At 72.7% G+C, this 86187-nt stretch carries 84 protein-coding genes, 1 pseudogene and 1 riboswitch (1 of these 86 cut by a window edge); of the genes and pseudogenes, 42 read left to right on the top strand and 43 right to left on the bottom strand.

All coding sequences use genetic code 11. The features are described 5' to 3' along the window. Positions 1-231: hypothetical protein (locus AB0E05_RS08205; RefSeq protein ID WP_361960550.1), on the top strand; the 231-nt coding region annotated here is incomplete at its 5' end. A gap of 144 nt (positions 232-375) precedes the next feature. Here AB0E05_RS08205 and AB0E05_RS08200 read toward each other — a convergent pair. After that, entirely contained in the window at positions 376-1017 is a 642-nt protein-coding gene (locus tag AB0E05_RS08200) for a DNA-3-methyladenine glycosylase (RefSeq protein WP_361960548.1), read from the bottom strand. A gap of 83 nt (positions 1018-1100) precedes the next feature. Here AB0E05_RS08200 and AB0E05_RS08195 point away from each other — a divergent pair, with 83 nt between their 5' ends. The 3 genes from AB0E05_RS08195 to AB0E05_RS08185 all read left to right on the top strand — a co-directional run bounded on the left by AB0E05_RS08195 (position 1101) and on the right by AB0E05_RS08185 (position 3526). Next, positions 1101-1883: a sporulation protein gene (locus AB0E05_RS08195; RefSeq protein WP_361960546.1), complete on the top strand. Its 783-nt coding sequence runs from the start codon at positions 1101-1103 to the stop codon at positions 1881-1883. 381 nt (positions 1884-2264) lie between these two features. Further along, the gene (locus AB0E05_RS08190) at positions 2265-2804 is read left to right on the top strand and encodes a YbhB/YbcL family Raf kinase inhibitor-like protein (RefSeq protein WP_361960544.1); all 540 of its coding nucleotides are present in this window, start codon (positions 2265-2267) and stop codon (positions 2802-2804) included. Between the two features lie 212 nt (positions 2805-3016). Further along, complete coding sequence (locus AB0E05_RS08185) at positions 3017-3526, top strand: HNH endonuclease (protein WP_361960542.1); 510 nt, start codon at positions 3017-3019, stop codon at positions 3524-3526. A 64-nt stretch (positions 3527-3590) separates the two neighbouring features. Here the strand turns inward: AB0E05_RS08185 and AB0E05_RS08180 are convergent, their stop codons facing one another. The 4 genes from AB0E05_RS08180 to AB0E05_RS08165 all read right to left on the bottom strand — a co-directional run bounded on the left by AB0E05_RS08180 (position 3591) and on the right by AB0E05_RS08165 (position 6779). After that, positions 3591-4367, bottom strand: coding sequence for a sulfite exporter TauE/SafE family protein (locus tag AB0E05_RS08180; protein ID WP_361960540.1), 777 nt, complete (start codon positions 4365-4367; stop codon positions 3591-3593). Between the two features lie 56 nt (positions 4368-4423). Continuing rightward, a complete protein-coding gene (locus AB0E05_RS08175) occupies positions 4424-5374 on the bottom strand; it encodes an SPFH domain-containing protein (protein WP_361960538.1) in 951 nt (316 codons plus the stop codon). 106 nt (positions 5375-5480) lie between these two features. Then, a complete protein-coding gene (locus tag AB0E05_RS08170; protein WP_361960536.1) occupies positions 5481-5909 on the bottom strand; it encodes an NfeD family protein in 429 nt (142 codons plus the stop codon). 78 nt (positions 5910-5987) lie between these two features. Next, on the bottom strand, positions 5988-6779 hold the full coding sequence (locus tag AB0E05_RS08165) for an ABC transporter ATP-binding protein (protein ID WP_361960534.1): 792 nt from the start codon (positions 6777-6779) through the stop codon (positions 5988-5990). A 218-nt stretch (positions 6780-6997) separates the two neighbouring features. Between AB0E05_RS08165 and AB0E05_RS08160 the strand changes: the two genes are divergently transcribed. Continuing rightward, positions 6998-7792: a hypothetical protein gene (locus AB0E05_RS08160; RefSeq protein ID WP_361960532.1), complete on the top strand. Its 795-nt coding sequence runs from the start codon at positions 6998-7000 to the stop codon at positions 7790-7792. A 271-nt stretch (positions 7793-8063) separates the two neighbouring features. Here the strand turns inward: AB0E05_RS08160 and AB0E05_RS08155 are convergent, their stop codons facing one another. From AB0E05_RS08155 to AB0E05_RS08145, 3 genes are all read right to left on the bottom strand, one after another. Beyond that, positions 8064-8309, bottom strand: a complete 246-nt coding sequence (locus tag AB0E05_RS08155) for a chaplin (protein WP_361537658.1) — start codon at positions 8307-8309, stop codon at positions 8064-8066. A gap of 150 nt (positions 8310-8459) precedes the next feature. Continuing rightward, positions 8460-9104: a response regulator transcription factor gene (locus AB0E05_RS08150; RefSeq protein WP_361960530.1), complete on the bottom strand. Its 645-nt coding sequence runs from the start codon at positions 9102-9104 to the stop codon at positions 8460-8462. Next, a complete protein-coding gene (locus AB0E05_RS08145; protein WP_361960528.1) occupies positions 9097-10242 on the bottom strand; it encodes a GAF domain-containing sensor histidine kinase in 1146 nt (381 codons plus the stop codon). The genes AB0E05_RS08150 and AB0E05_RS08145 overlap by 8 nt, the downstream gene beginning before the upstream one ends. Before the next feature lie 228 nt (positions 10243-10470). On the opposite strand from AB0E05_RS08145, the gene AB0E05_RS08140 reads away from it, so the two are divergent. From AB0E05_RS08140 to AB0E05_RS08130, 3 genes are all read left to right on the top strand, one after another. Further along, complete coding sequence (locus tag AB0E05_RS08140) at positions 10471-11166, top strand: SDR family NAD(P)-dependent oxidoreductase (protein WP_361960526.1); 696 nt, start codon at positions 10471-10473, stop codon at positions 11164-11166. A 50-nt stretch (positions 11167-11216) separates the two neighbouring features. Further along, positions 11217-12290 (top strand): S-adenosylmethionine:tRNA ribosyltransferase-isomerase, encoded by a 1074-nt coding sequence (locus tag AB0E05_RS08135; RefSeq protein WP_361960590.1) that lies wholly within the window; start codon positions 11217-11219, stop codon positions 12288-12290. A 311-nt stretch (positions 12291-12601) separates the two neighbouring features. After that, positions 12602-13348: a transglycosylase SLT domain-containing protein gene (locus tag AB0E05_RS08130; RefSeq protein WP_361960524.1), complete on the top strand. Its 747-nt coding sequence runs from the start codon at positions 12602-12604 to the stop codon at positions 13346-13348. A gap of 279 nt (positions 13349-13627) precedes the next feature. Here AB0E05_RS08130 and AB0E05_RS08125 read toward each other — a convergent pair whose 3' ends face one another. Then, positions 13628-16195, bottom strand: a complete 2568-nt coding sequence (locus tag AB0E05_RS08125; protein ID WP_361960522.1) for an FHA domain-containing protein — start codon at positions 16193-16195, stop codon at positions 13628-13630. A gap of 302 nt (positions 16196-16497) precedes the next feature. Here AB0E05_RS08125 and AB0E05_RS08120 point away from each other — a divergent pair, with 302 nt between their 5' ends. Together AB0E05_RS08120 and serB are read left to right on the top strand one after the other, a co-directional pair. After that, positions 16498-18060, top strand: a complete 1563-nt coding sequence (locus AB0E05_RS08120; protein WP_361960520.1) for a streptophobe family protein — start codon at positions 16498-16500, stop codon at positions 18058-18060. An 82-nt stretch (positions 18061-18142) separates the two neighbouring features. After that, positions 18143-19366: a phosphoserine phosphatase SerB gene (serB, locus tag AB0E05_RS08115; protein ID WP_361960518.1), complete on the top strand. Its 1224-nt coding sequence runs from the start codon at positions 18143-18145 to the stop codon at positions 19364-19366. A gap of 94 nt (positions 19367-19460) precedes the next feature. Here the strand turns inward: serB and AB0E05_RS08110 are convergent, their stop codons facing one another. The 4 genes from AB0E05_RS08110 to AB0E05_RS08095 all read right to left on the bottom strand — a co-directional run bounded on the left by AB0E05_RS08110 (position 19461) and on the right by AB0E05_RS08095 (position 22023). Then, positions 19461-20021, bottom strand: coding sequence for a histidine phosphatase family protein (locus AB0E05_RS08110; RefSeq protein WP_361960516.1), 561 nt, complete (start codon positions 20019-20021; stop codon positions 19461-19463). 114 nt (positions 20022-20135) lie between these two features. Further along, positions 20136-20348, bottom strand: a complete 213-nt coding sequence (locus AB0E05_RS08105; RefSeq protein ID WP_361960514.1) for a hypothetical protein — start codon at positions 20346-20348, stop codon at positions 20136-20138. A 219-nt stretch (positions 20349-20567) separates the two neighbouring features. Next, on the bottom strand, positions 20568-20687 hold the full coding sequence (locus AB0E05_RS08100; protein WP_361537669.1) for an SGM_5486 family transporter-associated protein: 120 nt from the start codon (positions 20685-20687) through the stop codon (positions 20568-20570). Between the two features lie 4 nt (positions 20688-20691). Then, entirely contained in the window at positions 20692-22023 is a 1332-nt protein-coding gene (locus AB0E05_RS08095; RefSeq protein ID WP_361960512.1) for an MFS transporter, read from the bottom strand. A gap of 195 nt (positions 22024-22218) precedes the next feature. Between AB0E05_RS08095 and AB0E05_RS08090 the strand changes: the two genes are divergently transcribed. Then, positions 22219-22905, top strand: coding sequence for a FadR/GntR family transcriptional regulator (locus AB0E05_RS08090; protein ID WP_361960510.1), 687 nt, complete (start codon positions 22219-22221; stop codon positions 22903-22905). Here the strand turns inward: AB0E05_RS08090 and AB0E05_RS08085 are convergent. From AB0E05_RS08085 to fabG, 3 genes are all read right to left on the bottom strand, one after another. Continuing rightward, on the bottom strand, positions 22877-23320 hold the full coding sequence (locus tag AB0E05_RS08085) for a hypothetical protein (protein ID WP_361960508.1): 444 nt from the start codon (positions 23318-23320) through the stop codon (positions 22877-22879). The two genes, AB0E05_RS08090 and AB0E05_RS08085, sit on opposite strands and share 29 nt — an antisense overlap. A 180-nt stretch (positions 23321-23500) precedes the next feature. After that, a complete protein-coding gene (fabI, locus tag AB0E05_RS08080; protein WP_361960506.1) occupies positions 23501-24274 on the bottom strand; it encodes an enoyl-ACP reductase FabI in 774 nt (257 codons plus the stop codon). A gap of 4 nt (positions 24275-24278) precedes the next feature. Beyond that, positions 24279-24983, bottom strand: coding sequence for a 3-oxoacyl-[acyl-carrier-protein] reductase (gene fabG / locus AB0E05_RS08075; protein WP_361960504.1), 705 nt, complete (start codon positions 24981-24983; stop codon positions 24279-24281). A gap of 254 nt (positions 24984-25237) precedes the next feature. On the opposite strand from fabG, the gene AB0E05_RS08070 reads away from it, so the two are divergent. From AB0E05_RS08070 to tyrS, 3 genes are all read left to right on the top strand, one after another. Then, positions 25238-26761, top strand: coding sequence for a TldD/PmbA family protein (locus AB0E05_RS08070; protein WP_361960502.1), 1524 nt, complete (start codon positions 25238-25240; stop codon positions 26759-26761). Continuing rightward, positions 26758-28149 (top strand): metallopeptidase TldD-related protein, encoded by a 1392-nt coding sequence (locus tag AB0E05_RS08065; RefSeq protein WP_361960500.1) that lies wholly within the window; start codon positions 26758-26760, stop codon positions 28147-28149. Before AB0E05_RS08070 ends, AB0E05_RS08065 begins: the two co-directional genes overlap by 4 nt. A gap of 110 nt (positions 28150-28259) precedes the next feature. Beyond that, the gene (gene tyrS / locus AB0E05_RS08060) at positions 28260-29522 is read left to right on the top strand and encodes a tyrosine--tRNA ligase (protein WP_361960498.1); all 1263 of its coding nucleotides are present in this window, start codon (positions 28260-28262) and stop codon (positions 29520-29522) included. Positions 29523-29610: 88 nt separating this feature from the next. On the opposite strand, the gene AB0E05_RS08055 is transcribed toward tyrS, so the two are convergent. After that, on the bottom strand, positions 29611-29886 hold the full coding sequence (locus AB0E05_RS08055) for a GlsB/YeaQ/YmgE family stress response membrane protein (protein ID WP_361960496.1): 276 nt from the start codon (positions 29884-29886) through the stop codon (positions 29611-29613). Positions 29887-30102: 216 nt separating this feature from the next. On the opposite strand from AB0E05_RS08055, the gene AB0E05_RS08050 reads away from it, so the two are divergent. Together AB0E05_RS08050 and AB0E05_RS08045 are read left to right on the top strand one after the other, a co-directional pair. Beyond that, on the top strand, positions 30103-30456 hold the full coding sequence (locus AB0E05_RS08050) for a DUF3099 domain-containing protein (RefSeq protein ID WP_361960588.1): 354 nt from the start codon (positions 30103-30105) through the stop codon (positions 30454-30456). 170 nt (positions 30457-30626) lie between these two features. Then, positions 30627-30866, top strand: coding sequence for a hypothetical protein (locus tag AB0E05_RS08045; protein WP_361960494.1), 240 nt, complete (start codon positions 30627-30629; stop codon positions 30864-30866). On the opposite strand, the gene AB0E05_RS08040 is transcribed toward AB0E05_RS08045, so the two are convergent. Then, the gene (locus AB0E05_RS08040) at positions 30863-31798 is read right to left on the bottom strand and encodes an RNA polymerase sigma-70 factor (RefSeq protein ID WP_361960492.1); all 936 of its coding nucleotides are present in this window, start codon (positions 31796-31798) and stop codon (positions 30863-30865) included. The genes AB0E05_RS08045 and AB0E05_RS08040 overlap by 4 nt on opposite strands. 196 nt (positions 31799-31994) lie before the next feature. Here AB0E05_RS08040 and AB0E05_RS08035 point away from each other — a divergent pair, with 196 nt between their 5' ends. Then, on the top strand, positions 31995-32474 hold the full coding sequence (locus AB0E05_RS08035; protein WP_361960490.1) for a carboxymuconolactone decarboxylase family protein: 480 nt from the start codon (positions 31995-31997) through the stop codon (positions 32472-32474). 62 nt (positions 32475-32536) lie between these two features. Here AB0E05_RS08035 and moaA read toward each other — a convergent pair whose 3' ends face one another. The 3 genes from moaA to AB0E05_RS08020 all read right to left on the bottom strand — a co-directional run bounded on the left by moaA (position 32537) and on the right by AB0E05_RS08020 (position 35768). Next, complete coding sequence (gene moaA / locus AB0E05_RS08030; protein ID WP_361960488.1) at positions 32537-33526, bottom strand: GTP 3',8-cyclase MoaA; 990 nt, start codon at positions 33524-33526, stop codon at positions 32537-32539. Between the two features lie 227 nt (positions 33527-33753). Next, entirely contained in the window at positions 33754-35406 is a 1653-nt protein-coding gene (locus AB0E05_RS08025) for a cation acetate symporter (RefSeq protein ID WP_361960486.1), read from the bottom strand. Next, positions 35403-35768 (bottom strand): DUF485 domain-containing protein, encoded by a 366-nt coding sequence (locus AB0E05_RS08020; RefSeq protein WP_361960484.1) that lies wholly within the window; start codon positions 35766-35768, stop codon positions 35403-35405. The genes AB0E05_RS08025 and AB0E05_RS08020 overlap by 4 nt, the downstream gene beginning before the upstream one ends. Before the next feature lie 288 nt (positions 35769-36056). On the opposite strand from AB0E05_RS08020, the gene AB0E05_RS08015 reads away from it, so the two are divergent. Next, positions 36057-37613, top strand: coding sequence for a S8 family serine peptidase (locus AB0E05_RS08015; protein WP_361960482.1), 1557 nt, complete (start codon positions 36057-36059; stop codon positions 37611-37613). 364 nt (positions 37614-37977) lie between these two features. Here the strand turns inward: AB0E05_RS08015 and AB0E05_RS08010 are convergent, their stop codons facing one another. From AB0E05_RS08010 to AB0E05_RS08000, 3 genes are all read right to left on the bottom strand, one after another. After that, positions 37978-38676 (bottom strand): lysoplasmalogenase, encoded by a 699-nt coding sequence (locus tag AB0E05_RS08010; RefSeq protein ID WP_361960480.1) that lies wholly within the window; start codon positions 38674-38676, stop codon positions 37978-37980. Continuing rightward, complete coding sequence (locus AB0E05_RS08005; RefSeq protein ID WP_361960478.1) at positions 38673-39578, bottom strand: sterol desaturase family protein; 906 nt, start codon at positions 39576-39578, stop codon at positions 38673-38675. The genes AB0E05_RS08010 and AB0E05_RS08005 overlap by 4 nt, the downstream gene beginning before the upstream one ends. A gap of 125 nt (positions 39579-39703) precedes the next feature. Continuing rightward, entirely contained in the window at positions 39704-40381 is a 678-nt protein-coding gene (locus tag AB0E05_RS08000) for a VIT family protein (protein WP_361960586.1), read from the bottom strand. Between the two features lie 246 nt (positions 40382-40627). Between AB0E05_RS08000 and AB0E05_RS07995 the strand changes: the two genes are divergently transcribed. The 5 genes from AB0E05_RS07995 to AB0E05_RS07975 all read left to right on the top strand — a co-directional run bounded on the left by AB0E05_RS07995 (position 40628) and on the right by AB0E05_RS07975 (position 45514). Continuing rightward, positions 40628-41677 (top strand): DEDDh family exonuclease, encoded by a 1050-nt coding sequence (locus tag AB0E05_RS07995; RefSeq protein ID WP_361960476.1) that lies wholly within the window; start codon positions 40628-40630, stop codon positions 41675-41677. Between the two features lie 53 nt (positions 41678-41730). Continuing rightward, positions 41731-41964, top strand: coding sequence for a hypothetical protein (locus AB0E05_RS07990; protein ID WP_361960474.1), 234 nt, complete (start codon positions 41731-41733; stop codon positions 41962-41964). A gap of 93 nt (positions 41965-42057) precedes the next feature. Continuing rightward, the gene (locus AB0E05_RS07985; protein WP_361960472.1) at positions 42058-42849 is read left to right on the top strand and encodes an SURF1 family protein; all 792 of its coding nucleotides are present in this window, start codon (positions 42058-42060) and stop codon (positions 42847-42849) included. A gap of 117 nt (positions 42850-42966) precedes the next feature. Beyond that, on the top strand, positions 42967-44754 hold the full coding sequence (locus AB0E05_RS07980; protein WP_361960470.1) for a glycoside hydrolase family 15 protein: 1788 nt from the start codon (positions 42967-42969) through the stop codon (positions 44752-44754). A gap of 4 nt (positions 44755-44758) precedes the next feature. After that, positions 44759-45514: an SDR family oxidoreductase gene (locus AB0E05_RS07975; RefSeq protein WP_361960468.1), complete on the top strand. Its 756-nt coding sequence runs from the start codon at positions 44759-44761 to the stop codon at positions 45512-45514. 221 nt (positions 45515-45735) lie between these two features. Here AB0E05_RS07975 and amaP read toward each other — a convergent pair whose 3' ends face one another. From amaP to AB0E05_RS07950, 5 genes are read right to left on the bottom strand one after another with little or no spacing between them, the layout of a single operon-like run. Continuing rightward, positions 45736-46314 carry an alkaline shock response membrane anchor protein AmaP gene (gene amaP, locus AB0E05_RS07970; protein ID WP_361960466.1) on the bottom strand — a complete coding sequence of 193 codons (579 nt, stop codon included), beginning with the start codon at positions 46312-46314 and terminating at the stop codon, positions 45736-45738. Positions 46315-46321: 7 nt separating this feature from the next. Continuing rightward, positions 46322-46957 (bottom strand): DUF6286 domain-containing protein, encoded by a 636-nt coding sequence (locus tag AB0E05_RS07965; RefSeq protein ID WP_361960464.1) that lies wholly within the window; start codon positions 46955-46957, stop codon positions 46322-46324. Beyond that, positions 46954-47337, bottom strand: coding sequence for a hypothetical protein (locus tag AB0E05_RS07960; protein ID WP_361960462.1), 384 nt, complete (start codon positions 47335-47337; stop codon positions 46954-46956). The genes AB0E05_RS07965 and AB0E05_RS07960 overlap by 4 nt, the downstream gene beginning before the upstream one ends. Positions 47338-47342: 5 nt before the next feature. Next, a complete protein-coding gene (locus AB0E05_RS07955; protein WP_361960460.1) occupies positions 47343-47534 on the bottom strand; it encodes a hypothetical protein in 192 nt (63 codons plus the stop codon). A gap of 54 nt (positions 47535-47588) precedes the next feature. Further along, entirely contained in the window at positions 47589-48056 is a 468-nt protein-coding gene (locus tag AB0E05_RS07950; RefSeq protein WP_361960458.1) for an Asp23/Gls24 family envelope stress response protein, read from the bottom strand. A gap of 166 nt (positions 48057-48222) precedes the next feature. On the opposite strand from AB0E05_RS07950, the gene AB0E05_RS07945 reads away from it, so the two are divergent. Then, positions 48223-48930: a hypothetical protein gene (locus AB0E05_RS07945; RefSeq protein WP_361960456.1), complete on the top strand. Its 708-nt coding sequence runs from the start codon at positions 48223-48225 to the stop codon at positions 48928-48930. Here the strand turns inward: AB0E05_RS07945 and AB0E05_RS07940 are convergent. The 6 genes from AB0E05_RS07940 to AB0E05_RS07915 all read right to left on the bottom strand — a co-directional run bounded on the left by AB0E05_RS07940 (position 48927) and on the right by AB0E05_RS07915 (position 55723). Further along, complete coding sequence (locus AB0E05_RS07940) at positions 48927-49730, bottom strand: enoyl-CoA hydratase/isomerase family protein (RefSeq protein ID WP_361960454.1); 804 nt, start codon at positions 49728-49730, stop codon at positions 48927-48929. The two genes, AB0E05_RS07945 and AB0E05_RS07940, sit on opposite strands and share 4 nt — an antisense overlap. A gap of 156 nt (positions 49731-49886) precedes the next feature. Beyond that, entirely contained in the window at positions 49887-50108 is a 222-nt protein-coding gene (locus tag AB0E05_RS07935; protein ID WP_006123601.1) for a helix-turn-helix domain-containing protein, read from the bottom strand. 393 nt (positions 50109-50501) lie between these two features. After that, complete coding sequence (locus tag AB0E05_RS07930) at positions 50502-52100, bottom strand: ABC-F family ATP-binding cassette domain-containing protein (RefSeq protein ID WP_361960452.1); 1599 nt, start codon at positions 52098-52100, stop codon at positions 50502-50504. 203 nt (positions 52101-52303) lie between these two features. Further along, the gene (locus AB0E05_RS07925) at positions 52304-53602 is read right to left on the bottom strand and encodes a hypothetical protein (protein ID WP_361960450.1); all 1299 of its coding nucleotides are present in this window, start codon (positions 53600-53602) and stop codon (positions 52304-52306) included. 249 nt (positions 53603-53851) lie between these two features. Beyond that, positions 53852-54979 (bottom strand): hypothetical protein, encoded by a 1128-nt coding sequence (locus AB0E05_RS07920; RefSeq protein ID WP_361960448.1) that lies wholly within the window; start codon positions 54977-54979, stop codon positions 53852-53854. A gap of 81 nt (positions 54980-55060) precedes the next feature. Beyond that, positions 55061-55723, bottom strand: a complete 663-nt coding sequence (locus AB0E05_RS07915) for a class II aldolase/adducin family protein (RefSeq protein ID WP_361960446.1) — start codon at positions 55721-55723, stop codon at positions 55061-55063. A 293-nt stretch (positions 55724-56016) separates the two neighbouring features. Between AB0E05_RS07915 and AB0E05_RS07910 the strand changes: the two genes are divergently transcribed. From AB0E05_RS07910 to AB0E05_RS07880, 7 genes are all read left to right on the top strand, one after another. Continuing rightward, positions 56017-57330, top strand: coding sequence for an inorganic phosphate transporter (locus tag AB0E05_RS07910; protein ID WP_361960444.1), 1314 nt, complete (start codon positions 56017-56019; stop codon positions 57328-57330). A 12-nt stretch (positions 57331-57342) separates the two neighbouring features. Further along, positions 57343-57570: a hypothetical protein gene (locus tag AB0E05_RS07905; protein ID WP_361960442.1), complete on the top strand. Its 228-nt coding sequence runs from the start codon at positions 57343-57345 to the stop codon at positions 57568-57570. Positions 57571-57739: 169 nt separating this feature from the next. Further along, positions 57740-57871, top strand: a riboswitch (cobalamin riboswitch). 146 nt (positions 57872-58017) lie between these two features. Beyond that, complete coding sequence (locus AB0E05_RS07900; protein WP_361960440.1) at positions 58018-58995, top strand: cobalamin biosynthesis protein; 978 nt, start codon at positions 58018-58020, stop codon at positions 58993-58995. Further along, entirely contained in the window at positions 58992-60572 is a 1581-nt protein-coding gene (locus AB0E05_RS07895) for a cobyric acid synthase (protein WP_361960438.1), read from the top strand. Before AB0E05_RS07900 ends, AB0E05_RS07895 begins: the two co-directional genes overlap by 4 nt. A 271-nt stretch (positions 60573-60843) precedes the next feature. Next, the gene (locus AB0E05_RS07890) at positions 60844-62895 is read left to right on the top strand and encodes a putative cobaltochelatase (protein WP_361960436.1); all 2052 of its coding nucleotides are present in this window, start codon (positions 60844-60846) and stop codon (positions 62893-62895) included. Positions 62896-62899: 4 nt separating this feature from the next. Then, positions 62900-63499 (top strand): cob(I)yrinic acid a,c-diamide adenosyltransferase, encoded by a 600-nt coding sequence (gene cobO, locus AB0E05_RS07885; RefSeq protein WP_361960584.1) that lies wholly within the window; start codon positions 62900-62902, stop codon positions 63497-63499. Next, complete coding sequence (locus AB0E05_RS07880; RefSeq protein ID WP_361960434.1) at positions 63493-65175, top strand: cobyrinate a,c-diamide synthase; 1683 nt, start codon at positions 63493-63495, stop codon at positions 65173-65175. Before cobO ends, AB0E05_RS07880 begins: the two co-directional genes overlap by 7 nt. A gap of 95 nt (positions 65176-65270) precedes the next feature. Here AB0E05_RS07880 and AB0E05_RS07875 read toward each other — a convergent pair whose 3' ends face one another. Then, on the bottom strand, positions 65271-66008 hold the full coding sequence (locus AB0E05_RS07875) for a ZIP family metal transporter (protein WP_361960432.1): 738 nt from the start codon (positions 66006-66008) through the stop codon (positions 65271-65273). Positions 66009-66175: 167 nt separating this feature from the next. Here AB0E05_RS07875 and AB0E05_RS07870 point away from each other — a divergent pair. The 5 genes and pseudogenes from AB0E05_RS07870 to AB0E05_RS07850 form a co-directional block, all read left to right on the top strand. Continuing rightward, positions 66176-66910: pseudogene (locus AB0E05_RS07870) on the top strand (cobalamin biosynthesis protein); the annotation flags it as partial. Positions 66911-67350: 440 nt separating this feature from the next. After that, positions 67351-67497 carry a hypothetical protein gene (locus AB0E05_RS07865; RefSeq protein WP_361960430.1) on the top strand — a complete coding sequence of 49 codons (147 nt, stop codon included), beginning with the start codon at positions 67351-67353 and terminating at the stop codon, positions 67495-67497. A 360-nt stretch (positions 67498-67857) separates the two neighbouring features. Continuing rightward, entirely contained in the window at positions 67858-68964 is a 1107-nt protein-coding gene (gene cobC / locus AB0E05_RS07860; RefSeq protein ID WP_361960428.1) for an Rv2231c family pyridoxal phosphate-dependent protein CobC, read from the top strand. Positions 68965-69161: 197 nt separating this feature from the next. Continuing rightward, positions 69162-69653 carry a hypothetical protein gene (locus AB0E05_RS07855; protein WP_361960426.1) on the top strand — a complete coding sequence of 164 codons (492 nt, stop codon included), beginning with the start codon at positions 69162-69164 and terminating at the stop codon, positions 69651-69653. Positions 69654-69862: 209 nt separating this feature from the next. Continuing rightward, positions 69863-70981, top strand: coding sequence for a hypothetical protein (locus tag AB0E05_RS07850; protein WP_361960424.1), 1119 nt, complete (start codon positions 69863-69865; stop codon positions 70979-70981). A 461-nt stretch (positions 70982-71442) separates the two neighbouring features. On the opposite strand, the gene AB0E05_RS07845 is transcribed toward AB0E05_RS07850, so the two are convergent. Further along, complete coding sequence (locus tag AB0E05_RS07845; protein ID WP_361960422.1) at positions 71443-72213, bottom strand: GNAT family N-acetyltransferase; 771 nt, start codon at positions 72211-72213, stop codon at positions 71443-71445. Continuing rightward, positions 72213-73091 (bottom strand): class I SAM-dependent methyltransferase, encoded by an 879-nt coding sequence (locus AB0E05_RS07840; RefSeq protein ID WP_361960420.1) that lies wholly within the window; start codon positions 73089-73091, stop codon positions 72213-72215. Before AB0E05_RS07840 ends, AB0E05_RS07845 begins: the two co-directional genes overlap by 1 nt. 207 nt (positions 73092-73298) lie before the next feature. Between AB0E05_RS07840 and AB0E05_RS07835 the strand changes: the two genes are divergently transcribed. After that, positions 73299-74792 (top strand): N,N-dimethylformamidase beta subunit family domain-containing protein, encoded by a 1494-nt coding sequence (locus AB0E05_RS07835; protein ID WP_361960418.1) that lies wholly within the window; start codon positions 73299-73301, stop codon positions 74790-74792. Here AB0E05_RS07835 and AB0E05_RS07830 read toward each other — a convergent pair. Both AB0E05_RS07830 and AB0E05_RS07825 read right to left on the bottom strand, forming a co-directional pair. Next, positions 74776-75525 (bottom strand): HAD family hydrolase, encoded by a 750-nt coding sequence (locus AB0E05_RS07830; protein ID WP_361960416.1) that lies wholly within the window; start codon positions 75523-75525, stop codon positions 74776-74778. The genes AB0E05_RS07835 and AB0E05_RS07830 overlap by 17 nt on opposite strands. 4 nt (positions 75526-75529) lie before the next feature. Beyond that, positions 75530-76693, bottom strand: a complete 1164-nt coding sequence (locus AB0E05_RS07825) for a serine/threonine protein kinase (protein WP_361960414.1) — start codon at positions 76691-76693, stop codon at positions 75530-75532. Positions 76694-77025: 332 nt separating this feature from the next. Here AB0E05_RS07825 and AB0E05_RS07820 point away from each other — a divergent pair, with 332 nt between their 5' ends. From AB0E05_RS07820 to AB0E05_RS07805, 4 genes are all read left to right on the top strand, one after another. After that, a complete protein-coding gene (locus tag AB0E05_RS07820) occupies positions 77026-78330 on the top strand; it encodes an extracellular solute-binding protein (protein WP_361960412.1) in 1305 nt (434 codons plus the stop codon). A gap of 336 nt (positions 78331-78666) precedes the next feature. Then, positions 78667-79665, top strand: a complete 999-nt coding sequence (locus AB0E05_RS07815) for a sugar ABC transporter permease (protein WP_361960410.1) — start codon at positions 78667-78669, stop codon at positions 79663-79665. 74 nt (positions 79666-79739) lie between these two features. Continuing rightward, a complete protein-coding gene (locus AB0E05_RS07810; protein WP_361960582.1) occupies positions 79740-80507 on the top strand; it encodes a carbohydrate ABC transporter permease in 768 nt (255 codons plus the stop codon). A 308-nt stretch (positions 80508-80815) separates the two neighbouring features. Next, positions 80816-81913, top strand: a complete 1098-nt coding sequence (locus tag AB0E05_RS07805) for a radical SAM protein (protein ID WP_361960408.1) — start codon at positions 80816-80818, stop codon at positions 81911-81913. On the opposite strand, the gene AB0E05_RS07800 is transcribed toward AB0E05_RS07805, so the two are convergent. From AB0E05_RS07800 to AB0E05_RS07790, 3 genes are all read right to left on the bottom strand, one after another. Then, on the bottom strand, positions 81906-82898 hold the full coding sequence (locus AB0E05_RS07800; RefSeq protein ID WP_361960406.1) for a galactokinase: 993 nt from the start codon (positions 82896-82898) through the stop codon (positions 81906-81908). The genes AB0E05_RS07805 and AB0E05_RS07800 overlap by 8 nt on opposite strands. Next, a complete protein-coding gene (locus AB0E05_RS07795) occupies positions 82895-83389 on the bottom strand; it encodes an NUDIX domain-containing protein (RefSeq protein WP_361960404.1) in 495 nt (164 codons plus the stop codon). The genes AB0E05_RS07800 and AB0E05_RS07795 overlap by 4 nt, the downstream gene beginning before the upstream one ends. Before the next feature lie 86 nt (positions 83390-83475). Beyond that, a complete protein-coding gene (locus AB0E05_RS07790) occupies positions 83476-84495 on the bottom strand; it encodes an NAD-dependent epimerase/dehydratase family protein (protein WP_361960402.1) in 1020 nt (339 codons plus the stop codon). A 421-nt stretch (positions 84496-84916) separates the two neighbouring features. On the opposite strand from AB0E05_RS07790, the gene AB0E05_RS07785 reads away from it, so the two are divergent. Then, on the top strand, positions 84917-86187 hold the 5' portion of the coding sequence (locus AB0E05_RS07785; RefSeq protein ID WP_361960400.1) for a hypothetical protein. The gene runs 412 nt beyond the window's last position; only the first 1271 of its 1683 coding nucleotides appear in the window; the start codon lies at positions 84917-84919; the stop codon falls past the right edge of the window.

Genomic DNA, 86187 nt, shown 5'->3' with positions numbered 1-86187 from the left:
ACATATTTGGCGTTGACTTTTGGCACGCTGTTGAGTTCTCAAGGAACGGACGCTTCCTTCAAGTCCCTCTCAGGACCCTCCGGGCTTTTCCCTTCGGTCTTGCGTTTCCAACCTTACCAGATGTTTTCTCGTCCGCTTCCGGACTTCGATTTCCATCAGGTGGCCGATTGGATTGGCCTTTTGCCTTTCGGCGTGTTCACTACGTTAACCGATTTCCCCGGCGACTCATAATCGAGTGGTTGGGATTGAATTTCGGCATGCCGAAATCGCACCCGTTTGGGTTCCTCGTAAGTAGTGGATGGCCGCTCCGGGGTGCTGAACAGCAGGCCCCGTTTCAAGCGGCTCGGGCTACGTTAGGCGGCTCGGATCGGCGAGTCAAGTTGCCCTCTTGCGCGGTGCGTGGGCCCGGTAGGGGCTGACCGTGGGGTCGCCGTCGATCCAAAAGCGCCAGGGGTGCAGGGCCCCTTCTCCGCCCACTCCGGTACGCGGGCCGTTGCGCACCAGGTCAGGGGTAGGCGACTGGCCGGGGTAGAGGGTCAGGGGGGCGTCGCCGCCCAGACAGAGGTCAGTGCCCTTCAGGACGTGGTCGACGTCGAGGGCCGTCGCGAGGCGTGCCGGACCTTTGGCCAGTTCCTTGTCGTATCGGGCCGAGAGTCGACGTTTGCGCGCGAGCTCCGCGCCCTTGATGATCTCCCCGGCGCGCAGCAGGACACCGCTCGCGTGGCCCTCCGGGCCACACACGACGTTCAGGCAGTGCCACATGCCGTAGGTGAAGTAGACGTATGCGTGTCCGGGCGGGCCGAACATGACGTCGTTGCGCGGGGTCCGGCCGCGGTAGGCGTGGGAGCCCGGGTCGACTTCGCCCGCGTACGCCTCGACCTCGGTGATGCGCAGCTCCAGGGGGCCGTCGTCGGTGCGGCGCACCAGGGTGCAGCCGAGGAGTTCCGGGGCGACCTCAAGGACGGGGCGGTCGAAGAACGACCGCGGGATGGGCGTACGGTCGGGGCGCTCGATCATGGCGTCCGAGGGTACCGGTGGAACCGGTACGGGGTGCCGTGCGTTTGAGTGGACGAGGCAATACCTAAGGGAGTGGAACGGGAATGGGCTTCAAGAAGCTGCTCGCCAGTCTGGGCGCAGGTGGTGCCTCGGTGGAGACGGTGCTCACCGAGGAGAACGTCGTGCCGGGCGGTGTCGTCCAGGGCGAGGTGCGGATCGAGGGCGGGTCGGTCGACCAGCAGATCGAGTCGCTCTCCGTCGGTCTGCAGGCGCGCGTCGAGGTCGAGAGCGGTGACCAGGAGGTCAAGCAGAACATCGAGTTCGTCAAGCAGCAGCTCGGCGGCGCGTTCGAGGTGAAGGCCGGGGCGGCGCACGTGGTGCCGTTCGGGCTGGAGATCCCGTGGGAGACGCCGGTCACCGCCATCGCCGGGCAGCAGCTGCGCGGGATGGACATCGGGGTGACGACGGAGCTGGCGATCGCGCGTGCGGTGGACTCCGGCGACCTCGACCCGATCCAGGTGCACCCGCTGCCGTCGCAGCAGGCGATCCTCGACGCCTTCATCCAGCTGGGCTTCCGCTTCAAGAGCGCGGACATGGAGCGCGGTCAGATCCGGGGCAGCCGTCAGCGGCTGCCGTTCTACCAGGAGATCGAGTTCTATCCGCCGCAGCAGTACCGGGGGCTGCACCAGGTCGAGGTGTCGTTCGTCGCCGACGACCGCGAGATGGACGTCGTCCTGGAGATGGACAAGAAGCCGGGGCTGTTCAGCGAGGGCAGCGACTCGTACAAGGCGTTCAAGGTCGGGCACCAGGACTTCGCTTCGACCGACTGGGCCGCGTATCTGAACCAGTGGCTCGCCGACGTCGGCGGCCGGCGCAACTGGCTCTGACCGAGCCCTAGGGCGCGTCTTATGGATCAGGCTGGATCAGGGTGGGGGTCCCCCCACGCCCTCCGGGCGTAGGGGGAGGGGTCTGGCGCCGTGGATCGCAAGGCGGAGGATGGGGGTACTCCCCCACGGCTACGCGTGGGGGCGCCCCCACCCGGGCCGCCAGGCCCAGGGGGAGAGCCAATGCGGTGGGGGTACCACCGTGCCCGCAGGGCACAGGGGGCCGTCGGTGACCGACGAGAACGCGGCGTGGGGGCACCTCCCGGGCCGAAGGCCCAGGGGGAGCGGCACCAGGGCACGCGAGCCCAGCAAGATCCATAAGACACGCCCTAGCTAGGGTCGTGGCACTACCGCACTACTTGACTGCGAACGGAAGGTTCGGACGTGACCGAGCAGAAGAGGGCTCCGCTGCCGCATGACTTCCACCCCGAGGTGCCGTCGTTCACGGTGGTGAGCGACGACCTGGCGCCGGGGGCGGTGCTCAAGGCCGACCAGGTCCACGCGGAGGGGAACGTCTCGCCGCACCTGCGGTGGGAGGGGTTCCCAGCCGGTGCCAAGAGCTTCGCGGTGACCTGCTTCGATCCGGACGCGCCGACCGGCAGCGGCTTCTGGCACTGGGTGCTCTTCGACATTCCGGCGTCGGTGACGGAGCTGCCGGCCGGTGCGGGCAGCGGCTCCTTGGAAGGGCTGCCGGCGGGTGCCGTGCACGTACGGAACGACTACGGGTCGAAGGACTTCGGCGGCGCCGCTCCCCCGGCGGGTGACGGGCCGCACCGCTACGTGTTCACGGTGTACGCGGTGGACAGCGAGAAGCTGGGGCCGGACGCCGACGTGTCGCCCGCCGTGGTCGGGTTCAACCTGCGGTTCCACACGCTGGGCCGGGCCCAGCTCGTCGGGGAGTACGAGGTCCCGGCCGCCGGCTGACGCTCCCCCGCGGTCGTACTGTTCGTTCGACTGTTGTTTGCCCTGTCCTGGTCTTGGAGAGATCAGGACAGGGCAGTTTTTTTGTCCACCGGCGTGCTCCAGGGCTCCCGGGGGACATCGATATTGCGTTGTCCATCTCGGCCTGCCCGGCCAGAGTTGATCCATCCGGGGCCCGCGGGGGGTGCCGGGCCGGTGAACGGAGGTGGGGGAACATGCGGGACACGCTGGTGCTCAACGCGAGCTTCGAGCCGCTGTCGACGGTGACGCTGAACCGTGCGGTGGTGCTGGTGCTCCAGGACAAGGCCGTCGTCGAACAGGCCCACCCCGACCTCCGTGTGCGCGCCGCCGCCGTGGAGCTACCGGTGCCCCGGGTGATCAGGCTCTGCCGGTACGTACGGGTCCCCTTCCGAAGACAGGCGCCGTGGTCGCGCAGGGGGGTGCTGGTGCGGGACCAGCACCGGTGCGCCTACTGCGGTAGGCGCGCGACGACCGTGGACCACGTGGTGCCGCGGTCGCACGGCGGTGCGGACAGTTGGCTGAACACGGTGGCCTCCTGCGCCGAGGACAACCACCGCAAGGCGGACCGCACGCCGGAGCAGGCGGGGATGCCGCTGCTGTTCGAGCCGTTCGTACCGTCTCCGGCGGACGCGATGCTGCTGGGGATGCGGTCCGGTGAGCGGTCCGCGCTGCCGGACTGGCTGCGGGCCCAGCCCGCTGCGTGAGGCTTCGTGGTCGAGGGCTCGTTCCCGTACGGGAGCGGGCCCTTCGTCGTACGGTCGCGGCGGCTCAGCCGTAGCGGTACAGCACGAGCTGGACCAGGGCGACGGTGCCGACGACGACGATGAGGGCGCGCAGGACCTTCGGGGAGAGCTTGCGGCCGACCTTCGCGCCCAGTTGGCCGCCGATGGTGGAGCCGACGGCGATCAGGGCGACGGCGGTCCAGTCGAAGTCGGCGACGAAGAGGAAGAAGACCGCGGCGACGCTGTTGACGACGGCGGCGAGGATGTTCTTCGTGGCGTTGAGGCGCTGGAGGGTGTCGTTGATCAACATGCCCATCAGGGCCATGTAGATGATGCCCTGGGCGGCGGTGAAGTAGCCGCCGTAGACGCTGGCCAGCAGGATGCCGACGAGCAGCAGGGGGCCGCCGTCGGGGTGGGTGGTGGTGCCGTTGGCCTCGCGGCGGCGCTGGACGGCGGCGGAGATCCGGGGCTGGAGGATGACCAGCGCGAGGGCGAGGGTGACCAGGATCGGGACGATTGTCTCGAAGGCCGTGCTGGGGAGGGTGAGCAGCAGGGCCGCGCCGGTGACGCCGCCGACCGTGGCGACGGCGGCGAGGCGCAGGACGCGGCGGCGCTGGCCGGTGAGTTCGGCGCGGTAGCCGATGGCGCCGCTGATGGAGCCGGCGACCAGGCCGAGGCCGTTGGAGACGGTGGCGGTGACCGGCGACAGTCCGACGGCGAGCAGCACCGGGAAGGTGATCAAGGTGCCGGAGCCGACGATGGTGTTGATCGTCCCGGCGCTGATGCCCGCCGCGAAGACGGCGAGCATCTCCCAGATGGTCACGGTGGGCCCCCCATGATCGGTGCGGTGAGCACCGATCATGCCAAGCAGCGGCGGTCCTAGTCGACCGGGGGTACTTCGCGGCGCTCGACGCCGGTGTCGGGGGCCTTGGCTCCGGTGTTGAAGCCCGGGACGCCTCCGCCGAGGTTACCGAAGGCGCCGGAGAGGCCCTTGAGGGCGTCGCCGATCTCGCTGGGGACGATCCAGAGCTTGTTGGCGTCGCCCTCGGCGATCTTCGGGAGCATCTGGAGGTACTGGTACGAGAGCAGCTTCTGGTCCGGGTCGCCGGCGTGGATGGACTCGAAGACGGTCCGGATGGCCTGGGCCTCGCCCTCGGCGCGCAGGGCGGCGGCCTTCGCCTCGCCCTCGGCGCGCAGGATGGCCGACTGCTTCTCGCCCTCGGCGGTGAGGATCTGCGACTGCCTGATGCCCTCGGCGGTGAGGATCGCGGCGCGCTTGTCCCGGTCTGCGCGCATCTGCTTCTCCATCGAGTCCTGGATGGAGGTGGGCGGCTCGATGGCCTTCAGCTCGACGCGGTTGACGCGGATGCCCCACTTGCCGGTGGCCTCGTCGAGGACGCCGCGCAGGGCCGCGTTGATCTCCTCGCGGGAGGTGAGGGTCCGCTCCAGGTCCATGCCGCCGATGATGTTCCGCAGGGTGGTGACGGTCAGCTGCTCGATGGCCTGGATGTAGCTGGCGACCTCGTAGGTCGCGGCGCGGGCGTCGGTGACCTGGTAGTAGATGACGGTGTCGATGTTGACGACCAGGTTGTCCTGGGTGATCACCGGCTGCGGCGGGAAGGGGACGACCTGTTCACGCAGGTCGATGCGGTTGCGGATGGAGTCGATGAACGGCACCACGATGTTCAGGCCCGCGTTCAGGGTGCGGGTGTAGCGGCCGAACCGCTCGACGATGGCTGCGCTGGCCTGCGGGATGACCTGGATCGTCTTGATCAGGGCGATGAAGACCAGCACCACCAAAATGATCAGGACGATGATGATCGGTTGCATCGCGTTCCCCGTGCCCTTCGCTGCCGGATGATGGTGTGATGATGATCGAGTTTCCCAGATCGACGGCCGTTGTGGAGCCGGTTCCGGCCACCTGACGCCGGCTGTGTCACATCACGACGGCCGTGGCGCCGTCGATCTCGACCACGTCGACCTGTTGGCCCGCCTCGAAGCTCATCGCGGCGTCGAGCGGGCGGGCCGACCACACCTCGCCGGCCAGCTTGATCCGACCGCCGTTGGCGTCGACCCGTTCCAGTACGACCGCTTGACGGCCCTTCAGCGCGTCCACCCCGCTGCTGAACTCCGGGCGTCCCGTGCGGTGCCGGGCCGCGAGGGGGCGCACGACGGCGATGAGCGCGACGGAGACGACCACGAAGACAAGCACCTGGGCGACGATCCCGCCGCCGAGCGCCGCGACGACGGCCGCGGCGACCGCGCCCGCCGACAGCATGCCGAATTCGGGCATCGCCGTCAGGACGAGCGGAATGCCCAGTCCGACCGCGCCGATCAGCCACCACACCCATGCGTCGATTTCCACATGGTCATGGTAGGTGCGCGGGTCGGCTCGGGACAGGGGGCATCGGCCCCGGAAGGGGGATCGGGCCGGATCGGAGCCTCAGCCCAGGGGGAGGCCGTGGGCCGTCCAGCGGTCGGCCGCGTGCTCGACGACCAGGGGGAGGCCGAAGCAGCGGGAGAGGTTGCGGGAGGTCAGCTCCATCTCGATGGGGCCCGCGGCGAGGACCTTGCCCTGGCGGATCATCAGGACGTGGGTGAAGCCGGGGGCGATCTCCTCGACGTGGTGCGTGACCATGATCATCGAGGGGGCCAGCGGGTCCCGGGCGAGCCGGCCGAGGCGGCGGACCAGGTCTTCGCGGCCTCCGAGGTCGAGCCCGGCGGCGGGCTCGTCGAGGAGGAGCAGCTCGGGGTCGGTCATCATGGCGCGGGCGATCAGGGTGCGCTTGCGCTCACCCTCGGAGAGGGTGCCGAACCGTCGGTCCAGGTACTCCGTCATGCCGAGGCGGTCGAGGAAGGCGCGGGCGCGCTCCTCGTCGACCGGGTCGTAGTCCTCGTGCCAGGTGGCGGTCATGCCGTACGCGGCGGTCAGCACGGTCTGCAGGACCGTCTGGCGCTGGGGCAGCTTCTCCGACATGGCGATGCCGGCCACGCCGATGCGCGGGCGGAGTTCGAAGACGTCGACGTCGCCGAGGCGCTCGTCGAGGATGCGGACGGTGCCGGTGGTCGGGAAGAGGTAGCTGGACGCGAGGTTGAGCAGGGTGGTCTTGCCCGCGCCGTTGGGGCCGAGGATGACCCAGCGCTCCCCTTCCTTGACGGACCAGGAGACGTCGTCCACCAGAGCGCGTCCGTCGCGGACCACGGATACGTCCACCAGCTCCAGTACATCGCTCATGAGCGCGTTGTCTCCCCATGCAGTCGTGTTCAGGTCGCGAGGGCTTGACGCCGGTGGGCAGCCCCCTCAGGGAAATCTACGCCACTGGTGGGACGAGTCGGCGCCCCGGTCCGTTCCTTGGGCGGCGTGCGGGGCGGAACGGGGAGGTACGGGGAGGTGCGCGCGGGCGGTTCGGCGCGCGCTTGGGGGCGTCGTCGCCGGGTCCTTACGCTGGGGGCATGCTCTCTGATCCCTCGGAACCACGTTCAGGTCGGCTCGCGGCGTGGGGCAACGCCCTGTTGGCCGGGGCCGTGTCGCCCGACGACGCAGCGGAGGCGGTCGTCGGCGACGACGCGGTGCACCGGGTGACGGGGTTGCCCGGCGAGTCCGGGCCGGTCGGGCTGACGCTGGCACTGGGTCGGCTGCGGGCCCTCGGGGTCTGCGGGTGGCGGGTCGCGCTGCCGGTGCCGGGGCATCCGCTGGGGCTCAGCGGGCCGCCGGAGTTCAACCGGCGGGCGCTGGAGGCGGAGGAGGCGGTCGTCGGGTACGGCGCGCCGTACGGGCTGGTGCCGCAGGTGCACGAGGCGGGTTCACCGGGTGATCTGCACGTGGAGGTCGTCTGGGAGTGTCTGCCGGTGCGGGAGGCGATGCCGGCGGACGTGCCGTCCCTGGGCGAGGCGGAGCGGGAGTTGGCGGAGGGGCTGCGGGAGGCGACGGCGGCGCTGTCGCAGCTCGACGTGGCGGCGTCGGGGCCGGTGGCTGAGGCGGCGATCGACGCGTACCGGGCGCGTGCGGAGGCGGGGCGGGCGGGGCTGGCCCCGGGGTATCCGCCGCGGGCGGTACGGGTGTGGGAGCTGGCGCAGCGGGTCGGGCTGCTGATCTCGCTGGCGTACGAGCAGGGGCACGGCGGCGCGGTGAGCGCTTCGGAGATGGCGGCGCGGGGGGAGGCGCTGCGGCCGGTGGAGCGGGTGGCGAGGCGGGCGCGGGTTGCGGCGTACAACTCGTACGTGGAGGAGTTGGAGCGGGGCGTGTAGGGCCTGCCCCGCTCCAGCGTGCGGCTGAGCACGGGCTGGCGGCTCGCGGCTGCACGCTCGTCGTGAGTTCTCCGCGCCCCCAGGCGCCTGCCCACTCGGGACAGACCGATATCGCGCGGCCAACCGTTCGTTATGGTTTGTCGCGCAGTTCCTCCCCCTACGCCCAGAGGGCATGGGAGGTACCCCCAGCGCCCCTGTTTGCCTTCCCCCGTCACATGTCTGCGGGCTGGAGGACAGGCTTTCAGGGGCGCGGGGAATCGACGGGCGCTGGTCAGCCGTTGACCGCGGCGTTGGCGAAGGCGGGGTTCAGGAGGCCGATCACGTTGATCGAGTTGCCGGAGACGTTCACCGGGACGTGGACCGGGACCTGGACCGCGTTGCCGGAGGCGACGCCCGGGGAGTTGGTCGCGGCGCCGTGGGCGTGCGCACCGGGGGTCGCGGAGGCGATGCCGGCGCCGGCGGCGACGAGACCGCCGGTGATCATGGTGATGGCGGCGGCCTTCTTCAGGTTCTTCACGTGGGTCATCCTCCTGGGCGTTCGCCGCGGCGGGTCCGCCGCGGCACGCACTGGAGAACGGCGAACGGACGATCAGGATGCGCCGTCCGGGTGATGTCCACCCGACAGTATGAATCTCCGATCAACGGGAACCGCGGCGGGACGCGCGGGTCAGTCGGTGAGGCCGTGGCGTACGGCCCACAGCGCGGCCTGCGTTCGGTCCGCCAGGTCGAGTTTCATCAGGATGTTCGAGACGTGCGTCTTGACGGTCTTCTCGGAGAGGACGAGGGCGCGGGCGATCTCCCGGTTGGAGCGGCCGTCCGCGATCAGGCCGAGGACCTCGCGCTCCCGTTCGGTGAGGCTGCTGCCCCGGCCGGGGCCGGTGGTCGGGTCGTCCTGGGTGAGCAGGGCCCCGGCGACCTCGGGCTGGAGGAGCACGTGTCCGGCGTGCACGGAGCGGATGGCGCCGGCGAGCGCTTCGGGATCGACGTCCTTGTACACGTATCCGGAGGCGCCGGCGCGCAGGGCGGGGACGACGGTGCGCTGCTCGGTGAAGCTGGTGACGATGAGGATCTTTGCGGGGTTGGCCAGCTCGCGCAGCCGCCGCAGGGCCTCGATGCCGTCGGTGCCGGGCATCTTGACGTCCATCAGGACGACGTCCGGCTTCAGCTCCTCGGCGCGGGCGACCCCCTCGGCACCGTCGCCGGCCTCGCCGACGACCTCGATGTCGTCCTGGACCTCCAGGAACGTCCGCAGTCCGCGGCGGACGACCTGGTGGTCGTCGACGAGCAGGACGCGGATCATGCGGTCACCCACCGGGGACCTCCATTTCGATGGTGGTGCCCTTGCCGGGCGCGGAGTGGACGCGGAGCCGGCCGCCGACGCCGCTCGCGCGGTCGCGCATGGAGACCAGGCCCAGGTGGCGGCCGGCCCGCCGGACCGTGCGGGGCTCGAAGCCCTTGCCGTTGTCGGTGACGCTGAGGACGGCGCCCTGGCCGCGGCGGGCGAGGACCACGTCGACGCGGTCGCCCTCGGAGTGGCGCAGGGCGTTGTGGAGGGCTTCCTGGGCGACGCGCAGCAGGGCCTCCTCCTGGGCGGCGGGCAGGGCCTTGGTGCCACAGGTGTCGAAGGTGACCCGGGCGGAGTGGGCCCGGTCGAGGACCTGTATCTGGGTGCGCAGGGTGTTGATCAGGCCGTCCTCGTCCAGGGCTGCGGGGCGCAACTCCACGACGGCGGCCCGCAGCTCGTCCGCGGCCTCCGCGGCGAGGGCGGCGACCTGCTGGAGTTCGCCCTTGGCGCGGGCCGGGTCGCGGTCGACGAGGGCGGCGGCGGCCTGGGCGGTCAGCCGCAGGGAGAAGAGCTTCTGGCTGACGGCGTCGTGGAGTTCGTGGGCGAGCCGGGAGCGTTCCTCGGCGATGGTCAGTTCGCGGCTGCGTTCGTACAGCCGGGCGTTGGTGAGGGCGATGGCCGCGTGCTGCGCGAGGATCGACAGGAGTTCCTCGTCCGATGCGGTGAAGCCGCAGCCGCCGTCGGTCCTGGGGCAGCGCTTGTTGGCGAGGAAGAGGGCGCCGATGATCTCGTCGCCGTCCTTGATGGGCAGGCCGAGGAAGTCGGACAGCTCGGGGTGGGCGCTGGGCCAGCCGCCGAAGCGGGGGTCCTCGCGGACGTCCGCGAGGCGTTCGGTGCGGGCGTCGTGGAGCATCGCGGCGAGGACGCCGTGCTGCCGGGGCAGCGGGCCGATCGCCTTCCACTGGGCGTCGCTGACGCCGTCGACCACGAACTGGGCGAAGCCGCCGTGGTCGTCGGGGACGCCGAGGGCCGCGTACTCCGCGTCCAGGAGTTCGCGCGCCGAGGCCACGATCGTCTTGAGGACGTCGCGGACCTCCAGGTGCCGGCTCATGGCGAGGAGTGCGGTGCTCACGGCCGAGAGGCCGGAACGCGGTCGATGGCTCATGGACCTCACGGTACCGGCGCGGGTGACCGTGCGTATCGGGCCGTCGACGGCGTCCGCTTAGGGCTCGGGTCCTAGGTCGAAGTGCCTTGTCGGATGGGGTCTCGGGGACGAGGTGGCGGGCCGCGGCCCCTTTCTACGGTGGGGGCGTCGGGCGTCGGCGTGTCCCGCGCCCGGGCCCGCGGGCACCGCGGGCGACCAGAGCACGTGAACACAGAGGGGATGGCCGACATGCCGGTAGCGCTGATCACGGGTGGTTCGAAGGGTCTGGGACGGGCGCTGGCGCTGGCGCTGGCCGAGCGGGGTTGGGACCTGGTGCTGAGTGCCAGGACGGCGTCGGTGCTGGCCGAGAGCGCCGAGCAGGTCGGGGCGCACGGGACGCACGTGGTGGCGGTCCCCGGGGACGTGGCGGACGCCGCGCACCGCGCTGAGCTGGTGGCGACGGCGCGCCGGCTCGGCGGTCTGGACCTGCTGGTGAGCAATGCGAGCGTGCTGGGTGCGGAGCCTTTGGTGCGGCTGGACGAGCTGTCGCTGGAGGGGCTGCGGGTGGCGCTGGAGACGAACGTGGTGGCCGCGCTGGGTCTGGTCCAGGAGGCGCTGCCGCTGCTGCGGGAGTCGTCGGCGGGCACGGTGATCGCGATCAGCTCGGACGCGGCGGCGGAGGCGTACGAGACGTGGGGCGGTTACGGGGCCTCGAAGGCGGCGCTGGACCACCTGGCGGCGGTCCTCGGGGTCGAGGAGCCGCGGCTGCGGGTGTGGGCGGTGGACCCGGGCGACATGGACACCGATCTGTACGCCGCCGCGGTCCCGGACGACGACGAGCCGCGGCCGACGCCCGAGTCGGTGGTCCCCGGCTTCCTGCGGCTGCTGGACGAGCGTCCGGTGAGCGGACGGTACGGGGCCCCTGCGCTCCTGGGGTCGGTGTGACCGGCCCGGGCGGCCCCTGTCGCCACCAGGGCGCGGCGGAGGCCGCCGCGCTGGCCGGGGCGGCCCTGGAGTCGCTGACGGTGCCCGACGCGCTGTCGGCGCGGGTGCCGGCGGAGGTGCGGGGCGCCGGCCGGGACGACGTACGGCTGCTGGTGTCCCGCGGGGAGCGGGTGTCCCACCACTCGTTCCGTGCGCTGCCGGCGCTGCTGCGGGCCGGGGACGTCCTGGTGGTGAACACCTCCGCCACGCTGCCCGCGGCCGTGAACGGCCGCCTGGGCGGCGTGCCGGTCGTCGTCCACTTCTCCACGCGCGGGGACGACGGGCGGTGGGCGGTGGAGCTGAGGTCGCCGGACGGGGCGGGCAGCAGCCGACGGCGCCCGGGCGGGCCGGCCGGGGCCGCGGTGCGGCTGCCGGGCGGGGCGCGGCTGGTGCTGGTGCGGCCGTTGGCGCCGGGGGCGGACCGGCTGTGGTGGGCGGAGGCGTCGGTGGGGGTGCCGGAGCTGCTGCGCCGCTACGGGCGGCCGATCCGTTACGCGTACACCTTGCGGGACCAGCCGCTGTCGGCGTACCAGACGGTCTTCGCGCTCCCCTCCCCCGACGGGGCGGGTTCGGCGGAGATGCCGAGCGCGGCGCGGCCCTTCACGGCGGGGCTGGTGGCGGAGCTGGTGAGTCGGGGGGTGCAGTTCGCGCCGGTGGTGCTGCACACGGGGGTGGCGTCCGCGGAGGCGCACGAGCCGCCGTATCCGGAGCGGTACGCGGTGCCGGCGACGACGGCGTGGCTGGTGAACGCGGCCCGGGCGGGCGGGGGCCGGGTGGTGGCGGTGGGGACAACGGCCGTACGGGCCCTGGAGTCCTCGGCACGGGGGACCGGAGCGGGCGGGCGCGGGGTGGTGCGCCCGGCGGCGGGGTGGACGGACCTGGTGGTCACGCCCGAGCGCGGGGTGCGCGTGGTGGACGGGCTCCTCACCGGGCTGCACGAGCCCGCGGCCTCGCATCTGCTGATGTTGGAGGCGATCGCGGGGCGACCGGCCCTCGCCCGTGCGTATGAGGCGGCACTGCGGGGCCGCTATCTGTGGCATGAGTTCGGGGACGTGCATCTCCTCCTCCCGGATGACCGCCGATAAGAGTCCTCACACATTGAGTTGCTGCTGCAACTCAATGTGAAATCGAAGGGGGCTCGATGTGAGCCCGGGCATAGGACGCAGGTCACTTACGAATCTCCCTAGTGGAGACATAAGGGCCCTGTGAGCGGGGACTGAGGGGGATCAAGGGCGTTATCGGGGCGCCCTTGTCCACTATCCAGGGTCGTACGTCACATGATTGCCACGGGTTTTTGCTGGCGCTAAGAATTACCTCTCGTCGCCGCCCGCCGTGGAGCGCAGCGCCATTCCGGCGAGCTGATTGCGACTTCCCCGATCCGAAGAGGTACGTCTGTATGTCCGCGACCAGTATCCGTATGACCAAGACCCGCAAGGTCTCGATCGCCGGTATCGCCGCCGCCGGTGTTGCAGCCATCACCCTCTCCCTGGTGCCCGTGGGCGCCACCGAGGCGCAGGCCGCCCCGGTGACCTCCGCCGCCCCGGCCGCCGCCGCCACCCTGAACACCGAGGCCGTCCAGGCGGGCGTCCTCAAGACGGGCCTGGAGGCCCAGAAGAGCAGCATCGACGCGCAGGTCCAGGAGGCCGTGCAGCAGGCCGTCCAGGCCGAGAAGGACGCCAAGGCCGCCGCTGAGGCCGCGGTGCAGAAGGCCGCGGCCGACGCCGCCGCCAAGAAGGCCGAGGTCGCGAAGAAGGCCGCGGAGGCCGTCAAGGCCGCCAAGCCGGTCGCGCAGAAGGTCGCCGCCGCCGCGCCGCAGTCCTTCCCGAACAACCTCGACGGCTGGATCCGCGAGGCCATGTCCATCATGGACAAGCACGACATCCCGGGTTCCTACGAGGGGCTGCACCGCAACATCATGCGGGAGTCCAGCGGTAACCCGAACGCGATCAACAACTGGGACATCAACGCCCAGAACGGCATCCCGTCCAAGGGCCTGCTCCAGGTCATCCAGCCGACCTTCAACACGTACCACGTGTCCGGCACCGAGTTCGACCTGTACGACCCGGTCGCCAACATCGTCGCCGCGGCCAACTACGCCGCCGACCGCTACGGCTCGATCGACAACGTCTTCGGCGCCTACTGAGCCGAAGGACACACAGACGCCTGGGGAGTGTCTTCAAAGTAGCGTCGTCCGCCCTTGGGGCGGGCCTGGCGGGGTCTGGTGCGTGCGATCGCAAGGCGGAGGAGGAAGTCAATGCGGTGGGGGTACCTCCCGTGCCCGCAGGGCACAGGGGGCCATTGGCGACCGACGACAACACCGCGAGCGTGCGTGCCAGACCCCGCCAGGCAGACGGGACTTTGAAGACACGACCAAGGGCGGCACCCCCCAGGGGGTGCCGCCCTCCGCGTGCGTTCGGGGCCGCTACTTGCGCATGACCTCCGGCTCGTGGCGGCGCAGCAGCCGGGCGACCACGATGCCGCAGACCACGCCGATGGCCAGCAGCACGCCGACGTTCATGCCCCACTGCCCGGCGGTGGCCTCCCACAGCGGGTCGAGGTCGTCGGGCTTCTGCTGGTCCCACGGCGGCATCAGCCGGCCGAGGTCGAGCGTGGCGGCGGAGCCGGCGATGGCCCAGCGGGACGGCATCAGATAGGCGAACTGCTCCAGGCCCGGCGAGCCGTACACCTTGAAGAGGATGCCGGTGAAGACGACCTGGACGATCGCGAACATCACCAGCAGCGGCATGGTCTTCTCGGCGGTCTTGACCAGCGAGGAGATCACCAGGCCGAACATCATCGAGGTGAAGCCCAGGGCGATGACCACCAGGCACAGCTCGACCGCCGGCGGCATCAGCAGGCCCTCGTCGGGCAGCTCGCGGGTGGCGAAGCCGATGCCGCAGATGATCACGCCCTGGAGGGCCGTGATCATCCCGAGGACGACCACCTTGGACATCAGGTACGCGGAGCGGGACAGGCCGGTGGCGCGCTCCCGCTCGTAGATCACCCGTTCCTTGATCAGCTCGCGCACCGAGTTCGCCGCGCCGGAGAAGCACATGCCGACCGCGAGGATCAGCATGATCGTGCCGGCGTCGCCGTTGAACTGCGCCTTGCCGTCGTCGGGGGCGGCCAGGCCGTAGTCGGCCGGGATCACCACGCTGACCAGGCCGAGGACGGCCGGCAGGATCACCATCAGGGCCATGAAGCCCTTGTCGGAGCCGATGACGGAGAGGTAGCGGCGCATCAGCGTGAAGAGCTGGGCGCCCCAGCTCTGCGGCTTCGGCGGGCGCATCTGCTGCGGTGACGGCATGCTCACGGGCTGGGCCGCGGCGGCCGGGTCGCCGCCCGCCTCCGCCGCGTACATCTGGTAGTGCTGCGAGCCGCGCCAGCGGCCCGCCCAGTCGTAGTCGCGGTAGTTCTCGAAGGCGGAGAAGACGTCGGCCCAGGTGCCGTAGCCGAAGAAGTTCAGGGCCTCGCCGGGCGGCCCGAAGTAGGCGACCGCGCCGCCGGGCGCCATGACCAGGAGCTTGTCGCACTGGTTCAGCTCGGCGACGGAGTGCGTGACCACCAGGACGGTGCGGCCGTCGTCGGCCAGTCCGCGCAGCAGCATCATGACGTCGCGGTCCATACCCGGGTCGAGACCGGAGGTCGGCTCGTCCAGGAAGATCAGCGACGGCTTGGTCAGCAGTTCCAGGGCGACGGAGACCCGCTTGCGCTGGCCGCCGGAGAGCGAGGTGACCTTCTTGTCCCGGTGGATGTCGAGCTTCAGCTCGCGCAGCACCTCCTCGATGCGGGCCTCGCGCTCCGCGGTGGCGGTGTCGCCCGGGAAGCGGAGCTTGGCCGCGTAGCGCAGCGCCTTGAGGACGGTCAGCTCCTTGTGGAGGATGTCGTCCTGCGGGACCAGGCCGATGCGCTGGCGGAGCTCGGCGAACTGCTTGTACAGGCTCCGGCCGTCGTACAGGACGTCGCCCTGGTTGGCGGGGCGGTAGCCGGTGAGCGCCTTGAGGAGGGTCGACTTGCCGGACCCGGAGGGGCCGATCACGCCGATCAGGGACTTCTCCGGGACGCCGAAGGAGACGTCCCGCAGGATCTGCTTGCCACCCTCGACGGTGACCGTGAGGTTGCGGGCGGAGAAGGTGACCTCGCCGGTGTCGACGAACTCCTCCAGCCGGTCGCCGACGATCCGGAAGGTGGAGTGGCCGACGCCGACGATGTCGCCCGGGCCGATGACGACGGTCTGGGACTTGGCCATCGGCTGGCCGTTGACGTACGTGCCGTTGTGCGAGCCGAGGTCCCGGAGCTGGAAGCGGCCGTCCGGGGTGGCGGTGAACTCGGCGTGGTGGCGCGAGACCTGGAGGTCGGCGACGACGAGTTCGTTCTCCAGGGCTCGGCCGATGCGCATGACGCGGCCGAGTGCCAGCTGGTGGAAGGTGGTGGGGCTGCGGTCGCCGTACACGGGCGGGGCCCCCGCGGCCCCGCCGTGTGCCTGCTGTGCAGCGCCGGCTTGAGGAGGTATGTGCGGCAGGTGCTGCGGCGCCTGCTGCGGGGCCGGTATGTGCTGTTGGTTCGGTACGGGCTGCTGGTGCTGGTGTTGCTGCTGGGGCCAGCCCTGCTGCGGCGGCTGACCCTGGGCGGCGGCGGCCGGATACGGCGCGGGCGCGGCCTGGGCCGGCTGCGCCGGTACGGACTGTGCCGCCGCCGGGGAGCCGACGGCGCTCACGGGCGGGGCCGAGAGGCCCAGCCGCGGACCGTCGGTGGCGTTGCCGAGCCGCACCGCGGAACCGGCGGTGATCTCGGTCTGTTGGATCCGGTGGCCCTCCACGTACGTGCCGTTGGTGCTGCCGTGGTCCTCGATCACCCAGCCGCGACCGCTCCAGCTGATGCTGGCGTGCCGCCAGGAGACCCGGGCGTCCTCGAAGACCACGTCCCCTTGGGGGTCCCGCCCCAGGGTGTACGACCTGGACGGATCGAGCGTCCAGGTCCTTCCGTTCATTTCCAGTACGAGTTCTCGCACTCCCTGCCCCACTTGCTTGTCCCCCGAATTACCCCCGCCACGGGGAGTCTAGGGATGGCGAACAATGGGGGGAACTATTTCAGGCGCGGCCCCTTCGCTGGTAGTCGGGCTGGTGAGGGCGCTCAAGTGCCGTACTGGACAGGCCCGTTGACGACGGAGGGGCGGGCGCGGACAGTGGTAGCCGTCCCGTGCTGCGGCGGGCCGCGGGCCATTGCGGCGGCCGGCGCGCGGGAGGGGCGGTCCGAGTCTGCGGGCTCTGAGGGCTTCGGGGGGCGGATCTCGTGCGCGACGCCGAACGCATCGACGGCACGGCCGGCGCGGGTCGTGGGTCACGGGTGCCGTGGGGCGAGGTGCTGCTGTCCGCCGTCGCCACCGTGAGCTGGGCTTTCGTCGGGATGGCGGGCGTGGCGGCGCTGGGGCTGCATCTGCTGGAGGCGGATGCGTCCGGGTCGCTCGGCCCGATGGCCGCCGCGGTGGTCGTCCTGGCGGTGGGCGGCTCGGTCGCGCCGTCGGGCGACGTGTCCGCGTTCGGCCTCGAAGGAGCCGGCGCGCGGACGGCGATCGACTTCACCCCCCTCGGAGTGAGCCTGGTCGGGGCACTGCTGTTGGCGTACGTCTTCCTGCGCACGGTGCGCGGGGCGAGGGTGTACGTCCCGGGGAGCGAACTCGCCGCCCGGGCGGGGGCCGTGGTCGCGCTGTTCGTCGCGGTGACCGCGGGCCTGGCGTGGGCCGGGCACGAGGCGATCACCTTCGACGGGGGAGAGCTGGGCCCGGGCGGCGCTTCCGACGGCGGCGTCGAGCTGCCCGGCCTCGGCGACGTCGACCTGCCGGACCTGGACGTCCCGGGCGTGGGCGACGTCGGCGGGCTGCTGCCGGACCGGTTGGGCGACCTCGTGGACGCGCAGGCGTCGGTCGGCTACCGCGTCGAGACCGGTCCGTCGTTGCTCGGCGCGCTGCTGTGGGTCGTCGGCGTCCTGGTCGTCGCGCTGCTGGCGGGGCGGCGGGCCCCGCTGCCCCGCTGCCTGGACCGGCTGGTCCGCCCGCTGCGGCCGGCCGCGTCGGCGCTGGTCACGGTGGCCGTCGTCGCCGTGCTCGCGGGGTACGCGGCGGCGGCGTACGCGGCGATCGGCGACGAGCATCCGAAGCTGATCGCGGGCTCCGCGCTGCTCGGGGCGCCGAACGGGGTGTGGCTGGGGATCCCGCTGGGACTGTTCGTGCCGTGGGACGGCCGGGCGGACGGGGATCTGGCGCGGCTGCTCCCCGACCCGTTGGACGAGTACCTCCGCGTCTCGGCGCAGGAGCCCGTCACCGTCGCCCGACTGGCGGAACTGGACGGACGCGTGTGGCTGCTGGCGGTGGCGACCGCCGTGATGATGTTGCACGCGGGGGTGCTGGCGGCGGCGCGCACCCCGCTGGGGCGTGGTGGCGCGGCCCGGTTCGCGGCGTGGTGTGCGCTACGGCTCGGGGCGTTGAGCGCGCTGGCGCTGCCGCTCGCGGTGTGGCTGACGGACGTCTCGGTGGGCGCCTCGCTCTCGGTCCTCGGCGTCGACGCGTTCGGCGCGGCCGTCGAACTCCACGGCCATCCGGGCACGGCGGCGCTGCTCGGCGCGGCGTGGGGCGCGGGGGCCGGTGGGGCGGGCGCGCTGCTGGTGCACGCCGCGGTCCGACGGAGCGCGGCACTGCGGGCGAGGGCCGAGCGGGGCCCCGAGCCGTACGCCCCGGGACCGTACGATCCAGGGCCGTACGATCCGGGCGCTCCGCACCGGCCACCGAACCCGGACACCAACCCCTACCTACGTCGGCCGCCGCAGCCGCGGGAGGGCGGCCCGGAGCGCGCTCCGTGACCTGCTCGCGGCCCCGTGACGGTGTCCAGCAGCCGGGACGCGTCGTCTCGCCGTGACCTTTCGCGGTTACGGTGGAGGCACCATGAGCGCTTCGCAGAAATCCGACGTACGTACCCTTCTGGTGAAGATCTTCGGGAAGGACCGACCCGGGATCACCGCAGGGCTGTTCGACACTCTCGCGGCCTATGCGGTGGACGTCATCGACATCGAGCAGGTCGTCTCACGGGGCCGGCTGGTGCTGTGCGCCCTGGTCAGTGCGCCGACGCGGCCGGGCGACGAGGGCGAGCTGAGGGCCACCGTGCACAGCTGGGCCGAGTCCCTGAGGCTCCAGGCGGAGATCATCTCGGGCACGGGGGACAACAGGCCGCGCGGCAGCGGGCGTTCCCATGTGACGGTGCTGGGCCATCCGCTGACCGCGGAGTCGACCGCCGCCATAGCGGCACGGATCACCGAGACCGGCGGGAACATCGACCGCATCTTCCGACTCGCCAAGTATCCGGTGACGGCCGTGGAGTTCGCGGTGTCGGGTGCGGAGACGGAGGCGCTGCGGACCGCGCTGGCGACCCAGGCGGCGCAGATCGGCGTCGACGTGGCCGTGGTCTCGGCGGGACTGCACCGACGGGCCCAGCGGCTGGTCGTCATGGACGTGGACTCCACACTGATCCAGGACGAGGTCATCGAGCTGTTCGCGGCCCACGCGGGCTGCGAGGACCAGGTCGCCGAGGTCACGGCGGCGGCGATGCGCGGGGAGTTGGACTTCGAGCAGTCGCTGCACGCCCGGGTGGCGCTGTTGGCGGGGCTGGACGCCTCGGTGGTGGACAAGGTGCGCTCCGAGGTGCGGCTGACCCGGGGCGCCCGGACGCTGATCCGTACGCTGAAGCGGCTCGGGTTCCAGGTGGGGGTCGTCTCCGGCGGCTTCACCCAGGTGACGGACGACCTCAAGGACCGGCTGGGGCTGGACTTCGCCTCGGCGAACACCCTGGAGATCGTGGACGGCAAGCTCACCGGCCGCGTCACCGGCGAGATAGTGGACCGGGCGGGCAAGGCGCGGCTGCTGCGGAGGTTCGCCGCGGAGGCCGGGGTGCCGCTGGCGCAGACGGTGGCGATCGGCGACGGCGCCAACGACCTGGACATGCTGAACGCGGCCGGGCTGGGGGTGGCGTTCAATGCCAAGCCCGTGGTGCGGGAGGCCGCGCACACCGCGGTGAACGTGCCCTTCCTGGACACGGTGCTGTATCTGCTGGGCGTCACCCGCGAGGAGGTCGAGGCGGCGGACGCCGAGAGCGAGACGGCCGTCGAGCACTGAGCCCCGCTCCCGCTCCCCTTCACTTTTCACCGACACGGCGGGCCCCGACGCACTGTGCGTGGGGGCCCGCCGTGTCGGTGAAGAGGGGCGCCGCTCAGCCGTGCGGCGTCCAGAAGTCCGTCAGGGTGCCGATGCCGTGCTCCACGGACTTCCAGGAGCCGGTGAAGTGGACGACCGCGAAGGCGGCGGTGGGGAATCCGCTGCGGTTCATCCGGGGCAGCAGATCGCCCTCGGCCTCGCCGGAGAGCGCGTCGGCCAGGGCGTGCATCCCGGGGTTGTGGCCGATGAGGAGGAGGTCCTTCACCTCGTCGGAGACCTCGTTCAGCACGGCGATGAGTTCGCCGAGCGACGCCTCGTACAACCGCTCCTCGTAGACGGTCTTGGGGCGGGACGACAGCTCGCCGACGGCGAGCTTCCACGTCTCGCGCGTTCTGGCCGCCGTCGAGCAGAGGGCGAGGTCGAAGGCGATGCCGGCGTCGGCGAGCCGGCGGCCCGCGACGGGGGCGTCCTTGCGCCCGCGCTCGGCGAGGGGCCGTTCGTGGTCGGAGACATCCGGCCAGTCGGCCTTCGCGTGCCGGAGCAGGACGAGCCTACGGGCTTCGGGAGATACGGAGGGTCCAGAGGACGAGCCTCCGGAAGACGTGGCGACGCTCATGCTCTCCAGCTTCGCACGAAATGAGCGGACGGGCGCGGGGTGTTGGGGGTCGGAACGCAGGGCCGGGAGGGTCGGACGTGCAGGCCGGACGGCCCGGTGGCGGGGGCGGTGGGATCAGCGGGACAGCAGGAACCGCAGGGAGTCCAGCAGGGGCCCGATCACGGACTGGCCGCCCGGCTGCTGCGCCTGCGCCGGCTCGGCCATCAGGGCGAGCAGGAAGACGAACGCGAGGACCGGCAGCACCAGGGCCCACCAGGGCAGCCGACTGCTGACGGGCTGACCGACGCCGCCCCGGGCGGGGGTGGACGGGTGGCTGGGGGCCGACATGGACGCCTCCTCGGGGCTCTCCGCGGTCCGGCGGAACGACTTCCACCGTACGGAGCACGCCCCGCGGAACCCATCCGGCAAGCCACCCACTTGCCCCTGACCCTGGCCCCCTAGGGGATGGTGGTGCCAGCCCCACCGTCCGGGTGTCGCCACACCCCCCGGGCGCACCGCCGGAAAGCCGACGGGCCCGCGGTCACGGGCCCGGCGCCAACTGTCGGATCAGGGTGAGGCGATGGTCGCGATGACGCCGACCACCACGAAGAAGCCGATCATCGTCGCGAAGACGAGCAGCAGCTTCTTCTGTCCGTTCTGGGGGTTCGGTTCGAGAACTGGTTGCATGGCCTCAGTCTCGCATCCCCGTCTCGTCCTCGATCGTGCGGTCCCTGCCCGCGAGCAGCCCGAGCGCGATCTGCGGCACCAGCAACCCGGCCATCAGGGCGATCGGCAGGTCCCAGCCGCCGCTGTGCTCGTACAGGACGCCCACCAGCAGCGGCCCGGGGATGGAGATCAGATAGCCGGTGGACTGGGCGAAGGCGGAGAGCCGGACGACGCCGGCGGAGGTCCGCGAACGCAGCCCGATCATGGTCAGCGCGAGCGGGAAGGCGCAGTTCGAGACGCCGAGCAGCAGGACCCAGAGCCAGGCGCCTTCGGCGGGGGCGAAGAAGAGGCCGGCGTAACCGGTCAGTCCGCTGAGGCCGAGGACGGCGGCGATGGGGCCCTGGGACCTGAACCGGGTGGCGAGCCGCGGGATCACGAAGGCGAGCGGCACTCCCATCACCATCGTCACCGCGAGCAGCAGCCCGGCCGTCTGGGCGGGCACGCCGGCGTCGCGGAAGATCTGCGGCATCCAGCCCATCGTGATGTACGCACCGGTGGCCTGGAGGCCGAAGAAGCCGCCGAGCGCCCACGCCGTGGGGCTGCGCACGATCTTCCCCGCCGGCCGGTCGGGCTCGGCCGCCGGTGCGGGGACGGCCCCGCTGCCGTCGCGACGCGTTCCGCCCGGGCGGGCCCGCCCGCGGTCGCGCACCAGCAGCACCGTCCAGGGCACCACGGCGATCACGGCGAGCACGCCCCACACCGCGAGCCCGGTCTGCCAACTGCCGCCCAGCGCGCCCGTCAGGGGGACGGTGGCCGCGGCGGCCACCGAGGTGCCGATCGCCAGCCCCATCGAGTAGAGCCCGGTCATGGTGCCGACGCGGTCCGGGAAGTACCGCTTCACGATCACGGGCATCAGGACGTTGCCGACGGCGATGCCGATGAGGGCGAGCGCGCTGGCGGCGAGGAAGCCGACCGTGCCTCCGGCGTACGGGCGCAGCAGCAGTCCGGTCGCGATCGCGACCAGGCCCGCGCAGACCACGGCGCCCGGTCCGAAGCGCCGGGCCAGGCGGGGTGCGGCGACGCCGAAGACGGCGAAGGTGATCGCGGGCACGGAGGTGAGGACGCCGGCGACGGCCCCGCTCATGTGGAGTCCGGTGCGGGCCTCCTCCAGCAGTGCGCCGAGGCTGGTGATCGCGGGGCGCAGGTTCAGCGCCGCGAGCACGACCGCGAGCATGACGAGCCGTACGTACCAGACGGAGGGGCGCTCCGGGGCGCCGAGCTCGGCGCGCGCGGGGGCGGCAGGCGGCTGCGTGCGCGACGGATCCGCGGGCGGCGCGGCGGGCTCGGAGGGTGACATAGCTCCATCATAGAATCATGGGATGATTGGTTGTCCAATGTGGTACGCGCCATAATGATCCCGACCGTCGAGGCACCGGCCGTCACCGGCCGCACCGGTCCCTCAGCTCCGCCCGCTCGGCCCGCCTCATCCGTGTCGCCCGCCCCACCCGTCCCGTTCGTTTCCGTCGTTCCGTTCGGTGCACTAGGAGCACTCATGTCGCTGACCTCCCCCAGGCGCTCGGGCCTCACCGACCAGGTGATCGCCCAGCTGCGGAACCAGATCACGTCGGGCGAATGGCCGGTGGGCTCGCGCATCCCGACCGAGCCGGAGCTCGTCGAGGAGCTGGGGGTCGCCCGCAACACGGTCCGCGAGGCGGTCCGCGCCCTCGCGCACAACGGTCTGCTGGACATCCGCCAGGGTTCGGGCACCTACGTCATCGCGACCAGCGAACTCGCCGGGGTGATGCACCGGCGCTTCGCCGACGCCGCGCCCCGGCACGTCGCCGAGGTGCGTTCCACGCTGGAGTCGACCGCCGCCCGGCTGGCCGCCGAGCGGCGCACCGAGCGGGACCTCAGACAGCTCGACGCGCTGCTGGTCCGCCGGGAGCAGGCGTGGGCCAGCGGGGACGCGGGCCAGTTCGTCGCCGCGGACATCACCTTCCACCTCGCGGTCGTCGCCGCGGCCCACAACGACGTGCTGGGCGAGTTGTACGCGGACCTGGGCGACGTGCTGCGGCAGTGGCTCGCCGACGACGTGGGCAGCGAGCTGCGGCCGGAGCACCACATGGACCACGCCCGGCTCGTCGAGGCCATCCGTGCCGGCGACGGCGACACCGCGGCGGCGGAGGCGGCGAGCTACCCCTTCATGTGCCTCAGCCGTCTACAAGGGGCTGGTGGCTGACCCAGACCGCGCGGACCTCCTTCCAGCAGCGGTCGGTCAGCTCGTGGTACTGGGCGGGGCCGACGTCGACGGGCTCGCTGTCCGCGTCCACGTCCCACCAGCGGTCGCACTCCACGTGCAGCCGGACCCGGTCGACGACGGGGTAGGGGTTGTGGCAGTACGCGAAGGCCCGGGAGCCCCGGACCTCGGTGCGGCAGTCGGCCCGGTAGGTCCGCTGCCGCTCGCGCGCCTCCCGCACTTCGCGCGCCTCGCGCGCCTCGCGCTCGTTGACGGAGCCCTGCGCCCGCCCCGGGCCGTGCTCGTGCGACGCCGCCCGGGGCGTCGCCCACAGCAGGCCCCCCGACAGCGCCCCCGTCAGCACGGTCGCCAGGACCGGCGCGGGGGCGGCGCGCAGGATCGTCCGCACAGTACGCACAGCAGGACCTCCTCGGCCGTACCGACGACCCGCGGGGCCGCGTCGGCTGCACCACAAGGGGGATTGCTCCTCCACCCTCCCCCGCCCGGGCGCCGACCGCGCGCGCTGGACGCCGAACGGGCGACGCCCCGCCCCCGCGCGCTGCGGGAACGGGGCGTCATGCGCCGTGGGCCGGGGCGGTCACACGCCCATCGTGTGCACGCCGCCGTCGACGTGGACGACCGAGCCGGTCGTACGGGGGAAGAAGTCCGAGAGGAGACCGACGATGCCGCGGCCCGCCGGGTCCGGGTCGGTCAGGTCCCAGCCGAGCGGGGCCCGCTCGTCCCACCCGTCCGCCAGGTTCTCGAAACCGGGGATCGACTTGGCCGCCATCGACTTGAGGGGGCCGGCCGAGACCAGGTTGCAGCGGATGCCCTTGGGGCCCAGGTCGCGCGCCAGGTAGCGGTTGGTGGACTCCAGCGCCGCCTTCGCGACGCCCATCCAGTCGTACACCGGCCAGGCGACCGTGGCGTCGAAGGTGAGGCCGACGATCGAGCCGCCGCGCTCCTCCATCAGCGGCAGACAGGCCGTGGCCAGCGCCTTGTAGGAGTAGGCGGAGACGTGGACGGCGGTGGAGACGTCCTCCCACTCGGCCTGGAGGAAGTTGAAGGCGTTCTGCGGGCCGAAGGCGATCGAGTGCACGATGCCGTCGAGCCCGGAGTCGTCGCTGGAGTGCTCGCGGATGCGGTCCGCGAGCCCGTCCAGGTGCTCCTGGTTGGTGACGTCCAGCTCGATGACGGGCACGGGCTTCGGCAGCCGCTTGGCGATGCGCTCGACGAGGGAGAGCCGGCCGAAGCCGGTGAGGATGACCTCGGCGCCCTCCTCCTGCGCCACCTTCGCGGCGTGGAAGGCGATCGAGGCGTCGGTGAGGACGCCCGTGACGAGGATGCGCTTGCCGGCGAGGATTCCGCTCATGTGATCAGTGACCCATGCCCAATCCGCCGTCAACGGGAATGACGGCTCCAGTGATGTACGAGGCGTCGTCGGAGGCGAGGAAGCGCACCGCGGCGGCGACCTCCTCCGGGCGCGCGTACCGGCCGACCGGCACCTGGGCGAGGATGCCCGCGCGCTGCTCCTCGGTGAGCGCCTGCGTCATGTCGGTGTCGACGAAGCCGGGCGCGACGACGTTGAAGGTGATGTTCCGCGAGCCGAGTTCGCGGGCGAGGGAGCGGGCGAAGCCGACGAGGCCCGCCTTGGACGCCGCGTAGTTCGCCTGACCGGCGGAGCCGAGCAGCCCCACGACGGAGGAGATCAGCACCACGCGGCCCTTCTTGGCGCGCAGCATGCCCCGGTTCGCCCGCTTGACCACCCGGTAGGTGCCGGTGAGGTTGGTGTCGAGGACGGAGACGAAGTCCTCCTCGGACATCCGCATCAGCAACTGGTCCCGGGTGATGCCTGCGTTGGCCACCAGCACCTCGACCGGGCCGTGCTTCTCCTCGATCTCCTTGTACGCCTGCTCCACCTGCTCGGCGTCGGTGATGTCGCACCGGACGGCGAGGAACCCCGCCGGCGGCTCGCCGGACCGGTAGGTGATGGCGACCTTGTCGCCGGCGTCGGCGAACGCCCGGGCGATGGCGAGGCCGATGCCCCGGTTTCCTCCGGTGACAAGAACCGAGCGGCTCAACGGATCACCCTTTCGATAGCGGACTGGTCTCCCCCGTACTGCCTTACGAAACTATCGGTCTCGGGACGCTCCCGGAGAATCGGGGCCTGACAGCGCGTCCCGCACGGCGCTGTTGGATCCCTACAGAAGTCCCTCCGCGCCGCCCGGGGCGGACCGGCCGGTGAAAGCGGCTGGGCAAGCGCCGGGCGCTCGGGCGATGATCGGCACGACCGGTGCGGCGACCGAGGCCGGTCACGACGAACAAGGAGACATTCGTGCCTCATTCCATCGACGCGTCGTTCACGGCGCTGCCGCTGAGGGCGCTGGCCGACGCGGCGCTCGCGCGGGCGCGGGCCCTCGGCGCCGACCACGCCGACTTCCGGCTGGAGCGCGTGCGCAGCGCGGCGTGGCGGCTGCGGGACGCCCGCCCGGCCGGTTCGTCGGACACCACGGACCTGGGGTACGCGGTGCGGGTCGTGCACGGCGGTGCCTGGGGCTTCGCCTCCGGCGTCGACATGACCATGGACGCGGCGGCGCGGGTCGCCGGGCAGGCCGTTCAGATGGCGAAGCTGTCGGCGCGGATCATCGCGGCGGCGGGCTCCGACGAGCGCGTGGAGCTGGCGGACGAACCGGTGCACGCGGACCGGACCTGGGTCTCCTCCTACGAGGTCAACCCCTTCGAGGTCGCCGACGAGGAGAAGACCGCGCTGCTGGCGGGGTGGAGCAGCCGGCTGCTGGCCGCGGACGGGGTGGCGCACGTGGACGCCTCGCTGCTCACCGTGCAGGAGAACAAGTTCTACGCGGACACCGCGGGCACGGTCACCACCCAGCAGCGGGTCCGGCTGCACCCGGAGGTCACCGCCGTCGCGGTGGACGGCACCACCGGCGAGTTCGACTCGATGCGCACGCTGGCGCCGCCGGCGGGCCGCGGCTGGGAGTACCTGACCGGCACCGGCTGGGACTGGGACGGGGAGCTGGAGCGGATCCCGGAGCTGCTGGCGGAGAAGATGCGGGCGCCCGGCGTCGAGCCGGGGCGGTACGACCTGGTGGTCGACCCGTCGAACCTGTGGCTGACCATCCACGAGTCCATCGGCCACGCCACCGAGCTGGACCGGGCCCTCGGCTACGAGGCGGCGTACGCCGGCACGTCGTTCGCCACCTTCGACCAGCTCGGGAAGCTGGCGTACGGCTCCTCCGTGATGAACGTGACCGGCGACCGCACCGCGGAGCACGGCCTGGCCACCATCGGGTACGACGACGAGGGCGTGGCGGCGCAGTCCTGGGACCTGGTCAAGGACGGCACCCTCGTCGGCTACCAGCTCGACCGCAGGATCGCGAAGCTGACCGGCCTCGGCCGGTCGAACGGCTGCGCGTACGCCGACTCCCCCGGGCACGTGCCGGTGCAGCGGATGGCGAACGTCTCCCTCCAGCCGGCGCCGGGCGGGCTGTCCACCGAGGACCTGATCGGCGGGGTGGAGCGCGGGATCTACGTCGTCGGGGACCGCTCCTGGTCCATCGACATGCAGCGCTACAACTTCCAGTTCACCGGGCAGCGGTTCTTCCGGATCGAGGACGGCCGGCTCGCCGGGCAGCTGCGGGACGTCGCGTACCAGGCCACGACCACGGACTTCTGGGGCTCGATGGAGCAGGTCGGCGGCCCGCAGACGTATGTCCTGGGCGGCGCGTTCAACTGCGGCAAGGCCCAGCCGGGCCAGGTGGCCGCGGTCTCCCACGGCTGCCCGTCGGCCCTGTTCCGGGGCGTGAACATCTTGAACACCACGCAGGAGGCCGGCCGATGAGCCGTACCAGCAAGCCCCACGAGATCGTCGAGCGCGCCCTGGAGCTGTCCACCGCCGACGGCTGCGTCGTCATCGCGGACGAGGAGTCCACCGCGAACCTGCGGTGGGCGGGGAACGCGCTCACCACCAACGGCGTGACCCGGGGCCGTACGCTCACGGTGATCGCGACCGTCGACGGCGCGCAGGGCACGGCGTCGGGCGTGGTGTCCCGCTCCGCGGTGACGGCCGCGGACCTGGAGCCGCTGGTGCGGGCCGCGGAGGCGGCGGCGCGGGCGTCCGAGCCGGCGGAGGACGCCCAGCCGCTGGTGACCGGGGGCGGGGCGGCGCCCGGCTTCGCCGAGGCGCCGGCCGAGACGTCGGCGGCGGTCTTCGCGGACTTCGCACCGGCGCTCGGCGAGGCGTTCGCGCGGGCCCGGGCGGGCGGGCGCGAGCTGTATGGATTCGCCAACCACGAGATGACCTCCACCTACCTGGGGACCTCCACGGGGCTGCGGCTGCGGCACGACCAGCCGAACGGGACGCTGGAGCTGAACGCGAAGTCGCCGGACCGCGCGCGCTCCGCGTGGGCGGGGCGCGCCACCCGGGACTTCGCGGACGTGGACCCCACGGCGCTGGACGAGGAGCTGGCGCGCCGGCTGGGCTGGGCGGAGCGCCGGATCGAGCTGCCGGCGGGCCGGTACGAGACGCTGCTGCCGCCGACGGCGGTGGCGGACCTGCTGATCTACCAGCTGTGGTCGTCCGCGGCGCGGGACGCGACCGAGGGCCGTACGGTCTTCTCCCGGCCGGGCGGCGGCACCCGGGTCGGGGACACCCTGAGCCCGCTGCCGCTCACGCTGCGCAGCGATCCGCACGAGCCGGGGCTCGAATCGTCGCCGTTCGTGATCGCGCACGCGTCGGGGGACGACGCGTCCGTGTTCGACAACGGGCTGCCGATCGCCGCCACCGACTGGATGCGGGCCGGGAAGCTGGAGCACCTGGTGACCACCCGGCACACCGCGGGGCTGACCGGTCTGCCGCTGGCGCCCGGCGCCGGGAACCTGATCCTGGACGGCGGGGGCGGGCGGTCGCTGGACGACATGGTCGCGGCCACCGAGCGGGGGCTGCTGCTGACCTGCCTGTGGTACATCCGCGAGGTGGACCCGGCGACGCTGCTGCTCACGGGGCTCACCCGGGACGGGGTGTACCTGGTGGAGGGCGGCGAGGTGGTGGGCGAGGTCAACAACTTCCGCTTCAACGAGTCCCCCGTCGACCTGCTGTCGCGGGCCTCGGAGGCGGGCCGTACGGAGAAGACGCTGCCGCGCGAGTGGGGCGACTGGTTCACCCGGGCCGCGATGCCCGCGCTGCGGATCCCGGATTTCCACATGAGCTCGGTCAGCCAGGGCGTATAGCCTCAGGCGTATAACCTCAAAGGGGCGGATCACGCGGCAGCGCACGGTCCGCCCCTTCGAAGTGCGTACCGAACGGGTACCGAAGCGAGTGCCGAGGAGACACGAGAGACGTGACGGACATCGTCGACGAGCTGAAGTGGCGCGGGCTGATCGCCCAGTCCACTGACGAGGACGCTTTGCGCAAGGCGCTCGCGGACGGTCCCGTCACCTTCTATTGCGGATTCGACCCGACCGCGGCGAGCCTCCACGTCGGACACCTGGTGCAGGTGCTGACCGTGCGCCGGCTCCAGCTGGCCGGGCACCGGCCGCTGGCGCTGGTGGGCGGGGCCACGGGCCAGATCGGTGACCCGCGGCCGACCGCCGAGCGCACGCTGAACGATCCGGAGACGATCGCCCAGTGGGTGAACCGGCTGCGGGCCCAGATCGAGCCGTACCTCTCCTTCGAGGGGGACAACGCCGCGGTCATGGTGAACAACCTGGACTGGACCGCGGGGATGTCCGCGATCGAGTTCCTGCGGGACATCGGCAAGCACTTCCGCGTCAACAAGATGCTCACCAAGGACTCCGTCGCCCGGCGCCTGGAGTCCGAGCAGGGCATCAGCTACACGGAGTTCAGCTACCAGCTGCTCCAGGGCATGGACTTCCTGGAGCTGTACCGGCGCTACGGCTGCACCCTCCAGCAGGGCGGCAGCGACCAGTGGGGCAACCTCACGGCGGGCCTGGACCTGATCCACCGCCTGGAGCCCGACGCCGAGGTGCACGCGCTGGCCACCCCGCTGATGACGAAGGCGGACGGCACCAAGTTCGGCAAGTCGGAGACGGGCACGCTGTGGCTCGACCCCGAGATGACCACGCCGTACGCCTTCTACCAGTTCTGGCTGAACACGGACGACCGGGACGTCGACCGCTACCTGCGCGTCCTCAGCTTCAAGAGCCGCGAGGAGCTGGAGGAGCTGGCGCAGCAGACCGCGGAGCGTCCGCAGGCCCGCGCCGCGCAGCGCGCGCTGGCCGAGGAGCTGACGACCCTGGTGCACGGCGCCGACCAGTGCGCCGCGGTGATCAACGCGTCCAAGGCGCTGTTCGGGCAGGGCGAGCTGGCGGAGCTGGACGAGGCGACGCTGCGGGCGGCGCTGTCGGAGCTGCCGCAGGCACGGGTCGCCGAGCCCGCGCCGGTCGTCGACCTGTTCGCCGAGGTGGGGCTGGTCGCCAGCAAGTCCGCGGCGCGGCGCACGGTCAAGGAGGGCGGTGCGTACGTGAACAACGTGAAGGTCACCGCCGAGGACGCGGTCGTCGGCCGTGAGGAGCTGCTGCACGGGCGCTGGCTGGTGCTGCGCCGGGGCAAGAAGAACCTGGCTGCGGTCGAGGTCGGCTGAGCGCCCGAGCGCGCGGGCGGTCGCCCCGCACGGGCCGGACGGGAAGCATCCCGTCCGGCCCGTGGTGCGCTTCGGGGCCGCCGTGCCGTCAGGTCCGCACTTTGTTGCCGCGGGTGGCCGCCCACACCCGGTCCCCCAGGGCGACCAGGATGATCGCCGCGATCAGTTGGAACGCATGGCGGCTCCAGTCGAAGCCGGGGGTCTCCTCGACGCCGAACCCGGCCGCGATCCAGTTGCCGATCACGGCGCCCCCGATGCCGCAGATGGTGGCGAGCCACAGGGGGAGGTGCTGCTTCCCGGGCAGGATCGCCTTCGCGATCAGCCCCAGAATGAAGCCCAAGATGATCGCCCACAGCCAGCCCATGGCGGCCTCCTCGTCCGGCCCCCGCGCCCTGGGACGCGACAGGCCCCTGCATCAGCAGTTACGCCGCCATTCTGGGCCCGTCCGTCATGGGCCGCATGTCGGGCGACCCATGACGTCCCCCGACGTCCCCCGACCTCGTGGCCGCACGGAGCCGGGCGTACCGTGGAGCGCGGCAGGACCGTTGGGGTCGCCGGGGACGACGGGCGGTGGGACGCGATGCGCAGACGGGTGGGGTCCGAGGTCTTCCGGATCACCGGGGCGCGACAGGGCCTCACCGAGGACGTGCGCGGACGCCAGCGCCGCTATGTGATCTCCATGTCGGTGCGGACGCTGTCCTTCGTGGCCGGGGCCGTGCTGTGGAACGTGGAGCGGCACGTGGCCCTGGTGGCGGTCGTGTTGGGCATGCTGCTCCCCTACGTCTCGGTCGTGATCGCCAACGCGGGCCGCGAACGGCCGCCCTCCCTGCCGTCGACCTTCGTGTCCGCGGCCCCCGCACCGATGCTCGAAGCGACGCCCTCGAAGGTCACGTCGCGGGCCCCCGGCGGGTCCGGGAAAAGCGCGACTGAATAGTGAAGTTCCGGTGCACTGCGGGCCGTTACCCGTGGCATACTTCCTACGCGCTCCGCATCCCCCGTCGGAGCGATGGACCGACGCCGGGCAGCTCCCCCCGTGGCTGCTCGGCGTCGCCGTTCCCGGGCCCCGCGGCGACGGTGCGTCCGCGACACGGGGACAATGGATCGGTGATCTTCGACCCGGTCTACGACGAGAACCCGATCTGCTCCGCCAAGGGCTGCCGTGCGACGGCGGTGTGGGTGCTGGCCTGGAACAACCCCAAGCTGCACACCCCGGAGCGCCGCAAGACGTGGATCGCCTGCGACGAGCACCGACAGCACCTCGCCGACTTCCTCGACCTCCGCGGCTTCCTGAAGGAGGTCGTCGCCCTCGACGAATGGAACTCCCGGCCGGGCGGCACCGTCTAGCGGCTCAGCGGGGTCACCTGCTCGACGCGTGACAGCTTCTGGGGGTTGCGCACCGCGTACAGGCCGGTGACCAGGCCGTCGTCGACGCGTACGGTCATGACGGTGTCGACCTCGCCGTCGACCCGGAGGATCAGCGCCGGGTGGCCGTTGACCTGCGCCGGCGTCAGTTCGGCCGTGGCGCCGAACTTGCCGAGGCCGGTCATCAGCGCGGCCACCGGCGCGGCTCCCACGACGGGGGCCAGCACCGCCTGGACGACCCCGCCGCCGTCGCCGAGGAGGACGACGTCCGGCGCGAGGACGTCGAGCAGCCCCTGGAGGTCGCCCGTCGCGACCGCCCCGTGGAACGCCGCGATGGCCTCGCGCGTCCGGGTCGGGGAGACGGTGCCGCGCGGTCGACGGGCCGCGACGTGCCCCCGTGCCCGGTGCGCGATCTGGCGGACCGCGGCCGGGCTCTTGTCGACGGCTTCCGCGATCTCGTCGTAGCCGAGGTCGAAGACGTCGCGCAGCACGAACACCGCCCGCTCGGTCGGGGCGAGGGTCTCCAGCACCAGCAGCATCGCCGTCGAGACGCTGTCGGCGAGCGCGACGTCCTCGGCGACGTCGGGCGTGGTGAGGAGGGGTTCGGGCAGCCAGGGTCCGACGTAGGACTCCTTGCGCCGGCGCAGGGTGCGCAGCCGGCTCAGCGCCTGGCGGGTGGTGATGCGGACCAGGTAGGCACGGTGGTCCCGGACGGCGTCGAGGTCGACGCCCGCCCAGCGCATCCAGGTCTCCTGGAGGACGTCCTCGGCGTCGGCGGCCGAGCCGAGCATCTCGTAGGCGACGGTGAAGAGCAGGTTGCGGTGGGCGACGAACGCCTCGGTGGCGGGGTCCGTACGAGGTCCTCGGGCGGACGTCCCTGCCTGGTGTTCCGCTCGCTCGTGGTGCGCTTCCACTGGGTTCTCCCGTCAGTTCACCGACATCCTTGTCGCGCACAGGACGTCCGCCGGCGCCGCCGTGTGACAGCCGCGGCCGGTGGCGCTCGTCACACGCCGCAGCTGTCACAGGGGGCGGAGCGTCGGCATCTCCATGTCGTCACGACGCCGCGCGAACGATCCGCGCGGCGCACAACCCCACGAGTGAGGATCCGTCATGGAACCCCGTTTCAACCTGTTCGACAGCCCGGTCGCCGCGAAGGTCGCGAAGCGGTTCTACAACGTCGCGGCGGTGCTGGAGCAGTCGACGCTGCCGAAGGCCCTGCGTGAGCTGGTGGAACTGCGGGTGGGCCAGCTCAACGGCTGCGGCTTCTGCGTCGACGTCCACACCAAGGAGGCGGCGGCTGCCGGCGAGAGCGCGCTGCGGCTGAACCTGGTCGCCGCGTGGCGGCACACCACGGTCTTCACCGAGGCCGAGCGGGCTGCGCTGGCGCTGGCCGAGGAGGGCACCCGCCTGGGTGACCAGGGCGTGTCCGACGCGACGTGGGCGCAGGTGCGCAGGCACTACGACGACGACCAGGTCGGTGCGCTGGTGTGCCTGGTCTCCCTGATCAACGCGGCCACGCGGATGAACGTGATCGTGCACAACCCGGGAGGTTCGTACGAGCCGGGGATGTTCTCCGGGCTGTCGAACTGAGCGGGGCGCGCTGAGGGAGGCGTACGGGGAGGGCGTGCCGAGGGGCCCGTACGGCGCCCTGCTCAGCCGCCGATGGCGGACATGGGGCGGTCCGGCTGGAGGAAGGAGGGGTCGTCGAGCCCCGAGCCGGCCTTCTTGCCCCACATCGCGAGCCGCCAGATGCGGGCGATCTCCCCGTCCGGCTCCCCGGAGCGCAGGGCCTCGCGCAGATCGGTCTCCTCGCGGGCGAACAGGCACGTGCGCACCTGTCCGTCGGCGGTGAGCCGGGTGCGGTCGCAGGCGGCGCAGAAGGGGCGGGTGACGGAGGCGATCACCCCGACCCGGTGGGGGCCGCCGTCCACGATCCAGCGCTCGGCGGGTGCGGAGCCGCGCTCCTCGCCGGGCTCGGGGGCGAGGGCGAAGCGGGTGCGCAGCGAGGCGAGGATGTCACCGGCGGTGATCATGCCGTCCCGCTGCCAGCCGTGCTGGGCGTCCAGCGGCATCTGCTCGATGAACCGCAGCTCGTAGTCGTGGGCGAGGGCCCAGGCGAGCAGGTCGGGGGCCTCGTCGTCGTTGTGGCCGGGCATCAGCACGGCGTTCACCTTGACGGGGGTGAGGCCGGCGGTGTGCGCGGCGTGCAGTCCGGTGAGCACGTCCTGGAGGCGGTCGCGACGGGTGAGGGTCTTGAAGACCTCGGGCCGCAGGGTGTCCAGGGAGACGTTCACCCGGTCGAGGCCGGCGTCCTTGAGGGCGGCGGCGACGCGGCCGAGCCCGATGCCGTTGGTCGTCAGCGACAGCTGGGGGCGGGGGTCGAGGGCGGCGCAGCGCTCCACGATCCCGACGAGCCCGGGCCGCAGCAGGGGCTCGCCGCCGGTGAAGCGGACCTCGGTGACGCCGAGGTCGGTGACGGCGATGCGGACCAGCCGGACGATCTCGTCGTCGGTGAGGAGGTCGGGCTTGGCCAGCCACTGGAGCCCTTCTTCGGGCATGCAGTAGGTGCACCGGAGATTGCACCGGTCCGTCAGCGAGACCCTGAGGTCCGTGGCGGTCCGGCCGTAAGTGTCGACGAGCACGTTCGGCCCCTCCCCCGACGAGACGAAGACGGCTGGTACGCGAGGTACCGATCCTTTGTCCGAGCCTACGCCAGACGTACGACAGCACGCGTAGTCACGGTGCTGCCGGAAGTGGCGCGGCCGTGTCGTAGGACCCTACGAAGTCCGACGGCACGGCCGCGTTCCGGTGTCCGGTGCGCTGAGCGATCAACGGTGGGGCCGGGCGGCCACCGGGGCGCGCCGCCCGGTCAGTGGGCGCCGACGCCGGTGAGGGACTTGACCTCCAGCTCCGCGTACTTGCCCTTGTCGGGCTTCTCCTTGGTCAGGACGGAGCCGAGCCAGCCGAGCAGGAAGCCCAGCGGGATGGAGACGATGCCGGGGTTCTCCAGCGGGAACCAGTAGAAGTCGGCGTTCTTGAACATCGACGTCGGCTTGCCGGAGACCACGGGCGAGAAGAGGACCAGCAGGACGGAGGAGACCAGACCGCCGTAGATGGACCACAGGGCGCCCTGGGTGGTGAACCGCTTCCAGAAGAGGCTGTAGAGGATCGTCGGCAGGTTCGCGGACGCGGCGACCGCGAAGGCGAGGGCGACGAGCCCGGCGACGTTCAGATCGCGGGCGAGGGCGCCGAGCCCGATGGAGACGACGCCGATGGCGACGGTGGCCCAGCGGGCGGCGCGGACCTCCTCCTTCTCGGTCGCCTTCCCCCTGCGGATGACGTTGGCGTAGATGTCGTGGGCGAAGGACGACGACGAGGCGAGGGTCAGACCGGCGACGACGGCGAGGATGGTGGCGAAGGCCACGGCAGAGATCACCGCGAGGAGGATCGCCCCACCAGCGGAGTCGGTGCCTCCGATGTGCAGGGCGAGCAGCGGGGCGGCGGTGTTGCCCGCCTTGTTGGACTCGCTGATCTCCGCCGGTCCCACGATCGCCGCGGCGCCGAAGCCGAGGGCGATGGTCATCAGGTAGAAGGCGCCGATGATGCCGATGGCCCAGTTGACGGACTTCCGGGCGGCCTTGGCGGTGGGGACGGTGTAGAACCGGATCAGGATGTGCGGCAGTCCCGCGGTGCCGAGGACGAGGGCGATGCCCAGCGAGATGAAGTCCAGCTTGGACGTGCCCGTGGCGCCGTACTTCAGGCCCGGCTCCAGGAAGGACGCGCCGTGGCCGCTCTTCTCGGCGGCGGTGCCGAGGAGGTCGGAGATGTTGAAGTTGAACTTCAGCAGCACCAGGAACGTGATGAGGAGCGTACCGGCGATGAGCAGCACCGCCTTGACCATCTGGACCCAGGTGGTGCCCTTCATCCCGCCGATGGTGACGTAGAGGATCATCAGGATGCCGACCAGGGCGACGATCAGCACCTTGCCCGCGTCGTTGGTGATCCCCAGGAGGAGGGAGACCAGCACGCCCGCGCCGGCCATCTGGGCCAGCAGGTAGAAGATCGACACGACGATGGTGGACGTGCCGGCCGCGGTGCGGACCGGGCGCTGGCGCATCCGGTAGGCGAGCACGTCGCCCATGGTGAAGCGGCCGGAGTTGCGCAGCGGCTCGGCGACCAGCAGCAGGGCGACGAGCCAGGCCACCAGGAAGCCGATGGAGTACAGGAAGCCGTCGTAGCCGAAGAGGGCGATGGCGCCGGCGATGCCGAGGAAGGACGCGGCGGACATGTAGTCGCCGGAGATCGCCAGACCGTTCTGGAAGCCGGTGAACTGACGGCCGCCGGCGTAGAAGTCGGCGGCGCTCTTGGTCTGCCGGCCGGCCCAGACGGTGATGATCAGGGTGGCCACGACGAAGAGGCCGAAGAGGGTGATGATCAGCGGCCGGTGCTCGGTGGTCGCGTCCTTGGCGGCCAGTGAGACGAAGGCGAGTTCGCCCACGGCGGGGTGCAGCGTGGCGCTCATGCGTCCGCCTCCATGCGGGACTTGATGGACTCGGCCAGGGGGTCGAGCTTGGCGGCGGCGTGGCGGGAGTAGAGCCAGGCGATCAGGAAGGTGGTGGCGAACTGGGCGAGGCCGAAGACGAGGGCGACGTTGATGTGGCCGATCACCTGGGTGCCCATGAAGCCGCCCGCGTAGTTCGACAGCAGGACGTACAGGAGGTACCAGGTGACGAAGGCGACGGTCAGCGGGAAGGCGAAGGAGCGGTGGGCGTGCCGGAGCCGGCCGAACTCCTCGCTCTCCTGGACCTGGACGAACTGCTCGGTGCTGGGCTGAGCGGGTGCGGGGACCGTGTTGCCCGGGGGCGGGGGTGCGTCGGTAGTCACGGAATCTCCTCGTGACGCGGGTGTCGTCGGACTGGACAAGGCGGACCTTCGTTCCACGGGGTCAGGGGCGGTTTGATGTTGCTCCACCCCCTGACAACGGCACGGGGAGCACGCCGGGCCGGTTCAACTTCGGTCTTTTTTCTTGGAGCTTTCTTTCGTTTTTCCGCTCGAACACATTGATGACGACCAAGATCAACGATAGTTTCGCTCGTCATGTACCCGCCCAAAAAGCACACCGTGCCGGGCGGGTGGACACCAGTGTTTCGACACCGATGATGTGGAGAACCCATGGCTCATCCGGGATCCAGACGACGGCGTGTCATCGCCCTGCCGGCCGGTCTGGCGCTCACGGCCTCGCTCGGCTTCCTCCCCGCGGGGGCCGCGACGGCCGCCCCGGCGACGGCCGCCCCGGCGGCGGACGGCCAGGCGGCGGTCAAGGCGGTCTCGACCGACGGTCCCAAGCTGTCGTACGTGGTGAACGTGAAGGGCGGCCACGGGGTCGCCAAGTCGGTCAAGAAGGCGATAGCCGCGGCCGGCGGCACGATCGTGACGTCCTACGACCGAATAGGCGTCATCGTCGTCCACTCCCAGAACCCGGCCTTCGGGCCGACGATCCGCGCGGTCAAGGGCGTGGAGTCGGCGGGCGCCACCCGCACCGCGCCGATCTCCGCGGTCCAGGACACCGCGATCGACTCCGAGCGCCCGCTGACCTCCCAGGAAGCCGCCGCCGCGGCCCGGGTCGCCGACGGCGGCCAGGACCCGCTGGAGCCGCTCCAGTGGAGCCTGCCCGCCATCAAGGCGGACAAGGCGCACGAGCGCACCCTGGGCAGCAAGAAGGTCACGGTCGCCGTCATCGACACCGGCGTCGACGACACGCACCCCGACCTGGCGCCCAACTTCGACACCCGCGCCTCGGCGAACTGCGTCACCGGCAAGGCGGACACCACGCCCGGCTCCTGGCGCCCCGGCCCGACCGAGTCCGACCACGGCACGCACGTCGCGGGCACCATCGCCGCGGCCAAGAACGGCGTCGGCGTCACGGGCGTCGCGCCCGGCGTGAAGGTCTCCGGCATCAAGGTGTCCAACCCCGACGGGTTCTTCTACACCGAGGCCGTGGTCTGCGGCTTCATGTGGGCCGCGGAGAACGGCGTCGAGGTCACCAACAACAGCTACTACGTCGACCCGTGGCTGTTCAACTGCCGCAACGACGCCGACCAGGCCGCCCTGGTGGAGTCGCTGGCGCGGGCCACCCGGTACGCCGAGCGCAAGGGCGCGGTCAACGTGGCCGCCGCCGGCAACTCGCGGATGGACCTCGCGGCCGACGAGCTGACCGACACCACGAGCCCCAACGACACCACCGCGGTGACGCGGAAGGTCGACCCGAGCCAGTGCCTGGACATCCCGACGCAGCTGCCGGGCGTCGTGACGACGTCCTCGCTGGGCGCGAAGGGGCTGAAGTCGTCGTTCTCGAACTACGGCGACGACGTGATCGACATCTCCGCGCCCGGCGGTGACGCCACCCGCTACCAGACGCCGGAGGGCCCGGCGGTGGACGGCCGCATCCTGTCCACGCTGCCGAACGGCGGTTACGGCTACAAGGCCGGTACGTCGATGGCCTCGCCGCACGTCGCGGGCGTGGCCGCGCTCATCAAGTCGAAGCACCCGAACGCGTCGCCGGCGCTGGTGAAGAACCTCCTGGCCGCGCAGGCGGACGACCGGGAGTGCACCAACCCGTACGACTACAACGGGGACGGTGTGGTCGACGCGGTGTGCGAGGGCGACGTCCGCAAGAACGGCTTCTACGGCGAGGGCGTGACCGACGCCCTCGACGCGGTCCGCCGCTAACCGGGCCACGGGGGCGCGGGCCTGTTCACGGGCCCGCGCTTCCGCTGCGCGGGGCGGCGGGTGCTCCGTGCGGGTGCTCCGTGCGGGTGACCTGCCCGCCGTTTCCCTGCGGGAGCGTCGGTCTCCGCGGCCCGGTGACGGGCTTGTCGCGCAGTTCCCCGCGCCCCTAAAAGCCCCACCCTCGTCCGCAGGCGAGTGACGGGGGCAGCGAAACAGGGGCGCGGGGAACTGCGCGAACAGGCCATCACCGGGCCGCGGAGACCAACCGCTCCCGCGGGGAAACGGCGAGACCGTCAGGGGCGCTGGGGGTATGACCACCACGCCCTCACCACCGCAGAGGCGCCGAGGCAACGCGCCCGCAGGGCTACGGCGCGACTGTCAGGCTGGGCGCTGCCGCGTCGCGCGGGAGCGCGTGGGACAGGACGCCCAGGGTCAGGAGCAGCTGGCCCGCGCCGTAGATGAGCATGATCCAGACGTCCGGCACCGGCGGCTGCGGCCACTCCGCGACGCCGCTCGCGATGATCAGGTCCGAGACCAGGAAGAACAGGCCGCCCAGGCCCGCCACGGCGCCCAGCGTGCTGGAGCGCCAGGCCATCGCGGTGAGCAGCAGTGCGTATCCGGCGACGGGGACCCTGAGGTCCGCCGGCAGGCCCGGCCACAGCAGGGCCACCGCGACGACGAGCGCCAGCCCGTACGCGGGGGCGAGCACCGCAGAAGGGCGTCCCTCGCACGTACGGCGGAAGAGCACCAGGTAGCAGACGTGGCCGACGGCGAAGGAGCCCATTCCGGCGAGGAAGGCCCACTCCGCCCCGGAGAGCAGGAACACGTCGCCGCCCCACCCGAACAGCAGCGCCGCGACCAGCAGCCGCGGCCCGCCGCGCAGCAGCACCAGGGCGACGAGCAGCGGCATGAGGAGCGGTTTGGCGATCCAGTGGCCCTTGTCGGCGTCGACGACGAGCGAGCCGAGGTCGACGAGGAGGACGAGGGCGAAGACCGCGAGCAGCACGCGGCGCACGGTCTCCTGCGGGGACGCCGTCGCCGGTGCCGTGGGTGGGGTGGTCACGCGGTACGTCCCTGGGTGAGCTGTGGGGTGGTCGGGGCGTCGTCACGAGGCGCCGGGGGACCGGGAGGAGCGGGCGCCGGCTGCCACCCCGGCCCGCGGAAGACCCGCCCCGCCCGCTCGCCCCACGTCCGCGCCGCCCGGACGTCCCGGGCGATCGCGGCGTACTCGTGGGTGGCCACGCGCAGCGGGTTGTACGTGCCGATGTCCTTGGTCAGCCCGTAGACGGGCCGCTCGGTCTCCGCCACGAAGGAGCCGAAGAGCCGGTCCCAGACGATGAGGATGCCGCCGAAGTTGCGGTCGAGGTAGCCGCCCTGCGAGGCGTGGTGGACCCGGTGGTGCGAGGGCGTGTTCAGCACGTACTCGAAGGGTCGCGGCAGCTTGCCGACCCGCTCGGTGTGGACCCAGAACTGGTACGCGAGGTTGGTCGACGAGCAGAACGCGACCGCGGCCGGGTGGACTCCGAGCGCCACCATCGGCAGATAGAACGGCCAGACGGACCAGGTGGTCCAGGGCTGGCGCAGCGCGGTGGTGAAGTTGAACCTGCGGCTGGAGTGGTGGACCACGTGGCAGGCCCACAGGACCCTGACGACGTGGTGGCCGCGGTGCGACCAGTAGTAGAGGAAGTCCTGCGCGAGCAGCATCAGCAACACGGTCCACCACAGGACGGGCACCCGCAGCGGGGTCAGCTCGTACACCGCGGTGTAGACGGCGACGATCGGCACCTTCCACAGCAGGTCGAAGACCAGGCTGCCGAGCCCCATGGTGAGGCTGGTGGCGGTGTCCTTCGCGCCGTAGCCCGCCGCTTCCTCGTCCGGCCGGAGCCGGTAGCTGACCATCTCGACGACGGTGAGCAGGACGAACGCGGGGACCGACCACAGCACGACATCGGGCAGGTTGGTCATGGCTGCACCGTAGGCGCGGCGCCCGGGTCGCGACTAGACGTTGTTACCCACAAGTATGCGAGACGAATTGTCAGCAAGTTTTGGTGACTTCCACCAACGTGCGACCGGCCCCCCGCCACCAGGGCTCAGCCGCCGACCCCCACCGCACCGAGCAGGGACCCCGCCGCGTACGTCACCCCCATCGCCAGCGCTCCCCCGCCCACGTTCCGCACCACCGCGGGCCCCAGCCGCGCCGCGCCCAGCCGGGCGCTCCACCAGCCGGTGAAGGTGAGCGCCAGCAGCACCGAGCCCACCGTCACAGCGAGCCGGACGGACGCCGGGGGCAGCACGATCGCCAGCAGCGGCAGCAGCGCGCCCACGGTGAAGGCGAGGAAGCTGGCGCCGGCCGCGTGCCAGGGGTTGGCCAGGGCGTCCGGGTCGATGCCCAGCTCCACCCGCGCATGGGCCCGCAGGGCGTCGCGCTCGGTGAGCTGGACCGCGGCTTCCCGGGCGACCTCGCGCGTCAGGCCCCGCTGCGTCAGCAGCCCCGTCAGCTCCTCCAGTTCCGCCTCCGGCTCCTCCTTCAGCTCCCGCTTCTCGACCGCGAGCGCGGCCCGCTCGGAGTCGCGCTGGGTGGAGACGGAGACGTACTCGCCCGCCGCCATGGACATGGAGCCGGCGAGCAGTCCGGCGAGGCCGGAGGTGAGCAGGGTCCCCCGGTCGCCGGTGGCGCCGGCGACGCCGACGACCAGACCGGCGGTGGACACGATGCCGTCGTTGGCACCGAGCACGGCGGCGCGCAGCCAGTTGAGGCGGGTGCTCATGCCGGACGCGTGGGGCTCGTGGTGGGGGCCGGCGCCGCCCGGGGCCGGGGGTTCGTCGTGCGTCACCCCGGGAGGTTCCCACCGAACGGGCCATCGCGCGCGGACCGACCCGCGCCGCGCGAGCTGCCGGCCCGTCAGTTCCGCCGGCCGCCGACGCGAAGGGCTTGCGGAACGGCCCGATTGGGGCGTCGGACACGGCGGGAACGGCGGTGCCGACAGCGCTGTCAGTGCGGCCCCGTATTCTCTGTGACCATGCTCGACGACAGGACGACGGCAGCGGCACACTGGCCCACCGCATACCCCCAGGGGTATGCGGTCGTCGATGTGGAGACCACCGGACTCGCCCGGGACGACCGGATAGTCTCCGCCGCCGTGTACCGCCTCGACGCCCACGGCGACGTCGAGGACCACTGGTACACCCTCGTCAATCCGGAGCGCGATCCGGGCCCGGTGTGGATCCACGGCCTGACCCAGGAGGTCCTGGTCGACGCCCCGCTCTTCGTCGACGTCGCCGACGCCTTCGCCGAGCGGCTGGCGGACCGGGTGCTCGTCGCGCACAACGCCATCTTCGACTGGTCCATGATCGCCCGGGAGTACGCGCGCGCCAGCCGCACCGCGCCCGTGCGCCAGCGGCTGTGCACGATCGCACTCGCCAAGGAGCTCGCCCTCCCCCTGCCCAATCACAAACTGGAGTCGCTCGCCGCGCACTTCGGCGTCGTGCAGCGCCAAGCCCACCACGCGCTGGACGACGCACGGGTGTTGGCGGAGGCGTTCCGGCCGAGCCTGCACGCCGCCGCGCGCGACGGCGTGCGGCTGCCGCTGCTGGAGTGCCGCCCGCTCACCGAGTGGTCGGACGGCCCCGCCCGGCCACGGGTCGGCCACCAGCCCTCGTACGGGCACCGACCCGCGGGCACCCCGTCGTACGGGGGGACGTGGCGGACCTCGCGGAAGCGGCCCCCCTGCCCCCATCCGAACCCGGGGCGGTACGAGACCGGGCAGCCCCTGAAGCAGGGCATGCGGGTCGCCTTCTCGGGCGACACCTCCGTGGAGCGCGACCTGCTGGAGGACCGGGCCTTCGACGCCGGGCTGCACATCGCCTCCAGCGTCTCCCGCCTCACCAGCCTGCTGGTCACCAACGACCCGGACTCGGCCACCTCCAAGACGCTGAAGGCGAAGACGTACGGCACCCCCGTCCTGGACGAAGCCGCCTTCACCCAACTGCTGCGGGACGTGGCCCCGGCGGACGACGGCGGCGACGGCAAGGGCGATGCGGAAGGCGGCGGCGCAGTCGGGTGACGCCCTCGCGTGCCGCCCCGCGATCGGCCCGCGCCGCCCGCACCCTGTGGCGCATGGCACGTTGCGAGGTCTGCGGTAACGAGTACGGGATGTCCTTCGAGGTGCACGCGCAGGGCGCGGTGCACGTCTTCGACTGCTTCGCCTGCGCCATCCACCGCATGGCGCCCATCTGCGAGCACTGTCGCGTCCAGATCATCGGCCAGGGCGTGGAGGTCCAGGGGCACTGGTACTGCGGTGCGCACTGCGCCCGCGCGGAGGGCGGGGCCGGCATCGTCGACCGCGTCTAGGGCGTGTCCGGCGGCGACTGCCGGCATCGGGCTCCCGGCCGCGGGAGGGGCCCCACCTCCGGGTGTCCGACGGGCGACAGGTACGGTCGGTCCGTGTACCGCTTCCTGTTGACCCGGCAGTGGGTGATCCTCACCCTCATCGGGCTCGTCCTCATCCCCACGATGATCGAGCTGGGCTTCTGGCAGTTCAACCGCCACGAACGCCGGGTCGACCAGAACGCGATGATCGCCCGCAACCTCGACGCCGCCCCGGTCCCGATCGAGGAGCTCACCTCCCCCGGCCACACGGTCCCGCGCGAGGACAAGTGGCGCCGCACCACCGCCACCGGCACCTTCGACCCGGCGAACGAGGTCGTCGTGCGCCGTCGCACCGACGCGGACGAGCGGGTCGGCTACCACGTGTTGACCCCACTGGTCCTCACCGACGGACGGGTGGTCCTGGTCAACCGCGGCTGGGTCGCCTCGCCGGCCGACCCCAAGGCGTTCCCCGAGGTCCCCGCCCCGCCCAAGGGCACGGTGACCGTCGTCGGCCGCCTCAAGGCCGACGAGACGACCAAGGCCAGCGGCATCAAGGACCTCGCCGGGCTGCCGCCGCGCCAGGTGATGCTGATCAACAGCGAGCAGCGGTCCAAGGCGATCGGCAAGCCGGTGCTGGCCGGCTACGTCGAGCAGACCTCGCCCAAGGCCGAGGGCAACACCCCCAAGCAGATCCCGGACCCCGACCACGAGTCGATCGGCGCGCACATGGCGTACGCGATCCAGTGGTGGCTGTTCACCACGGCCGTGCCCGTCGGGTGGGTGATCCTGGTGCGTCGCGAGGTCAGCGACCGGCGCGCCGCGGCGGCGCGCGAGACCAGCGAGCAGCCGGAGCCCGCGCACGCGTGAGCGGCCCGGAGGTTCGACCCGGCCCGCACCCGTACCGCCCCTCGTGTCCCATACGCCCCAAAAGAGTGACGTCGTCGCTCTGATTGGTCCGTGGACAAGACGGGAACACGCCAGAGCGTGACCCAACGCATCGAGGACTACGCCCTCATCGGCGATCTCCAGACGGCCGCGCTCGTCGGCACGGACGGCTCCATCGACTGGCTCTGTCTGCCGCGCTTCGACTCGGCCGCCTGCTTCGCCGCGCTCCTCGGCGACAAGGAGAACGGGCACTGGCGCCTCGCCCCCAAGGGCGCCACCCGCTGCACCCGACGGAGCTACGTCGGCGACTCGCTCGTCCTGGAGTCCGTGTGGGAGACCAGGACCGGCACCGTCAAGGTCCTCGACTTCATGCCGCAGCGGGACGTCACCCCCGACGTGATGCGGATCGTGGAGGGCGTCAGCGGCGAGGTCGAGATGGAGGCGGTGCTGCGGCTCCGCTTCGACCACGGCTCGATCGTGCCCTGGATGCGGCGCTCCGACGGCCACCGGGTGGCGGTCGCCGGCCCCGACTCGGTGTGGCTGCGCAGCGAGCCGCCGGTCAAGACGTGGGGGCAGCAGTTCAGCACGGTCTCCTCGTTCACGGTCGCCGAGGGCGAGCGGGTCGCCTTCGTCCTCAGCTGGCACCCCTCCCACCACCAGCGGCCGGATCTCGTCGACCCCTTCGAAGCGCTGCGGTGCAGCCTCGCCGACTGGGCGCAGTGGTCCGACCGCTGCCGGGTGCAGGGCCGGTACCGGGACGCCGTGGTCCGCTCCCTGATCACGCTCAAGGCGCTGACGTACGGCCCCACCGGCGGGATCGTCGCCGCGCCCACGACCTCGCTGCCGGAGGAGATCGGCGGCGTACGGAACTGGGACTACCGCTTCTGTTGGCTGCGGGACTCCACCCTCACCCTGGGCGCCCTGCTCACCGCGGGCTACCAGGAGGAGGCCACGGCGTGGCGCGACTGGCTGCTGCGGGCGGTGGCCGGCGACCCGGCGGACCTCCAGATCATGTACGGGCTGGCCGGGGAGCGCCGGCTGCCCGAGACGGAGCTGCCGTGGCTCGCCGGATACGCCGGCTCCACGCCCGTGCGCACCGGGAACGCGGCGGTCGACCAGCTCCAGCTCGACGTGTACGGCGAGGTGATGGACTCCCTCTACCTCGCCGCGCAGGAGGGCATCCCCGGCGAGCGGCACGCCTGGTACCTCCAGCTCAGCCTGCTCGGCTTCCTGGAGTCGAAGTGGCGCGAACCCGACGAGGGACTGTGGGAGGTGCGCGGCCCGCGGCGCCACTTCGTGCACTCCAAGGTGATGGCGTGGGTCGCGGCGGACCGCGCCGTGCGCACCCTGGAGGCGGATCCGTCGCTGCGCGGGGACGTGGCGCGGTGGCGCGCGATGCGGGACGAGGTGCACCGGGAGGTCTGCGAGAAGGGGTACGACCCGCAGCGGGGCACCTTCACCCAGTACTACGGCTCGCGCGAGTTGGACGCGGCGACCCTGCTGATCCCCCGGGTGGGCTTCCTGCCGCCGGACGACCCCCGGGTCGTCGGGACGGTGGCCGCGGTCCGCGATGAGCTGGGCTCGTCGGACGGCCTCGTCCGCCGCTACAGCGCGGAGGCCACGGCGGTCGACGGGCTGCCGGGGTCCGAAGGCGCCTTCCTCGCCTGCTCGTTCTGGCTGGTGGACGCGGAGCGCATGACGGGGCGCGAGGAGGAGGCGCGGGAGCTGTTCGAGCGGCTGCTCGCCCTGCGGAACGACGTGGGGCTGCTGGCCGAGGAGTACGACCCGGTCGCCGGCCGGCAGCTCGGGAACTTCCCCCAGGCGTTCAGCCACATCGCCCTGGTGAACAGCGCCCTCGCCTTCGCCCACGACGAGGGGGCAGGATAGGCCCATGGATCTTGGACTGAAGGACCGCGTGTACGTCGTCACCGGTGCGTCGAGGGGGCTGGGCAACGCGTCGGCGCGGGCGCTGGTCGCGGACGGCGCGAAGGTCGTCATCAGCGGCCGGGGCGAACGCACGGTCGCGGACGCGGCGGCGGAACTCGGGCCGGACGCGGTGGGCATCGCCGTCGACAACGCCGACGAGACGGGCCCGGAACGGCTGATCGCCGCGGCCCGTGCGCACTTCGGGCGGTTCGACGGCGTCCTCATCAGCGTCGGGGGACCCGCGCCGGGCTTCGCCGCGGACAACACGGACGAGCAGTGGCGGGCGTCGTTCGAGTCCGTCTTCCTGGGCGCGGTGCGGCTCGCGCGGACCGCGGCGGAGGAGTTGGGCGAAGGGGGCGTCATCGGCCTCGTGCTCTCCAGCTCGGTGCACGAGCCCGTGCCGGGGCTCACCATCTCCAACGGCCTGCGGCCCGGGCTGGCCGGCTTCGCGAAGTCCCTCGCCGTCGAGGTGGGCCCGCGGGGCATCCGGGTCGTCGGCCTGCTGCCGGCGCGCATCGACACGGACCGCGTACGGGAGCTGGACGCGCTGACCGGCGACGCGGAGGCGGCCCGCGAGGCCCACGAGGCGCGGATTCCGCTACGGAGGTACGGGGCGCCGGAGGAGTTCGGCCGCGCGGCGGCGTTCCTGCTGTCGCCGGCGGCGTCGTACGTGACGGGCGTGATGCTCCCCATCGACGGCGGCGCCCGCCACGGCTTCTGATTGTTTGTGGCTCGGTTCGCCTCCACCGCCAGCCACCCCGAACACGCAATCCCGGGGCGCCGCCCCCTTCCCCATGCCCGAAGGGCGTGGTTTTAGGGGCGCGGGGAACTGCGCGAGCAACCGCCCGCGGTCCGCAGAGACCAACGCACCCGCAGGGAAACGACGCGGGAGGCCGCAACCCCGCACCCCGCACCGCAACGCACCCCGCAGGGAGGGCGGGGCTACGTCACGCGGCGGGGGGCGTGTTTCGCGGCGCGGAGGTGGGACTCCGTGGGGAGGGACGCCAGGCCCGCCGAGTCCCGCGCGTGCGCCACCGCCTCCGACGTCAGCCGGTGCAACGTCCCCGCCGGCGAGGCGTACGGCTCCAACAGCAACCGCACCCGCGCCTCCGGCGTGCTGCGCCGTCCCCGCAGGGTGATCGCCGCGCGGGCGACCCCGTCCAGGGACTCCGCCTCGCGTTCGATGACGCCCTCCAGCGCCCGGCCCCTCAGCAGCGCGCCCTCCCCGTCGCCGCTGTCGACCAGCACCTCCGTGAGGCGGGCGCGGCGCAGTTGGGCGAGGAGGAGCCACAGGGCCAGGACGACGAGGACCGCGAGGGTCGCGAGGACGGCGGGCCACCACCAGCCCTCGGCGCGCCAGCGCTCGCGGTCCGCCCGGCTCAGCAGGACGTCGTCGGGTCCGTACCAGGGCCACCAGGACGGCACGTCGAGCCCCGCGCCCGCGGCCAGCACCGCGCCGCCGACGGCGACCAGGGCCAGTCCGGACAGGCCGAGCACGACACGGTTCACGCTCCGCAGCATCGCCGGCTCACCTCTTCTTCACGGGCGTGCGGGACACCCGCACGTTCAGCGCGGGCGGCTTCGCCAGCCCGAGTTCCTCGATCGCCGCGGCCGACGCGGCGTCCACGTCGGCACGGACCTTGTCGAGCGCACGGAAGTGGGAACGGGCCCGCACCGCCACCTTGGAGCGCCCCATGCTGACGCGTACGGACTGGACTCCGGGGACCTCCATCGCCCGGTCCCGCAGCACCAGCGCCGCCGCGTCGCGGGCGAGCCCGGCGCGTACGGTCGGTTCGTCGCGGCGCATCGGCAGCAGCCACCGCAGACCCGGGGTGAGGGCCATGACGACGAGGCAGAGGCCGAGTACGACGACGGCGCCGGCGACCGCCAGCACCCACGGCTCGTCCAGCCGCCACTGCGCGAGGTCCTGCGCGGCGGCCCGGCGCCAGCTCATCGCGGGCCGGCCGGCGCGGACGGCCGCGACGTCGTACAGGAAGACGCCGGCGCCGCCGAGGACGACCAGCGCCAGCAGGGCCGTCGGTACGCGCCGCACGGACCAGAAGCGCCGGGCCCCGCCCCTGCCGGAAGCGGGTTCGTACGACGCACCGGACGCGGACTGGTCCAGGGCGACGGCGGTCGACTGCACCGGTGTGGGTTCGGTCATCGGATCCTGCCCTCCGCGGCGCCGCGCGTGTGTGCCGAGTGCAGCCGTTCGACGGACACGTCCACCTCGGGCACGTCCATTCCCGCCAACGCCCTTACCCGTTCGGCGACCCGATGACGCACCGCACCGCACTGCCCGCCGATGTCGGACGGGTAGTCCAGGTCGAGGCTGATCCGCACCCGGGCGGAGTCCTGGTGGACGACGACGCTCGCATGCGGAGGAGCGCCGTCCCGGGGCACGCGCCCCAGTGCCTCCCGCGCCGCCTGCGCGGCGATCTTGGCGACGACCCGGTCGGCGATGACGGTGGCGCCGCGCTCCCCCGGCGCGATCCGCGTGCCGTCGACGGCCGCCGCGGACCCGTCACCGGCCCCGCCCGCCACCCGCCTCACCGCGGCCGGTCGCCGCGCTCGCGGGAGCGGAAGAAGTCACCGGCTTCGATGTCGCCTTCCAGGAAGCGGCCCACCACGAACCCGACCGCGCCGAGCGCGGCGACCAGCAGGAACGCGCCGAAGCCGCCGAAGTACCCGGCGAAGCCGAGCCCCATGCCGGCCAACAGGCCGACCACAGCCATGCTCATCGTGTGCTCCTTGTCCTGTACGCCGATCTGTGCGCCGACGCCGGAAACCGGCCCTTACTGGAGTCGTGACTCGGGCTCGTCTTCTTCCTCGTCGGGCAGCTTCACATCGCTCACGGCGATGTTGACCTCGACGACCTCCAGGCTCGTCATGCGCTCCACGGCCGAGATCACGTTCTCCCGCACCGCGCGCGCCACGTCGGAGATCGACACTCCGTAGTCGACGACGATCTCCAGGTCGAGGGCGGTCTGCACCTCGCCGACCTCGGCCTTCACTCCGCGCGTCACGCTGGAGCGGCTGCCGCCGGGCACCCGGTCGCGCACCGCGCCGAAGGTGCGGGACAGCCCGCTGCCCATCGCGTGCACGCCGACCACGTCGCGCGCCGCGAGGCCCGCGATCTTCTCGACGACGCCGTCGGCGATGGTGGTGCGCCCGCGGGACCCGGGATCCCCGCCGCGCTTGGTGATGGACGTCCTCCTCGACTCGTCGCCCGAGCCGGATTCACTGCTGGCGGTGTCGCTCATCGCGTGTCCCTTCCAAGCCCGCTCGATGACGGTGCCGGGCCCTGGTGCGGTTGCCCGCGGGGCCGTGCCGGACGCCCGGGAGTTCCGGATGGTCCACACGGCGCCCTCTGCTCCACACTAAGTGCGTCTGCCCCGCACCGCGCCGGGAATGCGGCAGGCTGGGGCAATGACCACTGCTGATGCGGTACGGGGGCGGCTCCGCCCGGGCAGAGTGCTTGCGCTGGGCGCCGCGGGGGACGGCGCGTGGTTGACGGAGGAGGCGGCGCGGCCGGTGCTGCTGCGCGCGGCGGCCGGGGTGCCGGGCATCCGCCTGGAGCGGGTACGACTGGGGCTCGCCGATCCGGAGGGCGCGGCCCCCTTCGTCGTACCGCCGCCGCCGAGCGCGCTGCCGCCCGGCCCGCTGCGGATCTCGGGCGAGTGCACCGTGGGGGCCGGGGTCGTACGACCGCTGCCCGCGCTCGCGTCCGCGCTGCGGGAGGCCCTGTTCACGGCGGCGGGCGCACTGGACCTGGTGGTCGACGCGGTGGATCTGCACGTGGCGGGGGTCCACGAAGACGAGGCGGGCGCCCCGCGTTCCGATCGGGGCCGGGGCGCTGCGCCGGTGGAGGGAACGGCGGCCGTCGAAGGACCGGTGGGCAGGGCCGCGGCGGCGGTACCGGGGGTGTCCCGGCTGACCGCCGCCCTGGGTGCGCCCGTGCACCTGGCGTCGGACCACGTGCGCGTGGAGGTGGCGGTGGCACGGGGCCACCGCCCCTTGGACGTCGTCCGCGCGGTGCGCACGGCGGTGGCCGGCTCGCTGGACGACGACCGCCCGGTGACCGTGCTGGTCACCGCCGTGGACGAAGAAGTGGACGAAGAAGAGGAAGCGTCCTAGTCGCCGATGCCGGCGAGGTCGCGCAGTCGGCGTGCCTGGGCCGCGCGTTCGGCGACGTACTGTTCGCCCGGCGCGCGGTCCGCGGCGCCCTGGAGCAGCGCCTTCGTCTCGATGACCGCGTCCCGCGGCGCGGTGAGCAGTGCGGCGGTCAGGTCGCTGACGGCGGCGTCCAACTCGTCGCGGTCGACGACGAGGTTGGCGAGCCCGGTGCGCTCGGCCTCCTCGGCGTGGACGAAGCGGCCGGTGGCGCAGATCTCCAGCGCCCGGGCGTAGCCGACGAGGGACACCAGGGGGTGGGTGCCGGTGAGGTCGGGAACGAGGCCGAGACTGGTCTCGCGCATGGCGAACTGCACGTCCCGCGCGACGACCCGCAGGTCGCAGGCGAGGGCGAGTTGGAAGCCGGCGCCGATCGCATGGCCTTGTACGGCGGCGATGGTGATGAGGTCGCGCCGCCGCCACCAGGTGAACGCGTCCTGGTACTCGGCGATGGCGGCGTCCAGCGCCTCGTCACTGCCGCGTGCGAGGTCGAGGAAGGACGGCTCGCCGTCGAAGCCCTCGGGCGTGAACGCCTGTCGGTCGAGGCCCGCGGAGAAGGACTTGCCCTCGGCGCGCAGCACCACGACCCGTACGCTGCCCGGCAACGACCGACCGGCCTGCACCAACGCCCGCCACAGCGCAGGCGATTGGGCATTGCGCTTCGCCGGGTTGGTCAGCGTCACCGTGGCGGTCTCGCCGTCGACTGCGAGACGTACGCCGTCCTGGTCGAGCACGAGGTCGCGTACGGCGTCGGACGTGGTCATGGGCGCCTCCGGGTCGGGGTGCAGTCCGTGCAGACTAGCTAAGCAACTGCACAGTAACCACCCGGCCGACCGTGTGATCCGGCCGGGTGCGCACCTACGAACGCCGGTGGGTCCACGCCCGTCCGTGTCCGTCCGGACGGCGTCGGGGACCGGCCGTCAGGCCGATGCGGCCTTCTTGCCCCGTGTCGCTCCGCCGCGTCCGCGCAGCGTGACTCCGGACTCGCTGAGCATCCGGTGGACGAATCCGTAGGAGCGGCCGGTCTCTTCGGCCAGCGCCCGGATACTCGCACCGGAGTCGTACTTCTTCTTCAGGTCAGCCGCGAGCTTGTCGCGCGCGGCACCGGTCACCCGGCTGCCCTTCTTCAGAGTCTCGGCCACCCGTGCCTCCTCATGGGAAGTGCGCTCTTGGACTTCTCATGATCACCCCTCCTGGGCTTCCTGGCCACCCATTCGGCAAGGTCCGTGGACGAGCTTTGCCCGGCGACGCGGGCCGTCCAAGCCGCCGCGGCGCCCGGCCGCGCGCCTGCAGGACGGGTCCACGCACCGCTTCCGGAGAGAGTTGCCAGGTCAGAGGTGGGTACGGGAAGAACGCGGCGGGGCGGGCGGCGCCCTGGGGCGGTCGTCGGAGATCCGCCAGGACCCACACCGGGGTACGAGATCGCCTCACTCAGATGACGGATCACCCCTGAGCCGAATGATCCATACGGAGTGGATCATTCCGTATGGAGCCGTGTGGCCGGTGCGCGCTGCGGGGGCGGCGGGGCGGCCGGGTCAGGCGAGGGTGACCAGGTCCGCGTAGTCCGCGCCCCACAGGTCCTCGACGCCGTCGGGCAGCAGGATGATCCGCTCCGGCTCCAGCGCCTCGACCGCGCCCTCGTCGTGGGTCACCAGGATGACCGCGCCCTTGTAGGTGCGCAGCGCGCCGAGGATCTCCTCGCGGCTCGCCGGGTCCAGGTTGTTGGTGGGCTCGTCGAGGAGGAGCACGTTCGCGGAGGAGACGACCAGGGTGGCCAGGGCCAGTCGGGTCTTCTCGCCGCCGGAGAGCACCCCGGCCGGCTTGTCCACGTCGTCGCCGGTGAAGAGGAACGAGCCCAGCGTCTTGCGCACCTCGACCAGGTCGAGGTCGGGCGCGGAGGTGCGCATGTTCTCCAGGACCGTGCGGTCGGGGTCCAGGGTCTCGTGCTCCTGGGCGTAGTAGCCGAGCTTGAGGCCGTGGCCGGGGGTGACCGCGCCGGTGTCAGGCCGCTCGACGCTGGCGAGCAGCCGCAGCAGGGTCGTCTTGCCGGCGCCGTTGAGGCCGAGGATGACGACCCGGGAGCCCTTGTCGATGGCCAGGCTCACATCGGTGAAGATCTCCAGGGAGCCGTACGACTTGGACAGCCCCTCCGCGGTGAGCGGGGTCTTGCCGCAGGGCGCGGGCTCGGGGAAGCGGAGCTTGGCGACCTTGTCGGAGACGCGCGCCTCCTCCAGGCCGGCGAGCAGCCGCTCCGCGCGGCGGGCCATGTTCTGCGCGGCGACGGTCTTGGTGGCCTTGGCACGCATCTTGTCGGCCTGGGCGTTGAGCGCGGCGGCCTTCTTCTCGGCGTTCTGACGCTCGCGCTTGCGGCGCTTCTCGTCGGCCTCGCGCTGCTGCTGGTAGAGCTTCCAGCCCATGTTGTAGATGTCGATGGTGGCGCGGTTGGCGTCGAGGTAGAAGACCTTGTTGACGACCGTCTCGACCAGGTCGACGTCGTGGGAGATCACGATGAAGCCGCCGCGGTAGGTCTTCAGGTAGTCGCGCAGCCAGACGATCGAGTCGGCGTCGAGGTGGTTGGTGGGCTCGTCCAGGAGCAGGGTGTCGGCGTCCGAGAAGAGGATCCGCGCCAGCTCCACGCGGCGGCGCTGGCCACCGGAGAGGGTGTGCAGCGGCTGGCCGAGGACCCGGTCGGGCAGTCCGAGGGCGGCGGCGATGGTGGCGGCCTCGGCCTCGGCGGCGTACCCGCCCTTGGTGAGGAACTCCGTCTCCAGGCGCTCGTACCGCTTCATCGCCTTCTCACGGGTGGCTCCCTTGCCGTTCGCCATCCGGTCCTCGTTCTCCCGCATCTTGCGCAGCACGGAGTCCAGGCCGCGGGCGGAGAGGATGCGGTCGCGGGCGAGGGTGTCGAGGTCGCCGGTGCGCGGGTCCTGCGGGAGGTAGCCGACCTCGCCGGAGCGGGCGATGGCGCCGGCGGCGGGGATGCCCTCGCCGGCGAGGCACTTGGTGAGGGTGGTCTTGCCGGCGCCGTTGCGGCCGACCAGGCCGATGCGGTCGCCCTTGGCGACGCGGAAGGTGGCGGACTCGATGAGGACGCGTGCGCCGGCGCGCAACTCGATGCCGGAAGCGGTGATCACGGACAGACTCCAGGACAGCTGTGTCGAACGGCGGAAGGATGGGCGGAAAGGGCCGCGAGGGCTTCGACGCCGTCTATTGCGCAAGGAGAATGGCCATACGGGCCAGTCTAACGGGGGCGTGCAAGTGGTTTGGCTCCCCGCGCGTCCCGTGCGCGGGGCCCGCACGGCTGGGCGCCGCGGGGCCGGGGCCCCGCGGCGCCGCCTCAGGCTCCGCCCGTGTGGACCTGGAAGGCCGCGCGCCGCAGCGCCTTGGCGAGGGCCGGGTCCGGGTGGGCGGCGGCCAGCGCGACCAGGACCTGCACGGTGCGCGGGTGACCGCCGGAGCGGACCTCGGCCAGCAGCGCCGGCACGGTGCCCTGGACCGCGGAGTCCAGGTGGCGCAGCAGCAGCTGCGGCTCCCCGTGGTCGGCGACGGCGGCGGCGGTGTCCACCCACAGCCAGGTCGCCTCCGCCCGGGTGAGGACGTCCTGGGCGTCCTCGGCGTCCATCCCCTCGTACTCGGCGAGCCAGAGCAGGGCGTACGGGCGCAGGGAGGGCTCGACGGCCGCGGCGCGCACCTCGGGCTCGGCGGGGGCGCCGACGACCCGCAGGGCCTCGAAGGCGAGCCCCCGCAGCAGGGCGTCCTCGCCGCGGGCGACGGTCAGCAGCTCGGCGACGGAACTGGCGACCGTACGGGCGGCGAGCCAGGCGCGGTACTCGGCGCGGGCGGGGCCGGGGGTGAGGCGGGCGCAGCCGCGCAGCATGTCCTCGGCGGGCTGCTCGATGTTCCCGGCCGGGCTCTGGGCCGCGACGCAGATCTGTTCCAGCTTGACCCAGACCGCCCAGTTGCCGAGGGGGGTGAGGGTGGCGGAGCGGCCCCGGTCGAGGGTGAGCGCGCCGACCGCGGCCATCCCGTCCAGCGCCCACTCCAGCAGTCCGGCGACGGGCAGGTCTCCGGCGGGCGGGGGCGCGGCCCCTTCCGCGGGGTCGTCCGGCAGCAGGCAGCGCTCCTCGCGCAGCTCCACCACTCGCTGCTCCAACATGTCGAGCAGGGTGGTCACGGCGACCGGGCCGGCGGAGAGCTGGAGCAGGGAGAGCAGTTGGGGGATGGCCTCGACGACTTCGGCGACCGCGGTGGTCGCCACGTCGTCCGGGGCGGGGTGCGCCAGCGACCAGGCGTCGAAGAGGGCGACCCAGCCGCGCAGCACGGCCATGTCGTCGCGGTCCCAGGCACGCAGCCGCCAGCCGGGACGCACGGTGTCGCCGTGGAGTTCGACGAGCCCGGCGAGGCGGGCCCGGTCCCAGTCCGCGCGCACCTGCGGGCGGGTCAACTCCAGTGCGGCGGCGGCGCGTTCCTCGGCGGCTGCGGCCAGCGGGGCGGTGCCCGCGTCGCCGTCGGCGGCGGCCCAGCGGGCGATGCGCACGGCGTCGACGAGCAGTCGCCGGGCCTGTCGGGCGAGTTCTGCGGGGGGCGGGGTGCCCTCGGGAGGACGCGGCGCGGGCCGGGTGCGCCGGGTGGTCACGGCCCTGCGTGCACTGGCCAGCGGTCGCGGGCGGACAAGACGGAGTCTGGAGTTGCGCGCCAATTGCTCATCAGGCTTTCGGGACGTCACGGGGAGCAGTCTTCCCGTTGACGGCCCGAAAGCCCAAACGGAACCGGACGGGAGCCACTTCGGCGGTGGTGGCCGGGGGGCGTCGGGGGTGACGTGGAAGGGCGGGCCGGGAGGTCTGGCGCGGCGCGCGCCGCAAGGGGGACGCTCGCGCCGGGGCGCTCACATCAAGGGGGTGAGGAAGCGGCGGAGGGCTTCCTCGTAGCGCCCCGGGTCGGTGTTCCACATGGCCGCGTGCGGTGCGTTGAGGACGGTCCGGAGGGTGACCAGGTCCGGGCGGGCGGCGGCCAGTTCCCGCGAGGGGCCCCAGGGGGCGAGGGTGTCGTCGGGGCCGTGGAAGAGGAGGGTGGGGACGCTGACGGCGGGCGCTACGGCGGCGACCGGGTGCGGCTCCGCGTACAGCCCGGCTCGGGCGCGGGCCGTCCGTACGACCAGGGGCACCAGGAGGCCGGGGGTGTGCCGGGCGCGGGCCAGCGCCCGCAGGGTGGCCTCCTGGTCGAGGACCGGGGAGTCGAGGACGAGGCCGGTGACGTGGCCGCGCAGCGCGGAGTCGGCCGCCGCGCGCAGGACCATGGCCGCGCCGGTGGACCAGCCGTACAGGACGACGTGGCGGGCGCCGCCGCGGACGGCGAAGCGCAGGGCGGCGTCGACGTCGCGCCACTCCCGGTCCCCGAGGTGGTTGAGTCCGTCGGGGGGCCGGGGCGCGTCGGGGTCGCCGCGGTAGCCGAGGCCGAGCACCGGCAGGCTCCTGCGGTGCAGGAACGGCAGCAGGTTCATGGGGTGCTCGCGGGTGGCGCCGAGGCCGTGCACGGCGATCACCCAGGTGTCACGGACGCCGGGGACGAACCAGGACGGAAGCGGGCCGAGTTCGCCGGGGACGGTGACGTCCCGGTGGTCGATGCCGAGGGCTTCGGTGGGGGTGCCGGTGTGCAGCCGGGGCGTCATGCGGACCCGGGTGCCCGGGGTGAGGTTGCCCCGGCTGACCCGTTCGAGCCGGCGCACCACGGTGTCGGGCGAGTTCGACAGGCCGTCGAGCACGGGGCCGGCGATGGCGTCGACGTCCGCGCCGGCGAGGCCGTACGTGCCGGGGCGGCGGGAGGCCAGGCTGCGGGTGAGCGTCACCTGACCGGCGGCCGTGGCGTGCACCGTGAGCCGGGGCTCCCCCGGCGGGGTCCGCCCCGGGGCGGCGCGGAGCGTCGCGTCGCTCGCGTACCGGGCAGCCGCCGCCACGGCCACGCCGACGCCTGTCAGGAGGGTGACGGCTGCCGCCGTCGCTGTTGCCGGACGCACCGTTCCAGTGTCGGCACGCCGGCGGCGCCCTGCCAGCCGGCGCCACCCGCCCGGGTCGCGCCCGGCGGCCGGCGGGGGTTCTCAGGGGCGCTGTCCGTACCCCTTGAAGCGGGTGGCGGCCTCGGCGAGCTGGGCGGGGGTGAGCAGGGAGGGGGTGCGGCCGGGGACGCCGGAAGCGGCCAGCCACAGCTGGCACATCCACTCCAGCTGGGCGGTACGGTCGTACGCCTGGTCGAGGGTGTCGCCCAGCGTCACGGTGCCGTGGTTCTGGAGCAGGCAGGCGGCGCGCCCGTCCAGCGCGGCCAGGGCGTTCGCGGCGAGTTCGGCGGATCCGTAGGGGGCGTACGGGGCGACGCGGACGGGTCCGCCGACCTCCGCGGCCATGTAGTGGATCGGCGGCAGCTCCGGGACGAGGGTGGACACGGCGGTGGCGTGCACGGCGTGGGTGTGGACCACGGCGCGGCCGGCGCCGGACCGGTGGACCGCCAGGTGCAGGGAGAGCTCGCTGGTGGGGGCGAGGGAGCCGATGACCTGGCGGCCTTCGAGGTCGACGGCGACCACGTCACGGTCGGTGAGCCGGTCGTAGGGCACTCCGCTCGGGGTGACGAGGACGAGCGGGCCGACCCGGGCGGACACGTTGCCGGACGTGCCGACGACCAGGCCGTCGGCGGCGCTGCGGCAGGCGGTGGCCACCAGGGCGCGCCAGGTGTGTTCGATCTCGTCGTAGGACGTCCGTTCGGTCATGCGTCGAATCCTGTCAGCCGCTGTCGCGGTCGCCCAGAGGGCCCGTGATGCATATCACCACAAAGTCACAGGAAAGCGGCGGGAGATCGGCGCCACCGGGGCGACCGCCCTGCGGTGTGGGGCCGCGGGCGGCCGGGAGGGCACGGGCGGGAGGGGTCCGCACGGCGAACGAGACGCAAACGGAATCAGGAGAACCGCTTGGAGACACCGTGAGTCCCGCCTCAGTTCACCTTCCGTTCACCCAGGTTACTTACGTTCGGCAAGCCACTGACGTCCAAAGATTGCCTGGGTAAATGGAACACATCACGCTGCTGCTCGCGATTGTGATCGTGACAGCTCTCGTGTTCGATTTCACGAACGGTTTCCACGACACCGCCAACGCGATGGCGACCACCATCTCGACCGGCGCCATGAAGCCCAAGACCGCGGTGGCCATGTCCGCCGTGCTCAACCTCGTCGGCGCGTTCCTGTCGGTGGAGGTCGCCAAGACGATCTCCAGCGGCATAGTCGACGAATCAGGCATCACCCCAGAAGTCATCTTCGCCGCGCTCGTCGGCGCCATCCTCTGGAACCTGCTGACCTGGCTGGTCGGTCTGCCCTCCAGTTCGTCGCACGCCCTGATGGGCGGCCTGGTGGGCGCCACCGTCGCGTCCGTCGGCTTCGACGCGGTCAACAGCGGCACTGTCATCACCAAGGTGCTGATCCCGGCCGTGGCCGCGCCGCTGGTCGCCGGTATCGCCGCGATGCTGGCCACCCGACTGACGTACAAGATCGGCCGCAACACGGACGCCAAGGGCACCGACAAGGGCTACAAGGCGGGTCAGATCGCCTCGGCCGGCCTGGTCTCCCTGGCCCACGGCACCAACGACGCCCAGAAGACGATGGGCATCATCACCCTGGCCCTGGTCGCCAGCGACGTGCTCGACCCCGGCTCGAACCCCCCGCTGTGGGTCATCGTCTCCGCGGGCGTCGCGATCGCCCTCGGCACGTACCTCGGTGGCTGGCGCATCATCCGCACCATGGGCAAGGGCCTGACCGACCTCCAGCCGCAGCAGGGCTTCGCCGCCCAGACCAGCGCGGCGACGGTCATCCTGGCCTCCTCGAACCTCGGTTTCTCCCTCTCCACCACCCACTCCTGCTCCGGCGCCGTCATGGGTGCGGGCCTGGGCCGCAAGGGCGGCGTGGTCCGCTGGTCGACCGCCACCCGGATGTTCGTGGCCTGGGGTCTGACCCTGCCGGCCGCCGCGCTGGTCGCCGCCGCCTCCGAGTTCGTGACCAAGCAGGGTGACTGGGGCGTGGCCGTGGTCGCGGTCTTCCTGGTCGCCTCCAGCGCCGCGATCTGGGTGATCTCCCGCCGCCAGGTCGTCGACCACACCAACGTCAACGACGTCGACGAGCAGGCCGAGGGCGTCGCCGCACAGGGCGCCGACGAGCCCGCCGGCGTCGTCACCACCGCCATCGCGGCCGTCACCCCGCCGCCGGCCGGCGGCACGGGCGCCACGGACGGCGCCGACCTCACGAAGACCATCCCGGCCTCCGCCTCCTCCGCCGCCTCCTCCACGGTCTCGGCGTCGGAGAACGGCCCGGCCAGCCCGGCTGCGGTGTAAGGACAGAGCAACATGAAAATCGACTGGGAAGCCCTCGGTTCCGTCTTCGGCGTGAGCCTCGTCGCCACCGTCGCCCTCGTCGGCCTCTTCTCGCTGGGCGTGGTGATGCTCAGCAAGCAGGAGCAGACCGCGGGCGCCTCGGGCGGTGGCTCCGGAGTGCTGGTGCGCACCGGTGCGTACGCCTGCTTCGCGCTCTGCGCGGTGGCCGTGTCCTACGGCATCTATCTCATCGTCGACTGATCGGCCGATCCGGCCGCATCACCGCGCCACGACGGGCCGGGGCGTACGTCCAGCGAGGACGTACGCCCCGGCCCGTCGTGGCGCACGGCTGTCCACACCTTTCCTTTGCCCTTCTTCGCCGCAGGTCAAGGGCGTGCCGCCGGTCAAGGGCGAGTTGACGGCCCTTCTCGCCCCGTGGTGGACTGCCGGGGCCATTACGGCGGCAGCAGAGGAAGTCCGGTGCGAATCCGGCGCGGTCCCGCCACTGTCACCGGGGAGCCCTCCCCGGGAGCCAGGAACTCTCGCCGCCGATCACGTCGAACCAGGGCGCGGACACCCTGAGTGAGGACATGCGACATGCGCGGCCACGGCTTCGTACCTGCTCTGCACGCACCGGGAAGAACACCGGGGCGCACCCGCCCCGCGGGGCACCCGGCGCGTCCCTGCGGCCCCATGACCGGCTGAGCCGTGCGGGCCGACCGGGTCTTCGCGTACGGCGCCGCCATCGGCATCCTCGGTGACCTGCTCTTCGGTGATCCGCGCCGGGGACACCCCGTCGCCGCCTTCGGCCGGGCCGCGGGCGCCGTGGAGCGCACCCTGTGGCGCGACCACCGCGGGTGGGGCGCGCTGCACACCGCCGTGTGCGCCGGGGGCGCCGTCGCCGTCGTGGCGCTCGCCGCACGCGGGGCGCGCCGACACCCCGCCGCGTCCGTCGCCCTGACCGCCGCCGCCACCTGGGCCGTCGTCGGGGGCACGTCGCTGGGGCGCGAGGCGCGCACCGTCGGGGACGCGTTGGCGGCCGGCGATCTCGCCGCCGCCCGGGCGCGGCTGCCGCACCTGTGCGGCCGGGACCCGCACTCCCTGTCCGAGCAGCAGATCGCCCGCGCCGTGGTGGAGTCGGTCGCCGAGAACACCTCCGACGCCGTGGTGGGCGCCCTGGTGTGGGGCGCACTCGCCGGGGTGCCCGGGCTGGTGGGCTTCCGCGCGGTGAACACCCTCGACGCGATGGTGGGGCACCGCTCCCCGCGGCACCGCCGCTTCGGCTGGGCCTCGGCGCGGCTGGACGACGTCGTCGGCTGGCCGGGGGCGCGGCTGACGGCCGTGCTCGCCGTGGTCGCCGGGGACGACCCGCGCGCGGCGGCACGGGCCTGGCGGGCCGATGCGCACCGCCATCCGAGCCCGAACGCGGGCCCCGTGGAGGCGTCGTTCGCGGGCGCGCTCGGGGTCCGGCTCGGCGGCACGCTGTCGTACGGCGGCCGGACGGAGCACCGGGCGCCTCTGAACGGCGCCGCCCGCCCGGTGGAGGTCGAGGACGTGGCGCGCGCGGTGCGGCTGTCGCGGCGCGTCGGACTGTTGGCGCTGGGGACGAGCGTGGCCGCACGGCTGCTGGTCGGGCTGGCCCGTACGCACGTGACGGCACGGATTCGGAAGGGGCGGGGCACATGACCGGTCAGCGACGCGGTGGCGGACTGCTCGTCGCCGGTACGACGTCCGACGCGGGCAAGAGCGTGGTCACCGCGGGGATCTGCCGCTGGCTGGCGCGCCAGGGCGTGAAGGTGGCCCCGTTCAAGGGCCAGAACATGTCCCTCAATTCGTACGTGACGCGCGACGGCGCCGAGATCGGACGGGCCCAGGCCATGCAGGCGCAGGCCGCCCGGGTGGAGCCGAGCGCGCTGATGAACCCGGTGCTGCTCAAGCCGGGCAGCGACCGCACCAGCCAGGTGGTGCTGCTGGGCCGTCCCGTGGGCGAGATGAGCGCCCGCGGCTTCTTCGGCTCCGGCACCCCGGCCGGGGGCGGCGGCCGGGAGGCGCTGCTGTCGACGGTCGTGGAGTGCCTGGAGGAGTTGCGCAGCACGTACGACGCCGTCATCTGCGAGGGCGCGGGCAGCCCGGCGGAGATCAACCTGCGGCGCACGGACATCGTGAACATGGGCGTCGCGCGCGCCGCGGACCTTCCGGTGCTCGTCGTCGGGGACATCGACCGCGGCGGCGTGTTCGCGTCCTTCTTCGGCACCACGGCCCTGCTCGCCCCGGCGGACCAGCGCCTGGTCGCCGGGTACCTGGTCAACAAGTTCCGCGGCGACGTGAGCCTGCTGCGACCCGGCCTCGACATGCTCGAAGGGATCACCGGGCGCCGCTCGTACGGCGTCCTGCCGTACGCGCACGGGCTCGGCATCGACGAGGAGGACGGCCTGCGGGTCTCGCTGCGCGGCGCGGTGCGCGAGTCGGTGGTGGCTCCCCCGGTCGGCGACGAGGTGCTGCGGGTGGCGGTGTGCGCCGTGCCCCTGATGTCCAACTTCACGGACGTCGACGCGCTGGCGGCCGAACCGGGCGTGGTGGTGCGGTTCGTGGACCGGCCGGAGGAGTTCGTGGACGCGGACCTCGTCGTCGTCCCCGGCACCCGCGGCACGGTCCGGGCGCTGGCGTGGCTGCGCGAACGCGGCCTGGCCGACGCGCTGCTGCGGCGGGCCGCCGAGGGGCGCCCGGTGCTCGGGATCTGCGGCGGCTTCCAACTGCTGGGCGAACACATCGAGGACGACGTGGAGTCACGGGCGGGCGAGGTGCCCGGGCTCGGCCTGCTGCCCGTACGGGTCCGGTTCGCCGCGGACAAGACCCTGGCGCGACCGACCGGTTCGGCGCTCGGTGAGCCCGTGGAGGGGTACGAGATCCACCACGGCGTCGCCGAGGTGCTGGGCGGCGAGGCGTTCCTGGACGGCTGCCGGGTGGGGTCGGTGTGGGGGACGCACTGGCACGGCTCGCTGGAGAGCGACGGCTTCCGCCGCGGCTTCCTGCGGCGGGTCGCCGACGCGGCGGGCCGCCGCTTCGTCCCGGCCCCGGACACGTCCTTCGCCGCGCTGCGCGAGGAACAGCTCGACCGCCTCGGCGACCTGATCGCGGAGCACGCGGACACGGACGCGCTGTGGCGCCTGATCGAAGGGGGCGCCCCCGCGAACCTCCCCTTCGTCCCGCCGGGACACCCAGACCACGCAGCCCACGCAGCCCACCCGGGGACGCCTTCATGAGCACCGGGCTGTCCTTGTGCCGCCACCGCGCCGTGGCAGGCATGCAACGCTTGTCCCTGCGGTCCGCAGAGACCAACGCTCCTGCACGTCATCGGTGGGGGCGTCAGGGGCGCGAGGAGCTGCGCGACCAGCCACAGACGGCCGGCACCCAACGGGCGGGCCCAGCCGCACAGGGGCGCGGGGAACTGCGCGACCAGCCACAGACGGCCCGCAGCCAAGCGACCACCTCGACCACCACGCACCCACACCCCGCGCCCCGGGAGGCCACCGCATGAGCCGCACGCCCTACCCGTTCACCGCCCTCGTGGGGCAGGACGACCTTCGGCTCGCGCTGCTACTCAACGCGGTGTCGCCGCGCGTCGGGGGCGTCCTCGTGCGCGGGGAGAAGGGGACCGCGAAGTCCACCGCCGTGCGCGCGCTCTCCGCGCTGCTCCCCGGCATCGCCGTCGTCGCCGGCTGCCGCTTCTCCTGCGACCCCGCCGCCCCCGACGCCGACTGCCCCGACGGCCCGCACGAGGCGGGCCCCGGCACGGTGCGTCCCGCGCGGATGGTGGAGTTGCCCGTCGGTGCTTCCGAGGACCGGCTGGTGGGCGCGTTGGACATCGAGCGGGCGCTCGCGGAGGGCGTGAAGTCCTTCGAGCCCGGACTCCTCGCGGACGCGCACCGCGGCATCCTCTACGTCGACGAGGTGAACCTGCTCCACGACCACCTGGTGGACGTGCTGTTGGACGCCGCCGCGATGGGTGCCTCGTACGTGGAGCGCGAGGGCGTCTCCGTACGGCACGCGGCGCGGTTCCTGCTGGTGGGGACGATGAACCCGGAGGAGGGCGAGCTGCGTCCGCAGTTGCTGGACCGGTTCGGGCTCACCGTGGAGGTCGCGGCGTCCCGGGAGCCCGACCAGCGCGTCGAGGTGGTGCGGCGCCGGCTCGCGTACGACGACGACCCGGTGGCCTTCGCCGCCGAGTGGGCCGCCGAGGAGCAGGCGCTGCGGGACCGCGTGACGGCCGCGCGGGCGCTGTTGCCGCGGGTGCGGCTCGGGGACGCGGCGCTGCGCCAGATCGCCGCGACGTGCGCCGCGTTCGAGGTGGACGGGATGCGCGCGGACATCGTGATGGCCCGTACGGCGACGGCGTTGGCCGCGTGGGCGGGGCGTGAGGACGTGCTGGCCGAGGACGTGCGGCAGGCGGCGCTGTTGGCGCTGCCGCACCGGCGGCGGCGCAACCCCTTCGACGCGCCCGGCCTGGACGAGGACAAGTTGGACGAGACGTTGGAGCAGTCCGCCCCGGACGCTCCCGACGACGACCCGGAGCCGGACCCCGACACCGACCCGGACGGCGGCGGAGACGGCGGGGGCGGGGGCGGTCAGCCGCCGCAGGACGGGCCTGAGGCACCGGAGGCTCCGGGTGCCCCGGACGCTCCGGACGTCCCGGCCCCGTCGCCGTCCCCCGACCAGTCGGAGCCCGCCGGCGCGAGCGCCGGGCAGCAGGCGGTCTCGGCCGGCGAGCCGTTCCGTACGAAGGCGCTGACGGTGCCCGGCACCGGCGACGGCGCGGCGGGCCGCAGGTCCCGTGCCCGCGCCGAGCACGGCCGCACCACGGGCTCGCGCCGCCCCCGCGGCGCGCTCGGCCGGCTGCACCTGGCGGCGACCGTACGGGCCGCGGCTCCGCACCAGCGCTCCCGCGGGCGCAGCGGCGCCGGCCTGGTGGTGCGCCGGGACGACCTGCGGCAGGCGGTGCGGGAGGGGCGCGAGTCGAACCTGGTGCTGTTCGTCGTGGACGCTTCGGGGTCGATGGCGGCGCGACGGCGGATGGGCGCGGTCAAGGGCGCGGTGCTGTCGCTGCTGCTGGACGCGTACCAGCGGCGCGACAAGGTCGGCCTGGTCACCTTCCGGGGGCGGGACGCGGAGGTCGTGCTGCCGCCGACGTCCTCGGTGGACGCCGCCGCGGCCCGGCTCGACCAGGTGTCCACGGGCGGGCGCACCCCGCTCGCGGCGGGGCTGCTCACGGCGCACGACGTGCTGCGGGTCGAGCGGATGCGCGATCCCGCGCGCCGTCCGCTGCTGGTCGTGGTCACCGACGGCCGGGCGACCGGCGGGCCCGAGCCGGTGGCGCTGGCGTCCCGGGCGGCCCGCCTGCACGCCGCGCAGGGGACGGCTTCGGTGGTCGTGGACTGCGAGTCCGGCCCGGTGCGGCTGGGCCTGGCGGGCCGGCTCGCCGGGGAGTTGGGGGGTACCGCGGTCACGCTCGACGAGTTGCGGGCGGATGCGATCGCGGGCCTGGTGAAGGACGTACGAACCGCTGGTGACAGCAGAAGGGCCGCGTGAGCAGATGCCACAGGGACAGCCGTCCGTCGTACCCGAGGACGGACTCACCACGCGCCAGCGCCGCAACCGGCCGCTGGTCCTCGTCCACACGGGCGTGGGCAAGGGCAAGTCGACGGCCGCCTTCGGGCTGGCGCTGCGCGCCTGGAACCAGGGGTGGCCGATCGGGGTGTTCCAGTTCGTCAAGTCGGCGAAGTGGAAGGTGGGCGAGGAGCGCGCGCTGACGGTCCTCGGGGCGTCCGGCGAGGGCGGCACCGTGGACTGGCACAAGATGGGCGAGGGCTGGTCGTGGGTCCAGCGCGACCGCCAGTTCAGCAACGAGGAGGCGGCCCGGGAGGGCTGGGAGCAGGTCAAGCGCGACCTGGCCGCGGAGCGGTACCGGTTGTACGTCCTCGACGAGTTCGCGTACCCGCTGCACTGGGGCTGGGTCGACACCGCGGAGGTGGTCGAGGTGCTGCGGGACCGCCCCGGCACCCAGCACGTGGTCATCACGGGCCGCAACGCCCCCGCCGAACTGCTGGAACTGGCCGATCTGGTGACCGACATGAGCAAGGTCAAGCACCCGATGGACGCCGGTCAGAAGGGCCAGCGGGGCATCGAGTGGTAGCACGTCTGGTGATCGCCGCGCCCGCGTCGGGGAGCGGCAAGACGACGGTCGCGACGGGTCTGATGGCGGCCTTCGCCGCGACGGGGCTCGCCGTCTCCCCGCACAAGGTGGGGCCGGACTACATCGACCCCGGCTACCACTCGCTGGCCTGCGGTCGGCCCGGGCGCAACCTCGACGCGTACCTGTGCGGCCCCGAGCAGGTCGCCCCGCTGTTCGCGCACGGCGCGGCGGGGTGCGACGTGGCCGTGGTCGAGGGCGTGATGGGCCTGTACGACGGTGCGTCCGGGCTGGGCGAGTTGGCGTCCACGGCGCAGGTCGCGAAGCTGCTGCGGGCACCGGTGGTGCTGGTGGTGGACGCGTCGTCGCAGTCCCGTTCCGTCGCCGCGCTGGTGCACGGCTTCGTCACCTGGGACCCCGAGGTCCGCATCGGCGGCGTGATCCTCAACAAGGTGGGCTCCCACCGCCACGAGGAGCTGCTGCGGGAGGCGTTGGAGGCGGTGGGCGTCCCCGTCTTCGGCGCGCTGCGGCGGGGCCCCGCGGTGTCGACGCCCTCCCGGCACCTGGGCCTGGTGCCGGTGGCGGAGCGCTCCGCGGAGGCGGTGGCGTCGGTGGCCGCGATGGCGGCGCTGGTGCGCCGCGACTGCGACTTGGCGGGCCTCCTCGCGCTGGCCCGCTCGGCCCCGGGCCTGCGGACCACCGCGTGGTCCCCGTTCCCGGAACCGCCCGACTCCAGCCGGCCCCGGGTCGCGACCACCCCGCTGGGCGCGGCGCCTTCTGCGGGGGCCCTGCCCCCGCTCCCCCGCTCCGCAATCGCCGGAGGGGCTGGATCTCCCGATGCCGGCGGCCCGGCAAGGACCGTCGGGCCACCCGGGTTGTCCGTCGCGACGGCGGGAGCAGGTCCAACTGCGGCGGCATGTGAAGGGCCGGAGTACGCCCCCGCAGAACGGACAGCCTCTGTCCCGTCGGCGGGGGGAACGAAATCAGCCCCGCCGGCGATTGAGGCGCGGGGGTTCGGGGGCAGGGCCCCCGCAGAAGGCGCCGCGCCCGGCGAGGGCCCGCAGCCCAAGGACGCGCGGCAGGCCGTCATCGCCGTCGCCGGCGGCGCCGCGTTCACGTTCGGGTACGCGGAGCACCCCGAACTGCTGCGCGCGCACGGCGCCGAGGTCGTCGCCTTTGATCCGTTGCGGGACGAGGCGCTCCCCGAGGGCACCTCGGGCATCGTGATCGGTGGCGGCTTCCCGGAGGTGTACGCGGACGAGCTGTCCGCGAACGAGCCGCTGCGGCGGGCCGTCGCCGCGTTCGCCCGCCGCGGTGGGCCGGTCGTCGCGGAGTGCGCGGGGCTGCTCTATCTCACGCGGTCGTTGGACGGGCAGCCGATGTGCGGGGTGCTCGACGCGGAGGCGCGGATGGCGGAGCGGCTGACGCTCGGGTACCGGGACGCCGTCGCCGTCAGCGACAGCGCACTCGCCGCGGTCGGCACGCGGATGCGGGGCCACGAGTTCCACCGGACCGTGGTGGAGCCGGGCACCGGCCCGACCCCGGCGTGGGGGATGCACCGGCCGGTGCGGCGGACCGAGGGGTTCGTCCAGCAGGGCGTGCACGCGAGCTATCTGCACGTGCACTGGGCCGCCGAGCCCGCCGTGGCCCGGCGTCTGGTGGAGAGGTGTACGCGATGAGCGGTGGGCCGGTCGGGGTTCCCCGGCCGGCGGCCACCTTTGAAGAATCGTTCCTGCGCGAACGGCGGGCGCCGCGACCGCTCGCCGCGGCGCCGTCAGTGGCCGAGGCCCACCACCAGCCAGATGAACCCGACGCCGCCGACCGTGCACAGCAGGGTGGAGCGGGCGGGGTGGGTGTGGTGCGCCTCGGGCAGGATCTCCGCCGCCGCCAGATAGAGCAGCGCGCCCCCGAAGAAGCCCAGATAGCTGCCGAGCGCTTCGACGGGGATGGTGAACAGCAGCGTCGACGCGGCCCCGACCACCGGTGCGCAGGCGTCGGCGAAGAGCATCGCGAGGGCGCGGGCGCGGGTGTTCCCGTACAGGCTGGTGATCGTGTACGTGTTGAAGCCGTCCGCGAAGTCGTGGGCGACGACGGCCAGCGCCACGGTGAGCCCCATCGCCTCGCCGACCTGGAAGGCCGCGCCGATCGCGATGCCGTCCATCATGCTGTGGGTGACCATCGCCGCCGCCGCGGTCAGGCCGACCTGCGGGGTCCGCGGCGGCCCGCCGTCGGTCTCCTCCCCGCCGTGCGCCGCGCGCCGCGACGCCAGCAGCCGCTCCACCAGGTGGGCGACGAGGAAGCCGGCGACGAACAGCAGCAGCGCCTGCGGCACGCCGAAGACCGGGTGCCCCGCCGCGTCCAGCGCCTCCGGCAGCAGGTCGAGCCCGACGACGCCGAGCATCAGCCCGCCGGCCAGACCCAGCACCAGGTGGCGTCGGTCGGTGACGCGCTGCGCCGTCCACCCGCCGAACAGCGTCATCAGGAACGCGCCGAGCGCGACGAACACCGCCATGCGCCCTTGCTAGCGGATTGACCCCCGTCGCATCACCGCCACACCCGCCCCATTCACCCGTTCGCCACGGAACACGAGATCACGGACCGCCGCGGCCCCGTCCCGCCCTCCGAAAGGACCCGTTCATGGCCGACGACGCCACCGGGCCCGCCGACGTCGCCTGGTGCGTCACCGACCGGCTGGTGACGGTCGGTCCGCGGGAGGCGGTGCTCCGGCCGCCGTCGCTGGTCGTGGGCGTCGGCGCGGTGCGCGGCGCCCCGCTGGACGAGGTGTACGGCCTGGTGTCGGACGTCCTGCGGGACGCGGGGCTCTCGCCGCTGAGCGTGGTCGAGCTCGCGACCGTGGACGCCAAGGCGGACGAGCCGGGCGTGGTGGGCGCGGCGCGCCGGCTGGGCGTTCGGCTGGTGACGTACCCGGCCGACCGCCTCGCCGAGGTGTCCGCCCGGGTGCCGCGACCGTCCGAGGGCACGCGCGCCGCGGTCGGGACGCCGTCGGTCGCGGAGGCGGCGGCCCTCGCGGGCGGCGGCGAACTGCTCGTACCGAAGCGGAAGTCGGCGCCCGAGGGCCGGCGGGCCGGGGTGACCTGTGCGGTGGTGCGCCGGGCGCCGCGCGGGCGGGTCGCCGTCGTCGGGACGGGGGCGGACGCCCGGGCGCTCCCGGTCCCGTGGGAGGTGACCGAGCGTCGGATCCGGGCCGTGGTGCGGGCGCGCGGAGCGGCGGCACCGACCGCGGACGCCGGCCAGAGTGCCGCCCTTCCGGACGGATCCAGCCGACTGACGGCATTGGGCCGTGTGGATCCCGCCAGTGTGGACATGATGACCGTCGTGAGGGTCGGTAACACGGCCACCTGCGAGATCGCGGGCCGCGCGGTGACCCCGCCCGGCCACCGGTGGCAGTCATGACCCCGGACACCCCTCCGGACGTGACGCGGTGCTCTTCCAGCGTCCTCGTGCTTGCACGGCGCGAGGGCGCGGCGCCGCGCGCGCGGACCCGGGCCCCGTACGGGCGGCGGTCCGACCGCGGGGCGCGGGCCGTGACGTCCGGTGCGTACCGTCGCCCGGTCGGAGTGCCCCGGCGCGGCCGGGTCGGGGATCGCTTCCGAACACCTCACACGGCGTCACGGGTTCGGTCCCGCGGACGCGACCGCGGACACCCTCCCTCGGGGCCCGGACCGCCCCGTGGCGCCCGGATGAAGTGCCAAGCCGGGTTCCGCTTTTGGGGGTCGTCGTGGGAACGTCGTCTTCCGGCCTCGTGTCGTGTGCGCTCGTGCCGCGCGCACCGCGTGCGCCGCCCCAACTGCTCCTCCCCCCACCCTCAACACCCTCACCCCCGGAGCCGCCCCATGACGCGTGCCGTCCGTCCCATCGACCGGGAGTCGTCCCGCAGGCGCAGAACGCGGCTCCGCGCCACCGGGCTGCCGTCGTCGGCGCGGGCCGCGGCCGTGCACGGGAGCCTGCCGGATCACCCCCACACCAAGGAGAACGCGTGACGACCCCGCCCGCACTGCTGATAGCCGAGCACGGCGCCCACGAGGACGTGGGGGCCGGCTCGCCCCGGGGCCTCGCGGCCCGGTCGGGGCCGCGCCGCTCCGGCCCACCCGTGACCACGGGGCTCGTGGCCCCCTCGCCGCCGCCCCCGCCGAACGCGGGCGGCACGGAGCCGTCGGAGCACGGGGCGAGACGTTTCACCACGGCGCGCTCCGCCCCCTCGTACGCCGGCGGCCGTCCATCGGGCCGGCACCCGGCGCCACCGCAGCCGCACCACCACGGCCACGGCCGACGACACGCACACGCACTACGCGCACTGGCACCCGGCCACGGGCAGGGACAGGCGCACGGGGGACAACACCATGGCGGGGGACACGACCACGGCAACGGCCACCTCGGTGACCATGCGCACGCCCACTGACCCGTTCGACCTGCGCCACCACGGTGACGCGGAGATGTTGGACGCCATCGCGGGCCTGACCGACCTCGCGGTGAACGTGCGTACCGACACTCCCCCGCCGTGGCTGCGCAAGCGGATAGCGGACTCGCTCACGGACCTCGCGGCCTATCCCGACGGGCGGGCCGCGCGGGCCGCCGTCGCGGAGCGGCACGGACTCCCCGAGGACCGGGTCCTGTTGACGGCCGGTGCGGCGGAGGCGTTCGTCCTGCTCGCCCGGGCGGCCCTCGGCGTACGCCGCCCGTTGGTCGTGCACCCCCAGTTCACGGAGCCCGAGGCGGCGCTGCGGGACGCCGGGCACCGGGTGGCGCGGCTGCTGCTGCGCGAGGAGGACGGCTTCCGGCTCGACCCCTCCGCGGTGCCCGAGGAGGCGGACATGGTGGTCGTGGGCAACCCCACGAACCCGACGTCCGTGCTCCACCCGGCCTCCTCGATCACCGCGCTGGCCCGGCCCGGGCGGCTGGTGGTCGTGGACGAGGCGTTCATGGACGCCGTGCCGGACGAGGCGGAGACGCTGGCGGACCGCACCGACGTGCCGGGGCTGGTGGTGCTGCGGAGCCTGACGAAGACCTGGGGCCTCGCGGGGCTGCGGGTCGGCTACCTGCTGGCCGAACCGGAGGTCGTACGGGCGTTGGAGGCGGCGCAGCCGCTGTGGCCGGTGTCCACGCCGGCGCTGGCGGCGACCCGGGCGTGCATGGACCCGGCGGCGCTGAAGGAGGCCGAGCAGGCAGCCCGGCGCTGTGCGGTGGAGCGCGCTCATCTGCTGGCGGGGCTGGCGGAGTTCGACGAGGTGCGGGTGGTGGCCGCGGCCGAGGCGCCGTTCGTGCTGCTGCACGTGCGGCGGGGCGACCAGGTGCGCGCCCGGCTGCGCGACCTGGGGTTCGCGACCCGGCGCGGGGACACGTTCCCCGGGCTGGGATCCGACTGGATCCGGGTCGCCGTGCGCGACCGCGCCACGACGAACCGCTTCCTGCTGGCGCTGGACCAGGCGCTGACGGTGGTCGGTTGCTGAGCACCGTCGCCGGCTGAGGGCCGCCGGCCGCGAACGTCACCGCCCGGCACCGGCATCCGCCCGGTGCCGGGCGGCGACGCGCTTCCCCCGGACGAGTGAGCTGACACCGAGTCAGCGGGACCGTCGGTGGGTATACGACGTTCGCCCGGCGGAGCCGCCGCCGTGGCGTGCGCCTCGCTCGCCGGAGAGGTCCCGGAGTGAACCCCACCCGTCCCACCCACCCCCCGTGTCCGGACAACCCGAACGACCCGGACAAGCAGAACGAACCGGATGGCTCGCAGGGCCCGAACGGCCCGACCGCCGCGAACGACACGAAGGACACGAGCGGTCGGAACGGCCCGTACGAATCCCGTTCCTGGAGCGACGCGCACCCCCACGGCGCGCGCCGGCCGCGGCGTCAGCGCCATGCCCTCTTCGTCTCCGCCCTGCTCTTCCTGGGCCTGGAGGTGTCCGCCGTCCACCTCCTGTTACCGGTGCGGACCCCGGTCCGCTGGACGGTGTCGGCCGGTCTGGTCCTGGCCACCGGCTGCTGGATGTGGGCCGTCCTCGGCGCCTGGTCGCGCGCCGCGGCCGAGGACGACCGACGGCGCATGGGGATCCTCGAAGGGCGCGAGCGCGGCGCCGCGCGGTGCGACGGCGGCCGGGGCGGGCGGGCCCGCGGCCACGGGCGGCCTTCCGGGATGCCCTGACGCCCGCCGCCGCCCCTGACGCCACCGCTGCCTGACGTACGGCACCCGACGGCCGACGCGTTGGACACGGCACCGTGTTCGAATCGGTCGGCGAGCGGTCGTTTCCAGCCGTCGTGTCCTTCGCCCGGCGTACCCGCCCGGGCAGTGGTCATGATCGGCTCGGAAGGTCCGGAAGATCACCGCGGGTCATGACCTCAGGAGTGCGCCAGATGCCCAGAGCACGTGTCAGCTCGGCCGTGATGACCCACCCCGTGCGCCGGGCCCAGGCGGAGGAGTTGTGCGCCCGGCTGGGGCTCGGCGGGCTGGCGCTCGACCCCGACCCCGAGGGCCCGCCCTCCGCGCTGCGCACGGCCCTGGTGGCGTGGGGCCGCGTCGCCGAGGGCGCGACCCACCACCTGATGATCCAGGACGACGTGGCCGCGCCCGCGGACCTGCTCGACCTGGTGGCGCGCTGCGCGGACCGCTTCCCCGACGACGCGCTCGCGTTCTACACGAACTGGCACGCGCGCAACGGCGCCGCCGCCCGGCTCGCGGCCCTCGCGGGCGCGGGATGGGTGCGGGCCGTCCCCGAGGAGTTCACCCCGACCCTCGCCATCAGCCTCCCGGTCGCGCTGGTCGAGGAGTTCCGCGACTTCGCCCGGAAGGTCGACGAGCGCCACGACGACGAGGCGATGGCCGCCTTCCTCAGCGCCCCGGGCCGGCGCAGCGCCCTGCTCGCGGTGCCCACCGTCACCGAGCACACCGGGACGAGCAGCATCAACGGCCACGCGGCGCAGGGCGTGCGGCGGGCGGTGTGCCCGGCCGACCCGGCGGACGCCCGCCCCGCGCTCGTCGACGGCTGGGTCCTGGAGGACGTGGGCTGGCTGCCGTACATGCGGTACGGGGAGGGCTTCGTCCGGCTGCCGGGACAGGAGGCGACGGACGCGGCCCGCCTGCACTTCACCTGGCGCGAGGCGCTGCCGCGCACCGGCGCGCACCTCACGGAGGAGGACGTGTGGGAGGTGGTGCGGACCGCGCGCCCGGCCGAGGAGGCGCGCGCGGTCCGGGAGGCGTTCGGGGCGTCCTTCGCGGACGAGTTGTGGATCCACTGCCTGCTGCTGGGGCTGCGGGCCGAGGAGACCGTCCGGCGCCACGCGCCGGGCGGTGCGCCGCACGACCAGCCGTCCCTGGCGGCCCACCGGTTGCGGACGGCCGCGCTGTCCACGGTCGGCCTCGCGGGCCTCTCGCCGGAGCACCGCCCCGCGGCGGGCCGCCACCACACGGACCTGCTCACCGCGTACGCGACGGACGCGGTCAGCCGCGGCGTGTCCCTTGGGACCAGCGCGTAGCGCATGCGCGGTCGCACCTCCGGCCGAAGCCGCCGCTGCCGTGCGGGAACACTGGTCTCCGCGGACCGGTGGTGGGCTTGTCGCGCAGTTCCGCCCCCTGTGCACTGCGGGCACGGGGGGACCCAGCGCCCCTACCCCCTCGTCCGCCTGCGGCCCGGGGTGGGCTGCTCAGACGGTGCTGCCCCTAACGGCTTCCGCCCCCGCCCGCAGGCGAACGACGGGGCAGCGAAACAGGGGCGCGGGGAACTGCGCGAACAGCCCACCACCGGGTCGCAGACGGACGAGGGTTTCAGTGGCGCTGGGGGAGCCCCCGTGCCCGCAGGGCACGGGGGGAACTGCGCGACAAGCCACCCTCGGGCGCGCACATAGTCGTCGCGCAGCCCTCACGGCGCTGCCGCGCCTGCCGAGGCAACGGCAGGGCTGCGGCACGCCGGAGGGGCCACGCGGGCAGGCCCGAGAGGTCAGGCCGCGTCGGACGGCAGGGACTGTCGGACGTCGAAGGTGATCCACACGCCGGGCTCCCAGTACACCGCCTTGTCCCGCGCCCGGTCCACGCGGAGGGTGGAGAGCCCCTCGGGGAAGACGTAGTCGCCGTCCCCGGGGAAGGCCATCTTGGTCCAGCTCTCCCACTCCGCGACGGTGCCGGTGATGCGGGACGAGCGCTCGACCGCGGCGGTGACCCGGCCGCCGAGCCGCACCTGGGCCCGGATCCAGGGGTCGAAGGGCTCGCCGTCCTCCCGCTTCCAGTGGGCGTACCCCTCGATGGGCGCGAGGGGGTAGCGGTGCTTCCAGATGGGGCGCACGGGGACGATGAGGTGGGCGAACCCGCGGTCGCGGGTCATCTCGACGAGATGGGTGAGCAGCGCCCGGGAGATGCCGCCGCCCTGGTGGTCGGGGGGCACCTCGACGCCGAGGGCGCACAGCGCGGTGGGCTTCTTGCCGGCGTCCCGGGCGATGAAGGCCGCGCTGATCGAGTCGTCCAGTCCGGAGCCGAGGTCCTCGGGCGTGCCGTCCCAGACCCGGGGCAGGGAGCGCCCCGCGCCCAGGATCTCGTCGCGTTCCTCGTCGTACAGCAGGAACTGGTGGTCCCGGAATTCCTCGAAGAGGCGGTTCCAGTGCGTTTCGTTGATGTCTCCGTGGAGGTTGTACTCGGGGACGACTCCGGCGAAGACCTCGGGGATGCGGTCCCACAGTTCGGGACGCTCGGAATGGTAGACGAATCGTCGACTCATCAGGCGGAACCTTCCCCTACGCCCGTGCCTGCGGCAGGTTTAACGGCTTCCCAGACGATGACGATGGGAATGTCCTGCCAGGCGGCGCGGGCGGCTTCCGCTATGAACTCCTCATAACCTCCAGAGGCGAGCCGGCCGTTGAACACCGGCTCGAAACAGGCCCGCACGGTCAGGCCCGCTTCGGTGAAGGCACGGAAGTAATCGCTCGCCTGGTGGGCGTAGTTCCGTACGAATGCCAGAGCGTCGTCTCCGGCGACGAAATGGCACTGGCCCTGGAGGGTGACGACGAAGGGATGGAGGTCCGAGACGATGACCCGGCCGCCGGGGCGGGTGACCCGGGCCAGCTCGGCGATCGCGGGTCCCGGGTCCGGCAGATGCGTCAGGGCCAGGGTGCTCAGGGCGAGGTCGACGCTGGCGTCGGGGAGCGGCAGCTCCTCCAGCCGGCCCTCGCGGAACTCGGCGTCCGGCGCCTTGCTGCGGGCGTGCGCCAGCATGTCGGGCGACTGGTCGACGCCGATGGTGCGGTAGCCGCGGGAGGTCAGGGCGACGGTCTGGCGGCCGGTGCCGCAGGCGGCGTCGAGCGCGGTGCCGACCGGGCCGGCGTCGAGCAGGCCGTGCACCAGTGGCTCCTCGACCTCGATGAAGGAGTTGGGCAGGGAGTCGTACACGCTCGACCAGATCGCGTAACCGGCGCCGGCGTCCAGTTCGTTCACCGCCGCCCCGGTGCCGGGCAACCCTTCGCCCTCCCCGTCCGCGAATTTCCTGATCTCGGCGACGCGCCGCTCGATGAAGGCGTCGTCCGCGTCGACGGCGCTGCGCAGCAGCGCCAACCCCTCGATGCCCAGGACGAGTTCCCTGGCCCGGAATGTGGAGCTCATTTTTGACATCCTCTCGGCAGGATGGCCCATCAACGTCTGCGCGCTACCCAAACGCTTCGCCCCGCAGTCTCCCGGTGATCCACATGGCCGGAATCCATTGGGGAAAGTCTGGTAATCCCCAGGTCAGTTGTTGTGTCCACCTACCTTCTCTTAGCATCGGCCGCCGCGCCCTGGCGGAAAACAGGGGCCGCGGAAGGGGAGGGGCAAATGATCGAGGGCTATGTGGCCCGGGAGAGCGTGACGGCCGGCGAACGGCTCACGCTCCACGTGTCGACCGACGCGCGCGAGTTCCGCGTCCGCTTCTACCGGCTGGGCAGGACGCTGGAGTTCATGGCGGAGTCCGGGGCCTTCCCCGGGGTGCTGAAGGCCCCGCCGCCGCATCCGGACGGGGTGGCGGGCTCGGCGTCGCCCGCGGTCGACTGGGAGTTCCCCGCGTACCACGTCGAGACGCCCGAGGACTGGCCCCCGGGGATCTATCTGGCGCACCTGGTGGCGGGCGACGCGGCGCACGCCCGGTCGGTGCCGCGGCTCGGGGACGGGGACGTCGAGGGCTTCGAGCGGGAGTTCTTCGTGGTGCGCCCGCGGCAGCCGGGGACGCACGGCCGCATCCTGTACAAGAAGTCCACGTTCACCCGGCACGCGTACAACCGCTCGGACTCCGCGGACGCCCGGCGCGCCGCCAGCCTGTACGACGACCCGGTGTACGGCGAGGGCGTCGACGGCGAGCGGCGGGGCCACAAGGTGAGCATGCGGCGTCCGGGCGGGGTGATCGACCTGGCGTACTGGGACGCCCCGTTCATCGCCTGGCTGGAGCGGTGCGGATACGCCGTCGAGTACTGCACCGACCTCGACCTGCACCGGGATCCGGACCTGCTGGCGCCGTACGACCTGCTGCTGAGCGTGGGCCACGACGAGTACTGGAGCGCGGCGATGCGCGAGCACACCGCGGCGCACCTCGCCGCGGGCGGCAACGTGGCGTTCCTCAGCGCCAACACCTGCTGGTGGCGGGTGCACCTCACGGACGACGACACGGCGTTCGTGTCGGACACCGACCACCACGTGGCCGGCGTCTTCCCGCACCTGCCCGCCACCGACCTGTGGTGGGCCGCGCCGCCGGAGGGGGTGGGCGAGCCGGAGGACGCGCTCACCGGGGTCAGCTTCCGCAACGGCGGGATGTGGCCGAGCACCGAGTGGCCCGGCGACCGGCCGCGCGAGGGGTACCGGGTGCAGCACGCCGACCACTGGGTCTACGCGGGCACCGGGCTGCGCGACGGCTCGGACGGCGGCCCGGTCGACGCGTTGGGCGCGGGCACGCCGCTGATCGGGTACGAGTGCGACGGCGCGGCCTTCGCGTACGACGAACGGGGCGTTGCGCGGGCGACCGGCGCCGACGGTGCCCCCGGGTCGTTCCTGATCCTCGGGATCCACGTGCTCACTCCCGTTCACGACAACTTCCACCGTCCGAAGTGGGGTCACTGGAACTGCGTCGAGCGGGAGCCGGGGGCGACCGGACCCCGCGCCGCCACCATGGGCGTGCACACGATCCCGGGCGGGGGCACGGTCTTCACGGCCGGCACCACGGACTGGTCGGTGGTCTGCGGCCGGGAGGAGGACGCCGGGGTGGTGCGGGTGACCCGCAACGTCCTCGACCGGCTCTCCCGGCGCGCCGACCGTCCCCAGGGCCCTACAGCAGGTCCGTGAGGGCGGACAGGTCGGTGATCCGCACGGCCCCGTCCGGCAGGGGCGGGGCCGTGCCCCGCACCGCCGGATCGGGCCGGTGCAGATGCACCGCCCGCATCCCCCGGGACAGCGGCCCGAGCACGTCCGCCGCCCACATGTCACCGACGAACAGCGCCCGCTCGGGCGCCACCCCGCAGGCGTCCAGGACCGCGTCGTACACGAGCGGGTGCGGCTTGCGCGCCCCCGCCCGGGCGGAGGTCACCACGACGTCCACCAGGTCGGCCAGGCCGGTCCGCTCGACGGCCCGGTCCAGGTCCCAGTACCAGTTGGAGCAGATCGCCACCGTCAGCCCGCGCTCCCGCACGGCGACGAGGGCGGCCCGGACGTCGCCGAACGCCTCCAGGGTCAGGCTCTTGGTGGCCCGGTCCAACTCGACAGCGAGGTCCGCCGCCTGGTCCGCGGGGACGCCGCAGTCGAGCGCCCGGCGACGCAGCCGGTCCCGCTCCCAGGCCACGTAGGTCTCCTGCGTCGTCGAGTGGGTGCGGTGCTCCTCGCCGTCCCCCGGGCCGACCGACCACTGGTCGCCCCAGCGCGCCGCCGGGCCGTCCAGCCCACGGGCCCGGAAGACGGACTCGTGGGTGGGCGGCAGCGGCGGCACCATACGGACGAGCGTGCCGTAGAAGTCGAAGACGACCGCTGCGACGGCACCCGGCCGGGCGGGCCGCACCGACCGGGCGGTCCGTACGGTGCCCATGCCGTCAGTACCGTCCGTGACGGCGGGGGAAGTAGTCCTGGCAGTCCCCCTCGCGTTCGATGTCGACGGTCGCACAGTGCAGCCCGCCGCCGAAGGGGCCGACCGCGCGGAACGGCACCGGCACGATCTCGAAGCCGTACCCCGCCAACTGCTCGGAGAGGCGCACCTCGTTCTCCTCGATGCAGAGGGTGTTCTCGTCGATGTTGAGCATGTTGCCGGCGAGCCAGGGGCTGCAGAAGGACAGCTTGGGCGGGTGGTCCCAGCTCGCGGGCTGCACCGCCTCGACGATCTCCCAGTCGTTGAGCTTGAAGAAGTCCATCAGCTCGGGGTCGGCCAGCCGCTCGCCGCAGTGCAGCACGAGGCCGGGGCGCAGCGGCACCCAGGTGGCGTCGATGTGCAGGGGGTGGCTGTTGGTGGAGGTCACCGAGTGCACCCGGTGGTCGGGGAAGTGCCGCTTGAGCCAGTCGAAGCCGCTGCGGTTGGTGACGAAGGAGAGCTGGACGAAGAGGTCCTTGCCGAACCGGGCGATGTCGGCGGCGTCGAAGAGCGGCTCCTCCTCGGTCAGGACCAGGTCGTAGTCCCGGACCTTGGCGAGCTGCACGTCCGTCGGGAGTTCGTTGTAGGTGTCCCAGAAGTCCACGTGGTAGCTGGCGTCGGTCAGCCGCGGCTTGGGGGCGGCCTCCCAGCGCATCCGGGGGTCGGCCCGGAAGAGGTCCTGGAGCAGGGGCCGGTAGGCGAGGTACTCGAACCACCGGCTGCGGTACGACATGGTCGCTTCGAGGACCTCGTTGCCGACGGTCAGCAGCAGGTCGCGGGGCGGCATGCAGCCCGACATGGTCTCGTGGGTCCAGTCCGGCGTGGAGACCTGCTGGTTGAAGTCGAGGGGGGTCGGCCGGTCGACCCGGATGCCGCGCCGGCGCAGCATCTCGGCGAAGGAGTCGAGCTGTTCGTTGGCCTCGGCCGTCATGTCCTCGGGCATCGGCCCGTAGGTGCCGAGGGGGAAGCCGTCCTCGGGGAAGTCCCGCCGGACCGCGGGTTCGGGCGCCTGCACCACCGCGGCGTCGGCCCTGCCGACGACGACGTGGCGCAACGGGTCCCAGCCGTTCCACGAGTTGACGCGTACGGGACGCTCGCTGGAATCGTCCGTCGTCGTGCCGTGCTCAGTCACCGAGCTACACCCTTCGATAGGTGACGCGTGAAAGATCGCGTGGATCGGGAAGATCGCAACAGATCACGAGAAAAATGAGCCAGGGCAAGCAGGACCGTCAAGGAGCCCTCGTGGCTCATCCTCATCATTCACGCCAATTCGAACGGGCCGCAAGGTCGTTGTATCGCACCACCACCCACAGCCGTGTCCTTAGACGCAAAGGGCACGGCGATGCAGGAACATTTCAAAAACCCGTGCGACGTCCTGGCCAAAAAGCGCTCCCCGGGTAGTTTGCGGCGCTCCGCTGGGTAGATAGCAGCCCGGTTCGACCAGCACTCGAAAGGTGGACAGTCATGCGAAGGCCATGGTCACGCACCGCCACTTGGGCTGCCGGTGCGGTTTCCCTCGTACTGCTCGCGTCCGGATGTGATTCCTCCGGTTCTTCGGGCTCCCGGGGCGGTGGTGGCGAATCCGGCGATCTCACGGTCTGGCTGACCATCGACGCCCGGGAGAGCTGGCCCGATCTGATCACGACGACCAACAAGCGCTTCGCCGAGCGATATCCGGACGTGACGGTGAAGGTGCAGTACCAGCAGTGGACCAGCAAGAACCAGAAGATCGACGCCGCATTGGCCGGCCGCGACGTACCAGATGTGGTGGAGATGGGCAATAGCGAGACGACGAATTACATCATCAATGGCGCGTTCACCGCGGTTGACGAAGCGGACTTCGACCATTCCGGTGACTGGTTACCGGCCCTGGCCGACGCCTGTCGTCTGGACGGGAAGACCTACTGCGTGCCGTACTACGCGGGCGCGCGCGTGGGGATCTACCGCACCGATCTGTTGAAGCAGGTGGGAGTCGTGAAACCGCCCGCCAGCTATCCGGAAATGATCCAGGTGCTGGACAAGTTGAAGGCCCGGTTCGGAGCTTCGAACAAGAAGTTTTCAGCCTTCTACATGCCGGGCCGCTACTGGAACGCTGCCATGGCCTACGTGAAGGACGCCGGCGGCGAGATGGCGGTGCAGAAGGACGGGCGCTGGCGCGGCGCGCTCTCCTCCCCCGAGTCGATCAAGGGCCTGACCGCCTGGAAGAAGCTGATCGACGACTACTACACCGGCGACCGCTCCAAGGACAACAGCGACGAGCCCGGCGTGGTCGGCCAGGGCAACGTCGGCATGTTCTACGGGAACACCTGGGAGGCGAACGCCGCGGCCGACCCGCGCGCCGGCGGCAACCCGGCGATGCGGGGGAAGTTCGCCACGTTCCCCTTCCCCGGCCCGTCCGGCGAGCTGATGCCGCCCTTCCTCGGCGGCTCCATGCTCGCGATACCGGCCAAGTCGAAGAAGGCGGACGCGGCGAAGGAGTGGATCCGGCTCTTCACCGACCGGGAGTCCCAACGCCAGCTGATCAAGGCGGAGACGCTGCCGAACAACACCGTGCAGCTGCGCGAGGTGCCCGCCGACGGCATCAACGGCGCCGCCGCCGTGGCGGCCACCCGCGGCTGGGTCACTCCGCTCGCCCCCGGCTGGGTGGCCGTGGAGAAGTCCAACGTGCTGCCGGCGATGCTCCAGTCGATCGCGACCGGCAAGAAGTCGATCGAGGACGCGACGCGCGACGCCGACCGGGAGATCGACGCGGTCATCAACGACAACTGACCGCGGCGAGGGCGGCGCGCGCGCCCGCCCCCGCCCGACACGTGTCACGCACTCCGGTGCCCCCGGTGCTCCCGCGCCGGGGAGCCCGTAGCACCTGAACACCGGTCCCGCCCGACGCCGTGCCGGACCGGCCCCACCGCCTCCGATCGTACCCACCCGTCCGGTCGCACCCAGCTGTCCGATCGCACGCCGTCGTCCGATCGTGCGCGCCGGCCACGTCGCCGGCGCGCCGGCCGACCGTGCGCCCCGACGTCCGCGTACCCGTCCGACCGCGTGCGCCCGCGCGAACCCGGGGCGTCGTGCGGCCCACCCCCCACCACACCCGAGAGGCCCGCCATGGCGACCGCAGGTCCGCCACACCCAGCGAGCGCGCCCCCGCTCCCGTCCGCCCCGCCCGTCGGCAAGGACGGCACGCGCCGGGACCGCAGACGCGCCCCGGTCCGCCGGCGCCGCGCCGCGGTGCCGTACGCCCTGATCGCCCCCACGGTCCTGGCGCTCGTCGCCGTCCTCGGCTACCCCCTCGTCGAGTTGGTGCTGCTGTCGTTCCAGGACATGACCCGGCGCGAGCTGTTCGCCGGGACCGAACCGCCCTGGGTCGGGCTGCGGCAGTACCGGACGATCCTCAGCGACGGCTTCTTCTGGCGGGTCGTCGCGCGCACCGCGGTCTTCACCGTCGTGTGCACCGCGGTCACCATGACCGTCGCGATGCTCGTCGCGCTGCTGATGCGCCGGGTCTCCCCCTGGGTGCGGATCGCCACGGGCACGGTCCTGGTCATGGTGTGGGCCATGCCGGTGATGGTCGCCGCCGCCGTCTTCCGCTGGCTGGTCGACCCGGACTTCGGGGTCGCCAACTGGCTGCTCAGCCTGGTCCCGGGCGTCTCCCTGGACGGGCACAACTGGTTCGAGGAGCCCTGGCAGGGCTTCGCCGTGATCGCCGCGGTCGTGATCTGGGGCTCGCTGCCCTTCGCCGTCATCACCCTCCAGGCCGCGCTCACCCAGGTGCCGCCGGAGCTGGAGGAGGCCGCCCGGGTCGACGGCGCCGAGGGGCCGCGGCTCTTCTGGCACGTCACCCTCCCGGTGATCAGACCGGCGTACGTGATGGTGACCTCGCTGACCGCGATCTGGAACTTCGGCGTGTTCAACCAGATCTGGCTGATGCGCTCGGGGACGCCGGAGAAGGAGTACTACCTCCTCGGCGTCCACTCGTTCATCGAGTCCTTCGCCGTCAACCGCTACAGCGCGGGCGCCGCCATCGCGGTCGTCACCGTGCTGCTGCTGCTCGTCGGAGCGGTGGTCTACGTGCGCCAGCTGATCAAGATGGGAGAGGCCGAGTGAGCCGCGTTCGTCGGGGCCCCGGACGGGGCCGCAGGCTGCGGGCCGACGTGCTCGGGCTGCTGTTCTGCGCCGTGATGGCCTTCCCGGTCTACTGGATGCTGCTGACCGCGCTGCGGCCCCCGGCCGACGTCCGCGCCACCCCGCCGAAGCTCTGGCCCACCGGGCTGACGCTGGACCACTTCCGCCGGGCCATGGAGTCGGAGACGTTCTGGTCCAGCGTGCGCGCCAGCGCCCTGGTCGGCGTGGGCACCGTGGTGGTCTCCCTGGTGATCGGGGTGCTGGCGGCGTACGCCGTGGCCCGCTTCGCCTTCCTCGGCCGGCGGGTCTTCGTCCTCGCCATCCTCTCGGTGCAGATGATCCCGCTGGCGGGCCTGATCATCCCGATCTACCTGCTGCTGAGCGAGGCGGGGCTGACCGACAGCCTGGTCGGGGTGGTGCTCACCTATCTGGTCTTCATGCTGCCGTTCACGGTGTGGCTGCTGCGCGGCTTCATCGTCTCCATCCCCGCGGAGTTGGAGGAGGCTGCCATGGTGGACGGCTGCACCCGGGCGGGCGCCTTCCGCCGGGTGCTGCTGCCGCTGCTCGCCCCCGGGCTCGTCGCCACCTCCCTCTACTCGCTGGTGCAGGCGTGGAACGAGTACGTCCTCGCCTACGTGCTGCTGTCCAGCAACGACAAGCAGACCGTGTCCATCTGGCTGGTGACCTTCCAGACCAGTTTCGGCACGGACTACGGCGCGATGATGGCGGGCGCCACCCTCACCGCCCTCCCCGTCGTGGTGTTCTTCCTGATCGTCCAGCGGCGGGTGGCCGCGGGGCTCGCTGCGGGAGCCGTCAAGGGATGACCGCACGGGGGCCGCCTAGGGAGTGTCTTGTGGGTCGGGCTGGACGAGTGAGCGGGGTCTGGTGTCGTGCATCGCAAGGCGGAGGAAGAAGTCGACGCGGAGCGTCGGCGACCGACGACAACGCAGGGAGGCGCGGCACCAGGACACGCGAGCCCGGCAGGACCCACAAGACACTCCCTCAGTCCACCCACCCGACGCGCGACCCCGGAGGGGGTACGCCCCGGCGCGCTTCGCCGGCCCCCGACGGACCAACACCGGACCCGGGCCCTTCGCCCGCGCTCCGCACGACACCCAGCAGGAGATCACCTGTGACGTTCGACCGTCTTGACCTGGTGTCCAAGCTCTACCAGCCGTCCGGCTGGCCCCGCGTCCTGGAGGCGGCCGCGGGACAACGCTCCACCGGACCGCTCGTGGTGGACCTCGACCCCACCACGTTCTGCGATCTGGCCTGCCCCGAGTGCATCAGCGGCAAGCTGCTGAACCAGGGGCGCTTCACCCCCGAACGCCTCGCCGAACTGGCCCATGAACTCGTCGAGATGTCCGTCCGCGGCGTGGTCCTCATCGGCGGCGGCGAGCCGCTGGCCCACCGCGGCACCCGGAAGGTGCTCCAGATACTCGGCGAGGCGGGCATCGCCATCGGCGTGGTCACCAACGGGACCATGATCCAGCAGAACCTGGACGAGTTGGCGCAGTACGCCTCCTGGGTGCGGGTGTCCATGGACGCCGGCACCAGCGAGACGTACGGCATCTTCCGCCCGGACCGCAAGAACCGCAGCGTCTTCGACAAGGTGATCGCCAACATGCGACTGCTGGCGGAGGCCAAGAAGGGCGCCCTCGGCTACTCGTTCCTGGTCATGACCAGGCGGCAGCCGGACGGGACCGTGGTGAGCAACCACCACGAGGTCCTCACCGCCGCCAGGCTGGCCCGGGACATCGGCTGCGACTACTTCGAGACCAAGGCGATGTTCGACGACGAGCACCACGTCATCCAGGTGTCCGAGGACATCCTCGGCTCCGTCGACGAGCAGTTGCGCGAGGCGCGGGAGCTGACGGACGACACGTTCGAGATCGTGAACTCCTCCACGCTGACCTCGCTGCGCAACCGGGTCGGACCGGTGCAGCCCAAGGACTACCAGCGCTGCCCGGTGGCCGAGTTGCGCACCCTGGTCACGCCGTCCGGGGTGTACGTCTGCTCCTACCACCGCGGCAATCCGCTGGCCAAGATAGGTGACGCGGTGACCGAACCGCTCCCGGACATCTGGGCCGCCTCCGACCGCGGGATCGTCGACCCCAGCCGGGACTGCCGGTTCCACTGCGCACGCCATCGCTCCAACCTCGAACTGCACCAGATCGGGGCCGGAGCGACGGCGTCCGAGCCGTCAGTGGACTACGACCCCTTTATTTAGGGGCGTCGACCGCCGGGGCGGGTGCGCCCGCCCCGGCGGCGAGTCCGGCCGAGGCCCGGGTGGGGATCACCCGGGCCTCGGGCCGTACGGCGCCCAGCGCCTCGCGCAGCGCTTCGACCTCGTCGTCGAGCGACGCGGTCGGGCAGATCCCGACCAGGGCGCCCCCGCCGCCGGCGCCGCTGAGCTTCAGCCGCAGCCCGGTGGCGGCGCGGGCCGCCTCGCGCAGGTCCTCCAACAGCGGCGTGGACATGCCCTGGTGGTCCCGCATGGTGGTGTGGGCCCGGTCCATCGCCGCCCCGAGCCCGTCCAGGTCGCGGGCGCCGATCGCCCACCAGGCGTCGGCCGACGCCTGGTCCGCCTCCTTCAGATAGGCGGCGAGGGCCGCGTCCCCGCGGGCGAGTTGGGCCCGGACGACCCGGATGTGGTCGCTGGTGTCCTTGGCGGACGCGGAGTCCACCACGACCACGGCCCACTGAGCGGGGAAGACGGTGCGCTCCAGGACCGCGGGCAGCCCGGTGGGCCGACCGTCCAGGAGCAGGGCGTCCCCCTCGATGACCGCGAGGTGGTCCATCCCGCCGCCGTTGAAGTGGGCGAACTCGAACTCGTACGCCCACTGGGCGAGGGTGCCGGGCGACGGCGGTGGCGCCCCGGCCGGGTCGGCGGCGGCCGTGTGGTCGGTGTAGGCGCGGAACAGCGCGACGATCAGCGCGGTCGACGACGACAGCCCGCTGGCGGCCGGGGCCCGGCTCTGCACCACGACGGCGGGCGGACGGGGGCCGAGCCCCGGCGTCCGCGCGCGCAGGAAGTCCCACACCTGCTCGGCCCAGTCCCCGCGGGGCGGCGGTGCCCCGCCGGGGACGCGGGTCACCGTGGTCGGCAGGTCCAGCGCGAGGCTGACGCTGCGGCCCCCGAGCCAGTCCAGGTCCTCGCCGGACAGGCACGCCCGGCAGGGCACGCTGACGGGTATGTGCTCCTGGTCGTTCATCGGGCCTGGAACCTTCCCGTGGCGGTGTGCTCGTGGAACATCTCCAACACCACGGCCGTGGACGGCAGCAGCGGCTGCGGCGCCCGGTCGAGGGGGTGGAAGTCGGCCTGGCGCACCTCGTCGAGGCCCGGCGAGAGCTCGCCGGACCAGGCGCGGGCCGCGAAGCAGAGGGCGAAGCAGTGGGTGACGTCCCCGTTGGGGTAGGTGAGGGTGTGGACCTCGGGGTCGGAGAGGGAAGCGAAGGGCACCAGGTCCTCGCGCCGGACCACCAGCCCGGTCTCCTCCTTCACCTCCCGCACGGCGGCGTCCGCGAAGTCGCCGCCCTCCTCGCACGCCCCGGCCGGGATCTCCCAGAGTCCGTTGTCGGCGCGCTGTTGGAAGAGCGCGCGGCCCTCCTCGTCCACCAGCAGGACCTGTGCGCCCGGCACCAGGAGCCGTCGGTGGCCCACCTCCTGCCGCAGTGACCAGATGTAGGAGCCGATGTATCCCACGTGTGCGGATCTCCTTCCACGCCCCGGCCGGCGGCCGGACGTCGGTTCACGCCCCGGCCGGCACCCGGCCGTCGGAGTGCCCAGTCTCACGCCTGCCCCGTGAGCCAGTCGGGAACGGCGGCCGGCGTGGCGTTCAGCCAGCGCACGTACCGCTCGACGCCCTCGCGCACGGTGATCTCCGGGGTCCAGCGCATCAGTTCGCGCAGCCGGTCGGTGGCCGCGTAGCCGCCGAGCGGGTCGTCCGCGGGGCGCGGGGTGGTGACGAAGCGCGCCCCGGGGAAGTGCGGGGCGATCAGTTCGCCGACCTCGCGCACGGACGTCGGTATGCCGGTGCCGACGTTCACCGTCTCGCCGACGACGCCGTCCTCGACGAGCGCGAGCGCGGTGGCCGCGGCGATGTCGTCGACGTGGACGAGGTCGCGGACCTGGACGCCGCCGCCGTTGAGGTGCATCGGCAGGCCGACCCGGGCGTGCATGGCGAGCCAGGCGACCATCCAGGAGTGGCTGCCGGGCTTGGGGACCTGGGGGTCTCCGTAGACGGAGAAGTACCGCAGGATCGCGTAGTCGGTGCCGGTGCCGGCGAGCAGCAGCCGGGTCTGGTGCTCGGCCCACAGCTTGGAGTTGGCGTACACCGACAGCGGGTGCGGCGCCTGCTCCTCGCTGAAGCGCTGGACCCCGTTCGTGGGCGACGTCCCGTTTCCGTACACGGCCGCCGAGGAGACGAAGACCATCCGGCGCACGCCGGCGGTGGCCGCCTCCTCCAGGACGACCTCGGTGCCCTCGACGTTGGCCGCGAAGGCGATGTCGGGGCGTCGGGTGCAGGCGGCGACGTCGGCGAAGGCGGCGGCGTGCACCAGGTACTCCGCCCCGGTCAGCACCCGGCGCACCGCTTCCCGGTCCCGGACGTCGCCCACGACCAGCTCCGTGCCCGAGCTGTGCGCGCCGAACATCTCGTGCGTGGACTCGGGGTAAGCGTCCATCCGGTCCAGTACGGTGACCTCCGCGTCGACGCCGCGCAGCAGCCCGGTCAGCCTGCTGCCCACGAGTCCGGCGCCGCCGGTGACCACGACCCGGGCCCCCGCGAGCTTCTCCAGCCGGGCGGTCACGGAATTCCCCGCGGCCGTTTCCCCACCCGTTCCAGCCGTCACACCCATGCCAACTCCTCCGTCGCCGATGCTGATACGCATCGGCCTGTCGATACGCAGGTGAATCGTGCAAAGCCAGCATGACGATCTTCAACGGGCCTAACCAGGGCGCCTTTTTGGCACTCTTGCGGGCCCCGAAAGCCACGACGTACTGTCCGGATCCGTATGCGGCCGACGCACTTCAGCAATCACCATTCGGCCAACGGCGGAAAGTAGCTGCACGACAGAGCACTGCACTTCAGAGCAGGGTGAAACACATCGGAGCACGGAGGAATGCGTGACGCGTTATCGCCTGAGTGGCGCGGTGATGACCCATCCGAAACGATTGCCGGCAGCCGAGGCACTGGCCGGATCGGCACCCCCGGGAGCCTTACGGGTCGTCATGGACCCCGACCCGGGCGGTCGGCCGTCGGTCCTGCGCACGGCCCTGGCGGCGTGGTCGGCGATCGAGGAGGACGCCACCCACCACCTGGTGGTGCAGGACGACATGTTGTTGTCGGAGACCTTCTTCGAACGGGCCCGCGCCGCGGTGCGGGAAATGCCGGACGCGGCCCTCGCCCTGTTCGCCCTGTGGGACGCCCGCAACGGCGCAGCGGTGCGTTTGGGGGCCATGACGGGGGCGCGCTGGGTGGGTTCGGTCAACGAGTACTTTCCCTGTGTCGCCATCGTGCTGCCGCGCGAGGTCGCCACCGGTTTCGTGGAATACGGCAGACGGCGCCTGGACGCCTGGCCCGATGACATCCTGATGTACCGCTACCTGCGCGACCGCGGGATTCCTTCGTACGTTTCGGTGCCGAGCCTGGCCGAACACGACGACCGCGGGAGCATTTCCGGCAACGCATTTCGCGGGCCGCGCCGTTCGGTGTGCTTCCTGCCCGACGACCGTCCGGGGAACGAAGGGGCGCGGTTGGAGGGGCTGCGGGTCGTGCCGTTCTTCAAGCACGGGGTGGCCCAGTGCGCCGTCCGGCAGGACGGACCGGGTCCGGAACGCTGGCTCCACCTGGAGTGCGAGTCGTATCTGGAAGGGTCCGGCATCCGCATGCAGAGACTGGATTCGGCCATGCTCGGATTGACCGAAGTGCAGGACCGGGAGGCGGTCCGCGGGACGTGGCTGACCTCGTTCGCCCTCGGGCTCGTGCACCGGCGGGAGGGTCGGGGCGGTGCGCTCGACCCCGACGCCGATCCGGTGCTCGCCGAGGCGCTGGCGACGATCGGCCCCGGCGGGATCAGCCACCGCCGCGGCGAGGAGCAGATCACCGAGGTGCGCGACGCCCTGGCGCGCGTCGCCCGGGCGGGACTTGAGGCGGGGTTGGCCGCCGGGGAGCGCCGCACCCCGACGGGGCACGGATCGCGGGCCGCGCGGGTCCCCGCGCCCGCCGTGGGGCTGGTCGGCGGGGCGAGTCCGCTGGGCGAGCACCTGGCCCGCGGTCTGACCGACCGCGGGTGCCGGGTGACCGCCCTGGGGACAGAGGGCGGTCATCCGGCAGCGGGACGCCCGACGCCGGGGCTGGACGCGGTGGTCGACCTCGGGCCGCTGCACCACCACGGCGAGCGGACGCCGGCGAGCGTCGTCGTACGGCTGCTCGACCGCGCCGACGGCACGGTGCGCAGTACGCACACGCTGTACGCCGGTGACCTGTACGGCCCGGGGTG

Source organism: Streptomyces sp. NPDC048057, assembly GCF_040653095.1.
In the GTDB taxonomy this organism is placed as follows: Bacteria; Actinomycetota; Actinomycetes; order Streptomycetales; family Streptomycetaceae; genus Streptomyces.
Note: the sequence above shows the minus strand (reverse complement) of the source record. Positions and strands in the feature narration are given on the sequence as shown.

What these genes read in the sequence shown, in the direction of transcription:
- AB0E05_RS08200 (WP_361960548.1), bottom strand. Translation starts at nt 1,017, where the DNA reads ATGATCGAGCGCCCCGACCGTACGCCCATCCCGCGGTCGTTCTTCGAC.
- AB0E05_RS08195 (WP_361960546.1), top strand. Translation starts at nt 1,101, where the DNA reads ATGGGCTTCAAGAAGCTGCTCGCCAGTCTGGGCGCAGGTGGTGCCTCG.
- AB0E05_RS08185 (WP_361960542.1), top strand. Translation starts at nt 3,017, where the DNA reads ATGCGGGACACGCTGGTGCTCAACGCGAGCTTCGAGCCGCTGTCGACG.
- AB0E05_RS08175 (WP_361960538.1), bottom strand. Translation starts at nt 5,374, where the DNA reads ATGCAACCGATCATCATCGTCCTGATCATTTTGGTGGTGCTGGTCTTC.
- AB0E05_RS08165 (WP_361960534.1), bottom strand. Translation starts at nt 6,779, where the DNA reads ATGAGCGATGTACTGGAGCTGGTGGACGTATCCGTGGTCCGCGACGGA.
- AB0E05_RS08160 (WP_361960532.1), top strand. Translation starts at nt 6,998, where the DNA reads ATGCTCTCTGATCCCTCGGAACCACGTTCAGGTCGGCTCGCGGCGTGG.
- AB0E05_RS08145 (WP_361960528.1), bottom strand. Translation starts at nt 10,242, where the DNA reads ATGAGCCATCGACCGCGTTCCGGCCTCTCGGCCGTGAGCACCGCACTC.
- AB0E05_RS08140 (WP_361960526.1), top strand. Translation starts at nt 10,471, where the DNA reads ATGCCGGTAGCGCTGATCACGGGTGGTTCGAAGGGTCTGGGACGGGCG.
- AB0E05_RS08130 (WP_361960524.1), top strand. Translation starts at nt 12,602, where the DNA reads ATGTCCGCGACCAGTATCCGTATGACCAAGACCCGCAAGGTCTCGATC.
- AB0E05_RS08125 (WP_361960522.1), bottom strand. Translation starts at nt 16,195, where the DNA reads ATGAACGGAAGGACCTGGACGCTCGATCCGTCCAGGTCGTACACCCTG.
- serB (WP_361960518.1), top strand. Translation starts at nt 18,143, where the DNA reads ATGAGCGCTTCGCAGAAATCCGACGTACGTACCCTTCTGGTGAAGATC.
- AB0E05_RS08110 (WP_361960516.1), bottom strand. Translation starts at nt 20,021, where the DNA reads ATGAGCGTCGCCACGTCTTCCGGAGGCTCGTCCTCTGGACCCTCCGTA.
- AB0E05_RS08105 (WP_361960514.1), bottom strand. Translation starts at nt 20,348, where the DNA reads ATGTCGGCCCCCAGCCACCCGTCCACCCCCGCCCGGGGCGGCGTCGGT.
- AB0E05_RS08100 (WP_361537669.1), bottom strand. Translation starts at nt 20,687, where the DNA reads ATGCAACCAGTTCTCGAACCGAACCCCCAGAACGGACAGAAGAAGCTG.
- AB0E05_RS08095 (WP_361960512.1), bottom strand. Translation starts at nt 22,023, where the DNA reads ATGTCACCCTCCGAGCCCGCCGCGCCGCCCGCGGATCCGTCGCGCACG.
- AB0E05_RS08090 (WP_361960510.1), top strand. Translation starts at nt 22,219, where the DNA reads ATGTCGCTGACCTCCCCCAGGCGCTCGGGCCTCACCGACCAGGTGATC.
- fabI (WP_361960506.1), bottom strand. Translation starts at nt 24,274, where the DNA reads ATGAGCGGAATCCTCGCCGGCAAGCGCATCCTCGTCACGGGCGTCCTC.
- AB0E05_RS08065 (WP_361960500.1), top strand. Translation starts at nt 26,758, where the DNA reads ATGAGCCGTACCAGCAAGCCCCACGAGATCGTCGAGCGCGCCCTGGAG.
- AB0E05_RS08055 (WP_361960496.1), bottom strand. Translation starts at nt 29,886, where the DNA reads ATGGGCTGGCTGTGGGCGATCATCTTGGGCTTCATTCTGGGGCTGATC.
- AB0E05_RS08050 (WP_361960588.1), top strand. Translation starts at nt 30,103, where the DNA reads ATGCGCAGACGGGTGGGGTCCGAGGTCTTCCGGATCACCGGGGCGCGA.
- AB0E05_RS08035 (WP_361960490.1), top strand. Translation starts at nt 31,995, where the DNA reads ATGGAACCCCGTTTCAACCTGTTCGACAGCCCGGTCGCCGCGAAGGTC.
- AB0E05_RS08025 (WP_361960486.1), bottom strand. Translation starts at nt 35,406, where the DNA reads ATGAGCGCCACGCTGCACCCCGCCGTGGGCGAACTCGCCTTCGTCTCA.
- AB0E05_RS08015 (WP_361960482.1), top strand. Translation starts at nt 36,057, where the DNA reads ATGGCTCATCCGGGATCCAGACGACGGCGTGTCATCGCCCTGCCGGCC.
- AB0E05_RS08005 (WP_361960478.1), bottom strand. Translation starts at nt 39,578, where the DNA reads ATGACCAACCTGCCCGATGTCGTGCTGTGGTCGGTCCCCGCGTTCGTC.
- AB0E05_RS08000 (WP_361960586.1), bottom strand. Translation starts at nt 40,381, where the DNA reads ATGAGCACCCGCCTCAACTGGCTGCGCGCCGCCGTGCTCGGTGCCAAC.
- AB0E05_RS07990 (WP_361960474.1), top strand. Translation starts at nt 41,731, where the DNA reads ATGGCACGTTGCGAGGTCTGCGGTAACGAGTACGGGATGTCCTTCGAG.
- AB0E05_RS07975 (WP_361960468.1), top strand. Translation starts at nt 44,759, where the DNA reads ATGGATCTTGGACTGAAGGACCGCGTGTACGTCGTCACCGGTGCGTCG.
- amaP (WP_361960466.1), bottom strand. Translation starts at nt 46,314, where the DNA reads ATGCTGCGGAGCGTGAACCGTGTCGTGCTCGGCCTGTCCGGACTGGCC.
- AB0E05_RS07965 (WP_361960464.1), bottom strand. Translation starts at nt 46,957, where the DNA reads ATGACCGAACCCACACCGGTGCAGTCGACCGCCGTCGCCCTGGACCAG.
- AB0E05_RS07955 (WP_361960460.1), bottom strand. Translation starts at nt 47,534, where the DNA reads ATGAGCATGGCTGTGGTCGGCCTGTTGGCCGGCATGGGGCTCGGCTTC.
- AB0E05_RS07950 (WP_361960458.1), bottom strand. Translation starts at nt 48,056, where the DNA reads ATGAGCGACACCGCCAGCAGTGAATCCGGCTCGGGCGACGAGTCGAGG.
- AB0E05_RS07945 (WP_361960456.1), top strand. Translation starts at nt 48,223, where the DNA reads ATGACCACTGCTGATGCGGTACGGGGGCGGCTCCGCCCGGGCAGAGTG.
- AB0E05_RS07940 (WP_361960454.1), bottom strand. Translation starts at nt 49,730, where the DNA reads ATGACCACGTCCGACGCCGTACGCGACCTCGTGCTCGACCAGGACGGC.
- AB0E05_RS07915 (WP_361960446.1), bottom strand. Translation starts at nt 55,723, where the DNA reads ATGACCGAACGGACGTCCTACGACGAGATCGAACACACCTGGCGCGCC.
- AB0E05_RS07910 (WP_361960444.1), top strand. Translation starts at nt 56,017, where the DNA reads ATGGAACACATCACGCTGCTGCTCGCGATTGTGATCGTGACAGCTCTC.
- AB0E05_RS07905 (WP_361960442.1), top strand. Translation starts at nt 57,343, where the DNA reads ATGAAAATCGACTGGGAAGCCCTCGGTTCCGTCTTCGGCGTGAGCCTC.
- AB0E05_RS07895 (WP_361960438.1), top strand. Translation starts at nt 58,992, where the DNA reads ATGACCGGTCAGCGACGCGGTGGCGGACTGCTCGTCGCCGGTACGACG.
- AB0E05_RS07890 (WP_361960436.1), top strand. Translation starts at nt 60,844, where the DNA reads ATGAGCCGCACGCCCTACCCGTTCACCGCCCTCGTGGGGCAGGACGAC.
- cobO (WP_361960584.1), top strand. Translation starts at nt 62,900, where the DNA reads ATGCCACAGGGACAGCCGTCCGTCGTACCCGAGGACGGACTCACCACG.
- AB0E05_RS07875 (WP_361960432.1), bottom strand. Translation starts at nt 66,008, where the DNA reads ATGGCGGTGTTCGTCGCGCTCGGCGCGTTCCTGATGACGCTGTTCGGC.
- AB0E05_RS07865 (WP_361960430.1), top strand. Translation starts at nt 67,351, where the DNA reads ATGACGCGTGCCGTCCGTCCCATCGACCGGGAGTCGTCCCGCAGGCGC.
- cobC (WP_361960428.1), top strand. Translation starts at nt 67,858, where the DNA reads ATGGCGGGGGACACGACCACGGCAACGGCCACCTCGGTGACCATGCGC.
- AB0E05_RS07850 (WP_361960424.1), top strand. Translation starts at nt 69,863, where the DNA reads ATGCCCAGAGCACGTGTCAGCTCGGCCGTGATGACCCACCCCGTGCGC.
- AB0E05_RS07845 (WP_361960422.1), bottom strand. Translation starts at nt 72,213, where the DNA reads ATGAGTCGACGATTCGTCTACCATTCCGAGCGTCCCGAACTGTGGGAC.
- AB0E05_RS07840 (WP_361960420.1), bottom strand. Translation starts at nt 73,091, where the DNA reads ATGAGCTCCACATTCCGGGCCAGGGAACTCGTCCTGGGCATCGAGGGG.
- AB0E05_RS07835 (WP_361960418.1), top strand. Translation starts at nt 73,299, where the DNA reads ATGATCGAGGGCTATGTGGCCCGGGAGAGCGTGACGGCCGGCGAACGG.
- AB0E05_RS07830 (WP_361960416.1), bottom strand. Translation starts at nt 75,525, where the DNA reads ATGGGCACCGTACGGACCGCCCGGTCGGTGCGGCCCGCCCGGCCGGGT.
- AB0E05_RS07820 (WP_361960412.1), top strand. Translation starts at nt 77,026, where the DNA reads ATGCGAAGGCCATGGTCACGCACCGCCACTTGGGCTGCCGGTGCGGTT.
- AB0E05_RS07815 (WP_361960410.1), top strand. Translation starts at nt 78,667, where the DNA reads ATGGCGACCGCAGGTCCGCCACACCCAGCGAGCGCGCCCCCGCTCCCG.
- AB0E05_RS07810 (WP_361960582.1), top strand. Translation starts at nt 79,740, where the DNA reads ATGGCCTTCCCGGTCTACTGGATGCTGCTGACCGCGCTGCGGCCCCCG.
- AB0E05_RS07800 (WP_361960406.1), bottom strand. Translation starts at nt 82,898, where the DNA reads ATGAACGACCAGGAGCACATACCCGTCAGCGTGCCCTGCCGGGCGTGC.